A 115,343-nucleotide genomic window follows, 5' to 3' on the forward strand; every position below is an offset into this window, starting at 1 on the left:
GCCGGCATCACCGGCCCCGACGGGCCCAGCCACTACGGCATCTGGGACATGTCGGTCTTCGGCGTGGTGCCCGGCCTGCGGATCGCCGCGCCCCGCGACTCGGCCACGCTGCGTGAGGAGCTGCGCGAGGCGATCGCCGTGGACGACGGCCCGACCATCCTGCGCTTCCCGACCGGCACCGTCGCCGCCGACCTGCCGGCCGTACGCCGGGTCGGCCCGGTCGACGTGCTGGCCGAGTCGGCGCGTACCGACGTGCTGCTGGTGGCGGTCGGCTCGTTCGCCGGCCTCGGTGTCGAGGTCGCCGCCCGGGTCGCCGAGCAGGGGTACGGCGTGACTGTGGTCGACCCGCGCTGGGTGCGCCCGGTGCCGGCCGAACTGGTCGAGCTGGCGTCCGCGCACCGGCTCGTGGTCACCGTGGAGGACGGCGTACGCATCGGCGGCGTCGGCTCCGCGCTGGCGCAGGCGATGCGCGACGCGGACGTCCGCGTACCGGTGAAGGACATGGGCGTGCCGGCCGACTGGCACCCGCACGGCAGCCGCGCGCAGATCCTGGCCGACCTGCGGCTGACCGCGCAGGACGTGGCACGCGACGTCACCGGCTGGATCTCCAGCCTCGACGCCACCCCGGTCGACCCGGCCGCGAACGGAGCCCGAGCCCAGAGCTGACCCCGCTCTCCGTCGCGCCCGCCCGCCCGCGTCGATCTTGCACTTGCGGCCCTCCTGATGTCGGCTTCGCCCGATAAGGGAGGGCCGCAACCGCAAGATCGCTGGATGTCTTGTGTCGAGGGAGGGGCGGTGGAGATTCGGGAGGCCGGGCTCGGGGATCTTTCGGGGATCGTCGAGTTGCACAGCCGGGCGCGGGTCGCCTACTACGGGGCCGGTGGGTTGCCGACCGAGGAGATCCTCACTCCGGAGCTGGCTCGGGAGCAGCGGGAGGGCTGGGCGGCGGCAATCACCTCGGCGCGCAAGCAGGTGCGAGTCGCCATCGTGGACGGTGTCCTGGCCGGGGTGCTGGCCATGGGTCCGCCGCACTCGTCCGACCTGGATCCGCGGACGACCGCGCAGCTCTACCAGATCCACGTCGATCCGGGACTCTGGGGCCGAGGCGTCGGTGGCGCGCTGCACGCGATGTTCGTGCGGCACCTGGCGGACGAAGGGCTGGTGCTGGGCGTGCTGGAGGTGTGGGAGCGCAACATTCGGGCCCGCGCGTTCTACACCCGCCACGGCTGGCGCCCCGACGGCACCTCCCGCCCCGGCCCGGCCCGAACCCCCTACGTAGGCATGCAGCTGACCCACCCTTAGCCCGTCGCTTAGCCCTCACCCTCACCTCAGCCCGCCCTGAACCCGTCGATCTTGCACTTCCGACCCCGAGGTTGCCGGTTTTGCCCTGATCGGCGGGGCCCTCACTGCAAGATCGCCGAGTCCCTCCAGCCCTGGCCCCGCCCTGGCCTGCCCTGTTGACCAAGGAGTTTGGGTGCGTGGAGAGCCTCCCGGACGACACAAACTCCTTGATCACCGAGCCAGTCGGGTGATCATGAGGTTGGCGGGGATTGGTGTCCGGTTTGTCGCCGTCAAGTTCATGATCGACGGGGTGGGCGGCGGGGCGGGAGAGCGCGGGTTACGGGGTGGGGAGGGAGCGGTACCAGGTCTTCTCGGTGCCGGCCAGGCTGAACGTCTGCCGCTGGTCGGTGTGCTCGACGACCACCAGGCCGGGACGGTCCACCAGGCGGGTGGTGCCGGGCGGGGCGGAGAACGACACCTCGCCCGTACGCCAGCTCAGCACCGCCAGCGGCCGGCCGGGCATCGGCAGGTGGTACGCCTGGAGCGTGGTGGACCGGTCGGCGGGGGAGACCACCGGCGTGCCGCCGTCCGCGGGCCGGTAGACCACCGCGGTCATCGTCCCGCTGGGACTGTCCCAGCTCAACTGTTCCAACTCGCCCGGCTCCCCGTCGCCGAGCGCCACCGAACCGAGCGAACGGGTGGCGATCTTCGCCATCGGCCAGGACTCCGGCGCGGAACGGGGCGCGTCCCGGTCGCCGATGCGGCGCGGCACGCTGCCGAACGGGCCCCGCTCACCGGCCAGCACGCAGGTGTCCAGCCCGGTCAGCGCGCGCTTCCCGGCGCCCGTGTCGTCGCGTACCAGGGGGTAGCGGGGCGCTTCGGTGGCCGTACCCAGGTCGAGGACGCGGTCGGCGGCCTTGCCGCGCGGCAGTGACGTCGTGGGCCGCAGCGCCGCGGTCAGCTCGACGGCCCGGCACGCCGGCACGGCGACCGGCTCGGTGACGCCGTCGGTGCTGGTGACGGCCTTGCCGTCGGGGCCGAGCAGGCGTGCGACGCGGGCCGAGGTGAGGTAGCGGCGGCCGTCCGGGTCGCGCACCGGCAGCACGTCGGAGTAGACCAGGTAGCCGGGATCGGTGTACTCGGTGGCGTGTGCCACCCGCCAGCGCTGCCCGTCCCGGTCGAGTTGCAGCAGCCAGGAGGCGGCGTCACCGGGGACATCGGCGGCGACCAGCGCCAGCGCGGAGCCGGCCACCTGACCGGAGAAGAGGATGCCGGAGGTGGGCACGTGTACCCGGTCGTCCACCGGGGAGCGCCACTCGCGTACCGCTGTGGTGATCGCGGCGGTCGCCGCCGCGTCGCCGGCCAGGCTGCCGCGCGGCGGCCACACCGCGAGGTTGCCGTCCAGGCTGTCGTAGCCGACCCGCAGGTCCGCCGGCTTCCGGTCCGCGATCGGTCCGCAACCCGCGGTGACCAGCAGCAGAGCTGCCAGCGCGGTGCCCGTCGTAGCGCTTCGGCGGGCTGAAAGCACCCTGATCCCCTCGCCGGTCGTCGGTCGGAAGCCCACATGGTACGAGACGGCCCGCCACCCGGCCGCGCCCGGCTCACCCTTTCGGTCGAGTGACCACTGCGGAACGTGACGGGCGATTCGGGTATCAATATCCGGCTCCGGTAGACTCCGCCGATTGTGACGCCTGCCGAGACCCGCGGCGCCTCGACGCCGGACGCCGCCGCCCCGACGGGCCACCGCTCCGTCACCCTTGATCCACCACCGGTCACCGTCGCCGAGCCGGAGCCGGCGACCACGACACCTCCGCAACCGCCGGCCGAGCCCGAGGCGCCGGCCACGCCGGGCGCGCGGCGCGTGCGCCGGTGGCGGTGGACCCGCCGCCGGATCGACCTCATCGTGTACGGCGGATTCCTGCTCGCCGCGATCTGGGTGACCAGCGGCATCTGGGCCGACCCGGCCGGGCGGGTGGCCGCGCTTTACAGCAGTGACCCGGCGCAGGTGCAGTTCTTCCTGGCGCACTCGGTACGGGTGGTGCTGCACGGCGAGTTCCCGTTCTTCACCGAGCAGTTCAACTACCCCGACGGGGTCAACCTGATGGCGAACACCGCCATCCTGGCGCTGGGCATCCCGATGGTGCCGGTGACCCTCCTGTTCGGACCGGCGGTCTCGTTCGTCACGCTGGTCACGCTCGGCCTGGCCGGCACCGCTGCCGCCTGGTACCGGGTGCTGTCCCGGCACGTGATCCGGCACCGCCCGGCCGCCGCCGTGGCGGCCTGGTTCTGCGGGTTCTCGCCGGCCATGCTGTCGCACGCCAACTGGCATCCGAACATCATCAGCCAGTTCCTGCTGCCGTTCATCGTGTGGCGGGTGCTGGTGCTGACCCGCTCGACCCGGCCGGTGCGCGACGGCGTGCTGCTGGCGCTGCTGGTCACCGCGCAGGCGTTCATCAACGAGGAGATCCTGCTCTTCACCGCGCTCGCGCTGGGCGTGTTCCTGATCGCCGTGGTGGTGCAGCAGCGCGAGCGGTGGACGACCGCGTGGCGTCCGCTCGGCGCCGGGCTGGCGGTCTGCGCGGCGCTGGCCGGCGCGCTGCTGGCGTACCCGCTGTATGTGCAGTTCGCCGGCCCGATGGCGTACCACGGGCTCAGCGACGCGGTACGCGACTACGGCAACGACATCGCCGCGTACTTCGCCCCCGGCTCGCCCACGTTCGGCGGCAACGAGCGCGCCAACGTCAACCTCGCCCCGAACTACTCGGAGGAGAACGCGTTCTTCGGCTGGAGCCTGTCGCTGATTGCCGTGGGCGTCGTGATCTGGCTGCGGCGTGACGTGATCGTCCGGGCGCTGGCCGCGACCGGGCTGTTCTTCGCCGTGCTCTCCCTCGGCGAGCGGATCTCCTGGTGGGACCGGGAACTCGTCACCGGGCCGTGGGAGTTCCTGGTGCGGCTGCCGCTGCTGGACGCCGTGGTGCCCACCCGCTTCGGCCTGATCACCAGCGTGACGGTGGCGATCCTGCTCGCGTACGCGGTGCGCCGCGCCTGGGCGCTGCGGGGCGTGGACCGGCGGACGGCCCGCAAGCTCACCGCCGCCGGCCTGATCCTCGCGCTGCTGCCGATCGCGCCGATGCCGTTGCGGGTCACCACCCGGGAGCCGGTGCCGGAGTTCATCACCGCCGACCGGTGGCGGCAGTACGTCGGCCCGGACCAGACGCTCGTGTCCGTGCCGGTGCCGGCGATGGGCAACACCGACCCGATGCGCTGGGCGGCCAGCACCAACCTCGACTTCAAGATTCCCGGCGGCTACTTCCTCGCCCCGCGCAACGGCGTCACCGGAGACCCGGGACGCTTCGGCGGGCGGCCCAGCGGCATCGGCGAGATGCTGCGGGAGGTGTCGTCCACCGGCCGGACGCCGAAGCTCGACGACCGGCAGCGCCGCCGCTACCTGGACGAGCTGCGGCACTGGAACGCGGCGGTGGTGGTGCTGCCGCTGGCCGAGCAGAACGCCGAGCCGCTGCGCCGCACGGTGGAGCAACTGGTCGGGCCCGGACGGCAGGAGCTGGACGTGTGGCTGTGGGACGTGCGGAAACTGACCAGCCGGCCCGCCTGACCGCACCCGAGCAGCCCGCTACCGCGCCCGCGCCCCGCCGCCGGCCGGTCGACGCGCTGGTGGTGGCCGGCTACCTCGCGCTCGCGGTGCTGCTCACCAGCGACCAGTGGCGCCGCCCGGAACGGCTGTTCCACCAGGCCGGCGACCAGATCCTGTTCGAGTGGATGCTGGCCCGGGCCGCCCGCGCGGTCACCGGCGGCGAGAACCCGCTGCACAGCGCCGCGCTGAACGCCCCGGACGGGGTGAACCTGATGGCGAACACGTCGGTGCTCGGGCTGGGCGTCCCGCTCACCCCGGTCACCGTCGCGTTCGGCTCCCAGGCGGCGTTCCTCGTCGCCGTGACGATCAGCCTCGCCGGCACCGCCACCGCCTGGTACGCGCTGCTCGCCCGGCGGCTGGTCCGCTCCCGGGCCGCCGCCGCGGTGGGCGGCCTGGTCTGCGGCTTCGCGCCGGGCATGGTGGCGCAGGCCGGCGCGCACCTGCACATGGCCGCCCAGTTCCTGGTGCCGGTGATCCTCGCGCTGGTGTTCCGCCCGGCCACCGACCGGGTACGCCGCGACGGCGTGCTGCTCGGGCTGGCCGTCGCGTACCAGGTGTTCCTCGGCGAGGAGGTGCTCGTCTTCCTGGCGCTGTCCGCCGGGGTGTTCGCCGGGGCGTACGCGCTCGCCGACCGGGCCGCCGCGCGTCGCCTGGTGCCGGTGGTGGCCCGCCGGCTGGGCGTCGGCGCGCTGGTGGCGGGCGTGCTGCTGGCGTACCCGCTGTGGTTCCAGTTCGCCGGGCCGGGCCACTACCGGGGGATGCCGTTCCACACCGGGGGCTACCGGCTGGACCTGGTCTCGTTCGTCGCCTCCGCCCGGCAGAGCGTCGCCGGGGACGCCCACCGGGCCGGGCTGCTGTCGCCGAACCCGACCGAGCAGAACTCGTTCTTCGGCCCGTTCCTGCCGCTGCTGGCGCTGCTCGTCGTGGTACGGCTGTGGCGGCGGCCGCTGGTACGCGCGCTCGCCGCGTGCGGCCTGCTGTTCGCGGCGCTGTCGCTCGGCGCCTCGGTGGTGGTGAACCGCGACGACACCGGACTGCCCGGCCCGTACCGCCTGCTCGCCGGGGCGCCGCTGCTGGACCTGGTGGTGCCGGCGCGCTTCGCGCTGGTGTGCGTACCGGTGCTCGGGGTGCTGCTGGCGCTCGCAGTCGACCGGGTCCGGCACGGCGCCGTGCGCGCCTGGGCGCCGTGGGCCGGCGCGGTCGCCGCCGCGCTGCTGCCGCTGGCGCCGACCCCGATCCGCACGGTGCCGGTCGCGCCGGTCCCGGCCGTCGTGTCCGGCGGCGGCTGGCAGGCGTACGTGCCGCAGGGCCGCACGCTGGTGCCGGTGCCGCCGGTGACCGGGGCGGCGGTCAGCCCGGCCATGTTCTGGTCGGCGCGCACCGCGCTGGCGTTCGACGCGCCGGGCGGCTACTTCATCGGCCCGCGCTCGGCGGACGACCCGGCCGCCCGCTGGGGCGCGCCGGACCGGCCCACGTCGCTGCTGCTGCGCCGGGCCGCCGAGACCGGCCAGGTGCCGCCGGTCGGCGACGCGGAACGCCGGCAGGCGGTCGCCGACCTGCGGCACTGGCGGGCCGCGGCACTGGTGCAGGCCGACTCGACGCCGGCCGACCCGGTACGCGCCACGCTGGACGCCCTTCTCGGCCCCGGCCGGGACGTGCCCGGCGGGCACCTGTGGGACGTCCGCGGGCTCGTCGGCTGAGCGGCACGCCGGCTCAGACCCGGTCGCGCACGTCCCAGAGCCACACGTCGTCCACCCGCTGCGGCGGGCCGAGCAGCTCGGCCATCAGGTCGCGCAGCACCGCCTCGCGCGGACCGGACCCGAGCACCACCACCGACGCCCGCCAGAAGCGCAGGTCGTCCACGGCCTGGCGGCGGTTCTCCTCGGTGATCTCCGGCACCACGTTGGCGTCCATCGTGGAGTAGATGAGCGTGCTGGTGGGGCGGTTCGGCGCGCCGAAGACACCCTCACCGCGCTCGTTGGGGCCGATGAAATAGCCGCCCGGGATCGGGAACTCGTGTCCGGTCAGCGCGCTCCAGCGCAGCGTGTGCAGCCCGTGCACGTTGCTCGGGATCGGCACCGGCACCAGCGTGCGGCCCTCCGGCACGTACGGCCGCCAGCCACCGGCGGTGATGAAGCGCGGCGGCGGGTCGATGTGCTCCGCCGGCAGCGGACGCGGGATCAGCGGCACCAGGGCGGCCACGATCGCGGCGTACCCGGCCAGCCGCAGCACCCGGCGGCGCGTGTCGCGCGCGGCCGTCCCGTCGCCGTCGCCGTCCGTGCTGTCGTCGGCGGCGGCGCGGGGGGCGGGCACCGGCGGACGGCCGGCACCGGCCAGCGCGTCCCACGCCAGGGCGAGCAGCACACCCACGGCGGCCACCACGACCAGGCTCAACCGGGTCGGCATCATCATCTCGACCAGCGGCAGGTCGTCCGGAATGTACGCCCACGGCCCGTCGACGTCGGTCTCCACACCGTTGAACCGCACCACCGGGCCGATCGAGGCGACAGTGAAGACGACCACCAGCACAGCCAGGATCCGGGCCGGCACCGACCGGCGGACCAGCAGCACCAGCGCGCCCAGCGCCACCAGCACCAGCGGCCAGCCGAACCAGGTGTTCTGCTCGGTCAGCCCGATGGTCTTCTCCACCGCCTCGTCACCGGCGATCGTGTCCCGGGCGAACGTGACGAAGGCCACCAGGTCCTCACCCCAGTTGTGGAAGACGCCGCCCTGCAATCCGCGGTAGGACTGCGGCCCGTTGAACTGGAACCAGATCGGGTACGCGGTCAGCAGCAGCGCCAGCCCGCCGCCGAGTCCGAGCGCGGCCAGGAACGACCCGGCCCGCGCGCGGGCCGCCCGGGGCCGCTGCACCGCGTACGCCACCACGACGACCAGGCAGGCCAGCGCGGTGAGCAGCAGCATCTCCTCGTTGATGAAGACCTGGTACGCCACCAGCAGCCCGAGCGCCAGCCCGTTGCGCCGCCACCGCCCCGGCTCGCCCAGCCGCAGCACCCGCGCCACGATCAGCGGCAGGAGGAAGTTCGACACGAAGTTGGGCTGGCCGTTCGCGTGATGGACGATGCCCGGCGCGAAGCCGAGGAACGCGCCACCGGCGAACGCGGCGGCCCGGGACCGGACCAGGTGCCGCGACAGCACCCAGTACGACGTGGCGGCGGTCGCCGACAGCGCCGCGCCCAGGTAGAGCGCGTACATCACCTGCGGGCCGAGCAGCAGCGTCAGTGGCGCAAGCGGCAGGGTCACCCCGAGCAGCGAGGTGTTCGCCATCATGTTCACCCCGTCCGGCGCGTTCTGCCGGGTGGTGAACAGCGGGTTCTCCAGGTGCTGCACCGAGTAGGCGCCGTGCGCGAACAGCCACTCGAACCAGCTGTGGTCGGTCGGCAGGTGCGAGGAGACCCGGTGCTCCACGTCGCCCCAGTAGTTGAGGCAGACGAGAACACCGAGCAGCACATAGGCTCCGATGGCCAGCAGATCGGCGCGGGCCGGCCGGCGACGGGCACGGCGTGGCGGATCGGCCACGACGGCGTCCGTCTCGACGGACGAGGGGTTCAACGAGGGGTCCACCACGGGCACGGCCACGACGCGCCATCGTACAGGCGAATTGTGGCGATGCCGGTCACGGCCGGACGGCGGCCGGGCGCGCGGGAGAGGATGGTCGTGACCGTCATCGATCTGGGGGAGTTGCGTCACGACGCTCCGCCCCCGGCGGCCCCCCGCCCGCCGCGCAGCGTCGGGCGGCCGGCCCGCACCCTGGCGCTCCTGCTGCTGGCGCTGCTCACGCTCGCCGCCGCCGCGCCGCCGCGAGGACCGGCGGAGTGGACGCTGCCCGGCGGCCTGGGCTCGGCCGTGTTCGTCTCCGGCGACGTGGTGTACGTGGTGCGGCCGAACCGCGGTGACGGGCGGGAGATCGTCACCTACCGCGAAGGGCGGGAACTGTGGCGCAGTCCGCTGCCCGGCATCGGCACCGCCGTGTCGGTGTGGGAGCAGGACGGCCGGGTGATGGTGGCCGGCCCGGCCGGCGGCGACGAGGACTGGGAGACGGTGACGTACGACGCGGCCACCGGCGTGGACGTCTGGCGCCGGCGCGGCGTCGCGTTCGCGGTCGGCCGGGTGCTGCTGTCGCAGTCCGCCGCGTCCGACCCCCGCCCGTCGATCACCCGGGTCGACCCCGCCGACGGAAGGACGATGTGGACGCTGCCCTCGACGGGCATGCTGGGGTTCGATTACGGCTCCGGGACGGAACGCATGCTGTTGTGGCCGGCCACCGGGCAGGTGGTGGTCGTGGACGCGCGCACCGGCGCGCGGGTCGCGGCCCGGGACCTGCACCCGGTGCGACCGCCCGGCCCGCGCCACGTGATGACCGTGGCCGGGCTGCTGCTGGAGATCGGCGGCGGGCTCATCGAGGCGTACGACCTGGACACGCTGCGACCGCGCTGGACCGTCGAACAGAAGCTCGTCGACTACGTCGACAGGTGCGGCGCCCTGCTCTGCGCCGTCCGGCCGGGCGCCGGGATGACAGCGCTCGACCCGGCGACCGGCGCCGTGCGCTGGAGCGTGGACCGGTGGGCGCGCGTCGTGGCGGCGCGCGACGACCGGCTGCTCGTCGGCGACACCGCGATCGGCGCCGGCGGCCTGGCGGTGCTCGGCCAGGCCGACGGGCGTCTGATCGCCGAGCTGGGCGGCTGGACCCTGGCCCCGCAGCACGGGTCCGGCGGCCCGCTGCTGGCCACCCGGCTGCTGGGCGGCGGCCGGCAGCTCCTGGCCGAGATGGACCTGTCCGGCGGTCCGCCCCCGATCAGGGGAGTGATCACCGGAACCGACTGCACGACCGGCGTGACGCTGCTGGTCTGCCGCAGGCCCGCAGGTGACTACGTGGTGCGGCGGCTGCCGTGAGCCCGGTGATCGAACTGGGCGAGATGCGGCACGGCGAGTCCGCCGACGAGCCGGAACCCGCGCCGCCCCGCCGGCCGCCCGGCCCGGCGGTCCGGGTGGCGCTGCTCGGCGTACTGGTGCTGCTCGTCGTGCACGCTGCCGCCGGTCCGCCGCGCCGGCCCGTGCCGATCCGGATTCCCGCCCCGCAGGGCGCGGCGTTCGTGGTCCGGCCGGACCGGGTGGTGGTGGCCGACGGCCCCGGCGCGACCGGCCGGGGCGGGCGGGTGGTCGCCGCGTACCGGCTGCCCGGCGGGGAACCGGCGTGGCGGTTCGCGCTGACCGACGGCGACCACGTGCTCGGCCTCACCACAGTGGCCGGGGGACTGCTGGTGACGAGCAGCCCGGCCGGGGACGGTGACTCGGTGTCCGCGATGCTCGACCCGGCGACCGGCACGCTGCGCTGGCGGCATCCCGGATACCCGGTCCCGACCGCCTCCGGCGGGCTGCTGCTGGAGAACCCCCGCCCGCCCGGCGCGGGCACCGTACGGGCCGTGGACCCGGCCTCCGGCGCGGTGCGGTGGACGCTGCCCGTACCGGGCCAGGAGGTGGGGTACCGCCGCGACGACCACGGGGTGACACAGCTCGTCCTGGTCACCCCGCAGGGCCGGGTGACCGTGTACGACGCGGACGCGGGCACCGTCGCGCACACCGGCCGGGTGGCGCCCGCGGCCGGCCGCGCCGACTACCGGTACGCCCAGGTGGTGGCCGATCTGCTGCTGGTCGAGGACGCCCGGGGCTCAGTCACCGGGTACGGGCTGGACCGGCTCGAGGAACGGTGGAGCCTGCCGGTCGGCTCCCGCGCCGGACTCTGGTTCGCCGACTGCGCCGGGATGGTGTGCCTGCGCAACCAGGTGGGCGGCGCGCAGGCCCTCGATCCGGCCACCGGCCGCCCGGCCTGGACCGACGAGCGGTGGCTCGGGATGGGGCCGGTCGGCGACCGGCTGATCGCCGCCGAGCGCGGGGTCGGGGAGGAGCTGGAACTGTCGGCGCTGGACCCGCCGACCGGCCGGGTGCTGGCCCGGCTGGGCCGCTGGCGCGTCTCGGGCAACGACCTCCCGTCCGGGCCGCTGCTCGGGCTGCGCACGCTCACCGAGGACCGGACGCTCGTCGGCGCGCTGGACGTGGCGGTCGGGCAGGTGCGGATCCGGGGGATCCTGCCCGGCGCCTGGTCGGAGTGCGCGGACACGGGTACGCAGCTGGTGTGCCTGCGCCCGACCGGCGGCATGGCGATCTGGCCGGCCGGACGCTGATCACCAGTTGGCCTGCGCCGGTGGCGGCGGCAGGGGCGTCGACTCGGGCCGCAGTACGTACACGACGCCGCCGCTGCCCACCTGCCAGGCGCGCTCGAACGGCGCGCGCGGCACGGTGCGGCGGACCCGCTCGTCGTCCGGCGCGTACGGGTCGTTCAGCACCGGATCGCCGTCGGCGGTGAAGCCGGCCAGCACGATGAGGTGCCCCCGGGTGTCGTAGTCCAGCCCCGGCACCTGCCCGGCGGTGAACGCCGCCGAGACGATCAGCGGGATGCCGGCGGCCACGAACAGTTCCGCTTCGGCCAGCGAACGCAGCCGGGTGACGAACGCGTCCACCCCGTGCGTCGCCGCGTACGCGGTGTTGAACGGCCAGTTCCCCGCTCCGGCGTACGCGTGGTCGAAGCAGTGCCGGGCGGCGTGCACCACCCGCGGGCGGGGGCCGGGCGGCGTCACCCAGGCGTACCGGTCCGGGGTGGGGCCCGCGCCCCAGAAGTCGAGCACCATGGACACGCAGGTGGGGCTGCACCAGGAGTCTCCACCGCCGCCCCAGCGGGTCTCCCCGGTGGCGTGCAGCCGCTGCGCGTAGCGCGGCACGTCCAGCACCCGCCCTCGCGCGCCGCCCGCGCCGGCATCGGTTCTTGCGACGGCTCGTTGTCCGACGCCGGGCGGGTCGGTGGAGGCGACCACGCCGATCGTGCGCAGCGCCGGGCCGTCCGCCGCGTCGAGGCGGCGCAGCAGCGTCACCCGCACCTGCCAGCCGGTCACCGTCGCGCCGGTCACCCGCAGCGTGTCGGCGGCCACCCGCGCCCGGTCGTCCGCCTGCCCGGGTACGGACGCCCGGTGCACCGCGCTGTCGTCGGCGGCCCAGTGGCCCAGCTCGTACCAGCCGGTGGAGGCCGCGTCGCCGGCCCAGCCGCGCAGCTCCACGCGCAGCCAGCAGCCGGCCGGCGTGTGCGCGGTCCAGGAGGGCACCAGCTCGACGGCGGCGAAGCCGAGTGGCGTCACCGGGGAGGTCCAGCTCCCGGCGGCGTACTCGGCGGTGGTCCCGGAGTGCGGATCGGTGTGGGTCAGGCGGCCGGGCGCGCCGTCGAGCACCAGCCCGTCCGGCCCCGCGGTGAGCCCGTCGGCGAGGCCCACGTCCCGGTCCGCCGGGAAACGGAACCGGCGGTACGCGATGTCGCGGCCGGTCATCGGGGTGCCGCCCGGCGTGGATCGGGTGTCTCGACCGCGTGCTTGTCGATCATTGCCGCTGAGCATCGCGTACCCGAAGGTTTTGTGCAACGGCGGTGAGGGTGTCGGCGGACGTACGCCAGGACCCACCATGTAGACCGACCTCGGAAGATTGGGGGAGCAGATGGTGGTTCGGCAGCGCCCGCGGCGTCGCGTCCTGCCGCCACGGCGCGGGGGATCGCGTCAGCCGCGCGAGCGGGCAAAGCTCACCGACTGGGTGCAGGCGCTGTCCGGCCTGCTAGCGGTCGCGGTCGCGATCCCGGCGCTGATAGTCGCTGGTGTCACCTACAGGGACCAACAGGAAATCAACCGCACGCAGCTGGAAATGGCGCAGCTGGAACGCGACCGGTACGAGAAGAGATACGCCTCCCGGGTCGCCTTCTGGTGGTTGACCTACCCCCGGGACGGGCAATCGGGCCGGCTGAAGGTTCAGAACCGATCGCCTGTCCCCATCTCCGGGATCACCCTCGTTGGTGTCCCGGCAGGCGGCCCGTCGACGCCACCGCAGCAGGCCTATCTCCTCACGACGGACGCACCGCCTTGCGTGGTGCTCACGCTCAGCCTGCCGACCCTGCCCGGAGACGAAGAGTTCTGGCCCTGGCTTCACAAAAGCTTCGGACTGCACTTCACCGACCCGACGAGATCGTGGTTCCTGTGGCCGACCGGACTGCAACGCAGCAGCCGTGAGCTCAGTCTCCCCAGGGTCCGATTCATAGGTACCGCTACTGAGGTGCCTGACACGCGGGAGTCTGCGGGCGACTGTGGCGAGGGCGGGTAGTCGGACCGCTTGAGTGTCGGGCGCGGACAGCCCGTTGCCGGCGTTCGTGTCCATCAGCGCGGTAGCCACCGCGCTCTGACCCGGGCAAGCCATACCCCGACCTGCGCCTATCAGCCGGCCCGCCGGCACTCGTGCTCCGACGCTGCGACGCACGTAGCGCGTCGTTGCGCTGGCCCGCCTGATCGGTTTGGGTTTCCGGTCACCGAAGGTGACTGTGACGCGGGCTCGCCGGGTCTACCCTACGTCGACTTTGCTCTGCAGCCACCGACGCATCCGTGACTGTGGGCAACATATGCGTATCTGGCTGCAGGGCAAAGTCGGCGGAGGGGTCTCGGCTGCCCCAATGGCCGATTCGGCGTTTCCAAAGGTCAGGGAGTTTTAGCTCGGCAGCTGCCTCGGTTGTGGAAGCGAGCGCCAGTAACAGTGCGTGACACGGCGTCATGTCGGTGCTGACCTGACGGACCGTAACGAAGCTCGCCGACGGGAGGGGAGGACTCGGTGGACAGCGCGGGCGGATCAGCCGGACTGCGCCGCTGGGGCGGCTCCTCCGGCGACACGCTTGGCCGGCGGCACTAGGTTGTCAGAGGTCACGAGGCGGGAGGCCGGGATGCGGGTACTGGTGGTCGAGGACGAGCGCAACCTCGCCGACGCGATCGCGCGCGGGCTGCGCAAGCGCGGGATGGCGGTGGACGTCGCCTACGACGGCGACGCCGGCCACGAGGCGGCGTTCGTCACCCGGTACGACGTGGTGATCCTGGACCGCGACCTGCCGGGTGTGCACGGCGACCAGATCTGCGCCGATCTGGCCGCCTCCGGCGCGCTGACCCGGGTGCTGATGCTCACCGCGAGCGGCACCGTCGCCGACCGGGTGGAGGGGCTGCAGCTCGGCGCCGACGACTACCTGGCCAAGCCGTTCGCGTTCGACGAGCTGGTGGCGCGGGTGCAGGCGCTCGGGCGCCGGGCCACCCCGGCCGCGCCGCCGGTGCTGGAGGTGGCCGACCTGGTGCTGGACCCGGCCCGGCGGGTGGTCATCCGTGGTGGCGTGCCGCTCGACCTCACCAACAAGGAGTTCGGCGTGCTCGCCGAGCTGCTCAAGGCGCGCGGCGCGGTGGTGTCCAGCGAAGAGCTGCTGGAACGGGTCTGGGACGCCAACACCGACCCGTTCACCACGATCGTCCGGGTCACCGTGATGACGCTGCGCAAGAAGCTGGGCGACCCGCCGCTCATCGACACGGTGGTCGGGGCGGGCTACCGGATCGGCCGCACGCAGTGAGCGTGGGCACCCGGCGGGTGCGGCCGACGTTGCGGCTGCGGCTGACCCTGCTCAACGGCGTCCTGCTGGTCGGTGCCGGGGCGATCCTGGTGCTGCTGGCCTGGCTGCTGGTCCGCGACGCGCTGCGCCCCACCGACGAGCTGCTGCCCGGCACCACAGTGGTGCTCACCGACGGCCGCACCCTCGACGCCGGGCAGTGGCAGCAGCAACTGGTCGACGCGGCGTCGCAGGAACTGCTGGTCAAGGGACTGCTCGCGCTCGTGGCGATCAGCGTCGTCGGGGTGGCCGGGGCGTACCTGGTGGCCGGCCGGGCGCTGCGCCCGCTGCACCAGGTGACAGCCACCGCGCGCCGGCTCGGCGAGGCCACGCTCGACGAGCGGATCGGCTGGTCCGGCGCCGACGACGAGGTGGCCGAGCTGGCCGAGACGTTCGACGCGATGCTGGACCGGATCAGCGGCGCGTTCGAGGCACAGAAACGGTTCGTCGCGAACGCCTCGCACGAGCTGCGGACGCCGCTCGCGGTGATGCGTACCGAAATCGACGTGACGCTCAGCGACGACGACGCCGACCTCGCCGAGTACCGCCGCATGGCCGGGGTGGTGCGGGACGCCTCGGAGCGGGCCAACGGCCTGGTCGACGCGCTGCTGGTGCTGGCCCGCAGCGAGGCCCAGACCGGCCGGCGGCTGGCCCGGCGCGCGGAGTCGGACCTCGCCGTCGGCACCGCCAACGCGCTGTCCGCGGTGTCCCGGGAGGTCGAGCGGATCGGCCTGAAGGTGCACACGTCGCTGCGTCCGGCGCCGGTGGTCGGTGACCCGGGGCTGCTCGACCGGCTGGCCGGCAACCTGGTGGAGAACGCGGTCCGCTACAACCACCTGCACGGGCGGATCTGGGTGCGCACCGGCACCGACGGGCAGCGGTCCTGGCTGGTGGTGGGGAACACCGGCTTCGAGGTCGCCCCCGCCGACGTACCCGGGCTGTTCGAGCCGTTCCGGCGCGGCGGCCAGGAACGCACCGGTGCTCGCGGCTCCGGGCTCGGTCTGTCGATCGTGCGGGCCGTCTGCGACGCGCACGGCGGCACGGTGAAGGCGGTCGCCCAGCCCGGTGGTGGCCTGGAGGTGACCGTCACGCTTCCGTCGGCCGACCCGCCCGCGGCCACCTGACCGCCCATCCCGATCCGTCCAGCCGGTGAGGCGGCCTCACCTTTTCGTGCGGACAGCCTCGGCTGTCCTGGCCGGACCCGGCGGTGGTCGGCCCCCGGCGGCACGGTGGTCGGGCAGAATGCTCGGCTCACGCTGGACGTGGAGCGGTGATCAACGGAGAGTAAGCGCAGCGACGCCTCACCCTGCTCACCCACCGGAGCTGCCCGTGACCCACCTCTCGGCCCCGCGCCGCCGCCGTCTTCTCGCGGTCCTCACCGCCGGCGCCCTCACCGTCGTCGGCCTCTCTCCGGCCACGCCCGCGGCCGCCGCCGCGCCCGGCCACGACAAAGTGGTCCACACCGTCCCCTCCACGGCCTCGCCCGACGTCCAGGACGGCTCGGTCGACGCGATCCACGACGCCGGTACGAAGATCATCGCGGGCGGCTCCTTCACCCGTGTGCAGAACCGCAACTCCGACGTCGACATCCCCCGCGACTACCTGCTCGCGTTCGACAAGGCCACCGGCGCGGTGGACACCGCGTTCGCGCCCACGCTCGACAACGAGGTGACAGCGGTCACGGGCGGGCCCACGGCGAACACGGTCTTCGTCGCCGGCAAGTTCAACACCGTCAACGGCGTGACCCGGCGCAAGGTGGCCCTGCTCGACGTCAACACCGGGGCGGTCGTCACCAGCTTCGCGCCGCCCGCGTTCAACGGGCTCATCAAGGACATCGCGCTGGTCGGCAACCGGCTGCTGGTCGGCGGCATCTTCACCACGGCCGGCAACCCCAACCCGCGCGGCGGACTCGCGTCGCTCAACGCCACCACCGGCGCCGTGGACAGCTACCTCACCACCACGCTGACCGAGAACCACAACTGGGACGGGGTCAGCGGCGCCAAGGCCGGCGTCGGCGCGGAGAAGCTCGCCGTCTCCCCGGACGGCACGCAGCTCGTCGTCATCGGCAACTTCAAGAAGGCCGACGGGGTGCTGCACGACCAGATCGTCAAGATCGACCTGGGTGCCACCGCCGCCACCGTCGCGGACTGGAACACGGCCCGCTACACGCCGCGCTGCAAGTGGCAGTCCTTCGACTCGTACGTCCGTGACGTCGCGTTCTCCCCGGACAACAGCTACTTCGTGGTGGTCACCACCGGCGCGCCGTACAGCGGAACGCTCTGCGACACCGCGGCCCGCTGGGAGGCCGGCGCGACCGGCTCCGCTCTCCAGCCGACCTGGGTCGACTACAGCGGCGGCGACACGTTCCTGTCCGTCGGCATCAGCGAAGAGGCGGTCTACGTCGGCGGCCACCTCCGCTGGCTCAACAACACCACCGGCACCGACAACGCCCGGGCCGGCGCGGTCGGCCGGGCCAGCATCGCCGCGCTCGACCCGGCCAACGGCCTGCCGCTGTCCTGGAACCCCGGCCGCCACCCGCGCGGCATCGGCGCCTCCGAGATGCTCGTCACGCCGACCGGGCTCTGGGTCGGCGGCGACACGCTGTGGATCGGCAACTTCCAGTACCGCCGGGAGCGGATCGCGTTCTTCCCGCTGGCCGGCGGGACGGCGGTGCACCCCACCACCACGGCCACCCTGCCCGGCAACGTCTACCAGGCGGGCCTGCCGCAGCCGACGAACGTGCTGTACCGGGTGAACGCCGGCGGCTCGTCCGTCGCCGCCACCGACGGCGGGCCGGACTGGGCGGCTGACACCAGCTCCAGCCCCAGCCCGTACCACAACACCGGCAGCAGCGTCTCCAGCTACACCACCGCCGCGAGCCTGGACTCGACGGTGCCGGCCGGCACCCCGGTCGAGCTCTACAACCACGAGCGGTACGACCCGTCCGGCGGTGCGGAGATGACCTGGCAGTTCCCGGTGCCCAACGGCACCGAGGTGCACGTGCGGCTCTACATGGCCAACCGGTACGCGGGCACCGCCAACGCCGGCACGCGGATCTTCGACGTGGCGCTGGAGGGTGCTGTCGTCCTCGACGACCTCGACCTGTCCGCCACCGCCGGGCACAACGTGGGCACCATGCGGGAGTTCACGGTGGTCAGCGACGGCTCGATCGACGTGGAGTTCCGCCACGTGCGGGAGAACCCGCTGGTGAACGCCGTCGAGATCGTCAAGACCGGGCCCCCGCCCGCCCCGGCCAGCTCGCCGGTGCAGGTGCGCTCGTACGACGGGCAGAGCACGGTCGGCGCGCCGGACCCGGTGACCGACCCGGACGGCACCGTCTGGGCGGGCGCGCGCAACGCGTTCTGGGTCGGCGGGACGGTGTTCTACGGCGCCGACGGCGCGCTGTGGCGGCGTACGTTCAACGGCACCACGTTCGGCACGCCGGAACTGGTGGACCCGTACCACGACCCGTACTGGGACAACGTGATCACCAACTCCGGGCCGACCGGGCAGACGTACGTCGGCGCGACCACCGGCTTCTACGCCGAGATCCCGAACGTGACCGGCATGTTCTTCTCCGGCGGGCGGCTCTACTACACGCTCAACGGGCAGAACGGACTGTTCTGGCGCTGGTTCACCCCGGACAGCGGCGTCGTCGGCGCCGACCGGTTCACGGTGTCCGGGGCGAGCGGGTTCGCCGACGCGGGCGCGGTCTTCGTCTCCGGCGGCACGCTGTACAAGGTCAACCGCAACACCGGTGACCTGGCCGCCACCGACTGGGTGAACGGCGTGCCGGCCGCGACGTTCACCGTGCGCAGCGGCCCGGCGGTCGACGGCGTCGACTGGCGCGCGAAGGCGGTGTTCGTCGGCCCGTAAGGAAGGGCACCTTCTTAACGCCTCCGGTAGAGGAAGGGCCCCTTGTTAACACGCAGCTGTTAACAAGGGGCCCTTCCTTGCGGCGGGGCGGGGTTGCCGGCGCCGGAGGGCGGTGGAATGATCAACCGGTCAGCCCGATGAGGTGGAAGGGGGTGTGGTCGATGTCTTTCGTGAACCGTCCCGCGCCCCGCGTTCCCCGCTGACGTTCCCACTCCGCCGGGGCGCGTACCCCACAGGAGGAAGCACCGATGAGTGCACAGTTCCATTGCGTGACAGTCGAATCCGACGACCCGTACACCCTCGCCGGATGGTGGGCCCGGGTGCTCGACCGCCGGCTCGCCGACGACGACCACCCGGACGACCCGGAGGCGGTCCTCGCCGCGCCCGCCGGCGACGGCCCCGACCTGTTGTTCGTCCGGGTGGGCGAGCGGCACGGCAAGGGCGCGTTCCACATCGACCTGCACGCGGCCGAGGGCACCCGCGACGAGGAGGTGGCGCGGCTGCGTGACCTCGGCGCCACGCTGGTGGCCGACCGGCGCCGGCCGGACGGCAGCGGCTGGGTGGTGCTGGCCGACCCCGAGGGCAACGAGTTCTGCGTCTGCCGGAGCCCTGCCGAACGGGCCGAGTCCGCCTGATCCGGAAACGACACCGGGCCCCCGCCGTCGCGGCGGGGGCCCGGTGCGTAGCGGTGTCAGCCCTGCTTCTCGATCTCGCCGCGCATCGTGACGAACTCCTTCTGGAGCTCGGCCGCGGACTTGAAGTAGACGACCACCATGCCGAGGCTGCCCCGGTCGGCCCAGATGCAGACGGCCACCTGCTCACCCGAGGCCTTGCCGTCGGAGCACTTGGCGTCGCCGCCAAGCGGGCCCGGGTCGACCGTCTTGAAGTCCTTGGTGGCCAGGTCCGGCGTGACCGCCGTGGCGGCGTCGTCCAGTTCCTTCTTCGGGTCGGCCATGACGCCGGACACGGCGACGATCATGACCAGGTCTTTCTTCTCCGGGTTGCCGTAGAAGGCGCCGGCCGTGCTCGTCGCGTCCGGCACGTCCTTGCTGAGCGAGGCCTTCATCTGCGTCGCGGCGTTCTGCAGCTGAGGGTCGGTGACCTTCGGCCGGCCACCGAGCGTCTGCGGCTCGACCACCCGGGTCTTGGTGGCGGTGACCACCTCGCCGACGGTGTCCTTGGTGACGAGCCAGGTGACGATGCCGCCACCGACGCAGAGCACCAGGACCACCGCGAGGACGATCAGCAGGATCTTGCCGACGCCGGACTTCTTCGGCGGGACCGGCGCGCCGAACTGGTTGCCGTACTGGGGCTGCTGCGGGATCTGCGGGTAGTCAGCGCCGTACTGGGGCTGCTGCGGAGCCTGCGGGTAGCCACCGCCGTACTGCGGCTGCTGGGGCGGCTGGAAGCCGCCGGGCTGGTGCTGGGGCGGCGGGTAGTGGCCGGGGTAGGGATTGGACGGCGGCTGGGACATGTAGGCAGCTCCTGTGAGAAAACTGAAGGCGTGATCGTAGCCAGGAGCACCGACATGCCGCTGTCCGTGGAAGGCCGGTGGGACGAAACCGCATCCGACCCGTGACCTGCCCGCGAAACGCCGATCGCGGTGGCCGGGCGTCCGTCTCGGACAGCCCGACCACCGCGATCGATGCGGTATCGGTCAGCGCAGGCTGGCCACGCCGCGCGGCAGGAACCGCTTGCCGGTCACCCGCTCGGAGGTGCCGGTCCGGTCCAGGTACGGCGTCACGCCGCCCAGGTGGAACGGCCAGCCGGCGCCGAGGATCATGCACAGGTCGATGTCCTGCGCCTCGGCGACGACGCCCTCGTCGAGCATGAGCCGGATCTCCTGCGCCAGCGCGTCCAGCGCGTTCTGCCGCACCTGCTCGGCGGTGAGCGGCTCGTCGCCGACCACCAGCAGCTTCGCCACCTCGTCGTTGATCTGGTCGTCGACCACGATCGGCTGGCCCGAGTCGGCGATCCGCTTGAGGTTTTCGCTGACGCCGAACCGGTCCGGGAACGCCTCGTGCAGGGTGCCGCCGACGTGGTACGCCACGGCCGGCCCGACGAGCTGCAGCAGCGCCAGCGGACGCATCGGCAGGCCCAGCGGGTCCAGCGCGCTGTTCGCCACGTCCAGCGGGGTGCCGGCGTCGACGGCCGCGAACACGGTGCCGAGGAAGCGGGTCAGCAGCCGGTTCACCACGAACGCCGGGGCGTCCTTGACCAGCACCGACGACTTCTTGAGCTGCTTGCCGACAGCGAACGCGGTGGCCAGCGTGGCGTCGTCGGTCCGCTCGCCGCGGACGATCTCCAGCAGCGGCAGCACCGCGACCGGGTTGAAGAAGTGGAAGCCGACCACCCGCTCCGGGTGCTCCAGGTCGGCGGCCATCTCGGTGATGGACAGCGAGCTGGTGTTGGTGGCGAGCACCGCCTCCGGCTTGACGATCTTCTCCAGCTCGGCCCAGACCTGCTTCTTGACGCCCAGGTCCTCGAACACGGCCTCGATGACGAAGTCGGCGTCGGCGAAGACGGACTTGTCGACCGAGCCGCTGACCAGGCCGTACAGCTTGGCCGCGGTGCCCTTGTCCATCCGGCCCTTGCTAACGGCCTTCTCGATCTGGGTGTGCACATAGCCGACACCCTTGTCCACCCGCGACTGGTCCAGGTCGGTCATCACGACCGGCACCTGCAGCCGCCGGGCGAACAGCAGCGCGAGCTGGCTGGCCATCAGGCCGGCGCCGACGATGCCGACCTTGGTGACCGGGCGGGCCAGGCCCTTGTCCGGCGCGCCGGCCGGGCGCTTGGCCCGCCGCTGCACCAGGTCGAAGGCGTACAGGCCGCTGCGCAGCTCCTCGGAGAAGACCAGGTCCGCGAGGGCGTCGTCCTCCGCCGCGGTGCCGGTGGCGAAGTCGGCGTCCTTCGCCGTCTCCAGCAGGTCCAGCGCCTTGTACGCGGACGGGACCGCGCCGTGCAGCCGCTGGTCGAGGGTCTGCCGGGCGAAGTAGAGCACGCCCGCCCACATGTCCTTGTCGACCTCGGGGCGGGTCACGGCGACCTCGCCCCGGACCACGCCGGCGGCCCACTCCAGCGACCGCTCCAGGAAGTCGGCCGGCTCCAGCAGCACGTCCGCGATGCCCATCTCGGCCGCCTGCTTCGGCTTGAGCATCTTGTTCTGCATCAGCGGGTTCTGGATGATCACCTGGGTGGCGGCCGGGATGCCGATCAGGTTCGGCAGCAGCTGCGTACCGCCCCAGCCGGGGATCAGGCCGAGCGAGACCTCGGGCAGCGCCAGCGCCGCCGCGCCCGCCGACAGCGTCCGGTAGTGGCAGTGCAGCGCCAGCTCCAGGCCGCCGCCCATCGCCGCGCCGTTGACGAACGCGAAGGTGGGGACGGCGCTGTCCTTGAGCCGGGCGAAGACGCGGTGGCCGAGCCGGCCGATCTCCAGCGCCTGCTCGCGGTTCTCCAGGGCGGGCAGGCTGGTGATGTCCGCGCCCACGCAGAAGATGTACGGCTTGCCGGTGACCGCGATGAACGCCGGCTCCGCCGCCAGCGCGGCGGTGATCGCCTCGTCCAGGCTGGTCAGACCGGCCGGGCCGAAGGTGTTCGGCTTGGTGTGGTCGAAGCCGTTGTCCAGCGTGATGAGGGCGGCGGGCCGGTCCAGCCCGGGTACGGCCACCTGGCGCAGCAGCGCCTTGGTGACGACCTCGTTCGGTGCGGCGAGGCTCACTTGTCTCCACCCTCCCAGTGCGGGTTCTCCCAGATCACGGTGCCGCCCATGCCGATGCCGATGCACATGGCGGTGAGGCCGTAGCGGACCTCGGGGTGCTCGGCGAACTGGCGGGCGAGCTGGGTCATCAGCCGGACGCCGGAGGACGCGAGCGGGTGACCGATGGCGATCGCGCCGCCCCACGGGTTGACCCGCGGGTCGTCGTCGGCGATGCCGAAGTGGTCGAGGAAGGCGAGCACCTGCACCGCGAACGCCTCGTTCAGCTCGAACAGGCCGATGTCGTCGATGCTGAGGCCGGCGATGCGCAGCGCCTTCTCGGTCGACGGGATCGGGCCGACGCCCATCACCTCGGGCTCGACGCCGACGAAGCCGAACGACACCAGGCGCATGCCGACCGGCAGGCCGAGCTCACGAGCGGTCTCCTCGGCCACCAGCAGCGCGGCGGTGGCGCCGTCGTTCAGGCCGGCCGCGTTGCCTGCGGTGACCTTGCCGTGCGGCCGGAACGGCGTCTTCAGCCCGGCCAGCTTCTCCATCGAGGTGTCGCGGGGCGCCTCGTCCACGGTGGCCAGGCCCCAGCCCGCCTCCGGGTCGCGCACCGCCACCGGCACCAGGTCGCCCTGGAGCTTGCCGTTGGCGTACGCCTTGGCGGTCTTCTGCTGCGACGCCAGCGCGAACGCGTCGGTGCGCTCCTTGGTGATGTGCGGGACCCGGTCGTGCAGGTTCTCCGCGGTGGAGCCCATCACCAGGGCGGACGGGTCGACGAGCTTCTCCGCGACGATGCGCGGGTTGGGGTCGACGCCCTCACCCATCGGGTGGCGGCCCATGTGCTCGACGCCGCCGGCGATCGCGACGTCGTACGCGCCCATGGCGATGCCGCTGGCCACGGTGGTGACGGCGGTCATCGCGCCGGCGCACATCCGGTCGATGGCGAAGCCCGGCACGGTCTTGGGCAGGCCGGCCAGCAGTGCGGCGGTACGGCCGATGGTCAGGCCCTGGTCACCGATCTGGGTGGTGGCGGCGATCGCCACCTCCTCCACCTTCTCCGGCGGCAGTTGCGGGTTGCGGCGCATCAGCTCGCGGATGCAGCGGATCACCAGATCGTCGGCGCGGGTGTTGGCGTACATCCCACCCGCCTTGCCGAACGGGGTACGGACGCCGTCGACGAAGACGACATCCCGGACTTCACGGGGCACTTGGAGCCTCCCTCGGCACGGGCATTTCCCCGGATGCTACTCGCCAGTAACCAAACGCGGCACCACCCCCCGCGTGGCCCACCTCACACCTGCCGCCGACGTTACTGCTGGGGGGTGCGCAGCGCCTCGGTAAGAGCGGGCAGCAGCAGCCCGATCTGCCACTCCCGGGCGCCGAAGGCGCGCAGCGCCTCCGCGACGGTGTCGTCGGTGATCTCCTCCGGCGGCTGCCACGCCAGCCGGCGGATCGAGTCCGGCGCGATCAGGTTCTCCGCCGGCAGCCGGTGCGCCCCGGCGGTGCCGACCACCACCTCCCGGGCCCGGGCCAGCCGCCCGGCCGCCACCGGGTCACGCTCGGCCCAGCGGTGCGGCGGAGGCGGCCCTTCCACCGTCGGGCTCACCGGCAGCGCGTCGTCCGGCAACTGACGCGCGTCGTCGAGCGCCGCCAGCCAGGTACGTGCCAGCCGGCGCACCGAGCGCCCACCGAAACCGGGGAGCGTGAGCAGCGTCTTCTCGTCCTTCGGGTCCAGCTCGGCGGCGGCCACGATAGCCGAGTCGGGCAGCACCCGGCCCGGCGCGGCATCCCGGCGGGCGGCGATCTGGTCCCGCGCGTACCAGAGGGACCGCACCCGGGCCTGGGCGCGCGCGCCGCGTACCCGGTGGATGCCGGACGTGCGCCGCCACGGCTCGGCGCGCACGCGCGGCGGACGGGCGCCGTTGCGCACCAGCGCGTCGAACTCCTCCGCCGCCCAGCCGGACTTGCCCTGCCGCCCCAGCTCCTCGTCCAGCGCGTCGCGCAGGTCCACCAGCAGCTCGACGTCCAGCGCCGCGTACGTCAGCCAGGACTCCGGCAGCGGCCGGCTGGACCAGTCCGCGGCGGAGTGGTGCTTCTCCAGGCTGAACCCGAGCAGCTGTTCGGTCAGCGCGGCCAGGCCGACCCGCTCGAATCCCGCCAGCCGGGCGGCCAGTTCGGTGTCGAACAGCCGGCGCGGGCGCAGGCCCAGCTCGGCCAGGCAGGCGAGGTCCTGGCTGGCCGCGTGCAGCACCCACTCGGTCTCGGCGATCGCCTCGTCGAGGGCGGACAGGTCGGGCAGCGGCAGCGGGTCGATGAGCGCGGTGCCGGCGCCGACGCGGCGCAACTGCACCAGGTAGGCGCGCTGGCTGTAGCGGTAGCCGGAGGCGCGTTCGGCGTCCAGGGCCACCGGGCCGGTGCCGCCCGCGAAACGGGCCACGACCTCGTTCAACTCGGCCGGTGTGGCCACCGGGGCGGGCGTGCCGTCGCGCGGCGCGGTCAGGGGGACGGCCGCGCCCGGCTCGGTCTCGGTCCCCGCGTCCGCCGGCTCCGGCAGGGCCGACGTCGGATCGGCGGAGACCTCTCCCGTACGGCTTTCGGCGGCCCGACGGCGCAGGGGTGGTTCGTCGGTCACCTGACAACCCTAGTAGGCCGGACGATCCGGTGTGCGCAGCCGGTCCGGCGCGTGTCGGCGCGGTGTCCGTCAGGTGTCCGGAACGAACCGGGTTGCGGGGCCGTGAGAGGGTCGGACAGCGGGGGAGACAAAGCCCGTTTCCGCCGGTACGGTCCATCGAGCCGCGAGCGGCGCACAGGGCCGGGCGACAGCGGTCGGGGGCGTCGGCGAAGCCGACGGGGAGGACGGTCGAGCATGACAGGCGGGTACGGAACCGGCGACGGCGTGCCGGGGCAGGGCGGTGACCCGACGGCCGATCGGCCGGGCCCCCTGCCGCCACGCTTCGACCCGCCCGGCGGTCCGGCTCCACTGTCCGGGTCGACCGTGCCCGGGTCGGCAGCGGGCGGTGGCGGTCCGGCGTGGAGCGGCACCCCCGGCCACGCGGCGCCGGGCACGGGCTACCCGGCCACGTCGCCGGGCGCGAGCTACCCGGGATCGTCCGGGGGGAGCTACCCGGCGTCGCCGGGCGCGAGCTACCCCGGGTCCTCGGGCACCAGCTATCCCGCCTCGTCGGGCACAAGTTACCCGGCCCCGTCCTCGGGCGCGGGTCATCCGGCGCGGGCGACCGCGCCGCCGTCCGCCGGTTACCCGGGCCGCGCCGACGCGGCCGGGGCGTCGCCGTCGGCCGCCTACTCCGCGTCGTCGGGTGTCACGACCCCGCCCGCGCCGTCCCAGCCGTCGTTCGGCGCCGCGCCGTCCCAGCCGGGCCCGTCGTCGTTCGGCGCCGCGCCGTCCCAGCCGGGCCCGTCGTCGTTCGGCGGCGCGCCGGCCCAGCCGGGGCAGTCCTCCTACGGCTCGGCACCGGCCCAGTCCGCCCCGGCCTACCCGGGCCAGGCGCCCGGTTCACAGTCGTTCCCGGGCCAGGCCTCGTCGCCGTACGCGGACCGGCACTCCGGCGCCCCGTCCGGCTCCGGCTCGTCCTACCCGGGCCGGCCGGTCTCCGCGCCCGCCTATCCGGGCCAGCCGGTGTCCGCGCCGTCCTATCCCGGCCAGCCGGCGGCGTACCCGGGTCAGCAGGTCTCCGGCTTCGGCGCGCCGCTCGGCCCGCCGGAGCGCGCCCCCCGGCGCAGCCGGCTCGCGGTGGTGGCGCTGGCCCTGGCCGCCGTGCTTGCGGTGGTCAGCGGCGTGCAGGCGTACCAGATCTACCGGCTCGACGACCGGCTCGCCGCCGCCGACAAGCGGATGGCCGAGGGACAGGGCGCGGACGCCAGCCGGCTCGACGGCCTGGAGCAGCGCGCCGGCAGCCTGGAGAAGCAGGCCGGAGCCGCCTTCAACCCGGAGGCGGTGGCCAGCGCGGTGCTGCCGAGCGTGTTCCGGGTGCGGGCCGGGCAGTTCACCGGTACGGCGTTCGCCGTCGGCAAGGCCCCGTCCGGCGGCGGCACCACGCTGCTGACGAACTTCCACGTGGTCGAGTCGGTCTTCACCGCCGGTGAGCGCAAGGTGTTCCTGGAGCGCAAGGACCAGCGGTTCGAGGCGACGATCATCGCCACCGACAAGGACAAGGACCTGGCGCAGTTGCGCACCACCGCCAAGTTCGCCGGTCTGGTCGCGGCCAGTGATCCGGTGCGGTCCGGCCAGCAGATCATCGTGGTCGGCGCGCCGCTCGGGTTGCAGGACAGCGTCACCACGGGCGTGGTCAGCGCGTTCCGCGAAGACGAGCGCGGCGGTGGCCCGGTCATCCAGTTCGACGCGCCGATCAACCCCGGTAACTCCGGCGGCCCGGTGATCAACGGCGCCAAGGAGGTCGTCGGCATCGCCACGGCCAAGGCCCGCAACGCCGAGGGCATCGGGTTGGCGGTGCCGATCAAGACCGCCTGCGACCGGTTCCGCCTCTGCTGACCGGTCGCCCACGCCGGTGTGGGGCGACCGCAGCGCATCGACCCCGGCCCATCGGGCCACCCCGCGGGGGACCAGCTCATCTGGAGGAACGACATGTCCTACCCACCGGCCGGGGGCGACAACCCGCCCCCGGCGCCGGGGGGCACGGTCTACGGCAACGTGTACGGCAGCCGGCCCGCGCCCCAGCAGTACGACCCGAACCAGCCCGCCCCGACCCTGCACCAGCCCACCGCGCCCGACGGCGCACCCGGGTACGGCGGATACCAGCCCGCCGCGCCGGGTCAGCCGGGCTACGCGCCGGGCGCCGCTCCGGTGCCCCCGCCGATGTCGGCGCCGCCGGTCTCCGTACCGCCGGTCTCCGGCCCCGGCTACCCGCAGCCGCTGTCGGCCCCGCCGCTGTCCGCCCCACCGGTGTCCGGCCCCGGCTACGGCCCGCCGCCGATGTCCGGGCCGCCCGGCCCCTACGGACCGGCCGGCGGCGCGCCCGCCGGCGGCGGCCGGAGGTGGGCCCCGCTGGTCCTCGGCCTCGTCGCCGCGTTGCTGTTCGTCTTCGGTGGCGTGATGACCTTCCTGTACGTCTCCACGGACGGCGAGCTGGACAAGTCCCGGCAGCTGGTCAGCCAGCGCGACGGCACCATCTCGGCGAACCAGCAGGAGATCGAGAAGCTCAAGGGTGAGCTGAAGACGGTGCAGGAACGGCTGTCGGACACCCAGCAGGACCTGACCGGCACCAAGAACGACCGGGACGAGCAGGCCCGGCAGAAGAAGGTCATCGCGAGCTGCCTGGACAAGCTGACCACCGCCATCGCCGCCGCGTCGCGTGGCGACCGGGCTGCCTTCGAGGCGGCGAACAAGGGTCTGGACAAGGTCTGCGACGAGGCCGAGAACTATCTCTGACCTGTACTCGCCGAAGGCCGCCCCGGTTCGCCGGGGCGGCCTTCGCGTATCCGGCCGGGTGTGGTCAGGCGGCGCCAGCGGAGCGCCGGGGCAGCGCGGTGACGCCGGGCGGCGGCAGGCCGGCCGTGGAGGCCAGCAGCGTGCACCAGCCGAGCAGGTGCGGACCCAGATCGGCGCGCAGCGGCGTCCAGGAGGCGCGGATCTCGATGTCGCCGGCGGCGGGCGGCCCGGCCAGCTCGCCGAACCGGGTGGAGAGCGTCTGGGTGACGGTGCCGCCGATCGCCCGGTGCCCGGCGCCCTGGGCGTCCAGCGCGTCGGTCAGCCAGGTCCAGCCGACGCCCGGCAGCAGCGGGTCGCTGGCCAGGTCGACCTCGAGTTCGGCGGTGACGTACGTGACCAGCCGCAACGTGCCCTGCCACGCCTCGTGCCCGGCCGGGTCGTGCAGCAGGATCAGCCGGCCGGTGGCCACCTCGTCGTCGTCGCGCATCACGGCGGCGGAGAGCGCGAACGCGAACGGGGCCAGCCGCTGGGGCGCGCCGACCTCCTCCAGGATGATCTCCGGGCGGGGTGTCACCGACCGCAGCCCCGCGACCGCGCGAGCGAACGTTTCCGGGAGCGCGATCGGGGGGGCCATGCGGGCAGCCTATGCGCGCCCACCGTACGGCGCGCGACGGCGCGCCGGGTGATCGACGGTTAAGAAGGGGCCCTTCCTCTACCGGAGGCGTTAAGCGGGGGCCCTTCCTTCTACGTCACAAATGCGGACGGTGAGCGCGGGCGCCTGCCGGGGGCGTGGCACGATTGCCGCGATGACCACCGACACCACGGGCACTGCCGCCCGAGACGGAGAACCCCGCCGCGGCGGGCCGGCCGACTCGCCCTTCGTGCGCGCCTGCCGGCGCGAGCCGGGCCCGCACACGCCGGTCTGGTTCATGCGCCAGGCCGGCCGGTCGCTGCCGGAGTACCGCGAGATCCGGGCGAACGTGCCGATGCTGGAGTCCTGCCGCCGGCCGGACCTGGTCACCGAGATCACGCTCCAGCCGGTGCGCCGGCACGGCGTGGACGCGGCGATCCTGTTCAGCGACATCGTGGTGCCGGTCGCCGCGGCCGGCATCGACCTGGACATCGTGCCCGGCACCGGCCCGGTGGTGGCCGAGCCGATCCGTACCGCCGCCGACGTCGAGCGGATCTCCCCGATCGGCCGCGACGAGGTGTCGTACGTGGACGAGGCGGTCCGCCAGCTCGTCGTCGAGCTGGGTGACACCCCGCTGATCGGCTTCGCCGGCGCCCCGTTCACGCTCGCCAGCTACCTGGTCGAGGGCGGGCCGTCGCGTACCCACGCCAAGACCAAGGCGCTGATGTACGGCGACCCGGACCTGTGGCACGCGCTGTGCGCCCGGCTGGCCGAGGTGACGCTGGCGTTCCTCCAGGTGCAGATCGACGCCGGGGTCTCCGCGGTGCAGCTGTTCGACTCGTGGGCCGGCGCGCTCTCCGAGGCCGACTACCGCCGCTTCGTGCTGCCGCACTCGACGTACGTGCTGGGCGGGCTCGCTGACTCCGGCGTGCCGCGGATCCACTTCGGGGTGGGCACCGGCGAGCTGCTCGGCGCGATGGGTGAGGCCGGCGCCGACGTGGTGGGCGTGGACTGGCGTACGCCGCTGGACGTCGCCACCGGCCGGATCGGGCCGGACAAGGCGGTGCAGGGCAACCTCGACCCGACCGTGCTGCTCGCGCCCTGGCCGGTGGTGGAGACCGAGGTGCGGCGCATCGTCGAGCAGGGCCGGGCCGCTCCCGGCCACGTGTTCAACCTCGGCCACGGCGTCCTGCCGGAGACCGACCCCGAGGTGCTGACCCGGGTGGTCGCGCTGGTGCACGAGCTGACCACGCGACCGGAGCGCTAGGAGGCGACAGTGGTGCGACCGTGGCGGGTGGCGATCGTCGGTGGCGGGATCACCGGGCTGGCCGCCGCCGTCCGGTTGCGCGACAGCGCTCCCGAGGGCACCGAGGTCACCGTGTACGAGCAGTCCGGCCGCCTCGGCGGCAAGCTGTTCACCGGTGAGCTCGCAGGCGGGCTGGTCGAGTTCGGCGCGGAGTCGTTCCTGATGCGCGACCCGGCCGGTGGCGAGTCGGCGGCGGTGACGCTGGCCCGGCGCCTCGGCCTGGCCGAGGCGATCGTGCACCCGACCGTCGGGCAGGCCGCCCTGCTCGTCGACGGCACGTTGCGCCCGGTGCCGGGCGGGACGCTCGTCGGCGTACCCGGGGATCTGGAGAAGGTGGCGGCGGTCGCGCCGCCGGCCGCGGACGCCGACCGCGACGCGGGCCACCCGTTGCTGGCCGACGGTGAGGACACCTCGGTCGGTGAGCTGGTCCGCAAGCGTCTCGGAGACGCGGTGGTGGAGCGGCTGGTCGATCCGATGCTCGGCGGCGTGTACGCCGGGCGGGCCGACGACCTGTCGCTGGTCACCACGATGCCGGCGCTGGCCCGCGCGGCACGCGCCGAGCACACGCTCGTCGGCGCGGTACGCGCCGCGCAGGCCGCCGCGCCGCGCGCGCCCGGCGCCCCGGTCTTCGGCACCCTCGCCGGTGGACTGAGCACGCTGGTCGAGGCGGCGGCGACGGCGAGCGGCGCGACGATCCGGCGGGGCGCGGCGGTACGCGAGCTGCGCCGCACCCCGTCCGGATGGCGGCTCACCGTCGGGCCGACCCGCGACGCCGAGCACGTCGAGGCCGACGCGGTGCTGCTCGCGGTGCCGGCCCGCCCGGCAGCCCGGCTGCTCGCCGCCGCCGCGCCCGAGGCGGCCGACACGGTGGGCGCGCTCGACTACGCCAGCGTCGCCCTGATCACCCTGGCCCTGCCCGGTCCGGCCCTGCCGGAGCTGTCCGGCTTCCTGGTGCCGGCCGGTGAGGGGCTGACGATCAAGGCGTCCACGTTCTTCACCACCAAGTGGGGGCACCTGCGGCGGCCGGACGGGCTGGCGCTGGTGCGCGCCTCGGTCGGCCGGTACGGCGACGAGACGTCGCTGCAGCTCACCGACGACGACCTGGCCGACGCGGTGCACCGGGAGCTGTCGGCGGTGCTCGGCGCGCCGCTGCCGACGCCGGTGGCCCGGCACGTGCAGCGGTGGGGCGGCGCGCTGCCCCAGTACACGCCCGGGCACACCGCCCGGGTGACGGCGGTCCGGGCGGCGCTGCGCGCCGCGTACCCGACGCTTGCCGTGGCCGGGGCCGGCTACGACGGCGTCGGCATCCCGGTGTGCGTCCGCTCCGGCGAGACGGCGGCCGAAGAGATCATCACGGCACTGGAAGGATCGGCAGCATGACCGAGCAGACCAACGCGGCGCGGCTGCGGGAGCTCAACGAGACCATCCGTTACACGATGTGGTCGGTGTACCGGGCCACCAGCCCGCTGCCGTCGCTGCGGGAGAACGTCGTCGACGAGGTCGAGTCGCTCTTCACCGAGCTGGCCGGCAAGGACGTCACGGTCCGGGGCACGTACGACGTGGCCGGGCTGCGCGCCGACGCCGACCTGATGATCTGGTGGCACTCGTCGTCCAGCGACGCGCTGCAGGACGCGTACCTGCGGTTCCGCCGCACCACGCTGGGCCGGGCGCTCACCCCGGTCTGGTCGCAGATGGCGCTGCACCGCCCGGCCGAGTTCAACAAGAGCCACATCCCGGCGTTCCTCGCCGACGAGCAGCCGCGCCCCTACCTGTGCGTCTACCCGTTCGTGCGCTCGTACGAGTGGTACCTGCTGCCCGACGCGGAGCGGCGCGAGCTGCTGGCCGAGCACGGCAAGATGGCCCGCGGCTACCCGGACGTACGGGCCAACACGGTCGCGTCGTTCGCGCTCGGCGACTACGAGTGGATGCTCGCGTTCGAGGCCGACGAGCTGCACCGGATCGTGGACCTGATGCGTGACCTGCGCGCCTCCGGCGCCCGGCGGCACGTGCGGGAGGAGATCCCGTTCTACACCGGCCGCCGCCGCTCGGTGGCCGACATCGTCAACTGCCTGGTGTGAAAGGAAGGGCACCTTCTTAACGCCTGCGGTAGAGGAAGGGGCCCCGCTTAACACCCAGCGGGTGTCGAGCAGGGCCCCGACCGGGAAGACCGGCGTCAGGCGGTCGTCGTACAGGACACGATGCTGGGCACCGGGTTCGTCGCACCGGCCGATCCGGTGAAGCCGAACGAGGTGCTCGCACCCGGCGCGAGTGAGCCGTTGTAGGCGGCGTTTCGTGCCGTCACCAGTGTTCCGCTCGTGGTGACAGTGGCGTTCCACGCCGAGCTGACCTGCTGGCCGTTCTGGTAGTTCCAGCTCACCGACCAGCCGCGGATCGGCGAGCCGCTGTTGTTCGTCACCTTCACGTCGGCCTGGAAGCCGCCGCCCCACGAACCGGTGATCGCGTACGTCGCGGTGCAGCCGCCGGCCGGGTTCGGCGTGGTCGGCGGCGGGCTGGTCGGCGGCGTGCTCGTCGGCGGCGGGCTGGTGGGCGGGGTGCTCGTCGGCGGGGTGCTGGTGGGCGGCGGGGTGGTCGGGCCGGACCCGCCGAAGTCCACGTCACTGCACAGGTAGTAGGACTGGTCCAGGTGGCTGGCCTGCCAGATGGTGTAGACGATGTGCCGGCCGGTGCGGCCCGGCGCGTTCGCCGGGATCTGGATGGACACGCCGTCGACCTCACGCGTCCACTGGCTGGCCGGGGTGTTGCCGATCTGGCCGACCAGTTCCAGGTCGCTCCAGCGCAGCGGCGAGGTGAGCGCGTTGAAACCCTGCTTGGTCACGTACACCCGGATGTAGTCGGCGCCGTGGCTGGCCTGGTCGAAGAACTTGACCCGGAAGTTGTTGGTGACCGGCACGGTCTTCCACGCGCCGACGGTGTCGAGCGCGTTGTACCGGCCGTTCTGGGTGCGGCCGCCGCTGCACAGCTGACCGTCCGGGATGGCGCCCTGGTGGTTGCCGGCCACGCCCTCGCGGAACAGGCCGTTCCAGTTCCACATGGCGTTCGGGTCGGCCTGCCACGCCTGCCAGCACATCGGGTCCTGGGTGGCCATGGCCGGGTTCTGGAAGTCACCGCCCCAGCGCTGCCAGCAGCTGTAGGCGCGCGAGGCCGGGTCGACCACCGACCCGTGCGCCGAGGCCGGGCCGGAGAACGCGGTGGTGAGCAGCGCCGCGACGACCGCGCAGACGCCGAGGATCGCCGCCGCGAGCGGTAACGGGCGGCGGTACGGAGTGGACATGGAAAGCCTCCGGGATGGGTGTCGGTGCACGACGCCCGGACTGTCGGGAGTTGCCCTCTCCCGCGTGGCGGCTCCGCCCGCACGTTGCCACAAAAAGTGACAAACGTCAATGAGTTGGGTCGCGGCGCATCGGGGTGTGCGGGATGCCGTCCTCGACGTAACCGGGACCGCTGACCGTGAAACCGAATCCCGCGTAGAAGCCCACGAGGTGCGTCTGCGCGTCGAGCACGCATGGCCGGTCACCCACCACCGCGAGGGCCTCGGCCATCAGCGCGCCGGCCAGGCCCGCGCCGCGGGCCGCCGACGCCACCACCACCCGCCCGATCCGCGCCACGCCGCCGGGGTCGGCCAGGATCCGCAGGTACGCGACCACGGCGCCGTCGCTGGTCAGCCACAGGTGGCGGGTGCCGGGCTCGACGTCCCGGCCGTCCAGTTCCGGGTACGGGCAGGACTGCTCGACCACGAACACGTCGATGCGTAGCCGGAGCAGGTCGTGGAAGGTGCGGGCATCCAGGTCGGCGAAACCGGCCAGGTGGGACTCGACGGGCATCGGCCCAGGTTAGGCGGCGCCCCGAGGTCCGGCCGGGCCGGGTGCGGGACGGCCGGGGCGCGCGCGTCAGGCGGGGCGGGCGCCGACCGCGTCGCGTACCTCGGCGCCCTGCTCGCCCTCGACGGCGCGGGCGCAGTGGGCGCAGCAGAAGAATCGGCCGGAGACCTCGACGCCGTGGCCGACGATCTTGATCTGGCAGTGCTCGCAGATCGGCGCCATCTTGTGCACCGCGCACTCGAAGCAGTCGAACGTGTGCCGCGACCCGTCGACCGTGCGCACCTCGAACGCCATCCAGTAGTCGTTACCGCAAACCTCGCAGGTTGCCATGCGAAACCCCCCGAAAACGGACCTGTCATCCGAGAGTCGCGCAGACGACACCATCGAGCAACCGGAACCGGCGAACCTGATCCGGCCCTACGGCGAGTCGCTCCCGGCGTGTCGAGCGTTGACTCCGGTGACCGCCGAAAATCCCCGGAGGATCCGTGATCAAGCGCAACAAGCTCTTCGGCAACCAGACCCGGGTGACGTTCTCGCTGCCCCGGGACACCCCGCCCGGCACGGTGAGCGTGGTCGGCTGCTTCAACGGCTGGGAGCCCGGCCGGCACGAGCTGGTGCCGCGCCGCGACGGCACCCGTACCGTGACGGTCCGGTTGAAGCCGGGGGAGTACCGCTTCCGTTACCTCGCCACCGGCGGCGTGTGGCTGGACGACGAGGCCGCCGACCGGGTGGACGAGGCCGGCGGCCTGCTGCGGCTGTGACGCCGCCGTCAGCCGGCGCTGGGCTCCAGCCGCACCGAGATCGAGTTGACGCAGTGCCGGGTGTCCTTCGGGGTGAAACCCTCACCCTCGAAGACGTGCCCGAGGTGGCTGTCGCAGCGCGCGCAGCGGATCTCGATGCGGCGCATCCCGAGCGTGTTGTCCGGGATCTCCTTGACCGCGCCCGGGATGGCGTCGTCGAAGCTCGGCCACCCGCAGTGCGAGTCGAACTTGTCCTCGCTGCGGAACAGTTCCAGCCCGCAGGCCCGGCAGTGGTAGACGCCGGGGGTCTTGGTGTCGACGTACTCACCGGTCCAGGGCGCCTCGGTGCCGGCCTCGCGGAGCACCCGGAACTCCTCGGGGCTCAGCCGCACGCGCCATTCGTCCTCGGTACGGGGCAGTTCGTTGTCGGAAAGACTCACCCCTTCACGGTACGTCGGCTGTCGGTGGCATCGCATATGGTCGCGTGATGGCGGGCAAGGGCACGGTCGAAGAGATCGAGGTAGCCGGGCACACGGTGCGGCTGAGCAGCCCCGACCGGGTGATCTTCCCCCAGCGGGGCTTCACCAAGGCCGACGTCTTCCGCTACTACCTGGCCGTCGGCGACGGGATCATGCGCGCCCTGCGCGACCGGCCGACCACGCTCCAGCGCTTCCCCGACGGCATCGAGGGGGAGATGTTCTTCCAGAAGCGGGTGCCGCAGCGGGGCGTACCCCCGTGGGTCCGCACCGCGCGCATCGCCTTCCCCAGCGGCCGCCCGGCCGACGAGCTGTGCCCCGCCGACCTGGCGCACGTGGCCTGGGCGGCGCAGATGGGCACCGTCGTGTTCCACCCGTGGCCGGTGCGCGCCGCCGACACCGACCGCCCCGACGAGCTGCGCGTCGACCTCGACCCGCAGCCCGGCACCGACTTCGCCGACGCGGTGACCGCCGCCGGTGAGCTGCGCGGCCTGCTGGACGAGCTGGGCGTGCCCGGCTGGCCGAAGACCTCCGGTGGCCGGGGCGTGCACGTCTACCTGCGCATCCAGCCGCGCTGGACGTTCGTGGAAGTCCGCCGCGCCACCATCGCGCTGGCCCGCGAGCTGGAACGACGCCGCCCCGAGCTGGTCACCACCGCCTGGTGGAAGGAGGAACGGGGCGAACGGGTCTTCGTCGACTTCAACCAGATGGCGCGGGACCGCACCATCGCCTGCGCGTACTCGCTGCGCGCCAACGCGCGCGCCACCGTCTCCACCCCCGTCGACTGGGACGAACTGCCAGAGGTAGACCCGGACGACTTCCACCTGGGCACGGTGCCGGGCCGGTTCGCCGAGCGCGGCGACCCGCACGCCGGCATCGACGACGCCCCGTGGGACATCACGCCGCTGCTGGAGTGGGCCGAGCGGGACGCGGCGGACGGGCTGGGCGACATGCCGTACCCGCCGGAATACCCGAAGATGCCCGGCGAGCCGAAGCGGGTCCAGCCGTCGAAGGACCGCGACCGCCCCCGCCCCTGACGCCCGGGTGACCACGGCTCAGGCGGGCGCGGTGAGCATGCTCCGGACCGACGCGACGATGTGCCGGGGGCGGCGGTAGAGATCGGTGGCGGTGTAGACCCGCATCCGCCAGCCGTGCTCGGCCAGCCAGTTGAGCCGGGATCGATCGTGGTGCAGCCGGCCGGGGTCTAGGTGGGACCGGCCGTCGTACTCCAAGCCGATGCGCCGGTCGCGATAGCCTAGGTCGAGGCGGTAGATCAGGTTTCCGTCCTCGTCGGGAACCCACAGTTGGGGCTCCGGCGGAGGCAGCCCGCCGTCGATCAGCAACAGGCGCAGCTGGCTCTCCTGCCGGCACTCCGAGCGCGGGTCGGCGAGCGCGACGAGTTGGGTCGCCTGTCGTACTCCCCGCAGGCCGGCGTGCCACGCCACTTCGGTGAGCAGGTCCTCGCGGCGGCAGGCGCCGGCACGGAGGCAGAGATCCAGCACCGGCAGCGCGTCCGCCCGCCGGATCACGCGGGCCAGATCCACGGCGCAGCGGGCAGCCGGCGCGCAGGGGATGCCGGCGATCTCCACCGCGTCCGGCACCGGCAGCACCGTCTGATGCGTCGCCACGCCCCGGATTCGCCGCGCGCTCACACCGGGCGGCACGATCACGTGCACCCGGTCGTCGGTCACCGCCCCGAACCGGTGCAGTCGCGCGCCGGTGTGGAACCCCGCGACGGTTCCCGGCGGCAACCGCCGGAACAGGGCGCGCAACCGATTCGTCTCGTCGTCCGCGTACCCGTAGACACCCCGGGACAACCGCCCCAGCCGCCCCGCCTCCACCTGGTGCCGTACCGCCGCACGGCTCACCCCACCCGCCAGCAACTCCCCATACCGCCACACCCCCGCACTCTCCCGCCCGCTGCCCATGGAAAGCCGCCCCTGTGGACAGCCGCCGTCGATCTTGGAGTTGTGGTCGTGCACAAAAGCCGCATCGGCGTCATTCGAGGCACCACAACTCCAAGATCGACGGGGAGAGTGCGCGGTGAGGCGGGGGGACCGATAACGATCATGTAACGGGCGCGAACCTTTTCCGGGGTGTCACTGCTCTCTCTCGGCATCGGCCCGCCGGGGCCAGGAGAGGACGTCGGATGAAGCTGGTGTGGAGGCGGGCGGTAGAGGCCCGTGGGCTGCTGCTCGCCGCCGCTGTCGCGGCACTCGTCGCGGTCGCTTTGGTCACCGGGCTCTCCGACTACAACCGCCGGGCGGTGGACGCGGGCGCCCGGGCGGTGCTCGACGCCGCCCCGGCGGAAGAGCGCAGCCTGCTGATCAGCGGCTCCGGCGGCGCCGACGCCGCCGCGTATGCGGAGCGGGGCCGGGCGGTACGGGCACAGTTCGCGAACGGGCTGGGCGGGGCGCCGGTCACGGTGGCCGGGGTCCGCTCCGGCACCGGACGGGAGCTGACCGGTGACGTGGGCGCCGCCCGCACCGACGACGACCCGATGTTCGCCAACCTGGCCACGCTCGACGACCTGCCGGCGCACGCCGAGCTGACCGCCGGGGCGTGGCCGGTGCCCGGCAGCAACCCGCTGCAGGTGACGTTGCCGGAGACGGTGGCCGCGCAACTGGGCCTGGAGGTCGGCGAGCGGGTGCCGCTGTACGACCGGGGCGCGGAGCGGGCCAGCACGGTGGTGGTGGCCGGCACGTGGCGGCCCCGGGACGCGGCCGAGGCGTACTGGCGGCTCGCCCCGGGGGTGGGGGAGAGCCAGGGCGACGCGGAGGTCACCTCGTACGGGCCGTTCGCGCTCGACCCGGCCGACTTCGCCCGTACCTTCCCCGGCTCGACCTCGGCGGCCTGGCTGGTGGACCCCGACCTGGTGGCCGTCGAGCCGGCCCGGTTGCCGGCCGTGACCACAGCGCTGAACGAGATCACCGAGCGGCTGCCCGAGGCCACCGGACTGGGCTCCTCCACGCAGCAGGTGAGCCACCTGGACCGGCTGGTGGACCGGCTGGGCCGGGCCGACCTGGTGGGCCGCTCCGCGCTGCTCACCCCGCTGCTGCTGATCGTGGTGCTCGGCGGGTACGCGCTGGTGCTGGTGGCCGCGCTGCTCAACGAGGACCGGCGGGCGCAGACCGCGCTGCTGCGGGCCCGGGGCGCCGCGCGTCGGCAGATCGCCGGATTCGCCGTACGCGAGGCCACGCTCGTGGTGGCGCCGGCGCTGCTGCTGGCCCCGGCGTTGACCGGGCAGGCGGTCCGGTATCTCGGCGCGGACCTGCGGCTGGCCGACGGCGACCTGGCCCGGGTCTGGGTGGTCGCGGTGGGCGCGGCGGTCGGCTGCCTGCTCGCCATGGTGCTGCCGGCGTTGCGCCGGGCCGGCACCTACGTCGCCGACATGGCGGCCCGGTCCCGCCCCTCCCGCAGCGCCGCCGTGCAGCGCGCCAGCGTGGACGTGGTGCTGGTGGCGCTCGCCGTGCTCGCCTGGACCCAGCTGCGGCAGTACTCCTCGCCGCTGGCCGGCGCGAACGGCAGCCTCGGCATCGACCCGCTGCTGGCCGCCGCGCCCACGATCGGCGTGCTGGCCGGCGCGGTGATCGCGCTGCGGCTGCTGCCGCCGACCACCCGGATCGCGGAACGCTTCGTCGACCGCCGGCCGTGGAACGCCACCATGTTCGGCATGTGGCAGGCGGGGCGTCGCCCGCACGCCGGCCCGGTGCTGCTGCTCGCGCTCGCCGTCGGCGGCAGCACGCTCGCGTGGTCGCTCGTCGCCTCCTGGGAACGCTCGCAGCGCGACCAGGCCCAGCACACCGTCGGCACGGACCTGCGGCTGACCGAACGTGACGGCACCGCCCCCGCGGACCGGGCCGCCCAGTTGGCCGCCACGCCCGGCCTGGACCGGGTGCTGCCCGCCTGGCGTGACGACGTACGCCTGGGCCGCGAGGCCCGGCCGGCGACGGTGGTGGCCCTGGACGCCGCCGCCGCGAAGGGGATGATCCGGCTCGACGACGCCGACGGCGGCGCGTCCACCGGTGCCCTGCTGGACCGGCTCGCGCGCGGCCGGGGCGCGCCGGTCGGCGGTGTCCTGCCGGCCGGGGCGAAGACGTTCTCCGGCATTGTCCGCACCCCGGTGGAGAGCATGTACGACCGGCCGCGCGTCGCCGTGACCGCGCTGTTCGCCACCGACGCCGGGGCCACGTGGCGGGTCCGGCTGGCCGAGGCCGGCGGCGAGGGACGGCCGGTGCGCTTCTCCGTGCCGCTGCCCGACACCGGCGGCGCCCCGCTGCGGCTGGCCGGTTTCGAGGCCGACGGCGGTGACGCCACCGGCAACTCGTACCGGCTGCTGCTCAGCGACCTGCGGCTCACCGACGGCGGCGGCGCGGCGCTGCCGTTGCCGGTGGAGGGGGCGTGGCGGGTGATCGACCCGGGCAGCGGGCCGCGCCGGGACGCCCGGGCCACCCCCACCGAGGTGGACGCGACGCAGGGCTTCGACGTGCCCGCGGGGCTGTTGCAGTTTGCCCGGGTGCCGTCGTCCCGGTTCGCCGTGGTGCCCATGGCCGAGGACCCGCCGGTGCCGGTGCTGATCACACCGGGGGTCGCCGCCGCGCTGAGCGTGCAGACCGGTGACACCGTCAAGCTGTCGGTCTCCGAGGTGACGATCGAGGCCACGGTGGTCGGCCAGGTCGCCGCGATCCCCGGCACCGCTGGCGACGGCGTGCTGCTGGACCTGCCCACCGCCGGTACCCAGTTGCTGGAACGCAGCGGAGGCATACGGCCGGTGGCCGAGTGGTGGCTGCGTACCACGCCGGGTGGGCACGCCGCCGCGACCGAGGCCCTCGCCGCTGTCGGCGGCACGGTGCTGCTGGACCGGCAGCGCGTGGCGGAGGAGGCCGCGGGGGACCCGTACTGGCAGGGCGCCCGCACCGGGCTGCTCGCCGCCGCGCTCGGGTCGGTGCTGCTGGCGCTGGTCGGCCTGGCGGTCGACGTGTGGGCCACCACCCGGCGGCGGCTCACCGAACTGGCCGTGTTCAACACGCTCGGCGCGAACACCCGGCTGCTGGCCCGCGCCTACCTCGCCGAGCAGGGTTTCCTGGCCGCGATCGGAGTCGGCGTCGGGCTGCTGGTCGGCGCCCTCGTCGCGGCCACCATGGTGCCGCTGGTGATCCTCACCCCGGCCGCCGGCCGGCCGGTGCCCGAGGCGGTCTTCACAGTGCCCTGGGTGCCGATCGGGGCGACCGCCGCCGGGCTGCTGCTCGCCGCGCTCGCCTTCGCCGCCGTCATCACCACCGGCATCCGCCAGCGGGTCGCCGCCGCGCAGCTCCGGATCGGAGGAGAACGATGAGCCTTCCTGGTGCCGCGCGCCGGGTCCGCGCATACGGGGGGCAGTTCCTGCTGCTCGCCGTCCTGACCCTGGTGACCGCGCTGTTGATCACGGGCGTGCCCCGGGTCGCCGACCGGCTGACCGGGCAGGGGCTCACCGAGTACGTGGCCGGTCAGCCGGTGGCCCGCCGGGACCTCACGTACAGCACCGCGCCGGACGTCGTGCCCGCCTCGGAGCAGCCCGTCGCCGCCAGCCGGGGGACCCTGCTCGCGGCGATCGAGGAGAAGATGCCCGCCGAGGTGCGCGACACGATCGGCGAGCGCTGGTTCGCGGCGCAGACCGTCCCGGGGCGACTGCGCGGTCCGACGCTCAGCGACGACAAGGGGCTGATCGACCTGCACCTGCGCGCCGGCACCGGCATCCGGGAGGCGGCCACCCTGGTCGACGGGCGGTGGCCGGAACGCGGCGTCACCCCGGCCGGCGCGATCGAGGTGACGCTCGCCGAGACGATCGCCACCACGCTGGGCGTCGCGGCCGGCGACCGGTTCCGTCTCTCGCTGCTGGACGCCGACAACAACGTGCTCAACTCCCGCCCGGTCGACCTGGTCGGCGTGTGGCGGCCGAACGACCCGGCCGGCGGTGTCTGGGACACGCTGCCGTCGATGCTGAAGCTCAGCCCGCCGGAAGGCGACGGCCAACCGTTCGTGGGCGTCGCGTACACCGCCGACGCGGGTCTGAACTCGATCACCGCCGGGGAATGGCCGGTGGCCTTCGGCTGGCGGTACCGGATCGCACCGGACCGGCTCGAACCGGGCCGCCTCGACGCGCTGATCGCCGGCGTCGACGGGCTGGACCGGGCCCTGCCCACCGAGGTCAAGGTGACCCTCAGCCAGGGCGTGGACATCCCGCTGCGGCGCTTCGCCGACTCGCTCGCCGCCGCGCGTACCCTGCTCGCGGTCATCGCCGCCGGGCTGCTCGCCACGCTGGCCGGGCTGACGCTGCTGGCCGCCCGGCTGGCCGCGAACCGACGCCGCGCCGAGTTCCACCTGATCCGGGCCCGCGGTGGCTCGACGGGTGACGTGCTGCGCCGCGGTCTGGCCGAGTCGCTGCTGGTGCTGCCGGCCGCGGCCGGGATCGGCTGGCTGCTCGGCGGGTTGCTGCCCGGCGCCGGGTCGCCGTGGCTCTGGGTGCTGATCGCCGGGCTGCTGGCCACGCTGCTGCCGCCACTCGCCGCGCTTGCGGTCGGCCGACGCGCCGGTGGCCGCTCCGACCTCGGCGGCCGGTCGCCCGCCGTCCGGCTCACCGTCGAGGTGGCGGTGCTCGGGCTGGCCGTGCTCGGCGCGTTCCTGCTGCGCCGCCGCGGGCTCACCGCCGGTTCGGTGGATCCGCTGCTGGTGTCCGTGCCGGTGCTGCTGGCGATCGCGGCGGCGCTGGTGGCGCTGCGCGCGTACCCCTGGCCGTTGCGGCTGGTCAGCCGCGTCGCGGCCCGGGCGCGCGGCAGCGTCGCGTTCCTCGGCGCCGCCCGCGCTGGCCGGGCCGCGAGTACCGGGCCGCTGGTCGTGGTGGTGCTGGCCGTCGCCACCGCCGCGTTCTGCGGCGTGGTGGCGACCGGCATCGAGAGCGGCCGGGACACCGCCGCCGCCCAGGCCGTGCCGGGTGACCTGCTGGTACGCGGGGAGCGCTTCGCGCCGGACACCGCCGGGAAACTGGCTGAGCTGCCCGGGGTACGCGCTGTCGCGCCGCTGCTCACGGTGCCGGCCGAGCGCCCGTACGCCGACCGCGCCGGCCGCCCCGCGCCGGTCACCGAGCTGCGCGTGGTGCTCGTGGACGGCGAGCGGTTCGCCGAGGTGGCCAGTGCGGCAGGCGTACCGGTGAGCGTGCCCGACCCGGTGCGGGCCCGCGCCGACGGGAGCACGCCGCTGCCGGCGCTGGTGTCCCCGGCGGTCGCCGACGAGCTGGCCGACGCCGGGCTCGCCGACGCCCAGGGGGACCGGCCCGCCTGGCTGGACGTGCAGGGCAACCGGCTGCCGGTGCGCACCGCCGCCACCGTCGACGAGTTCGCGCTCGTCGGCGACGGCGTGGCGCGGTTCGTGGTGCTGCCGTGGCCGGCGTTGCCGGCGGACGCGCCGCACCAGCTCGCGCCCACCGGGTTCGTGCTGGCCGGCGCGGGCGTGGACGCCGCCGAGGTGGACCGGGTCGCGCGTGAGGGGCAGAACCGCTACCTGCGCATCGGCGGGGTCGAGGCCGGGGACAAGGCCCGCGCGCCGGAGGTCACCACCCGCTCGGCCGTCCGCGCCGACCTGGGCGGCACCGGCGTGAACGGCCTGCTGGTGTTCGGTTTCGCGCTCGGCGCCGGGGGCGGCGCCGTGCTGGGGCTGCTCGGGCTCGCGCTCGCGGTGCTCGCCGGGGCCCGCTCGCGCGGGCAGGTGCTGTCCCGGCTGCGCACCATGGGCCTGTCCCGCCGGCAGTGGCGCGGCATGCTGATGGTCGAGCTGACCCCGCTGGTGCTGGTGTCGGTGCTCACCGGGGCGGTGGTCGGCGCGTTGCTGCCGCTGCTGCTCACGCCGGTGCTCGGGCTGCCCGCCTTCACCGGCGGCGTGGACGTACGCCCGCAGTTCGAACCCGGCCTGGTCGCCGGGGTGTCGGTCCTGGCCATGCTGGCCCTCGGCTTCGCGATCACCGTGGAGGCCGTGAACAACCGCCGGATGCGCCTCGGCGAGGTGCTGCGGCTCGGAGAGGAGAGCTGAGATGACCGCGACCGCCGAGACGTCCGTACCGGACCTGGCGTCCCTGCAGCAACGCGCGGCCGAACGGGCCGCGCAACGGGCCGGAGGGCGGGACCGGCTGCGCGGGCACATCGTCTGCGACGGCCTGGTACGCATCTTCAAGACCGAGGGCGTCGAGGTCGTCGCCCTGCAGGGCCTCGACCTGGTCATCGACCGGGGTGAGCTGGTCGCGATCGTCGGGGCCTCCGGCTCCGGCAAGTCGACCCTGCTGAACATCCTGTCCGGCCTGGACACCCCGACCGCCGGCATCGCCCGGGTCGCCGACTACGACCTGCTGTCGCTGTCGAACAAGCGGCGGCTGGCGTACCGGCGGGAGGTGGTCGGCTTCATCTGGCAGCAGACCGGCCGCAACCTGCTGCCGTACCTGACCGCGCTGGAGAACGTGGAGCTGCCGATGAAGCTGGCCGGGCGGGCCGGCGGGCGGCGCAAGCGGCGGGAACGGGCCCGCGAGCTGCTGGACATGGTCGGCGTCGGCTACTGCGCGGACCGCCGTCCGGGCCAGATGAGCGGCGGCGAGCAGCAGCGCTGCGCGGTCGCCGTGGCGGTCGCGAACGACCCGGAGATCCTCTTCGCCGACGAACCCACGGGTGAGCTGGACGAGGCCACCGGCGCGGAGGTGTTCGCCGCGCTGCGCACCATCAACGCCGAGCTGGGGGTCACCATCGTGGTGGTCACCCACGACCACGCCGTGGCCGGCCAGGTCCGCCGTACCGTCGCGATCCGCGACGGCCGGACCGCCTCCGAGGTACGCCGGACCGCGCGCGTCACCGCCGACGGCGGCACCGAGATGGTCAGCGAGGAGTACGCGGTGCTGGACCGCACCGGCCGGATGCAGCTGCCGGCGCAGTTCGTGGAGGCGCTGTCGCTGCGTGACCGGGTCCGCCTCAATCTGGAACCCGATCACGTCGAGGTGCGCCCCGGTGACCGGACGCACGCCGAGGAGAGTGAGTGATGACCGACCAGACAGTGGTGCTGCCGGCGGTGCCGGGGACGGCAGTCGAGGACGTGGTCCGGGTCGAGGGGGTGAGCCGCACCTTCGGCAAGGGGGAGCACGCCGTGCACGCCGTACGGGACGTCTCGTTCACCGCGCGGCGCGGCGAGCTGGTGGCGGTGCGGGGTCGCTCCGGCGCCGGCAAGACCACGCTGCTGAACCTGGTCGGCGGCCTGGACCGCCCGGACGCCGGCCTGATCCGGGTGGCCGGGCACGAGGTCACCGCCGCGGGCGAGCGGGAGCTGCTGGCGTTGCGGCGGGGCACGATCGGGTTCGTGTTCCAGACGTTCGGCCTGGTGCCGATCCTGTCCGCGGCGGAGAACGTCGGGGTGCCGTTGCGGCTGGCCAAGGTGCCGGCGGCCGAGCGGGAGCAGCGGGTGGCGGTGCTGCTGGAGCTGGTCGGGCTGGGCGGGCACGCGGCGCAGCGCCCGTATGAGCTGTCCGGCGGGCAGCAGCAGCGGGTGGCGGTGGCCCGGGCGCTGGCGAACGAGCCGGACCTGCTGATCGCCGACGAGCCGACCGGCCAGCTCGACTCGGAGACCGGTCGTTCGATCATGGACCTGCTCCGGGCGGTGGTGCACGCGCGGGGGATGACCGCGCTCGTGGCCACGCACGATCCGGCGCTGATCGAGATGGCCGACCGGACGCTGACGCTGCGCGACGGCCGGCTGGCGCCGGAGGACTGACCCGGGTGACCGGGCCGCGCGCCTTCGGGTGGCGGCCCGGCGCCCGATCGCGGCTCGGCGCCGGGTCGCGGCGGCCCGGCGCCGGGTCGCGGCCCGGTCAGAGCGCCAGCTTCATGCCCTCGTGGCTGGCCACGAAGCCCAGGTCGCGATAGAACCGGTGCGCGTCGGCGCGCTGCTTGTCGGTGGTGAGCTGCACCAGCGCGCAGCCGCGCTCCCGGGCCCGGTCGATCGCCCAGCGCATCATCGTCCCGCCCAGCCCACGGCCGCGCCGGTCGGAGCGGACCCGCACCGACTCGATCAGGCACCGCTCGGCGCCGTGCCGGCCCAGCCCGGGGATGTACGTGAGCTGGAAGCAGCCGACCAGCTCCCCGCCGTCGTCGGCGACGATCAGCTCGTTGCGCGCATCGGCGTCGAGGTCGGCGAACGCCCGCTCGTACGCCGCGTCCACCTCGGGCAGGTCACGGGTACGCCCCAGCACGTCGTCGGCGAGCAGCGCGAGCACGGCCGGCAGGTCGGCGCGGACCGCCTCCCGGAAGATCACCTCGGTCATCCGGCCAGCCTGGCACAGTGCCGTGCGCCGGCGTGGCCCGGGCGGCGTCCCGCGTGGGCCCGGGCGGCGTCCCGACGCGGAGGCCGGTTGCGCCGTCCGGGGTCAGCCGCCGTCCAGCCAGCTGCGCAGCGCCCACCACCAGTGCACGGTCTCCGGCACCGTGCACCGCGCGCCCTCCTCGACCGGCGGCCCGCCGGTCAGCTCCCGCAGCCGCCGCAGCCGGTAGCGCACCGTGTTCGGGTGTACGTGCAGCGCGGCGGCCGTCTGGTCCAGCCGCTGGCCGTGGTGCAGCCAGGCGAGCGCGGTGCCGGCGAGGTCCCGGTGGAAGTCGTCGGCCGGGTCGAGCGCGCCGAGCAGCGTGCCGCGCAGCAGCTCGGCCAGGACCGGCTGGGCGGCCAGCGCGGTCTCTCCGGCCAGGTCGGTGACCTGACGCAGGCCGCGCAGCCGCCGGTGCGCCGCCGTGGCCAGCGCCGCCAGGCAGAGCGCGTACATGGCCGGGGCCCGCGCCAGCGGCTGTGCGGGCGTCACCAGCGTCAGCAGGTCGGCCGGTACGGCGTCGGGCGGTCGCGGGAGCAGCCCGGCGAGCCGGTCGTCGACGGTGCCGAGCAGCCCGCCGTGCCGGATGAGCTGCCGGTGCAGCGCGTGCGCGCGTACCGGGTCGGGTGGCGCGGCGACCAGGCAGTGGTAGCGCCCGTCCGGCCGCAGCCCGAACCGGGTCAGCTCGGCCGGGGGCAGGCCCGCCGGGCCGTCGCGCAGCAGCCGCCGCAGCAGGTGCGCCCGGGCCGCCGCGCCGGTGCGGAGCAGATCCCGTTCGGCGGCCCGATGCCCGTCGACCACTGCCCGCTCCACCGCCGCGGCGTACCGGCCGATGGTGAGCAGCCCCTCCAGCAGCACCTCGTCCGGGATGCCGGCGGCCCGGCCGTGCCGCACCACCAGCTCCACCGCGCGGTCCCGCCCGGCCTGCACCCCGCGCAGCAGCCCGGCCACCGTGACGCCCTGCGCGGCCCGGTCCGCGCCCAGCCGCCGGGCCTCGGCGAAGTCCCGTCCGGCCGGGTCCTCGTGGCGTTCCAGCGCGCCGAGACCGCTGGTCAGCAGCAGGACCACCTGGCGGCGTACCTCGTCGGCGGGCAGCCGGGCCACCTCGGGGGAGTTCACGCGGGCCGCCCGCGCCACCTCGTCGACGGCGGCCGGGTCGGCGGACAGGTCGCGCAGCAGCGTGCCGAACGTGGGGACGTTCCCGGTCCGGGTCACGCCGCCTCCCGTTGTCGTCGCGGCACAACCAGGTCGCGCGGGCGTTGGCGTCCGGTCCCTAGCCCCGGCGGCCGGCCGGTTGCTCTCCTGGTTGTTACCGCAAGGTAACACCGTTCGCGCCACTGAGAAACGTCGATGTCGTACCGGCTGCCAGGAGGCGTCCATGACACCCGTGCCACAGCACCCGTCCCGTACCCGCCGCCGCCGTGCCGGCCTGGCCGTGCTGGCCGCGCTCACCCTCGTCGCCCCGGCCCCGCTGCTGACGGCGCCCGCGCCGGCCGCCGCCGCGGTCCCGCTCCAGGAGGTGATGTTCGTCGGCAACAACTGGGACGGCACCGCCGACGTCATCCGGTCCCGTGGTGACTACGCCAAGCTCGGCCGGATCAACGTCATCCCGGACCGCGCCGCGCGGCTGCGCGAGATCTACCTCAACCCGATCAAACTGGCGTACTTCCTCGGCATCCGGCAGGGCCCGGGGGAGGGCCACGACCAGTTCGTCGACGACATGTACACCACCCCCGACGGCAGCGCGGTGGTGGTGTCCCGGCCCAGCTTCGCCGACGTCGTCTCGATCGACCTCGCCACCGGCGCGCTGCGCTGGCGGTTCCCGGTCTCCGGCTACCGCTCCGACCACATGGCCGTGTCACCCGACGGCACGCGCGTCGCGGTCTCCGCCTCCACCTCCAACACCGTGCACGTGCTGGACATCCGCACCGGAACGCAGCTCGGCTCGTTCGGCGCCGGCGACAAGCCGCACGAGAACATCTACACCGACGGCGGCACCCGGCTGTGGAACATGTCCATCGGCGAGGTCAACACCGACCTGGACGCGCCCTGGCTCGACTGGACCAAGGGCGACCGCCGGATCACCGTCGCCGACACCAGCACGTACCAGGTGGTCAAGGTCATCGACATGCGGGACCGCCTCGACGCCGCCGGCCGCCGCGACCTCTCCGACGCGGTCCGCCCGGCCGTGTTCACCCCCGACGGCAGCCGGCTCTACTTCCAGGTGTCCTTCTTCAACGGCGTGGTCGAGTACGACGTGGCAACCGACCGGATCACCCGCATCGCCACGCTGCCGAAGAACCCGGCCACCAGCGAGGACCGCACCACCTGGGTCAACGACTCCCGGCACCACGGCCTGTCGATGAGCCCCGACGGCGCCCGGATCTGCGTCGCCGGCACCATGGACGACTACGCCACGGTGCTGGACCGGGCCACGCTGCGCGAGGGGCCGCTGGTGCCCGCGAACAAGCCGTACTGGGCCACGGTCAGCGGGGACGGCCGGGACTGCGTGATCTCCGAATCCGGCGCGGACCAGGTCACCGCGATCAACTTCGCGACCGGGCAGAAGGTCGCGAGCGTCCCGGTCGGCGACCACCCCCAGCGCGTCCGCATCGGGCACGTGCCGCAGGACTGGACGCCCCCGGCCGCCGGCTGACCGCCGACGTTCGACCGGCCGGCGTCCGGCTCCCGGCCGCCGGCCGGGCCGTCACCGGGCGGGGCAGCGCAGCCCCTCCCGGGGGACGGTGAGCGAGATCAGGTACGCGTCGACCGCCGACGTCACGCACGGCGTCTGCGGGTACGCGGTGTGCCCCTCGCCCTCCCAGGTGAGCACCCGACCCACGCCCAGCATCGCGGCCAGCGCGGGCGTCTGCTCGTACGGCGTGGCCGGGTCACCCGTGGTGCCGACCACCAGGATCGGCGGCGCGCCGTTCGCCCGGCCGGTCGGATACGGGTCCCGCTCGCCGGGCCACTCCACGCAGCCGAGCATCCCCACCGCGAGGGCGGGACCGAACAGCGGGTACTTCTGCCGCCACTGCGACTGCAGCTGGCGGACCTGCTCCCGGGTCGGCTTCTCGGTCTCGTCCGCGCAGTTGACCGCCAGGTTCGCGTCGAACAGGTTGGAGTAGTGCCCGTCCGGCTCCCGGCCCGCGTACGAGTCGGCCAGCTTGAACACGCCGGCCGGGTCACCGCCCTGCAACTCGTCGATCGCCCGGGCCAGCTCCTGCCAGCCCTGCTCGGTGTAGAGCGAGGAGATCACCGCGTAGAAGACCCAGCCGGAGGTCGCCTCCCGGCCGTCCTGCCCGCGTACCGGGGAGGTCTTCGCCTTGGCGATCGCGTCGGTGACCGCACCGCGGGCGTCCGGCGCGATCGGGCAGCGGCCGGCGTTCGCCGCGCACCAGCGGGAGAAGTTGTCGAACGCCCGCTCGAAGCCCTTCGCCTGGCTCTCCGACCCGGCGATCAGCTTCTGCTGCGGGTCGACCGCGCCGTCGAGCACCAGGGCGCGCACACGCTGCGGATAGAGCTGGGCGTAGGTGGCGCCGAGCAGCGTGCCGTAGGAGTAGCCGAGGTACGTCAGCTTGTCGTCGCCGACCGCCGCCCGGACCGCGTCCATGTCGCGGGCCGCCTGCTCGGTGCCGTAGAGCGGAAGCTGGTCGCCGTACTTCGCGCCGCACCGCTCGCCGATGCGCCGGTTGAGGCCGACGAAGCCGTCGAACGACGACTGGCTCTCCGGGTCGGGGTCGTAGCCGAAGCTGGCGTCCAGGTCGGCGTCGGAGATGCACTTGACCGGGCTGGACCGGGCCACCCCGCGCGGGTCGAAGCCGACGATGTCGAACCGGTCGGTGACCGACGTCGGCAGCCCGCCGAACGCCGGACCGAAGGACAGGTAGACGGCGGTGTCCACGCCCGAGGCCCCCGGCCCGCCGGGGTTGACCACCAGCGACCCGATCCGGTCGCGCTGCTTTGTCGAACGGGCCCGGATCAGCGCGATCTCGAACGTCTCTCCCGCGCCTGGCCCGGCGGTCGCGCCGGTGGTTGCCCCGGTGCCCCAGTTACGCGGCACGGCGATGCGGGCGCAGTCGTAGCGCATGTCCGCCGCACCCCGGCCCACCAGCTCGTTCGGCACCTCCGGGCAGGCCCGCCACTCCGGGGCGGTGCCCGGCGGGGCGGCCTCGCCCTCGCTCTCGGCGCGCGGCGCGAACGCCGGCAGCGTGCAGCCGGCGGTGAGCACCACCGCCGCGACGAACGCGGCGAGGGCGGGCCGGAACCGGCGGGTCCGGTCGGGGAAGCCTGTCACGTGGGCGCCTTCCATGATCGTGTCGACCGCCAGGCTACGCCCGGCCGGCCGCGTCACCGACCGTCGCCGCCGGATCGCCGCGCAGCACCTCGTCGACGTCGTAGCGGATCGGGCGGTCGAGCTGGCCGTAGTCGCAGGAGCGCGGATCACGGTCGGGGCGCCAGCGCACGAACCGGGCGGTGTGCCGCAGCCGGTCGCCCTCCATCGCGTCGTACGCCACCTCGACCACCAGCTCGGGACGCAGCGGCTCCCACTCCAGGTTCTTGCCGCCGGTCCACCGGCTCACCCCGCCCGGGATGCGCTGGCCCCGCTCGTGGTCGCCGTGCACCCACGGGTGCTCGCCGCCGACCTCGCGGTAGGGCTCCAGCTCGTCCAGCAGCTCCTTGCGGCGGGCCATGGTGAACGAGGAACTGACGCCGATGTGGTGCAGCACGCCCTGGTCGTCGTAGAGCCCCAGCAGCAGCGAGCCCACCACCGGGCCGGACTTGTGCCAGCGGAAGCCCGCCACCACCGCGTCCATGGTGCGCGCGTGCTTGACCTTGAACATGAGCCGCTTGCCCGGCTCGTACGGCAGGTCGGCCGGCTTGACGATCAGCCCGTCCAGGCCGGCGCCCTCGAACACCTCGAACCAGCGGCGGGCCGTCTCCGGGTCGGTGGTCACCTGGGTCACGTGCACCGGCGGCCGCACCCCGGACAACGCCTGCTCCAGCCGCTCGCGGCGCTGCGGATAGGGCTGCCCGGTGAGCAGCTCGTCGTCGATGGCCAGCAGGTCGAACGCGACGAAGTCGGCCGGGGTGGTCTCGGCCAGCAGCTTCACCCGGGAGGCGGCCGGATGGATCCGCTGGGCCAGCAGCTCGAAGTCGAGCCGGGGGTGCCCGCCCGGCCCGTCCCGGCGGATCACGATCAGCTCGCCGTCGACGGCGCACCGGGGCGGGAGCTGCCGGCGCGCCTGCTCGACCACCTCCGGGAAGTAGCGCGTCATCGACTTGCCGCCCCGGCTGGCCAGCTCGACCTCGTCACCGTCGCGGAACACGATGCAGCGGAAGCCGTCCCACTTCGGCTCGTAGGTCAGGCCGGGATCGGTGGGCAGCTCGGACACGCTCTTGGCCAGCATCGGCTCGACCGGAGGGTTGATCGGCAGGTCCACGGCGACCAGTCAACCAGACCCCACCGACAGTGGTGAGGCAGATCACCGGGGGTGGTCGGGCGGCGTGTCCCGTGCCGGTCGCCTTCGTCACCGCTGCCCGGATGGTGAAACCGCAGGTCAGAGCTACCTTCGCGGCGTGCCGGAGTGGAGCTGCGGATGCTGCGGGCGCTGGCGGGTCAGCGTCGAGCTGATCCGTGGCCGCTACCGCTACCGGCTGGCGCACCGCTATCCGGCCGAGCACGGCGGCGGCGCGAACGTCCTCGGCGAGGTCGGCTCGATCACCGAGCTGGAACGCCTGCTGAAGCGCTACGCCCCGGTCACCCTGGCCGACCTGCGCGAAGCGGCCTGACCCTCCGCCCGGCGACCCGCTGCCCGCCGGCCGGCGCCGAGCGACGGAATGCCGGCTGCCCCTCCGCCCCGGCATCTCCGCCCCGGCAAGCCGCCGATCTTGGAGTTGTGGTGCCTCGTAAAGTTCGTCAATCGGGCATCCTGGGCACCCTAAGTCCAAGATCGACGAAGCGGGGGCGGGGCGAGGGCGGAGCGGGGCGCGCGCGGGACGGCGGGCGGGTGGAGTGCGGGCGTAGCCTGAGCGGACCGTCCACGGGGGAGGAACGCCGATGCGGTTCGTCGAGTCCGTCGAGATCGCCGCCGACGTCGACCGGGTGTGGGCGGTGCAGAGCGACGTCGAGCGCTGGCCGGAGTGGACGCCCTCGGTCACCGCCGCCCGCCGGCTGGAGCCCGGTCCGCTGGCGCTCGGCTCGACCGCCCGGCTGGAGCAGCCGCGCCTGCCCCCGGCGGTGTGGCGGGTCACCGAGATCGAGCCGCCGTACTCGTTCGTCTGGGAGTCCACGAGCGCCGGCGTGCGCAGCCGGGGCGAGCACCGCCTCGTCGCGCTCGGCGACGGGCGCACCCGGGCCGAGCTGGCCCTGGTGCAGACCGGGCCGCTGGCCGGCCTGCTCGGCTTGCTCGCCGGCTCGATGATGCGCCGCTACCTGCGGCAGGAGGCGGACGGGCTCAGGCGCCGCTGCGAGCAGGGCTGACCGTCTTTTCCAGCACGGCGAGGCGGTTGCCGTTCTCGTCCGGCCGGTGCGCCACCACCCGGTAGCCGCGCCGCGCGTACAGGGCCAGGTTCGCCGCGCTGTCCGCGCCGGTGAACAGCGCGAACCGGGTCACCCGGCCCGCGCAGGCCTGCTCGACCGCGTCCAGCAGCCGTCCGCCGACGCCCCGGCCCTGCTGGTCCGGCGCGACCGAGAGGCGGCCCACGTGGGCGGTGTCGCCGTCGACGCGGGCGCGTACCGAGCCGACCAGGCGGGGGCCGCGCCGCGCGGCGAGCACCACGTCCGGGCCGGCCAGCGCCGCCCGGACCTCGTCCAGCGTCTCGGTCAGCGGGGGCAGGAACACGTCCCGGTAGCGCTGCGCCTCCACCAGGTACGCGGCGCGCTGCACGGTGAGGATCTCACCGGCGTCGGCGACGTCGGCGGGGGCGATGGTCACGTCGGTCACCGGCTCAGCTCACCACAGCGCTCAGAAGCGGCCGTACGCTGGCGGGGGTGTTCCCATCAGCGTGGAGGTGACCGGCGTGCCCGAGCTGACGTACCCGGAGGTGGGCGCGACCCGCGACGGCGGCCTGCCGGCCGGCTACCACCACCTGCGCCACCGGGTCCGGCTGCCGGACGGCGGCTTCCCGGTCGCGGCGGACGCGCTGCTGGGCTGGCGGCTGCACCGCGCCGCGGGCGTGGTGATGCGCGCGGACGCGCCGCGCGCGGCGCCCGGGGTACGTGTCACGCCGGGACTGGGCGTCGGCCCGGCGCGGCTGTGGGGCCCGACCGAGGTGGTCTGGGTGGTGGACGAGCCGGACCGGGCCGGGTTCGGCTACGGCACGCTGCCCGGGCACCCGGAGGTCGGTGAGGAGGCGTTCCTGGTCACCCGGGGCGCCGACGGCGTCTGGTTCGAGGTGACCGCGTTCAGCCGCCCCGCCCACTGGTACGTGCGGGCCGGCGGGCCGGTCGTGCTCGGCTTCCAGCGGGCGTACGCCTGGTGGCTGGGCCGGACGCTGCGGCGGCTGTGCCGGCGGCGCTGAGCGGTCAGTAGCGGGCGAACGAGCGGATCGGGGCGCGCGGGCCGTACTTCGGCGCCTGGATCCCGGCCGCCTCCAGCAGCACGCAGACCCGGCCCCGGTGCCCCCGGAACGGCGCCAGCAGCGCCAGCATCCGGGCGTCGTCGCCGCGCGGCTCACCGGCCAGCGCCCAGGCCACCGTGTTCGGCACGTGGTAGTCGCCGACGCTGACCGCGTCCGGGTCGCCGTACGCGATCCGCACCACCTCGGCGGCGGTCCACGGCCCGATCCCGGGGATCGCGGTGAGCCGCCGGGTGGCCTCGGCCGAGTCGGCGCAGCGTTCCAGCCGGTCCGCGACGGCCGCCGCGCGGCGCAGCGTGTCGGCGCGTCGCTGCTCCACGCCGAACGGGTGGAACACCCAGTACGGCGTGGCCGCCACCGCGGCCGGCTCCGGCGGCAGCAGCAGTGGTTGCAGCGGACCCGGGGCGGGTTCGCGGAAGTGCCGCACGGTGGCGGCGTACGCCCGGTACGCCTCCTTGCCGGTGACCTTCTGCTCGAAGACGGCCCGCAGCAGCCGGGGGAAGATCTGGCCGGTGGCGGGCATCCGCAGCCCGTGGTGCGTGTGGGCGAGGCGGGCCACCAGCGGGTGCGCGGCGGCGAGCGCGGCGAACCCGGTCAGGTCGTCGCGCAGTCCGGCGATCCGGTCGGCCCGCTCGACCACCCAGCCGGCGCCGGGGCCGTACCCCTCGGCGGTCAGCTCGCCGGCCTCCGGGCGCAGCGCCAGCGTGGCCGGTCCGTCCGGGGTGCGGGTGGCCCACCAGAACGTGCCGGCGGCGATCCGCGCGCACGGGTCGTACGGGCTGAACGTGAGCGCCCGCACCGACGCGGCCAGCCGGTAGCCGGCCGGGGGGCGCAGCGTGCGGCGGGCGGCGGGCGAGGTCACCCGGCCACTCTGCCACGCGTCCCGGCGGTGACGCCGGACACGCCGAGCCGGGAGGCGGGGCGATGCCGGTGCGCCCCGCCTCCCGGGTTCCCGACGATGACCGGCCGCGCCCTCCCCGGCGGCGACCGGTCACCGTGACCTGGTGCGTCAGTACGAGTAGTCCGACCCGCCGCCGGAGCTGTTCGAGCTGCCCGCCGCGGGCGGCGCGACCGGCTTGGGCGTGCCGGTGGGCAGGCAGGTCAGGTTCTTCTTGCCGTTCGGGTCGACCACGAACCAGGTGCCGCCGACGCCCTGGCCCTTCCACTGGCCCGGCTTCTTGTCGCCGATGTAGCGGTAGACCGGCCAGCCGCCGATGGTGAGCTGCCGGGTGCCGTCCTGGCGGGTGATGGTGCCGACCTTGTCGTCGGAGACGCCACGCAGCTTCGGGTTGCCGTCGGTGAGCGACGGCGGCCAGACCTCGGCGCACTTGTCCACGCAGTTGGACTGCGGCGGGTCGTCGGAGTCCTTGTCGAACCGGTACAGCACCCAGCCGTCCTGGTCGGTGACGACGCGGCCCATCCGGGGCAGCTTCTTGCCGACCAGCTCGTCGGTGATCTTCACGTTGGCCGGGGGCGCCTTGTCCGCGACCGGCTCCTCCTCGGGAGCCGCCGACGCCTCCGGTTCGGCCGCCGCGGTGGGTTCGGCCGCGGCGACGGCGACCGGCTCGGCCGCGCTCGAGTTCGCCCCGTTGTAGCCTGCGGGGGCGCAGGCCGTAAGTGCGACCATCGCGCTCGCGACGATGACGGTCGTCCGCTTGTGGTGTGCCACGTGCCCTCCTCGTTCTTGGCAGTTCGCCGAGTAGTACGGGCGCGGCACTGTCAAGGTTGAAGTCGAAACGGTGGCACATTTCACAGTGGACTGATTGAACCGACAGCCGTTCTGGCGCGTGCGTCAGCACGAGGGGGTCTGCCGGCCCGGACACGACAAGACGGCGCCGGGCGGTCCAGCCGCTCGGCGCCGTCGTCGTACCGGATCAGATGTCGTCCACCGTCACCAGCGGACTCGCCACCCCGTTCGCGTCCACCGACTGCACCTGAAGCTTGTCGATGTCGCGTACCGGGGCGGAGGTGGACGCGGTCAGCTCCAGCGGAAGCTGGTTCTGGTTCGTGCCGTACCCGCCGGCCGGCACCGACCAGGTGGAGATGACCTCGCTCGTGGCGTTCTTGCGCACCACCACCAGCCGGCAGACACGCGGCCCGGGCAGGCGGCTCAGCTGCACCGAGATCTGCGTGCCGTACTCCTTGCGCGCCAGCCACATCGTGGTCTGCACGCCGGTGCCCGCGTCGGTGGCGTTGTGCTGGTCGCCCTCGATCGGCTTCTCCCCGCCGACGCCCGGGTCGTTCGGGTTGCCCGGCTCGCCGCTCGGCACCGCGGTCGGCGCGGTCTGCGTCGGCCCGGCCTGCGGCGTCGGCCCCGGCTCGTCGCCGAGCATCCCGGCGGCGACCCCGCTCAGGCCGCCGAACACCACCACTGCCGCCGCTGTCGCCAGCAACTGCCGCACCCGGGTACGACGGCGGTCCCGCCGCACCGCCACCAGCGTCCGGTCCAGCAGCGCCGGATCGGTGTGCGTCTGCTCCAGCGCGGCCATCGCCTCGCCGTCGATGCCGGAGAGCAGCCCCACCACCGGGACCATCGTCTCCAGTTCCGCCGCGCAGGCCCAGCAGGTGGCCAGGTGCTCCTCGAACCGCTCCGCGTCCTCCGCGTCCAGCACGCCGAGCGCGTACGCGGCGACGTCCATGTGATCGGCCCGGCTCATTCGGTCACCCCCCTCTCCTGCAGAGCCGTGCGCAGCGCGCGCAGCGCGTAGTAGACCCGCGACTTGGCGGTGCCGAGCGGAAGCCCCAGCTCCTCGGCCGCCTCCGGCACGGTGCGCCCCCGGAAGTACGTCGCCACCAGGATCTCCCGGTGCGACTGGCTCAGCGTACGCAGCGCGTCCGCCACCGTCATCGTGCGCAGGACCCGGTCGGTGCTGTCCGCCTCGGCGAACGCGGTCAGATCCCGGTCGTACGTCTCCGGCGGGCGGGCCTGCTCGCTGCGGTGCTCGTCGATGGCGATCCGCCGGGCCACCGTGACCAGCCAGGGACGCAACGAGCCCTGGCCCTGCACGCCGAGCCGGTGCGCGTTGCGCCAGGCCCGCAGCAGCGTCTCCTGCACGATGTCCTCGGCCCGCTGCCGGTCCCCGCCGGTCAGCCGCATCACGAACATCAGCAGCGGGCCGGCGTGCTCGGCGTACAGCAGGCGGATCAGCTGGTCGGAGTGGCTGGCCTCGGCGGAGGTCGCCTGGTGGCGTCCGGGAGCGGGTCGCGGCGGCACCGGGTCATTCTGGCGATCGGCGGGCCGGGCGTCGACCCCCCGGCGGGAACGCGAGGCGCGCGAGTGTGGTTGTGCCCGGGCGAACATCCACTCGGGCCGCGCCACTTCGCCGTGCCAGCCGGCCGCCACCGCATGCATGCAGACCTCCGCTGTCCAATGACATCAGCCGGCCCCCCACGGGCATGGCCGCCCGGTGATACGCAGCCACCAGTCGATCGGATCAACGTTTGACGGAAAAAATTCCGGGCGGCGGGGGAGCGGAGTCGACGGCGCCCGCGTCGTGGACCACCGCCGCGCCGCCGGTGAAGCGGTCCAGCTCCGCGCCGGCCAGCACCCGGCCGGGGAACCAGTCGCCGGCCGCCCGCCGGGCCAGCTCCGGCACCGGCGGCTCCACCCGGGACGCCACCAGCACCAGGTTGCCGTACCGGCGGCCGCGCAGCACCGCCGCGTCGCCGACCAGGCAGGCCCGGGGCAGCACGGTACGCACTGTGGCGACCTGCGCCTTCGCGTGCCGCAGCGGCGGGCCGTCGGCCACGTTCGCCAGATAGCTGCCGCCGGGCGCCAGCACCCGGGCCACCTCGGCGGCGTACTCCACCGAGGTCAGGTGCGCGGGGGTACGGGCACCCGCGAACACGTCAGCCACGATCACGTCGTACGCGCCGTCCCGGCTCGACGTCAGCGTCGCCCGCGCGTCGGCCACCCGTACCCGCAGTCGCGGATCGGCAGGCCACGGCATCTCGCGGCGGACCAGCTCCACCAGCGCGCCGTCCACCTCGGACACCCGCTGCGTCGAACCCGGGCGGGTGGCCTGCACGTACCGGGGCAGGGTGAGCGCGCCGCCGCCCAGGTGCAGCACCCGCAGCGGCGCCCCGGCCGGCGCCACCAGGTCCAGCGCGGCGGCCAGCCGCCGGACGTACTCGAACTCCAGGTGAGCCGGGTCGGTCAGGTCGACATGCGACTGCGGTGCGCCGTCCAGCAGCAACGTCCACGAGCCCGGACGGTCCCGGTCCGGCACCAGTTCGGCCCGCCCGGTGTCGACGTCGGCCACCACCCGGTCGGCGTCGCGTCGCCGGCCCATCAGCGCCGCATTCCGCGCGCCGCCGCGGTGAGCACGCGGTGCAGCAGCCGCGCGTCGCCGAGCATCCCGCGCAACCGGCGTTCCAGCCCGGCGATCGGCACCAGGTTCTGCGGGGCACGCGGATCCTTGTACGGGGTGGAGGCGAACCGGGGCAACGTCACCAGCGACAGGTCGGCCAGCGCGATCGCCTCCGGCACGGTCAGGTCGGCCGAGCACTCCACCCGCACGATCCCGGCCCACGGCGCCCCGGCGCGCACCGGCAGGCGCAGATACCAGGACCAGCCGCCCCACGCCGTGCCCAGCCGGAACACCGGGCACCGCTCACCCGGCGCCAGCCCGGTCACCACAGCGGTCAGCCGCCCGTCCAGGTATTGGCTGTGCTGCGTCTTGATGTACCCGAGCGTGCGCGGCAGGTTCCGCCGGCTGCGCAGCGGGCCGTCCACCACCAGCAGGTCGCCGTCGGTGCGTACCGCGTCGGAGACGGCCACCTCCAGCGCGGTCAGCGGCGCCTGCACCGCCGCGGGCAGCTTGCTCAGCTCACCGGTGCCGCTTACCCGGTGCACCGGGTAACGCACAGTCCCGGCGACCACGTCCTGCGCCGACGGGCTCGCCGTGAACAGGCCCCGGCCCACCCGGGCGCCAGCCATCTCGGCGGCGCCCCGGTCCAGGTCGCAGCGGACCACACCGGCCGCGTACGAGGCGGCGATGCCGGGGAACGAGCCGCCGTCCTCCTCGGCCGTCCAGACACTGGCGTCGATCCGGCGTACCCCGTCGACGAGCAGCACCACGTCCGGCGACCGCACGCCCGCGCGGGGGCCGATCGCCCGCCAGTCGGTGGCCGGCAGCTCGACGTCGGCGTCCACCTGGGCGCTGCTCGGCGCGGCCGGACCGGACCCGCCCGCAGCCTCGAACGACGCGCCGTACGCCGGATCCCAGGCGTCGACGAAGAACGCCGGCGACTGTGACGTCACAGGCCGGTCCGTTCCACGCGGGCCGTCCGCGCGTCCTTGCGCACCTCGAACCGGACCGGGATCCGCTCGGCCAGCGCCGGCACGTGGGTGACCACGCCGACCATCCGGTCGCCCCGGGCAGCCAGGTTCTCCAGCGTCGCCGCGACCGTGTCCAGCGTCGCCGCGTCGAGCGTGCCGAAACCCTCGTCCAGGACGATCGACTCCAGGCTCGCGGCGGTGGTGGACATCCCGGCGAGCTGCTCGGACAGCGCCAGCGCCAGCGCCAGCGACGCCTGGAACGTCTCCCCGCCGGACAGCGTGCGCACCCCGCGCCGCAACCCGGCGTCGTGGTGGTCGACCACGAAGAACTCGCCCTTGTCGTGCACCAGGTCGTACTGCCCGCCGGACAGCTCCCGCAGGATCCGCGACGCGCCGTCGACCAGCAGGTCCAGTGCCTCGGTGAGCAGCCAGCGTTCGAAGTTGTTCGCCCGCAGGTGCGAGGCGAGCGCCCGCGCCACCCGCGCCTCGTGCTCGTGCCCGGCCCGCTGCTCCCGCAGCCCGGCGGCCTGCTCGCGGCGCTCGTCCAGGCGGCGCAACTCCGCCTCGGCCCGCTCCACCGCCACCGCCACGTCGCGCGGCGCGTCCTGCGGGGCGTCCAGCCCGGCCGCGGTGAACAACGCGGCGATCCCGTCGGCGACCTCGGCCGCGGCCCGCTGCGCCGCCTCCACCGACTCGGCCAGCCCGTCGCGGTCCGCGCGCCGCGCCCGCGCCTGCTCGCCCGCCCAGTCGGCCAGCGCCGTCCACGCCGCCGCCACGTCGTCCCGGTCGGCGGCCGGCGGCCCGAACCGGGCCAGCCCGTCGCGTACCGCGTCGAAGTCACGCCAGGCCCGGCGCAGCCGATCCTGCGCGGCGTCCAGCGCGCCCCGCGCCCGCCGGGCCGCCTCCCGCCCGGCCCGCACCGCGCCCGCCGCCTCCTCCAGCGCGGCGCGCAGCCGCGCGTGCTCGGCCAGCGCCTCCCGCAGCCGCTCCGGCGTGGGCGCGTCAGTGAGCTGCTCGTCCAGCTCGGCCAGGCGCGCGCCGAGCTGGTCGTGCTGGGTCCGGGCGCGCAGCAGCACCCGGTCCAGCTCGCGGGCCGCGGCGTCGCGTTCCTGCACCACCCGCTTCGCCGCCTCGCTCGCCGCCCGCGCCGCCTTGCCCGCCTCGATCGCCCGGCTCACCGCCGAACCCTTCGGCACCGCCGGCACCGTGGTGACCGTCTGCTCGCACACCGGGCAGGGCGCGCCGTCGACCAGGTGCGCCCGCAGCGCCGCCGCCTGGTCGGCGGCCTTCGCCTCCTCGTGCTCGCGGAACGCCGACTCCAGCTCCGTCTCGGCCCGCTGCGCGTCCGCCCGCGCCGCCGCCAGCGCCGCCACCGCCGCGTCGTGCTCGCCGCGCGCCGCGTCCACCGCCGCGCGCACAGTCGCCGCCTCCGCGGTCAGCCGGTCCCGGTCCGCGTACGCCTTCAGGTGCAACCGCAACGCGCTCTCGTCACCGGCGGCGGTCAGCTCCCCGCGCAGCTTCTCCTCGCGCTCCTCGGCCAGGCCGACCGCGCCCGCCGCCTCGTCGGCGGCCACCCGGGCCGCCGCCACCGCCCGCGCCAGCTCGGCCGTGCCGTCCGGCGGCCGCACCCCGGCCAGCACACCCAGCTCCGCGTCGAGAGCGGCCAGCGCCGCCGCCCGCTCACCCGCCGTCGCCCGGGCCCGCTCCCATTCGGGTACGGCGGCAGCGACCGCTGCGGCCAGCTCCCGCATCGCGTCCACCCGCTCCCGGGCGGCGGCCAGACTCTCGTCGTCGACGTCGGTGAGCCCGCCGAGCAGCTTGTCGACGGTCTCCAGCTTCGCCTCGGCCTGCCCGGCCCGCTCGACCGCCTTCTTCTGCACGTTCTCGTAGACGCCCAGCCCGAGCAGGTTCACCAGGATCTGCTGCCGGGTGGCCGGCTTGGCGTGCAGGAAGTCGGCGAACTGCCCCTGCGGCAGCACCACGCAGGAGGTGAACTGCTCGTACGGCAGCCCGACCGCGTCCAGCACCGCCTGTTCCATCTCGGCCGGGGTGCCCGCCACCACCTCGCCCAGATCCTCCGGGCTGAGCCCGGTGTCGAGCTTGGTGACGTCGAAGCCCGGCGGCATGAGCTGCAGCCCGGCGTTGGCCGTCTTCACGGTGCCCCGGCCGTCCCGGCGCACCACCCGGGTCGCCACGTAGCGGTCCCCGGCGGACTCGAAGACCAGCCGGACCCGCGCCTCGGTGGCCGACGGCGCCAGCGCGTTCGCCAGCCCCCGGGCGCCGCCCCAGCGCGGCACCGTGCCGTAGAGCGCGAAGCAGATCGCGTCGAGCACCGTCGACTTGCCCGAACCGGTCGGCCCGACCAGCGCGAAGAAGTCCGCGTCGGTGAAGTCGACAGTGGTCTCGTCGCGGAACACCGTGAACCCGGCCATGTCCAGCCGCATCGGCCGCATCAGTGCTCCACCTCCTCGAGCAGCTCGTCGAAGAGTTCCCGGACACCCTCGTCGGCGTGCCCGCGGCTGTCCAGGTAGTCGCCGAACAACTCGCCCGGCGACCGCCCGGCCCGCTGGGCGGTCCGGGTCCCGCTGCCCGGCGCGGGCACCAGCTCCGGGTCGATCCGGATCTCCAACGCCCGGGGCAGCAGCTCCTGCACCTCCTCGCGCAGCCCGGCCCGGGGCTGCTCCCGGACGTAGACGCGCAGCCAGCCCTCCGGCGCCTCGATCTCGGCGAGCTGCGCGAGCGTGCCGCGTACCGTGCGCAGCGGCACCGCGCCCGGCACCGGCACCTCCCGGATGCGGGCGGCCGTGGTGGCGGTGACCTCCACGATCGTCACCGAGCTGACGTTCTCCTGCTCGCCGAAGTCGACGGCGAGGGGGCTGCCGCTGTAGCGGATCGGGCACGGGCCGATGACCCGCTGCGAGCGGTGCAGGTGACCCAGCGCCACGTAGTGCGCGTTGCCGGGGAAGACGGTGGCCGGGACCGCGTATCCGAGCACCGTGTGCGCGTCCCGCTCGCCGCCGCCGGTGCTCGCCCCGACCACTGTCAGGTGCGCGGTCACCAGGTGCACGCGGTCCGGCTCGGTGAACCCCTCGGCGAGCCGGTCCAGCACCCGGCCGAGGTGATCGGCGTACGTCTGGTTCGCCTCGGCCGGGGTGAGCGTGTACATCTCCACCGCGCGCACCGCGTACCGCTGGGACAGGAACGGCAGCGCGGCCAGCCGCCAGCGTTCCCCACCGGCGGTGACCCCGTCGACGACGTGCTCGTCCGGGTTCTCCCGGACGCTGCCGCGCAGCGTGATCCCGGCCGCCTCGGCCCACGGGCGCAGCGCGTCCAGCGCCGCGCCGTTGTCGTGGTTGCCGCCGATCGCCACCACGTCCGCGCCGGTACGCCGCAGCGCGGTGAGCGCCCGGGTCACCAGCCGCGTCGCCTCCGGGGTGGGCGCGGCGGTGTCGTACAGGTCACCGGCGACGATGACCAGGTCCGGCCGCTCACGCTGGGCGATCTCGATGACCTGGGCGAGGACCTGCTTGTGCTCCTCGGCCCGGGACTGCCCCTTGAGGACCTTGCCGACGTGCCAGTCGGAGGTGTGCAGGATCTTCATCTGGGTGCCGCCTAGAACGGGATGTCGTCGTCGGAGGAGCCGGAGCCGACCACCGCGAACGGATCGGCGGCCTGCGTGATCGACCGTAGCGTCTCCGAGGGCGCGCGGCCCGCCTCCGAGACCCGGGTGGCCCACGCCGGGAACGGGAACTCCAGGCAGAGCGGCACCGGGATGTCCGGCTGGTTGACGAACATCGTGCCCGGCTTGGCCAGCAGCGCCCGCTGCCGTTGGGCGGGCGGCAGGAAGCCGTACTCCGGGCGGGACGCCTCGGCCGGGTCGAGCCGGCCCACCACCCGGATCGCCGAGTTGGTGACGATCCGCCGTTCCACCTCGCTGGCGGTCTGCTGCGCGCCGACCAGGATCACGCCCAGCGAGCGGCCCCGCTCGGCGATGTCGAGCAGCACCTCCTTGATCGGCGACGAGCCCTCCCGCGGCGCGTACTTGTTCAGCTCGTCCAGCACGACGAACAGCAGCGGCTTGGCGGTGCCCGCCTTCTCCTTGCGCTCGAACTCGCTCTTGAGCGTCACACCGACCACGAACCGCTGCGCGCGGTCGGGCAGGTTGTGCAGGTCGACCACAGTCACCTGCGCGCTCTCCGCCGTGTTGATCGAGTGCGGGCGACGGGTCGCCAGGTCACCACGGATCAACCGGCCCAGGTCCTTCTTGCTGCCGATCAGCCGTCGCGCGAACGCGTTCACGGTGCCCAGCCCGACCGCGCTGCCCGCCCACTCGCCGCGCGTCTCGTCGTCGTTGAGCTGCTCGACCACGTGGTCGACCAGATCGGCGTACGAGCCGAGCCGTACCCCGTCGATACTCACTCCGCCGTCGGCCGGCTGGGCGTAACGGGCCAGGTGCGCGGCCACCGAGTGGACCACCATCGTGTACTGCTGGCGCTCGTCGTCCGCGTCGGCGAACACGTACGGCAGCAGCCGGTCGGCGCAGAACTCGGACAGCGTCCAGTAGAAGCTGTCCACCCCGGTGAGCCGGCTGCTCACATCCGGCGTGCCGGAGGAGTCGCCGACCCGCGGCGGGGCGTACACCCGCACGTCCGGGAACGCGCCGGCATCAAGGCCCAGCTTCGCGTACGCCGCCCGGGTCGGATCGTCGAGCCGGCTGTTCGGGTGGTCGAGGAAGAGCAGGTCCTCGCCCTTCACGTTGAAGATCAGCGCCTTCGCGTTGACCGCGTCGCCGCCCAGCACGCCGGAGCGGAACACCGAGTAGAGCAGGAACGTGGCGAAACTCGTCTTGGTCGCGACGCCGGAGATGCCGGAGATCGACACGTGCGCGCCCCGGGTGCCGTCGAGGAAGTCGGCGTTGAGGTAGACCGGCACCCCGTCGCGGCCCATCCCCATCGGGATCCGCCGCTCCATCCGGTCGAAGTGCAGCGCCCGCGCCCGCGCGTCCCCCTCGGCCCGGTGCACCACGGCGCCCGGCGTCGGCGGCACGTAGAACTCCGGGTCGACCCGCGTGGTCGTCACCTCGGCCGCCTCCTGCACCTGCGCCGGCAGCGTGCCGTCGGCGATGGCGAAGACGTCGGAGTCGAACTGCGCCCCCTCGTGCCGGGCACGCACCTGGGTAACCACCCCGGCGATCGTCACCGGCTCCCGGTCGGGCAGGTCGCGGCGGGTCACCACCACGTCGTCCAGCTGCAGGTAGCTGCCCGGCGCGACAGCCGTCCAGAAGGTGAGCGGGGTGGCGTCGGCGGTGCCGAGCACCCGGCCGACACCCTCGCCGGGCCCGTCGAGCTGGTCGTCGGTCATCGGCGGTCTCCGGTCGGCTGGTCGTACCGTTGGCGGTGCACGTCGTGCATCCTGCCCGAGGGATGCGACAGGTTGCCACGCGACGCGGCGGACGCCACGCCGAGCGTGCGCCGAACGGTAGCCGCCCGGATCCGCCCGGCCACGGTGCGTACGTTTCTGCCCGCTCCGGCGCTGTCTCCGGCCCCAGGCCCGGCCGACTCGGTGGAACGCCATGGGTGTCTCCGCGCGCTTTTGACACCCATGACGTTCCACTCGCCCCGCGAACCCCGGGTTGCTTGGCGCGCGAGAGCCGCCCCCAATGTCGCGACCCACGTCCCGCTCTCCGGGACGCTCGGAGATCTTGGTACGAGAGCGCCCTCATAGGGGCCGTTTGGTACCAAGATCTCGGGAGCCGGGAGCCGGGAGCCGGGAGCCGGGAGCCGGGAGCCGGGAGCCGGGAGCCGGGAGCCGGGAGCCGGGAGCCGGGAGCCGGGAGCCGGGAGCTGGTCAGGCGGCGGGGGCGGATCCGGCGGGGTCGCGGGCGTACCGCAACATGAGCACTCCGTCGGCGGCGGCCAGCACGTGGCGCAGCGGCAGGTGCCGGGGCGGGCTGGCGTCCCCGGCGGTGATCCGGCCCGGGCCGGCGCCGGCGAGCAGCGGCGCCACGGTCAGGCACAGCTCGTCGACCAGGTCGGCGGCGGTGAGCGCGCCGAACAGGTGCGGGCCGCCCTCGCAGAGCAACTGGTCCAGCCCTCGGCGGCGCAGCTCCGCCAGGCCCACGGCCAAGTCGACCCGGCCGCTGCCGTCGACCCGGCCGCTGCCGTCGACCCGGTCGGTGCTGGTGACCGGGGCGGTGCCGCAGCGGACCAGGTCGGCGACGTCGGTGAGGCCGGGCGGCGGTACGGCGTCGGCGTGGGTGAGCACGATCGGCCGGACCGGGGCGTCGGCGAACGCGGCCTGGGCCGGGTCGAGGTCGAGTGAGCCGGAGACGACCACGAGCGTCGGGAACTCGGCCAGCCCGCGTTCGCGGCGCCAGGCCCGGCGTTCCGGGCTCAGCCGGACCGCCCGGTAGCCCTCGTGGCGCAGCGTGCCGGCGGCCACCACGAGAGCGTCGCAGAGCATCCGCAGCAGCCCGAAGACCCGCTTGTCCGGCTCGCCGGAGAGCCCGGCGGAGTAGCCGTCCAGAGTGACCGCGCCGTCGGCGCTGGCGACGAAGTTGACCCGCAGGTGCGGGCGGGCCGACCGGCCGTAGAGCGCGGTGAGTTCCGGATCGGTCAGCGCGCCGGTGACGGGTGCGGGCCAGATCCGTTCGATCGGGGTTCCGACGCTCATTCGCCGGCCGGACCGGTGACCGGAGGGGTGGGTTCGGGGGTACGGTGCTGGCAGTCGCACCACTTCCGGCCAGGACAGTCGTCGTGCCGCCGTTCCCGGCAGGCTCGGCAGATCATGCAGGCAGCCTATGCCGAGGAAGGATGGGACGTCGTGTCGCGTCAGATCTTCCAGCTCATGGTGTCGCTGGCCGGGGTCCGGCCGCGGGTGTGGCGGCGGGTGCTGGTGCCCGGCGGCTACACGCTGGACCGGCTGCACCGGGTGATCCAGCACGCGATGGGCTGGCGCGACTGCCACCTGCACTCGTTCGACGTGGACGGCCGGCAGTACGGCGAACCCGACCCGGACGGCGAGCTGGCGCTGCGCGACGAGCTGGACGTCCGGCTGGACACGGTAGTGGGCAAGGGCGACCGGTTCCGCTACACCTACGACTTCGGGGACTGGTGGGAGCACGACCTGGTGGTGGAGGACTGCTGCGCCGCCGACCCGGACGAGCGTTACCCGGTCTGCCTGGACGGGGAGCGGGCCTGCCCGCCGGAGGACGTGGGCGGCCCGGCCGGCTATGCGGTCCTGCTCGCCGCGCTCGCCGACCCGGCGCACCCGGAACACGTGACGATGCGCGAGTGGGCCGGCCCGGCGTTCGATCCGGCCGCGTTCGACGTCGGCCGGGCCACCGTCCTGCTGCGCCGCTGCTGCTGATCGCGCCGCCCGCGCGCCGCTGATCGCGGGCTCCGAGGAGGGGCCGCCAGCGGCGCGGTAACGAAATGGGAACGCTCCCAACGGTCTATTGACACCCCTGTCACCTCCCGGCAACCTCATGGGAGCGCTCCCGAGAGTGGTGCGGATCTCCCTCCTGCCCCGCTCCGGCCCGCGCGAAACGCACCCCCCACCACACAGCAGATATCGCCTCACCACCGAAAGAGGGGTCTCGGATGAGCGTCCCAATCCGTCGTCGGCGGTTCGCGGCCATCGCGCTCGCGTCCGTCGTCGTGCTCGGCACCACCGCCGCCTGCGGCGACGACTCGGACAGCGGCGACAGCGGCAGCGGCGACGGCCCGATCACGCTGGTCGTCGACGTCTTCGGCGACCAGGGCTTCGGCTACGAAGAGCTGTACAAGCAGTACGAAGCGGAGCACACGAACGTCAAGATCCAGGAGCGGGGCAAGGGTCTCGGCCTCGGTGACTACAACACCCGTCTGACCCAGCAGATCACCGCGGGCTCGGGCGCCGGTGACGTGGTGGCCCTGGAAGAGGGCACCATCGTCCAGTTCTACGCCCAGGCCGACAAGTTCGTGAACCTCGCCGACCACGGCGCGAACGACCTCAAGGGCAACTTCCTGCCGTGGAAGTGGGAGCAGGGCACCACCCCCGACGGCAAGGTGCTGGGCCTCGGCACCGACGTCGGCTCGATGGCGCTGTGCTACCGCAGCGACCTGTTCAAGGCCGCCGGGCTGCCCACCGACCGCGAGCAGGTCGGCGCGCTCTGGCCGACCTGGGACGAGTTCATCGCCACCGGCCAGAAGTTCGCCGCCGCCGACAAGAAGCACAAGTTCGTCGACTCGGCGACCAACTTCTACAACGTGGTGCTGATGCAGGTCGCGGGCCAGGGCAGCGGCTACACGTACTACGACAAGAGCAACAAGATGGTCATCGACCAGAACCCGGACGTGAAGACGGCGTACGACCTCACCACCAAGATGATCGCCGCCGGGCTGTCCAACAACCTCCAGTCGTTCTCCAACGAGTGGAACGCCGGCTTCAAGAACGGCACCTTCGCCACCATCGCCTGCCCCGCCTGGATGACCGGTGTCATCAAGGGCCAGGCCGGTGACGCGGCGGCCGGCAAGTGGGACATCGCCAAGGCGCCGGGCGCCGGTGGCAACTGGGGCGGTTCCTTCCTGGGCGTGCCGAAGTCGAGCAAGCACCAGAAGGAGGCCGCGGAGCTGGCCAAGTTCCTGACCAGCGCCAAGGGTCAGATCGGCGCGTACAAGGCGGTCGGCAACCTGCCGTCGAACCCGCAGGCGCTCACCGACCCGGCCGTCGCCGACTCGACCAACGACTACTTCAGCAAGGCCCCGGTCGGCAAGATCTTCGCCGCCGGCGCGACCGAGCTGAAGCCGGTCTACCTCGGCCCGAAGAACAACGCGGTCCGCACCGCCGTGGAGAACACGCTGCGCGCCGTGGAGCAGGGCAAGTCGGCCGGCGAGCAGTGGCAGGCGGCCCTGAAGAACGGTGCGGCCGCCGGTAAGTGACCGGTTGAGCCGCCCGCGGGTGGCGTCGGCAGCCCATGCTGCCGGCGCCACCCGCGGTGCCCGCAGAGTCCGGCGTCGCCCGTGTGGCGGGTGACGCCGGCCGAGGAGAAGGACTCCCCATGAGCCTCGACCTGCACGCCGCGGCGCCGCCCGAGCCCGGCGCGCCGCGCTCCGCACGTCACACACGCCGCCGCGCCGCCTCGATGACCCGGCTGGACCTGAAGTACTCGCCCTACCTGTACGTCCTGCCGTTCTTCGTGATCTTCGCCGTGTTCGGCGTGTACCCGATCGCGTACACGGTCTGGATCGCGCTGACCGACCGGTCGCCGCTGAACCCGACGATCTCCTTCGTCGGGATGGACAACTTCGTCGAACTGATCACCGAGGACCCGCAGTTCTGGAACGCGGTGGTCAACACGTTCGGCATGTTCGCGCTCTCCACAGTGCCCCAGTTGCTGCTGGCGCTGATGCTCGCCAACGCGCTGAACCGGAAGCTGCGCGCGCAGACGTTCTTCCGGATGGCCATCGCGATGCCGATCATCACCTCGACCGCCGTGGTCGCGCTGATCTTCTCGATGCTCTACGCCAAGGACTTCGGCCTGGTCAACTGGCTGCTCGACAGCATCGGCCTGGACCCGATCGACTGGCGGGCGAACCGCTTCGCCTCATGGTTCGCCATCTCCACCATGGTCGACTGGCGGTGGGTCGGCTACAACGCGCTGATCTACCTCGCCGCCATGCAGTCGATCAGCAAGGACATGTACGAGGCCGCGGCGCTGGACGGCGCCTCCCGGCGGCGGCAGTTCTGGTCGATCACGGTCCCGCAGCTGCGCCCCACGATCATCTTCACGCTGATCATCTCCACCATCGGCGGCCTTCAGCTGTTCACCGAGCCCCTGCTGTTCACCAGCGGCTCGGGCGGTCTCTCCGGTGGTTCGGAGGGGCAGTTCCAGACCATCACGATGTACCTGCTCGACGTGATGAACCAGCGCTTCCGGTGGGGGTACGCCGGAGCGGTCGCGCTCGTGCTCTTCGTGCTCATCGCGTTGATGTCGGCGATCAACTACCTGCTCGCCCGCCGCATCAGCTCCGACAAGTGAGGTGACGAGATGACGACCACCGCGGTCCGCCCGCCCACCCGGCACAGCGCGCCGGTGAAGACCACCCACCGGGCCGAGCGGCTCTGGAAGGCCAGCCCGCTCACCATGATCGGCCTGATCTTCGGCGTGCTGCTCTCCCTGTTCCCGTTCTACTGGATGATCGTGATCGCCAGCCGGACGAACGACGCGGCCAACTCCTGGCCGCCGCCGTTCCTGCCCGGCGGCAAGCTCGGCGAGAACATCGAGCGGGTGCTCGCCAACAGCGACGCCAACATCCTCAAGGGCCTGATGAACTCGTTCCTGGTCGCCGGGACGATCACCGTCGCGACGGTGTTCTTCGGCTCGCTGGCCGGCTTCGCGTTCGCCAAGCTGCGCTTCCGGGGCAAGAACGCGCTGCTGCTGATCATCCTCACCTCGATGATGGTGCCGATCCAGCTCGGCGTGCTGCCGCTGTACATCCTGATGGCCAAGCTCGACTGGCTGAACACCATGCCGTCGGTGACCGTTCCGTTCCTGATCGGCGGCTTCGGCATCTTCATGATGCGCCAGTACGCCGAGCAGGCGGTACCGAACGAGTTGATCGAGGCGGCCCGGGTGGACGGCTGTTCCACCTGGCGGGTGTACTGGCACGTGGTGGCGCCCGCGCTGCGTCCGGCCGCCGCGGTGCTGGGTCTGCTGACCTTCATGGAGCAGTGGAACCAGTTCTTCTGGCCGTTCGTGGTGCTGGCGGACCCGTCCAACCCGACCGTCCAGATCTCGCTGCGCAGCCTCAACACCGCCTACTTCGCCGACAACTCGCAGATCTTCGCCGGTACGTTGATCGCGACCCTGCCCCTGTTCGTCGTGTTCGTTCTGTTCGGCCGCCAGATCATCGGCGGCATCATGGAAGGCGCCGTCAAGTCGTGAGCAATCCAGCAAGCCCGCCCGCCGTCGGTCTCCTCGACGCCGGTCCGGCCCTGACCTTCCCGCCGGACTTCCTCTGGGGCGCGGCCACCGCCGCGTACCAGATCGAGGGCGCGGCGGCGGAGGGTGGCCGTGCGCCGTCGATCTGGGACACCTTCAGCCACACCGAGGGGCGGACGGTGGCCGGGCACACCGGCGACGTGGCGTGCGACCACTACCACCGGATGCCGGACGACGTGCGGTTGATGGCCGACCTGGGGCTGCGGTCGTACCGCTTCTCGGTGAGCTGGCCGCGGGTGCAGCCGGGCGGCACGGGCGGCGTCAACCAGGAGGGCATGGACTTCTACCGCCGCCTGATCGACGAGCTGCTCGGCCACGGCATCGAGCCCTGGCTGACGCTCTACCACTGGGACCTGCCGCAGCCGCTGGAGGACGCGGGCGGCTGGCCGGCCCGGGACACCGCCGGCCGGTTCGCCGAGTACGCGCATCTGGTCGCCGACGCGCTCGGCGACCGCGTGAAGTACTTCACCACGCTGAACGAGCCGTGGTGCTCGGCGTTCCTCGGCTACGGCTCCGGCGTGCACGCGCCGGGCCGCCGCGACGGCGCGGACGCGCTGCGGGCCGGGCACCACCTGATGCTCGGTCACGGCCTGGCCGTGCAGGCGGTCCGCGCGGCCCGCCCGGACGCGCAGCTCGGGATCACCGTCAACCTGTACCCGGTCACCCCGGCGACCGACTCGGCGGCGGACGCCGACGCGGCCCGCCGGATCGACGCGCTGGCGAACCGGTTCTTCCTCGACCCGGTGCTGCGCGGGGCGTACCCGGCGGACCTGGTCGCCGACGTGCGCCAGATCACCGACATGGGGCACGTGCGCGACGGTGACCTGGCGACCATCGCCACGCCGCTGGACATGGTCGGGATCAACTACTACAGCCGGCACGTGGTCGCCGCGCCGGTCGAGGGCGCGGAGCCGGAGCCCTACTGGCGGGCGCCGTCCTGCTGGCCGGGCAGCGAGGACGTCCGGTTCGTCACCCGGGGTGTCCCGGTGACGGACATGGACTGGGAGATCGACGCCCCGGGCCTGGTGGAGACGCTGGAGCGGGTCCACCGGGAGTACACCGACCTGCCGCTCTACGTCACCGAGAACGGCTCGGCGTTCGTCGACGAGCTGGTCGACGGCCGGGTGGACGACCCGGACCGGCTGGCCTACTTCGCCGCGCACCTGCGGGCGGCGCATGCCGCGATCGAGGCCGGCGTGCCGCTCAAGGGCTACTTCGCCTGGTCGCTGATGGACAACTTCGAGTGGGCCTGGGGCTACACGAAGCGGTTCGGCATGGTCTATGTCGACTACGACAGCCAGGCCCGGATCGCGAAGTCCAGCGCCAGGTGGTACGCCGACGTGATCCGACGCAACGGACTGCCCGCACAATAAGCTGGGCCAGCCAGTAACGGGCGGCCCGGCGCCGACGCCTCAATCGGTGCCGGGCCCGCCCGACCGTCGGAGGAGCAACAGACGATGACAACGCAGCGCACCCGCTCGCTCGGGCGTCCGACCCTCGACGCGGTCGCGGCCCGCGCCGGCGTCGGGCGCGGCACTGTCTCCCGCGTGGTCAACGGCTCGCCGCAGGTCAGCCCGGAGGCCCGGGCCGCCGTCCAGCAGGCCATCGCCGAGCTGGGGTACGTGCCGAACCGCGCCGCCCGTGCGCTGGTCACCCAGCGGACCGACTCGGTGGCCCTGGTCGTCTCCGAGTCGGGGGAGCGGGTCTTCACCGAGCCGTTCTTCGCGGCCATCGTGCGGGGCGTCAGCTCCGGGCTGGTCGAGACGCCGATGCAGCTCTGGCTGGCCATGGTGCAGTCGCCGATCGAGCGGGAACGGGTCGAGCACCACCTGACCAACCAGCACGTCGACGGCGTGCTCCTGCTCTCGCTGCACGACGCCGACCCGCTGCCCACGCTGCTGGAGGAGCGTGGCCTGCCGACTGTGCTCGGCGGCCGCCCGGCGCGGATGCTGCACCCGAACGCCCAGCCGGCGTGGTTCGTCGACATGGACAACGTCGGCGGCGCGCGGCAGGCGGTGGAGCACCTGTTCCGCCAGGGCCGCCGGCGGGTCGCCACCATCGCCGGCCCGCAGGACATGGGCGCCGGTCTGGCCCGGCTCTCCGGCTACCAGGAGGCCGTCCGGGCGTCCGGCGGCCGGATCGACCCGGGCCTGATCGCGTACGGGGACTTCAGCGAGGGCAGCGGCACCGCCGCGATGCGCCGGCTGCTGGACGTCTGCCCGGAACTGGACGCCGTGTTCGTCGCCTCCGACCTGATGGCGTTCGGCGCGTTGCGCGCGCTGCGCGAGGCGGGCCGCCGGGTGCCGGAGGACGTCGCGGTGATCGGCTTCGACGACGCCCCGATCGCGCGTCAGGCCGAGCCGCCGCTGACCACCGTGTTCCAGCCGGTGGAGGAGATGGGCCGGCAGATGGCCCGGCTGCTGGTCTCCCGCATCCGCGGCGAGGAGGTTCCCTCGCCGCACGTGCTGCTGGACACCGAGCTGATCCACCGCGCCTCCGCCTGACCACGCCCGGCGGGAGCCGGTCAGGAATAGCGGCGCAGCTCCCGGCGGGCCAGCGAGGCGCGGTGCACCTCGTCGGGGCCGTCGGCCAGGCGCAGCGTGCGGGCCGCCGCCCACAGCTCGGCCAGTGGGGTGTCCTGGCTGACCCCGGCTCCGCCGTGCGCCTGGATCGCCTTGTCGATCACCCACTCGGCCATCAGCGGCGTGGCGATCTTGATGGCCTGGATCTCGGTGTGCGCGCCCTTGTTGCCGACGGTGTCCATCAGCCACGCGGTCTTGAGCACCAGCAGGCGGGCCTGCTCGATCCGGACCCGCGACTCGGCGATCCACTCGCGTACCACGCCCTGTTCGGCGAGCGGGCGGCCGAACGCGACCCGGTCGAGCACGCGCCGGCAGAGCAGCTCCAGGGCCCGCTCGGCCATGCCGATCAGGCGCATGCAGTGGTGGATCCGGCCGGGGCCGAGCCGGGCCTGGGCGATGGCGAACCCGGTGCCCTCCTCGCCGACGAGGTTTTCCGCCGGCACCCGTACGTCGGAGAAGTCGATCTCGGCGTGCCCGCCGTGCGGGGCGTCGCTGTAGCCGAAGACGCGCATGCCGCGGCGTACCGTCACGCCGGGGGTGTCCCGGGGCACCAGGATCATGCTCTGCTGGCGGTGCCGGTCGGCGTCCGGGTCGGTCTTGCCCATCACGATGAAGATCTCGCAGCGCGGGTCCATCGCCCCGGACGACCACCACTTGCGGCCGTTGATCACGTAGTGGTCGCCGTCGCGGGTGATCCGGGTGCCGATGTTCGTCGCGTCGGAGGAGGCCACCTCCGGCTCGGTCATGCAGAACGCGGACCGGATCTCCCCGGCCAGCAGCGGCATGAGCCACTGCTTGCGCTGCTCCTCGGAGCCGAACTCGGCGAGCAGCTCCATGTTGCCGGTGTCCGGCGCGGCGCAGTTGAGCGCCTCCGGGGCCAGGTGCGGGCTGTGGCCGGTCAGCTCGGCCAGGGGCGCGTACTGCAGGTTGGTCAGGCCGGCGCCGTAGCGGGCGTCGGGCAGGAACAGGTTCCACAGCCCGCGCTCGCGCGCCTGCGCCTTCAGTTCCGCCATCACCGGCGGGCGGGCCCACGGGTCGCCGGCCGCGAGCACCTGCTCGTGGTGCACCGGCTCGGCCGGGTACACGCACTCGGTGAGGAACGCCTCCAGCCGTTGCCGCAGCTCGACCGTCCGGTCGTCGTACGCGAACTCCATCTAGCTCTCCCTCACCGCGTGCAGCCCGTGTGCCACGAGCGGCGCCACCATGTCGCCGATCCGGTCGAAGCCCTCGCCCAGGGTCTGGCCGAGCGTGTGCCGGTAGTGGATGCCCTCGCAGATCACCGCGAGCTTGAAACAGCCGAGCGCCACGTGCCAGTGCAGCGGGCCGACGTCGACGTCGCTGCGCCCGGCGTACCGCTCGATCAGCTCGGCCCCGGTGGGGAACCCGGCGCGCGGCCCGATGCCGTCGGCCACCGGGTTGCCCTCGCCGTGGTCGCTGTCGCCGAGCACGTCCCAGTACGTCAGCAGCAGCCCGAGGTCGGCCAGCGGGTCGCCGAGCGTGGCCATCTCCCAGTCGAGCACCGCCCGCACCGCCGGCGGGTCGACGGTGGCGAGCAGGTTGTCCAGCCGGTAGTCGCCGTGCACGATCCGGCCCGCGTTCGCGCCCTCGGGCACGCTGGCTGCCAGCGCGTCGCGCAGCTCGTCGATGCCGGGCAGCGGCCGGCTGCGGGACCTGTCGAGCTGCCCGGCCCAGCGGCGTACCTGCCGGGCCAGGTAGCCCTCCGGACGGCCGAAGTCGGCCAGCCCGACCTCGGCCGGCTCGACCCGGTGCAGCGTGGCGAGCGTGTCCATCATCGCCATGGCGAGGGCGCGTCGCTGGGCGGCGGTGAGCGTGTCGGTCTGCTCGCGCCGCCGGTAGACCTCGCCGTCGACCTTCGCCATCAGGTAGAACGGCGCGCCGATGACGCTCTCGTCGGCGCAGAGCGCCAGCGCCTCCGGCACCGGTACGCCGGTCGGCGCGAGCGCCGAGATCACCCGGTGCTCCCGGGCCATGTCGTGCGCGGTGGCCAGCACGTGCCCCAGCGGTGGCCGGCGCAGCACCACCTCGCGGTCACCGGCGCGCAGCAGGTAGGTGAGGTTGGACTTGCCGCCGGCGATCAGCCGCGCCGACAGGGGGCCGGTCAGGTCCGGCCGGTGCGCGGCCAGGTAGGTGGCGAGCCGGTCGAGGTCGAGCCCGCGGGGTGCCGAGCCGGCCGAGAGCCGGGCAGCGGCGGCCGGATCGGTCATCCGATTAGTTGATGGCAGCTCAGCTTTGTTGTCAAGGTCGGGGTTTTCCCGGCGGGACATGCCGCTGCAACAGGGGCGAAATGGTCAACCGGCAGGCTGGGCCCCAGCCTGCCGGCCGCTCGGCCGGCCCGCCGAGCGGAGGGGATCAGACATGCTGCTGAGAGTTCGGGTGACCCTGCCGGACCGTCCGGGCACGCTCGGCCAGGTGGCCCGGACACTCGGCGTCTCCGGCGCCGACATCGTGCAGGTGGTGGTCCTGGAGCGGCTCGGCGGCCGGGCGGTGGACGACTTCACTGTGGTGTGGCCGGGCGCGGCGCGGGTGGAGCGGATGCTCGCCGGGCTGGCCGCGATCCCCGGCGTGCGGGTGGACGGCGTGTGGCGGGCGATCGGCGCGCCCACCACCACCGGGCAGGACGCGGAACTGCTCGCCCAGGTGGCCGCCAACCCGGCCGACGGGGTGGCCACGCTCGTCGACGCGGCACCCGGGCTGCTCGCCGCCGACTGGGCGGTGGCCGCCGTCGTACCCCTGGACTGGGCCTCGCGCAGCGGCGAGGCGGGCGTCGCCGCGATCGGGCACGCGAGCTGGCGGGCCCCGGCGCCGCCCCGGCTGCCGGAGGTGACCCCGCTGCGGGCGCGGGCCATGACCAGCCCGGAGGGGCACCACTACGCGGTCGCGCCGTTCGGCCGGGCCGGCCTGGTGCTGGTGGTCGCCCGCGACCACAGCGAGCCACTGGCCGCGGCGGGGTTCCACTCCACCGAGGTGGACCGGCTCGCCCAGATCGTCCGCGCCGGCGCGGTGATCCTTGGCGACCGGTTGGACCTGGTCGGCACGCCACCCGTGATCACCGTCACCTGACCGGACGGGCCGCGTCACCCCGGGGCAACGGGCCCGCAACAGGGGCACGGCATGGTCGGTGCCGAGGAAGGGAGACAACCATGGCGCTGTGGCGGATCCGAGCCACCGTGGACGACCGGCCGGGTTACCTGTCGGTGCTCACGGCGAGCCTCGCGTTGCGCGGGGTCAACATCCTCAGCGTGCAGGTGCACACCACCGAGGCCGGCGCGGTCGACGACTTCCTGGTGGACGCGCCCGAGCAGGTCACCGAGCCGGAGCTGCGGGCCGCCGTGGAGCGCGGCCGGGGCCGGGACTGCTGGGTCGCGCGCAGCGAGGCGCGCGGGCTGGCCGACGAGCCGACCCGGGTGCTCGGGCTCGCCGGACGGCTGGCCCGTGACCCGGAGGCGACCGGCGCGGCGCTGCGCACGCTGCTCGGCGCCGACACCGTGACCTGGCGCCCGACGCCGGCCACCGCGCCGGGCGGGGTGGGCGGCACGACCATGGCGCTCGCGGACCCGGCGGGCGGCGCGTACGAGCTGTCCCGCCGGGAGCCGAGCTTCACCCCGGCCGAGTACGCCCGGGCGCAGGCAGTGGTCGAGCTGGCGGCGATGCTGGCCCGTCGGGACACCGAACGGGTCACGCTGGTGCTGCCCGACGGCGGGGAGGTGTCGGTGCGCGCGGCGACGGCCGAGGACGTGCCCGGCGTACGCGAGCTGCACGCGGCCTGCTCGCCGCGCAGCCGGCAGCGGCGTTACCTGAGCGGGGCGGCCGACCCGGCGCCGGCGCGGCTGCGCCGGCTGCTGGAGCCGGTCCGGGGCGTGACCCTGCTCGCGACGGCGGGTTCCGGCGGGGCGGCGGAGCCGGTCGTGGCGATGGCGAACCTGCTCGGTGAGGGCGACGAGGCCGAGGCGGCGCTGCTGGTGCGCGACGACTGGCAGCGCCGGGGCCTGGGCTCGGCGCTGCTGCGCCGCCTGCTCGGGCACGCCGACCGGGCCGGGTACGCCGCGGTGCTGCTGCACGTGCAGGCCGAGAACACCCCGATGCTGCGGACGCTGCGCCGCCTGGACCGGCCGGTGGCGTTGGAACGCGACGGCGCGGTGCTGACCGCGACGCTTCCGCTGGTTCCCGCGCCGTCGACGGGCGAGCCGGCGTCCGGCGGTGACGCGGTGACCGGCGCACCGGCGGTGGCCGGTAGCGGCGCGCGTGCCGGCGCGGTCGTGCCGGCGCAGCGGCCGGGATGAGCTGACGGCCGTCCGGCCGGACCCCGGAGGTGAGCCGCAACGGCGCGGCACGCCCGAGGGGTCCGGCCGGAGGGCCGCAACCGGCGCGTTCGCGCGCCACCCGGACCGACCTCCGATGCGGGGGACGGTGACACGGCGGGGCCCCCGATGCGGGGGCCCCGTCCGTGTTCGCGGGATCAGGTGGCGGGGTAGCTGCTGTAGTCGGGGAAGTTGCCGTAGAGCCGGCCGTCTCCGCCCACCGTCACCGCCTGCACCAGCAGGTCGCCGCCGACGAACGCGCCCTTCCAGGAGGCGCCCCGGCCGCCGAAGGGCTCGTCCCGGTCGCCCCGGGAGCGGGGCTTGTTGATGCCCACCTTGAACGCCTGCAGGTCCACCGCCAGCTTGCCGGCCAGCTCCTCGTCGTCGCAGGCCAGCGACGCCACGAGCGCGCCGTTGGAGGCGTTCATCGCGGCCAGCAGCTCGTCGGTGGTGTCCACCACCACGATGGTGTCCACCGGGCCGAACGGCTCGGCGTGCATCAGGCGGGACCGGCCGGGCGGGGCCAGCAGCACGGCGGGCGCGACGTACGCGGACGTGTCCTGCCCGTCGAGGAACGGTGCGCCGTCGAGCTTGCCCCGGTGCAGCGGTACGGCGCCGCCGCGTACCGCCTCCTCGACCTTGCGGCGCAGCTCCTCGGCCTTGGCGGCGCTGATCAGCGGACCGAAGTCCAGCTCCGGCAGCGGGTCGCCGGCCCGCCACGTCTCGTCGACCGCGAGCGGGTGGCCGAAGCGGATCGAGCGGACCACGGGCAGGTACATGTCGAGGAACTCGTCGACGAGGTCGCGCTGGACCACGAACCGGGGGTACGCGGTGCAGCGCTGCTTGCCGTACTCGAAGCCCTTGCGCAGGTGCGCGGCGAGCGAGTCCCACTGGGAGAAGTTCCAGATGCCCCAGGCGTTGAGGCCCTCCTGCTCGATGAAGTGCCGCTTGTCGCAGTCGAGCAGCGCGGCGGCGACCTTGCCGCCGTTGGAGCGCCCGCCGACGAACGCCACCGCGCCGATCTCCGGCGCGCGGACGAGCACCTCGGACAGTTCCTCGCCGCTGCCGGACAGCAGGGTGGCGGGCAGTCCGGCGCGGCGCATCAGCGCGTGGGCGACGGTGAGGCAGACCGCGCCGCCCTGGGACGGCGTCTTGGCGATCACCGCGTTGCCGGCCAGCAACTGCACCAGCTCGGCGTGCACCAGCACGCTCATCGGGTAGTTCCAGGAGGCGATGTTGCTGACCGGGCCGGGCAGCGGCTCCCGGCCGTCGGCGAGCATCCGCTCGATCTCGTCCACGTACCAGCGCACGCCGTCCAGCGCCCGGTCCACGTCGGCGCAGGCCAGCCGCCACGGCTTGCCGATCTCCCAGACCAGCAGCAGGGCGAGCAGGTCGCGGTGCCCGGTGAGCGCGTCCAGCGCGTCGGTGACGCGGGCGACGCGCTCGGCCAGCGGGGTCTGCGCCCACTCCCGGTGCGCCGCCGCGGCGTGGGCGACCGCGCCGCGCGCGGCCTCGGCGTCGAGCCGGGCCAGGTGGATGAGGACGGTGTTGTCGACAGGGGTACGGACCGGCGCCGGTGTGCCGAGCGCGCGCCACTGCCCCTGGACGAGATTGTGGAGCGTGGGCACGCCGTCGGAGGTGGTGTCGAAGGCCTCGGGGGTGGCGGCCACCGCCCGGGCGAGCGTGTCGGACCAGGAGGTGCCCTCGGCGAGTCGTAGAGCCATCGCGATCTCCTCAGGGTTGTCCGGGGAGCGGCGGCGTCGATGGCACCGCAGGTGAGGCGTACTGTCGCGCGGTGCCGAGCGGGCGGGCAACCGTACGCTCGTATGCCAGGACGGCGGCGGCCCGGACGGGGTCGTCCGCGGCGCGTTCGTCGTCACCGCGATGCCGCTGAGCTGGGAACGAGTCGGTTCAATATCGAGTCGCATCGATGGTGTGATCCAGCTCCCGTTTGTTACCCGTCGGTACGGCGAGCGGGCCCGCCGACGGTGGCCTTCCCAACATGTTGCCCGCGCATTACATTGTCGCTTATCCATGGGAGCGCTCCCGAGGCTCCTGCGGTCACCCCACCACCACTGCCTCGCGGCAGCCGGAGCCCCGAGCGCCGTCCCCGCTCCGGCTGCCGCGCGGCGCCAGCCACAGGAGCTCGCCATGCCCCGTCCGATACCGCCGCCCGGAGGCCGGTCGCGGCTGCGCCGGTTGCTCGCCGCCGGCGCCGCGCTGGCCGTCGGCCTGGCCACGGCCGTCGCCGCCGCGCCGCCCGCGTCGGCCGTCGAGGTACCCGCCGCGCAGGCCGCGGCCACGTTCAACTACGCCGAGGCGTTGCAGAAGTCGCTGTTCTTCTACGAGGCGCAGCAGTCCGGCCCCAAGCCCTCGTGGAACCGCGTCTCCTGGCGCGGCGACTCGGCGCTCACCGACGGCGCCGACGTCGGCGTCGACCTCACCGGCGGCTGGTACGACGCCGGTGACCACGTGAAGTTCGGCTTCCCGATGGCGTTCAGCGCCACCATGCTGGCCTGGGGCGCGGTCGAGTACCGCGACGGCTACGTCGCCTCCGGGCAGCTCACCCACCTGCTGAACAACCTGCGCTTCGTCAACGACTACTTCGTCAAGGCGCACCCCGCGCCGAACGTCCTCTACGGACAGGTCGGCAAGGGCGACGACGACCACAAGTGGTGGGGCCCGGCCGAGATGATGCCGATGGCGCGGCCCGCGTACAAGATCGACGCGAGCTGCGGCGGCGCGGACCTGGCGGGGGAGACGGCGGCCGCGATGGCCGCCTCGTCCATGGTGTTCCGCCCCACCGACGCGGCCTACGCGGACAAGCTGCTCGGCCACGCCAAGCAGCTCTACACGTTCGCCGACACGGTGCGGAAGAGCTACCACGAGTGCATCACCGACGCGACGAGCTTCTACAAGTCGTGGAGCGGTTACCAGGACGAGCTGGTCTGGGGCGCGATCTGGCTGTACCGGGCCACCGGCGACGCCACCTACCTGGCCAAGGCCGAGAGCGAGTACGACAAGCTCGGCACCGAGCCGCAGTCCACCACCCGCTCCTACAAGTGGACCATCGCCTGGGACAACAAGCAGTTCGGCGCGTACGTGCTGCTGGCCAACCTGACCGGCAAGCAGAAGTACGCCGACGACGCCAACCGGTGGCTGGACTACTGGACGGTGGGCGTCAACGGGCAGCGGGTGCCGTACTCGCCCGGCGGGATGGCGGTGCTCGACTCCTGGGGCGCGCTGCGGTACGCCTCGAACACCGCGTTCGCCGCGCTGGTCTACAGCGACAAGACCACCGACACCACGCGCAAGGCGCGCTACCACGACTTCGCGGTCCGGCAGATCAACTACGCGCTCGGCGACAACCCGCGCAACTCCAGCTACCAGATCGGCTTCGGCACGAACTCGCCGCGCAACCCGCACCACCGCACCGCGCACGGCTCCTGGTGGGACAGCCAGACCGTGCCCACCGAGACCCGGCACGTGCTCTACGGCGCGCTGGTCGGCGGCCCGTCATCGGCAAACGACGCGTACACCGACAGCCGGTCGGACTACGTGATGAACGAGGTGGCCACCGACTACAACGCCGGCTTCACCTCCGCGCTGGCCCGGCTCGCCAACGAGTACGGCGGCAGCCCGCGCGCCGGGTTCCCGTCCGCCGAGACGCCCGACATGGACGAGATGACCGTGGAGACCACAGTCATGCAGGCCGAGCCGCGCGCCACCGGACTGAAGGCGATCATCTACAACAAGTCGGCGTTCCCGGCCCGGGCGCTGACCACCGGTAAGTTCCGGTACTTCTTCCGGCCCGACGGCACCGGACCGGTCACCGTCACCCCCGGCTACACCCAGGGCTGCCCGTCGCCGTCGACGGCGAAGCAGTTCTCCGGCGACATCTGGTACGTCGAAGTCGACTGCACCGGCTACACCATCGCGCCCGCCGGGCAGTCCCAGCACCGGATGGAGGTGCAGTTCAAGATCGGCGTGCCGGAGGGCGGCACCTGGGACCCGACCAACGACCCGTCGTACCAGGCCACCGCCGGGCCCAACCGCAAGGTGCCGCTCTACTCCGGCGGCGTACGGGTCTGGGGCGAGGAGCCCGGGCCGGTCACCCCGGACACCACCGCGCCCTCGGTGCCCGGCACCCCTGTCGCGTCCGCCGTCACGTCGAGCGGGCTCACGCTGACCTGGGCCGCGTCCACCGACACCGGTGGCAGCGGGCTGGCCGGCTACGAGGTGACCCGTACCTCGGCCGGCGCCGACCCGGTCGTCACCGCCTCGACCGGCACCACCCTCACCGTGACCGGGTTGGCACCCGAGCGGACGTACCAGTTCACCGTGCGGGCGCTCGACGGCGCCGGCAACCGATCCGCGTCGTCGGCTGCGGTCAGCGTCACCACGCCGGCCGGCCCGGCGCCCGACACCACCCCGCCGACCGCGCCGGGCACCCCCACCGCCTCCGCGATCGGCCCGACCGGACTGACGCTGACCTGGGGTCCGTCCACCGACGCGGTGGGCGTCACCGGGTACCGCGTCTACCGGGGCGGGAACGTCCTGGTCGGCACCGCCACCGGCACCACGCTGGCGGTGACCGGGCTGACCGCCTCCACCACGTACACCTTCACGGTGGTGGCGGTGGACGCGGCCGGAAACGTCTCACCCGCCTCGCCCGGTGTCACGGTGACCACCACCGCGCCGCCGGCCGGCGGCACCTGCGCGGTGACCTGGACGGCGAACTCCTGGGACACCGGGTTCACCGCGAACATCACCGTCGCCAACACCGGCACCACGGCGATCAACGGCTGGACGCTGGCGTTCACGTTCGGCAACACCGGGCAGAAGGTCGGGCAGGCCTGGTCGGCGAACGTGACCCAGACGGGCGCGGCGGTGACCGCGACGAACCTGTCCTACAACGGGACGCTGGCACCCGGGGCGTCGACGAGCTTCGGCTTCAACGGCACCCACACCGGCTCGAACCCGAGGCCGGCGACCTTCACGCTCAACGGGACCGCCTGCACGGTCGCCTGACCGTCGACGTGGCGTGGCCGGTACCGCACCCCGTGTGACCGGCCACGCCGCACCCGGCCCCGCGCGGCCAAAAACGTTCCGAAACTTTTCCGAAACACCATTGTCCCCACCGATGCGTGGTGGAAGCATCGACAAAGCTAGATACCCCAACCGAAACGTCCAGTCGTCCCGCCCCGACGGCCTGGGTGTTGGCCAGTAAGGAGGCCAAGATGGCAATGAGCCCATCCGCTCATCGCGGCGGGAGTCGGCGACGGCGATCACCAGCCGTCCGAGCGCTGCTCGCCGGCGCGGTCAGCGCCGTGACGGTGGCCGCCGTCGCGGTGATGATGCCGGCGGCGAACGCCGCCGCGAGCACGCTGGGCGCGGCCGCCGCGCAGTCGGGCCGCTACTTCGGCACCGCCATCGCGGCGGGCCGGCTCGGCGACTCGACGTACAGCACGATCGCGGCGCGTGAGTTCAACATGATCACCGCCGAGAACGAGATGAAGCCGGACGCGACGCAGCCCCAGCGCGGCCAGTTCAACTTCAACTCGGGCGACCAGATCTACAACTGGGCCACCCAGCGGGGCCTGAAGGTCCGGGGGCACACCCTCGCGTGGCACGCGCAGCAGCCGGGCTGGATGCAGAGCCTGAACGGCAGCAACCTGCGTCAGGCGATGATCGACCACATCAACGGCGTGATGGCCCACTACCGGGGCAAGCTGGCCGCGTGGGACGTGGTGAACGAGGCGTTCAACGAGGACGGCAGCCGCCGCAGCTCCAACCTCCAGGGCACCGGCAACGACTGGATCGAGGTCGCGTTCCGCACCGCTCGCGCGGCCGACCCGTCGACGAAGCTGTGCTACAACGACTACAACATCGAGAACTGGTCGTACGGCAAGACGCAGGGCGTCTACAACATGATCCGGGACTTCAAGTCCCGGGGTGTGCCGATCGACTGCGTGGGTCTGCAGACCCACTTCACCGGTGGCAGCTCGCTGCCGGGCAACTTCCAGACCACGCTGCAGAACTTCGCCGCGCTGGGTGTGGACGTGGCGCTGACCGAGGTCGACGTCACGAACTCCTCGACCAGCCAGTACGCCGGTCTGACGCAGGCGTGCATCAACGTGCCGCGCTGCATCGGCATCACGGTGTGGGGTGTGCGTGACAGCGACTCGTGGCGCTCGAACGAGAGCCCGCTGCTGTTCGACGGCGGAGGCAACAAGAAGGCCGCGTACAACTCGGTCCTCAACGCGCTCAACGCGGCCGCCCCGACCTCCGGGCCGACCACGACCCCGACCACGACCCCGACCACGGCACCGCCGCCGAGCGGCGGCGCCGGCCGGATCGTCGGCGTGCAGTCGGGCCGGTGCATCGACGTGCCGAACGCCACCCAGACGAACGGCACCCGGGTCCAGCTCTACGACTGCAACGGTCAGTCGAACCAGCAGTGGACGTACACCTCCAGCAAGCAGCTGATGGTCTACGGCACCAAGTGCCTCGACGCGAACGGCGCGGCCACCGCCAACGGCACCGGAATCATCATCTGGGACTGCAACGGCCAGTCCAACCAGCAGTGGAACATCAACTCCAACGGCACCATCAGCGGCGTGCAGTCCGGTCGCTGCCTGGACGTCTGGGGCACCGGCAACGGCCAGCAGATCCAGCTGTACGACTGCCACGGACAGACCAACCAGCAGTGGCGGACCGACTTCGGTGGCGGCACCTCGCCGTCCCCGACCACGCCGCCGCCAACCACGACGCCCCCGCCGGGCGGCTGCTCGCTCCCGTCGACCTACCGGTGGTCGTCGACCGGCGCGCTGGCCAACCCGCAGAACGGCTGGGTCTCGCTCAAGGACTTCACGAACGTCGTCCACAACGGCAAGCACCTGGTCTACGGGTCGTACGTCAACAGCAGCGGCCAGTACAGCTCGATGAACTTCAGCCCGTTCACCAACTGGTCCGACATGGCCTCGGCCGGCCAGAACGGGATGAGCCAGGGCACCGTGGCGCCCACCCTGCTGTACTTCGCCCCGAAGAACATCTGGGTGCTGGCGTACCAGTGGGGACCGACCTCGTTCAGCTACAAGACGTCGAGCGACCCGACGAACGCCAACGGCTGGTCCTCGGCGCAGACGCTGTCCACCGCCACCCTGCCGGACGCCCCGTACGGCGTCATCGACCAGACCCTGATCGGTGACGACCAGAACATGTACCTGTTCTTCGCCGGGGACAACGGCAAGATCTACCGGTCGAGCATGCCGCTCGGGAACTTCCCGGGCAGCTTCGGCTCGAACTACACGACGATCATGACCGACTCGACGAACAACCTGTTCGAGGGCGTCGAGGTCTACAAGGTGGCCGGCCAAAACCAGTACCTGATGATCGTCGAGGCGATCGGCAGCCAGGGACGCTACTTCCGGTCGTTCACGTCCAACAGCCTGAGCGGCTCGTGGACCCCGCAGGCCGCCACCGAGAGCAACCCGTTCGCCGGCAAGGCCAACAGCGGCGCGACGTGGACCAACGACATCAGCCACGGTGACCTGGTCCGCAACAACCCCGACCAGACCAAGACCATCGACCCCTGCAACCTGCAGTTCCTGTACCAGGGCAAGAACCCCAGTGCGGGCGGCGACTACAACCTGCTGCCGTGGCGGCCGGGTGTGCTGACCCTCCAGCGCTGACACCGTCACACAGTTACCGGAGAGCGTGCCCGGCACCCGCGTGGTGCCGGGCACGCCCGTCCGTCAGCTCAGCCGGCCAGGTCCTCGGCCAGCAGATCCATCAGCAGCGCGTCGTGCCAGCGCCCGTCCGCCCCGCGCTCGTAGCGGCGCATGATGCCCACCGGACGGAACCCCACCTTCGCGTACGCGCGGATCGCCGCCGTGTTCGCCGCCGCCGGGTCGATCGTGAACCGGTGGTGGCCGTACTCGTCGATCAGGTGCCGGACCAGCGTGCGGATCGCGTCGCCGCCCAGCCCGGAGCCGCGGACCGCCGGGTCGAGGAAGACATCCAGGCTGGCGTGGCGATAGTCCGGGTCGGTCTCGGCGTACCACTGGATCGCCCCGACCAGCCGGCCGTCGTGCTCGACCGCGTAGATCGTCACCGCGTCATCGGCCAGGTCGGCCCGGACCGACTCGGCCAGATCGTCCCCGCCGCGCCACCAGCGGCGCACCTCAGGGGTGGCCCGGATCGCGGCCAGCGCGGGCACGTCGGCGTCGGTCACCGGCCGCAGCGTCACCGCCCGCCCCCGCAGCACCCCTCAGCCCCGCCGCTCGCCGTGCTCGACGCAGACCGCCGACCAGCCGGCCGGTACGACCTGCACCTTCATCCGCCGCCGGCAGGACGCGCACCAGCGCGGCGGCTCCCACGCCCGGGCCGCCTCGCACGCCGGATGCGGCCCGGCCGCCACCGACTCGCCGCACCTGTCGCACCACAGCGCCACGGGCGCGGCCGGGGCGGGGGAAAGATCGGTCACCGCTGCCTCACAGGGTCGCCGAGAGCGCCTTCACCGGCATCTTCAGGTCTTCCAGCAGCTTCAGGTCGGCGTTGGCCGGGCGACCCAGCGTGGTCAGGTAGTTGCCGACGATCACCGCGTTGATGCCGCCCAGCAGACCGTCGCGGGTGCCCAGGTCACCGAGGGTCAGCTCGCGGCCGCCCGCGTACCGCAGGATGGTGCGCGGCATGGCCAGCCGGAACGCGGCGATGGCGCGCAGCGCGTCCTTGCCCTCCACCACCGGACGGTCACCGAGCGGCGTGCCCGGCCGCGGGTTGAGGAAGTTCAGCGGCACCTCGTGCGGGTCCAGCTCGGCGAGCTGCGCGGCGAACTCGGCCCGCTGCTCGACCGTCTCGCCGAGGCCGAGGATGCCGCCGCAGCAGACCTCCATGCCGGACTCGCGGACCATCCGCAGCGTCTCCCAGCGCTCCTCCCACGAGTGCGTGGTGACCACGTTCGGGAAGTAGGAGCGGCAGGTCTCCAGGTTGTGGTTGTAGCGGTGCACGCCCATCTCGACCAGCTCGTCGACCTGCTCCTGGGTGAGCATGCCGAGCGACGCGGCGACCTGGATGTCGACAGCGGCGCGGATGGCCGCGACGCCCTCACGCATCTGCTTCATCAGCCGGGCGTCCGGACCGCGCACGGCGGCCACGATGCAGAACTCGGTCGCCCCGGTCGCGGCGGTCTGCTTCGCGGCCTCGACCAGCGCCGGGATGTCCAGCCAGACCGACCGGACCGGCGAGGTGAACAGGCCGGACTGCGAGCAGAAGTGGCAGTCCTCCGGGCAGCCGCCGGTCTTCAGCGAGACGATGCCCTCGACCTCGACCTCCGGACCGCACCAGCGCATCCGGACCTCGTGCGCGAGCTGGAGGGCGGCGGGCAGGTGTTCGTCGGGAAGGTTCAGCACCGCGAGGACACCGGCCTCGTCGAGGCCGACACCGTTGCCCAGCACCCGCTCCCGGGCCTGGTCGAGGATCTCTGGCATGGCTCGTAACCTAACAGGCCACCGAGGGGCCGGGAAACCGCCGCCAGCAGCCCCGGCGAGCCGGGACCGCGCCACGCCGGAGCCCTCGGGACGGGTGGTAACTTCGCCCCGCGGAAGCGCCCGGCGGGGCGGTGGTCGGCGGGAGGGGACGGCACGGTGGCGGACTGGCTGGCGGCCCTGGACCGCCGCGCCGAGCTGCGGGCCCGGGCGGGACTGACCCGCACGCTGCGTCCCCGGGCCGCCGACGACGCGGTGGTCGACCTGGCCGGCAACGACTACCTCGGCCTGGCCACCCACCCGCAGGTCACCGCCGCCGCCGCGGAGGCCCTGTCCGCGTACGGGCTGGGCGCCACCGGGTCACGCCTGGTGCGCGGCTCCACCGACGCCCACCACGCGCTGGAGGACGACCTGGCCGACTGGCTCGGCGTCGACCGGGCGCTGGTGTTCTCCTCCGGCTACCTGGCCAACCTCGCCGCCGTCCGGGGACTGACGCAGCCGCGTACGCTGCTCGTCTCCGACGCCCACAACCACGCCTCGCTGATCGACGGCTGCCGGATCTCCGGCGCCGAGACGCTGGTGACGCCGCACGCGGACGTCGCAGCGGTGGCCGCGGCGCTGGCCGCCGCGCCGGGCCGCCCGGCCGTGGTGGTGACCGAGTCGGTCTTCTCCGTCGACGGCGACCTGGCCCCGCTCGCGGAGCTGCACGAGGTGGCCCGCCGCCACGGCGCGCTGCTGCTCGTCGACGACGCGCACGCGCTCGGCGTCACCGGCCCGGCCGGGGCCGGCGGGGTGGCCGCCGCCGGGCTGGCCGGCGCGCCCGACGTGGTGGTCACCGCGACGCTGTCCAAGGCGCTCGGCGGGGCCGGCGGCGTGGTCGCCGGGCCGGCCGAGTTCGTCCGCCACCTGGTGGAGACCGGCCGCACGTTCATCTTCGACACCGCGCCGCCGCCCGCCGTGGTGGCCGGGGTACGCGCCGCGGTGCGCCTGGCCCGCGACGGCGACGCGCTGCGCGCCGAGCTGGCCGACCGGGTCGCGACGGCGGTGCGCCGCCTCGGCGCTGCCGGGCTGTCCGTGTCCGCCCCGGACGGCGCCGTGATCTCGGTGACCGCGCCCGGACCGGAGGCGGCGACCGCCTGGGCCGCCGCCTGCCGGGAGCGCGGTGTGGCGGTCGGCTGCTTCCGTCCGCCGTCCACACCGGACAGCCGCTCCCGGCTGCGCCTCACCGTCAGCGCCGGGGTGGACCGGGCCGACTTCGACCGGGCCCTGGACGTGATCGTGGAGTGTGCGCCATGAGCCTCGGCGACGCCTGGACCGGGCCGGTGCTGGTGACCGGCACCGACACCGAGATCGGCAAGACGGTGGTGACCGCCGCCGTCGCCGCCGCCGCGCAGGCCGCCGGGCTGCGGGTAGCGGTGGTCAAGCCCGGCCAGACCGGTACGGCCACCGGCGAGCCCGGCGACGTCGACTCGGTGACCCGGCTGGCCGCCCCGCTCACCGGCCGGACGCTCGCCAGCTATCCCGACCCGCTCGCGCCGCTGGCCGCGGCCCGGGTGGCGGACCTGCCGCCGCTGGAGCTGTACAACGCCGTCGACGCGATCCGCGAGGAGGCGGACAAGCACGACCTGGTGCTGATCGAGGGCGCGGGCGGGCTGCTCGTACCGATGGGGTTGCGCCCGTCCGGCGAGCCGTGGACGGTGGCCGACCTCGCGGTGTCGCTCGGCGCGCCCGCGGTGGTGGTGGCGCGGGCCGGGCTCGGCACGCTCAACCACACCGCGCTGACGCTGGAGGCGCTGGAGCGGCGGGCCGTCCCGGCCGGTGTGGTGATCGGCGCCTGGCCGACCGAACCGGAACTGGTGCACTGGCTCAACCTGTCCGAGCTGCTGCCGAACCTGCTCGGCGCGGTACCGGCCGGCGCGGGCGGGATGGACCCCGGTGTGTTCCGCCGGTCCGCTCCCGGGTGGCTCACCCCCGCCCTGTACGGCGTGCTCGACGACTGGCGCGCCTGGGCCGAGGAGACCTGACTTTCGTCGGTGCCCGGCCCGGCCGGGCGTGGGTAGCGTGACCGCCGTGGAACCCCGCGAACGACAGTGCCGGGCCGGTGACCTGCTGCTCTGGGCAGTGCTGGCGGCGCCGGTGGCGTACGGCCGGCTCACCCCGCCGCAGATCGGCGAGCTTCCGCCGCTGGCCGCCGCGCTGGCGCTGCTCGGCACGGCGGTGTGGATCGGGCGCCGGTGGCCGCTGGTCGCGGTGCTCGCAGTGGTGGCGGGCTCGCTCGTCGACGGCAACGTCGTGTTCGCCATCCCGGTCTTCGGCTACCTCGCCGGGCGGCGCAGCGACCGGGCCGCGCCGGCCGCCGCCGTCTTCGCCGCCATCGCGGTCACCGGCTCGGTGCTCAACCTGGGGCTGCTCGGCACCGAGCCGTCCACCTGGTTCCTGCTCGCCTCGGTGCTGCTGTTCGCCGGGGTGTTCCCCTGGCTGCTGGGCCGGCTGCGGCGGCAGCACCGCGCGCTCGCCGACGCCGGACTGCGGCACGCGCAGGCGCAGCGCCGGGCCGAGATCGAGCGGGTACGCCTGCGCGAGCGGGCCCGCATCGCGCAGGACATGCACGACTCGCTCGGCCACGACCTGAGCCTCATCGCGCTGCGGGCGGGTGCGCTGGAACTGGCGCCGGACCTGTCCGCGGCGCACCGGGCGGCGGCCGGTGAGCTGCGGGCCAGCGTCGCCGCCGCCACCGAACGCCTGCACGACGTGATCGGCGTGCTGCGCGAGGAGCGCACGCTGCGGCCGCCGGGGGAGACGGTCGCCGACGTGGTCGACGGCGCGCGCGACGCCGGGATGACAGTCGACCTGCGCGCCGACGAGGCGGACCTGCCGCCGCTGCCCGCGCACGCGGTGCACCGGGTGGTCCGGGAGGCGCTCACCAACGCCGCCCGCTACGCCCCCGGCGCTCCGGTCACCGTCGTTGTGGCACGCGACGACGACGCGGTGACTGTCGCGGTGGTGAACGCGCCACCGCCGGCCGGTCCGCTGCCCGGGCCGCCGTCGCACGGCTCCGGGTTGCTGGCGCTGCGCGAGCGGGTACGCCTCGCCGGCGGCGCCCTGGACGCCGGCCCGTGCGACGGCGGCTGGGCGGTCACCGCACACATCCCGCTCGCTGATGCGGCCCGTCCCGGCACGCCGCCGCCCGGCCGCGCGGGCGCCGGTTCACCGGTCGCCGACCCGATCCGAGCCTCCGGGACGCCGGCCCTCGCCGACGCCGGTCCGCCGGTCACCGGCCCGGCTGACGGTTCCGGGGCGACCGCCCCGCGATCCGGCGACGACGACCTCGCGGAGATCGACCCGCTCGACGCCGGACGCGTCGGCGTACCCGGCCGGGACGGACACGGGGACGCGGCCCGGCGGCTGCGGGAGGCCCGGCGGCGGGCGCGACGCAGCCTGCTCGTGGCGATCGGCGCGCCCGCCGGGCTGGCGCTGGTGCTGGCGCTCGTCTACTACCCGCTCGCCACTGCGGGCGCGGTGCTGGACCGGTCCGGCTACGAACGGCTGCGGCTGGGTGAGCCGCGCGACGCGCTCGGTCTGCCCCGCCGGCAGGCCGATCCGCCCGCGACCGGCGCCGCGCCGGGCTGCGAGTTCTACACCGACGGCAACTTCCCGTTCGCCCAGGCGACCTGGCGGCTCTGCTTCGCCGACGGGCGGCTGGTCAGCAAGGAGCAGATCGCACCATGAGCGACGACCACGACCGCCCGCTGCGGGTGGTGCTCGCCGACGACGAGGCGCTGGTCCGGGCTGGGGTACGGGCGATCCTGGCCGCCGACCCTGGCATCGAGGTGGTCGGCGAGGCGGGCGACGGCCTCGCCGCGGTCGAGCTGGTCCGCGCGCACCGCCCCCGGGTGGCGCTGCTGGACATCCGGATGCCCCGCGGCGACGGGCTCAGCGCCGCCGCGCAGATCCGCCGGCTGGTGCCGGAGACGGCGGCGGTCATGCTCACCACGTTCGGCGACGACGACCTGATCGCCCGCGCGCTCGGCCACGGCGCCGCCGGGTTCCTGCTCAAGTCCGGTGACCCGCGCGAACTGTTGGCCGGGGTGCGGGCGGTGGCCGAGGGCGGGGCGTACCTGTCGCCACGGGTGGCCCGCCGGGTGATCGAGCTGAGCGGGGGACGGCTGGCCCGCGGCCCGTACGCGCGGGACCGGCTGGCCGGGCTCACCGACCGGGAACGCGACGTGCTGGCGCTGGTCGGCGCGGGACTGTCCAACGCCGAGATCGCCCGCCGGCTGCACCTCGTCGAGGGCACCGTGAAGAGCTACCTGACCAGCATCTTCACCCGGCTGGACGTGCGCAACCGGGTGCAGGCGGCGATCCTCGCGTACGAGGCAGGGCTGGTCCCGCCCACCGGCTGACCAGCCCCGCCCCGTTCAGGCGTCGCGCCGTGCCAGCGCCCACCGGCCCAGCGCCAGCGCGGCGGCGGCCCAGCCGGCGAGTAGCAGCAGCCCGACCACCGCCGGGTACGGCTCGGTGTCCCCGGCCAGGAAGTGGTTGCCCGCCACCCCGGGGAACGCGTCGGCGATCCGGGTGAGCACCGTGATGTCCGGCTCCTGCAACGACAGCGGCACGATCATCAGCAGCGCGAGCAGGACGGTCAGGGCCAGCACCGCGCCGCGCAGCGCCGCCGCCAGGCCGAGTGCCAGCACGCCGATCAGCGCCAGGTACGCCGCGGCGGCCACCACGTCGGCCACCGTCGCGCCCAGCGGGGCGCGGCCCCACTCGCCCAGCACCGGCCGGGCCGTCACCGCGCCAACGGTGCCGAGCAGCAGCCCGACGCCGAACGTCACCGCGCCCACCACCACTGCCTTGGCCGCCAGCACCCGCCCCCGCGACGGGGTGCACCGCAGCGTGGTGCGGATCGTGCCGGTGGTGAACTCGCTGGTGATCGCGAACAGGCCGAGCGCCAGCACCACGTACTGGGTCAGCTCCAGCGACCCGGCCACGATCTCGCCGACGTCCACCACGCCCGGGTTGTTGGCCGGGTCGTCGTCGGTGTTGGCGTTCTGCGCGTAGATGGCGAGCTGGGCGCTGGTGGCTGCCATGGTCAGCACCGCCGCGAGCAGCGTCCACCAGGTGGAGCGGACCGACCAGAGCTTCGTCCACTCGGCGGCCACCGCCCCGGCGAGCGGATTCCCGGTGGGCGCGGGCCGGGCGGACTGACGGGCCGGGTCGAGCGTGGACTGTGCGGTCATCGGGTGCCACCTCCGGTCGAGCCGGCGGCGTACTCCACGCTGTCGGCGGTCAGTTCCAGGAACGCCTCCTCCAGGGAGGGGGCGACAGGGGTCAGCTCGTGCAGGCGTACCCCCATCTCGTGCGCCAGGTCGCCGACCCGGCCGGCGGTGCTGCCCGCGACGGACATCCCGCCCTCGTCGGCGGTGACTGTGGCGCCCTCGGCGGCCAGCCGGTCGCCGAGCGCGGCGAGCGCGGCCGGCTCGGGGCCGCGTACCCGGACCGACGCGGCGGGCCGGGCGGCGATCAGCTCGGCCAGCGGCGCATCCGCGACCAGCCGGCCGCGCCCCAGCACCACCACCCGGTCGGCGGTCTGCTGCATCTCGCTCATCAGGTGACTGGACACGAGGACGGTGCGTCCCTCGTCGGCGAGACGGCGGGTGAACCCGCGGATCCACCGCACCCCGTCCGGGTCGAGCCCGTTCACCGGTTCGTCGAGCAGCAGCACCGGCGGGTCGCCGAGCAGCGCGCCCGCGATGCCGAGCCGCTGACCCATGCCCAGCGACAGCGCCCGGCCCGGCTTGCCGGCGGCGCGGGCGTCCAGGCCGACCAGGTCGAGCACCTGCGTCACCCGCCGAGCCGGTACGCCGTTGCTGCGCGCCATCGCCCGCAGGTGCGCCACACCGGAGCGGGCCGGGTGCACACCGGTGGCGTCGAGCAGCGCGCCCACCTCGTACAGCGGGTGCCGCAGCGTGCGGTAGTCCCGCCCGTTGACAAGCGCCTGCCCGGCGGTGGGCCGGTCCAGGCCGAGCACCATCCGCATGGTGGTGGACTTGCCCGCGCCGTTCGGGCCGAGGAACCCGGTGACCTGGCCGGGGCGGATCTCGACGGTCAGGTCGTCGACGGCTGTCACGTCGCCGAACCGTTTCGTCAACGCACGAAGTGTGATCATGCGATGACGCTATTCAGCCGGGATGTCCCCGCACCGCCGTCGAACGGCAGCCCCCCACCCTCACTTTCGTAAGGAAGGGCCCCCTGTTAACACCCGCAGGGCTCAGGCGCGGCGGACCACGAACGCGTCGGGCATCCGGAACGTGAGGTTGTCCGGGCACCAGGGTGGACGGACCACAGTCACGTCGTCCAGCAGCGCGGTGGCCTCCGCGACCACCACCGCCGCCTCCATCCGGGCCAGCTGCGCGCCGACGCAGCGGTGGGGCCCGGCGCCGAACGCCAGGTGCCGCCGCGAGCCGGGCTGCCCGGGACGGAACTCACCCGGCGCGCCGACCACCGACGGGTCGCGCCCGGCGCGGGCCAGCCAGGCCACCACGCTGGTGCCCGCCGCCACCGGCAGCTCGCCGAGCGTGGTGTCGACCGCCGCCACCCGCCGCCACGTGACGATCGGCGGCTCCAGCCGCAGCCCCTCCTCGACCACGTCGTCCACGGCGACCGTGCCCGCGCGCAGGCCGGCCCGTACCGCCGGTTCGCCGGAGAGCCGGTGCAGCAGCAGAGTGAGGAACTGCGAGGTGGTCTCCTGGCCGGCGACCAGCAGGAAGAACAGCGCCCCGACGACCACGTCGGGGGAGTGCCCCGCCGCGCGCAGCCGCGCGGCGAGCCCGCCCCCGGTCGCGGCGAACTCCCGCAGCACGGTGTGGAACCGGCCCACCTCGGCGGCCAGCGCGAGCTGCCGGGCGGAGTCCAGCGGCGCCCAGAACAGCTCCAGCGCCGCCCGGGCGAAGTCCTTCACCGCGCCGACCGGCGCGTCCGGCAGCTCGACCAGGCGGGCCAGCACCAGCAGCGGCAGGTCGGCGGCGAGACCCGCGTACAGGTCGACCGGGCGGCCCGCGTCCAGCGCCGCCGCCAGCCCCGCCACCCGCTCCCGGACCAGCCCGGTCAGCCACCGGCGCTGGGCGTCCACCCGGTGCGGGTGCAGCGCGTCGGCGACGATGCCGCGGATCTCCGGGTGGCTGGCGCCGCCGTTGTTCGCCAGCGTCGGCGGCAGCCGGAACCGGTGCCCGGCGAGCACCCGCAGCGCGGCCACCGGGATCGGCGTGACCGCGTCGAGCGCGTTGTCCGGCCGGAACGTCACCGGATCGGTGAGCACCTGGCGGACGAGCGCGTGCCGGGTCACCACCAGGTGTGGCACGCCGACGTGGTCGACAACGGTGGCCATGTCCGGCCACTGCCCGTCGACGGACTCCCCCCAGCCCCGGAACAGCACGCGGTAACGCTAGCGGCGGGCGCCCGGCGGGTTCGGGTCCAGCTCCCACACGGTGGTGTGCTTCACCCGTACGCTCTCCAGCGCCTCGGACACCGGCACGTCGTACGCGGCCAGCTCGTGGAAGCGCTCGCGGGGCAGGAACGCCCGGCCCGGGTCGCCCACCAGCACCCGGGCGCCGGCGCGGGCGGCCCGGAGCAGGAAGCGCAGCATCCGGCGGGCCATCGCCTCGCTGTAGAAGACGTCCCCGGCCAGCACCACCTCGGCGTCGCCCGCGTCGGTGTCGAGGATGTCGCCGAGTTCGGCGTCGACGCGTACCCCGTTGGCCTCGGCATTGAGCGCGACGGCCGCGACGGCCCGCTCGTCCACCTCGACCGCCCGGACGGCGGCCGCGCCGGCGCGGGCGGCGGCGATGGCGACCAGGCCGGAGCCGGAGGCCAGGTCGAGCACCCGGCGGCCGGCGACCACCTCGGGGTGGTCGGTGACGTAGCGGGCCAGGCCCTGCCCGCCGGCCCAGGCGAACGCCCAGAACGGCGGCGGCTGGGCGCTGCGGAACTCGCCCTCGGTCAGCTCCCACAGGCCGATCGGCTCGTCGGCCTGGTGCAGGCGCACCTCGGGTACGAACGCCACGGGGGCGAGGCGGGCGTGCAGCCGGACGAACGCGGCGGACAGCTCGGACACCGGAGAATTGTGTCCCACCCGCGGGGCGGGCCCGATCCCGGGCGTGTCGCGGCGGGGCCGTGACCGGTTCACCACGTTCGGTGAAATGGCCCCCGTGTTGTGGCGTTGGATGCGAACACGCCCGTCTACCGGCGTGCCCGGCGCGCTCCTAGCGTTGCCTGTGGACACGACCGAGGGTGAGGAGGCGTGGTGAGCGGGTGGCGGCACGCGCTACGGATCGGACTGGTGCTGACCTTCGTGGCCGGGACCGGGTACGGGGGAGCCCTGCCCGCGCGGGCGGCGGCGGCCTTCTCCACCGAGTTGAGCGGTCTGCCGGACGAGTTCACCGCCGGGAACCGGGTGGAGACGCTGTCCGCCGTGGTGTCCCGCTCCGACGGGGGCGGCTGTGTCAAGGTGCGCTGGTCGATGTTGGTGCGGGTGCAGGGCCTGCGGCTGGACCAGCTCAAGGTGGACCGGGTGGAGGACAGCGGGTCGTTCCCGCTGGAGATCCGCACCGAGGGAGACACCGCCCGGCTCACCGACCGGCAACTCGACCCGGGTGTGCTCTGCCCGGGCCGGACCGTGACCGCCCGCTACCGGGTGGCGTTCGCCGAGGACGTCGCGCGCGGCCGGGTGAGTTTCGCCGCCGAGGCGTACGACCCGCAGTTGCGGCTGCTGGCCCGGCGGACCGCCTCGCGTGAGGTGGTGGGGGAGGAGGCTTCGCCGACGCCGGCGCCCACCAGCGCGGAGCCCTCGGAGACGCCGAGCGAGGAGCCACCCACCGACGACCCGGTGACCGACGAGCCGACCGACGCGGCAGTGGTGGAGCCGCCGCCGCCCGGTGGTGTGGCCGGACGCCCGGTCGCGGACAGCGGCGGCTTCGGCCTCGTGCAGGCGGCGTTCCTGCTCGGCGGGCTGCTGCTGTTCCTCGGCGCCGGGTTGCTGCTGCGGATGCGCCGCCTGCTGCGCCCGGCCGCCGTCACCGAACCGGAAACCCTGCCACCGCCCTTCGAGCGCCCCCGCCCGACCTGGCCCTGACCGGCGGACCCGCCCGCGCGGGCCGGGGGCGGGGCCCGGTCAGTCGAGCTGACTGGGTTCGAGGCCCAGTTCGCGGGCGGCGACGAGGCGGATCCACTCGGCGATCTGGCGGCGCGTGATCACCCGCTCGTGCACCGCGAGCTGGACCGCGAGGCCGTCCATCACCGCGCTGATCCGCCAGGCCGCGCCGGCCGGGTCGGGGCAGTCGAACGTGCCCTCGGCGACCCCGTCCGTGATCAGCGCGGCCAGGTCCTGCCGCCACCGCAGGTCCAGCCGCCGGGAGAGCTTCTCCAGTTCCGGGGTACGCAGCGACTCCGCCCAGCCGTCGATGCGCATCGACCAGGAGGTGGCCCGGCCGGCCGGCGCGTACAGGCGCAGCATGCGGCGCAGCTTCGCCAGCGGCGGCGCGGAGGAGCGGAGCACCGCGTCGAGCTTGGCCAGGTCCTGCTCGACGGCGTACGCGAACGCCTGCGCGAGCAGTCGGTCCTTGGTGGCGAAGTGGTAGAACACGAGGGCCTGGCTCACCCCGGCGGCCTCCGCCACGTCCGCGGTGCGGGTGTTGGCGAGCCCTCGTTCCGCGATCACCTCACAGGCCGTACGCAGCAGCGCGTCCAGGCGGATCTCGGCGGCTCGTCTCGTCACGGCGTTACGGTAACCCATCCGCATGACCACGGGGAGTTACCGAAGCGGCTGGTCGGCGGGCGGGCAGTCGGATGCCGGACACTCGACGCGCCGGTCTGCTTCCGCAGGTGGGAGCGCTCGCCGGTGCTCTCGGACGGAAGCCACCCAGGCTCCTAGGAAGCCGAGGGGGAGCGGGGTCCGCCACCACCGGACGCGCCGGAAACGGAACCCGATTTGGCAACCGTTCCCGGGCTCGGCTAAAGTTCTCATCCGTCACCGGATAACACCGGGGGCGTGCGGACGTAGCGCAGCTGGTAGCGCATCACCTTGCCAAGGTGAGGGTCGCGGGTTCGAATCCCGTCGTCCGCTCGGAGATGCCGCCACGCAGTTCGGGGGCAACCTCGGTGGAGTGGCCGAGAGGCGAGGCAACGGCCTGCAAAGCCGTGTACACGGGTTCAAATCCCGTCTCCACCTCGCAGTAGACGAGGGCGATTGGCGCAGTGGGAGCGCGCTTCCTTGACACGGAAGAGGTCACTGGTTCAAACCCAGTATCGCCCACCAGCGGAAAGGCCGTGTCGATCATTCGACACGGCCTTTCTCGTCGCCATCGATCAGTCCAGTGCCGCGCCGCTGGCCATTGCCGCACCCGCGTGCCCCACCCAGACTGGCCCGGTGGACGATCAACAGACCCGAGCCCAGCGGTTCCGCGCCCTGCACCGGCCCGGTGACCCACTGATCCTGGCCAACGCCTGGGACGCGGTCAGCGCCCGGCTCGTCGCCGCGGCCGGCGCCCACGCGATCGCGACCACCAGCGCCGGCGTCGCCTGGAGTCGCGGCGCCCCCGACGGCGACCTGCTCGCCCGCGACACCGCCGTCGACGTCATCCGCCGCGTCGCCGACGCGGTCCGCCTTCCAGTCACCGCCGACATCGAATCCGGGTACGGCGACAACCCCGACCAGGTCGCCGAGACCGTCGCCGCCGTGCTCGCCGCCGGAGCCGTCGGCGTCAACGTCGAGGACGCCCGGCACGACGGCGGCGGTCCGCTGCGCCCGATCCACGAGCAGGTCGCCCGGCTCGCCGCGGTCCGGGCCGCCGCCGACCGCGCCGGCATCCCGCTGTACGTCAACGCCCGCGTCGACACGTACCTGCGGGGCGCCGGGGGCGTACCGGAGACGGTCGAGCGCGCCGAGGCGTACCTGGCCGCCGGCGCGGACGGGATCTTCGTACCCGGAACCGTGGAGCCGGAGACGGTGGCCGCGCTGACGGCGGCGATCCCGGCCCCGCTGAACGTGCTGGCCGGGCCGGGCGCGCCGCCGGTGGCCGAGCTGGCGCGGCTCGGGGTGGCCCGGGTGAGCCTCGGCCCGGCGCTGGCCGAGACGGCGTATGCGGTGGTCCGGCGCGCGGCGGCGGAGGTGTTCGGCGCCGGGACGTACGAGGCGCTCGCCGGCGGGCTCGACTTCGGCGAGCTGAACGAACTGATGCGCGACTGACCGGCCACGGGATCGACCTCGGGCGGGGGACCGGGTTGAATGTGCTGGTGGCCGTTGTCCCGCGTCCGAGCCGGCGGACGGCGACCGGCTGTCCCCGGTGCCCGTCCCGACGGGATCACCACGGATGACGGCGGTCGTCCGCCCGGTGCCCGCGCTGCGGAGCCTGCCCGTCCTCACCGCCGCCACGGCGACCCTCGGCGTCGCGGCGCTCGCCGTCCTGGGCGCGGCCGGGCACGGCGGTTTCGCGAGCGACCCGGTCGGCGCCGTGGCCCTCGCGACGGCAGCCGTGGTCACCGCGCTCGCCGCGCTCCGGCTCAGCCGGTCGGGTCACCGTGCCGCCGGCCGGCTGGCGGCGGGGCTCGCCGCGTCGCTGCTGGCGTATCTGGCGCTCGCCGTCGTCGCGGTGGCCGCCGTCGCGGCCGGGCACCCGTGGGCCGGGCCGGCCGTCGCGGCGTGGAACTCGGCGTGGATCCCGCCGCTGGCACTCCTTCAGCTGACCGCCTCGGCCGCCGTCCGCGTCGGCGACGCCGTCCCGTGGACGCACCGGCTCGTGGGCCTCACTCTGGGCGTGGCCACGCTCGTCAACGCGCTGCTGACCACGGCGACCCAGCCGTTCGCGGGGGTTCCGACGATCGCCGCGGAGTCCTGGCGTACCGCGCTCGCGCCGGTCGGCGCCGCCGTCACCCTGCTGGCAGCGGTGGCGCTGTTCCTGCTCCCGGTGACGCTCTGGCGGGCCGCTCTCGGATCGCACCACGCCGTCCGGGCGCGACTCGGCGTGGCCGCGGCGGCCACCACCGCCGCGCCGCTGACAGTCGTCTTCTGCCTGCTGCTCGCCGTCGCCCGCACGCCCGGCGACGTCGAGCCGTCGCTGGGCTCGGTCGCCTTCCTGGTGGCGCTGGCCGGGGCCGCGGTGTTCGCCGCCGCGTGCGCGGTCACCGCCGCCCGCGGCGCCACCGAGCCGCGCCGGGTCGGCGCCGTGGTGCGCGGCGCCGGCCTGGCCGCCGCGGCCCTGCTGGTGGTCGGCGTCGGCACGCTCGTGGCCGCTCCCGGGACGTCCCTCGGCCCGACCTCGGTCGCCCTGGTCGTGTCGGCGCTGACCGTCGCCGTCGTCGGCGGGGCGTGGGCCGGCACCGGCCGGCTGGCGGCGCTGCTCACCGCCGCGCCGACAGCGCCGGTGACGCCGCGAGGCGGCGCAGAGGGTACGGACGGAGGCGGCGCGGCGGGGACGACGAACGTCATCGAGCCGGCGGCCCCGGCCAGGGCGGTTGTGGATGCCGCGGGCCCGGTGTCGGTCGGCGGGCTGACGGCGCGTGAACGGGAGGTGCTCGCCGCGCTCGCCGACGGCGCCAGCAACGCGGGGATCGCCGCGCAGCTGGTGGTCTCCGAGCGGACCGTCGACGCCCATCTGCGCGCGATCTTCGTCAAGCTCGACCTGACGCCCGGCGGCGCCACGAACCGTCGGGTGCGGGCCGCGCGGATCTGGCTGGAGCACGCCCGACAGTCGCATTGAGCAGGGATTTTCCGAAGATAGGTGCTGAGGCCGATGCCCGCGCGGGCGGTACCTCGGCACGGTGGGGCGACACCTGAATCGACGGAGGCTCTCACCGTGCCCGTACCGAAGTTGCGCCGTGCCGCGCTCGTCGCCCTTTTCGTCCTGCTCCTGGCGTCCCTGGCCGGACGGACCGTCTTCATGCTGTGGGAGCCGCCGTTCGACGGCGCGATCCACTACGACGACGTCCGCGAGCTGGGGTCCGCGTACTGGCCGATGAACCTCTACCTGGGCGGGCCCGCGTACGCGGTGTCCTGGATCGCCGCGGCGGTGTTCATCGTCGGGCTGGCCCGGGGCCGCGCGGGCGTGCTGAACCTGGTGGGTGCCTTCCTGGCCGGCCTCGGCGGCGTGGTGTTCGCGCTGGCGATCACCGCGGAGGTGCTGCCGTTCGCCTACGCCGCCGACCCGGCGGTCGTGCCGGAGGCGCAGGGACGGGCGCTGTTCGACGTGTTCAACGACCAACTGGACGGGCTGCTCCCGGCCGTCCTCGGCAGCCAGGTGGCGATCGTCCTCGGCATGGTCCTGGCGCTCGTCGGCATCCTGATCGGCCGGACCATGCCGCGTCCGCTGGTCGTCGCCGCGCTCGTCTACGTGGTGGCGTTCGTGCTGGTGCCGCAGGACGCCGCTCGCGCGGTGGTCGTCGCGAGCTACCTGGCGCAGGTGGCGCTGGTGGCCGCGATCGGCTGGTACGGGCTGCGCGCCGCCACCGATGACGCCGACGCCCCCGACGGCGAGCGGGCATAGCAGACCGGACCGGCCGGATGTTCGATCCGGCCGGTCCGGTGCCGGGACCGATCAGCTCCGTCGGCCCCGCTCACGATCACATGGGCGGTGCGACGTCCCGGCGCTCCTCGACCCGGCGGTACTCCACCGGCTCGTCGACGGTCGTGGCGACCACCTGACGGCGCCGGCCCCAGACCAGCGTGGTCATGATCAGGCCGAGGACGCCGGCCGCCATGAGGATCCAGCCGACGACGTCGAGGTCGACCCCGCCGACGCTGGCGTTGAGCGCGAACGTGAGGATCGCGCCGACCGCGATCAGGAAAATGCTCGTACCGATACCCACGACAGCCTCCTTCGGGGGGATGGTTGTGCTGTCACCCGCCTCAGTACCCCGGCGGTGAGCGGCGCAACCACACGGCCACCCGGCACGGCGGGGGTCTGCCGCACGGCGATCTTGGCATCGGGTAGAGTTCACCCCGTCGCCGGCGCGAACCGGCGGCACGCGGACGTAGCGCAGCTGGTAGCGCATCACCTTGCCAAGGTGAGGGTCGCGGGTTCGAATCCCGTCGTCCGCTCGCGATTGCCCGGGCGATTGGCGCAGTGGGAGCGCGCTTCCTTGACACGGAAGAGGTCACTGGTTCAAACCCAGTATCGCCCACCGGGAGTCACCACGCCGCCGGTCGACAGGCGGTCGTCTCCCACCGGACCGCCGGCACCGGCTACATCGGTCTCCCAGGTCCACCGTGCGGATTATTCTGCCGCCGCCACCGTGCGTGTCACTGTGAGGCCCGATGCGCAGGGAGGCGGTCACATGGCAACGATCGAGCGGGGACGGTGGCGGCGGACGGCCGCACGATTAGGGGTGGCGACTGTCGTCGCGGCGGCCGGGGTGACGGTATCGGCCGCGCCCGCGCAGGCCACCGCGACGCGGACGGTGGCGTTCTACAGCATGGACGAGCCGGCGTCGTCGTCGACGGTGCTGACCGACTACAGCGGCAACGGCCGCCACGGCACGATCGGCGGTGAGGTGGTCACCGGCGCGCTCTACGCCGGGGCGACCGGCCACCGCTTCGCCACGCACCTGCCCACCGACAAGGAGTACGTCCCGGGCCACGTCGACCTGGTGCCGCACACCACCGACTTCAACCCGGACGCCGGGGACTTCTCGGTGACCATCCGTTACCGGACCACGTACTCCTTCGGCAACATCCTCCAGAAGGGACAGGGCAACACGGCCGGCGGCTACTGGAAGTTCGAGGCCCCGAACGGCAAGCCGAAGTGCCTGTTCCGGGGCGCGGACGGCGCCTCCCGTACCGGCTACACCGACGTGCCGATCTCCGACGGCCAGTGGCACACGATCACCTGCAACCGCACCTCCGCATACGTGGAGATGTACGTCGACGGCGTGCGGACCAGCCGCCTCAACGGGCCGACCGGCACCATCGCGAACACCTGGCCGCTGTCCGTCGGCGGCAAGAGCCAGTGCGACGGTACGAAGGTCACCTGCGACTACTTCGCCGGCGACATCGACTACGTGAAGATCCTGAAGGGATCGGGCGGCCCCGCGAACCAGGCGCCGGTGGCCGCGTTGACGCCCACCTGCTCCGGGCTGGTGTGCACGTTCACCGGCGCGGGTTCCACCGACGCCGACGGCGCGATCCAGGACCACAGCTGGAACTTCGGCGACGGCGACACCACCGGCACCGCCTCCGTACCGACCACGTCCCACACGTACGCGGCGGCCGGCACCTACCCGGTCACGCTCACCGTCACCGACGACCGGGGCGCCACCGGCACCGCGACCGTCGAGGTGACTGTCGCGCCCGTACCGGAGCGGATCTCGTTCGTCGGCCAGGCCACCGCGAACGCCAACTGGACCAGCCACACCGTGACCGTCCCGGCGGGCGTGCAGGCCGGTGACATGCTGCTGCTCCTGCTCAGCCAGAACACGCACACCGGCACCGGCGAGCCGGCCGGCGTGACCGGCTGGAGCCGGCTCGACCGCCTCGACGGCGGCTTCGCCACCACCACCGCCTGGTGGAAGACCGCGAGCGCCGGTGACGCGGGCACTGCGGTCCGGGTGACACTGGACGGTCAGGCGAAGGGCAACCTGGTGCTGGCCGCGTACCGGGGGGTGGCGCCCGGCGCGCCGGTCTTCACCCGGGCCACCGATCCGGCGAGCACCGCCACCCGCATCACCCCGTACGCGCCGGTGACCGCGGCGCAGAGCTGGGCCGTGTCGTACTGGCTGCACGGCGACAGCACCTCCACCGCGCTCACCCCGCCGGCCGGCGTGGCGGTGCGCAGCAACACCTCGCAGACCGGGGGCGGACGGGTGACCGGCCTGCTCGCCGACTCGGCGAGCAGCGTGCCGACCGGCAGCTACGGCGGGCTCACCGCCACCGGCGCCGCGGCCAGCACGACCACCACCACGTGGACGTTCGTCCTGCCCCCGGCCTGACCCATCGGGTACGCGAAAAGGCCGGCACCCCGTTGGTTCGGGGTGCCGGCCTTCAGCGTGGTCTTACTTGTTCCAGTGCTGGGCGACGAGGTCGGCGGCCTGCTGCTCCCACTGGGCGTAGTGGTCCGGGTAGGCGGAGACCTGGACGGTCTGGGCGGCCTTGGTCAGCGGCATGTCCTTCCAGCCGTCGACCTGCTTCAGACCCTTCAGGAACGCGGTGGTGGAGTACTCGGGGTCGGTGATCTGCTCGACCGTGCCCCAACCGGAGGAGGGGCGCTGCTGGAACAGGCCCTGCGAGTCGTGGTCGTTACGGTCACCGAGGTGGCCGAGGTTCTCCAGCTTCGACTCCTGCAACGCGGTGGCGATCGACACGACCGCGGCACGCTCGTCCATGCCGGCCTTCTTCGTCGCGGCAATGATGGCCTTGACGTTGGCGGTCTGCTCGTCATTGAGGTCGATGCGGGACTGGGCGCCCTGCACGCCGTGCGGGATCAGCTTGTCGGACTGCACCGTGGCGGTGACCGGCTTTGCCGCGTGGGTGGTGTCGGCGGCGTGGGCGGCGACCGGGCCGGCGAACACGCCACCGGTGAAAGCCAGACCAGCAATACCCAGGATGCTCTTACGCAGAATCGTGTTCATGATGGGGGCTCCATTCGGGGGTCGACACCCCCCCCCGGGGGGACCGGGGGGGGGTGTGGGCACCGTCAGGCGCTCAAGAAAGTCTCAAGGGGGATCTCGGCTGCTCGCGGGGCTGGGGGCCTCTACGCGGCGCCGGAAGCATGTCCAACGACCGTCGACCCGGCATCATTCCCGGGCACCTCACACCACCCGGGCGCGGGTTCACGTCGTCGGAACCAGGCTCAACGACCCGCAGGCCGTGTTCCCTCAGCCGACCGCTCGGGGGCGGTCCTGCTTGGTCGTTCACCCGGTTACAACGCCCCGCACCCGCCCACGATTCCGCCACCAGAGTGCCGCCCACCACCCCCGAACCCGACACCCCGCCCACCACCGACCAGACACACCCACCCCACCCGGCACCTCGCTCTGCACAGGTGATCAAGGAGTTTGCGGCCCTTTCCGGCACCCACGAGCACACAAACTCCTTGATCACCGCGATCTTGGAGTTGTGGCGCCTCGCGAACGATGTCAAGCCGGGCATCCTGGGCACCACAACTCCAAGATCGAACAAGCCCTCGCCAGGCACCCCGCCAGCGGTTGATCATGAGGTTGGCGGCGACAAACCGGACACCAAGTGCCGTCAACTTCATGATCGACGCCCTTGGGGCGGCTCGCGCGGGGCGGGGCGGGGCCGGATCGGACCGAAGGGCGGCGTAGTGCCGCGTCGATCTTGCAGGTGCAGCCCTTCGGGTGTCCCCGTTTGCGCGTTATGCGGGGTACCGAAGTGCAAGATCGCGGAGGACTGGGGCGAGGGCTGTTTGAGAGGGCTCGGAAACCGCCGTGGTCTTGGGCGGGTGCGCCGATCTTGGAGTTGTGGTGCCTTGCGAAGGGTGTCAACCGGGCATACTGGGCACCATTACTCCAAGATCGGCGGACAAAGACATGCGCCGCCGCCCCGTCCGGGCCGAGCTGCCCTCGGACCGGGTTCTGCCGCTGGCAGATCCGCTCACCGTGAACAAGGGGCGCCATGGCCGGCGGGCGGCGGCAGGCTAAGACGCATGCGACTGCTGATGCTGGGTGGTACGGGCTTTGTCGGTGGTGCCGTGGTGGCCGAGGCGGTACGCCGCGACTGGCAGGTGACAGTGTTCAACCGGGGCGTACACGGGCAGGCACCGCCCGGCGTACACCGGTTGCGGGGTGACCGGACGGCGCCGGACGGGCTGGCCGCGCTGGCCGGCGGCGAGTGGGATCTGGTGGTGGACACCTGGGACGGCGCGCCCCGGGCGGTCCGGGACGCGGCGTCGGCGCTCGTCGGCGCGGTGCCGCACTACGTCTACGTGTCCAGCGGCTCGGTGTACGCGCCACCCGTCGAACTCGGCACCGGCGAGGAGGCGCCGACGGTGGCGGCGGACCCGGACGCCGACGACGGCGACTACCCGGAGAACAAGGCGGGCGGGGAACTCGCCGCCACGCGGGTGTTCGGTGACCGGGCGCTGCTCGTGCGCGCCGGGCTGATCCTCGGGCCGGGGGAGGACATCGGGCGGCTGCCGTGGTGGCTGAACCGGATCGCCCGGGGCGGGGACGTGCTGGCGCCCGGGCCGCGTGACCTGCCGATCCAGTACGTGGACGTCCGCGACCTGGCGACCTGGCTGCTGGACCGGGGTGCCGAGGGCGTCGGCGGGGCGTACAACGTGATCGGTCGCACCGGGCACGCGACGATGGGTGAGCTGCTCGACGCGGCGGTGGCGGCGACCGGGTCGGGCGCGACGCTGCGGTGGACGCCGCCGGAGCCGATCCTGGCGGCCGGGGTGGTGCCGTGGAACGACCTGCCGGTCTGGGTGCCGCGGGGGCACGAGTACCGGTGGTTGCAGGAGCGGAACGTCGAGCGGGCGTACGCGGCGGGGCTGGTGTGCCGGCCGGTGACCGAGACGGTCGCCGACACCTGGCGGTGGCTGCGCGAGGTGGGGCAGGTGCCGGCCCGGGCGGGGCGGCCCACACGCGCGCCGGTCGGCCTGGCGCCGGAGCGGGAGGCCACCCTGCTGGCCTCGCTCCCGGCCTGAACCGGCAGAGAAGGGGCCGTGCGGCCGGCCTGACCCGCGGAGGGGTTCGGGTCAGGCCGGCACGACCGGCAGGTCGAGCACTTCCTCGACCGGGCGACGCGGGGTGGCGCGGCCCGGCTGGCCGTACCCGATCCGCATCACCATCTGCGGGGTGCCGAACCGGCCCAGCGACATCCGCAGCGCCTCCCGGGCGGCCGGCACCTCGATCGGCTGGGACAGCATCGACGCGCTGAGCCCGGCGTCGGTGGCGGTGAGCAGCACCCGCTGCAACGCCTGCCCGGCGAGGATCTGGTCGGCGGAGGTGTTGCCGGCCGAGCCGAGCACCGCGACGAGCGGCTCCGGCTCGAAGTCGCGGCCGGGGGCGCGGTTGCGGCCGCCGAAGCCGCGCTGGGGAAGCAGGTCCTGCGGCTCGCTCTGCGGTCCGCCGGCGCCGGAGGGCACGCCGTCCGGGGCCGGCTCGGAGCGGATCCACTCGGCCCGCTCGGCCACGTACGCGGGGTCGCGTTCCAGCACCCGGTGGGCGCTGCGGGCGACCTCGGCGACCGCGTTCACCGCGCTGGTGCCGATCACCAGCTCCAGCCAGCACTGCTCGGCCCGGGCCGCCTCGCCGAGCCGCCAGCGGGCCTCGGCCGGCACCGGGTCCGGCCAGAACGGCGCGCGGTTGCTGAACCGGCGGTTGATCGCCCCGTACAGGCTCTGCTCGGTCGGGGTGGGGCGGCGCGGCACGTCCGGCACGAGCCGGGCCACGACGTCCGGGTCGGAGGGGTACGGGCGCAGCCGCACCGTGGCCGGGGTGCCCGCCACGGCGAGCGCGAGCCGCAGGTTGAACAGCGCCGCGCCGGCCGCCATGCGCGCGCCCCAGCCGGTCGGGTCGGTGGCGGGCAGGCCGCGCAGCGGGTCGACGGACACCTCGATGCCGCCGTCGACCACCCGGAACCGCCACGGCTGGGTGTTGTGCAGCGACGGCGCCCGGACCGCGTCGGCGACCGCGGCCCGCAGGTCCGCGGTGGTGTATTCGGTCGTCATGGTGGTGCTCCCTCTCGTGCGGCGCCGGCTCCCCCGTCCGGTACACCACTACGGTGCGTCAGCGGGCGGCGCGGTGAGCAGGGCCGGAGGTCCCCACCTGGGCCCGGCCGTCGGTCCCGGCCGGCGCGTGCAGGACGGGACTTTCGACCCGTGCTACTGACGCGGGAAAGCGGGTAGAAAGGACTGATGATCCGGGTGTTCCTGCTCGACGACCACGAGGTCGTCCGTCGTGGCCTTGCCGACCTGCTGCAGAGCAGCGGCGACATCGAGGTGGTCGGCGAGTCCGGCCTGGCCCAGGAGGCGGCGCGCCGCATCCCCGCGCTGCGCCCCGACGTGGCGATCCTCGACGCCCGGCTGCCCGACGGCAACGGCATCGACGTGTGCCGGGACGTCCGCGCCGTGGACTCCTCGATCAAGGGGTTGATCCTCACCTCGTACGAGGACGACGAGGCGCTGTTCGCGGCGATCATGGCGGGCGCCGCCGGGTACGTGCTCAAGCAGATCCGCGGCACCGACCTGGTGGACGCGGTCCGCCGGGTGGCGGCCGGGCAGTCCCTGCTCGACCCGGCGATCACCACCCGCGTGCTGGAGCGCATCCGCAGTGGCGTGGAGCAGCCCCGGGAGCTGAAGTCGCTCACCGAGCAGGAGCGGCGGATCCTGGAGTACGTGGCGGAGGGGCTCACCAACCGGGAGATCGCCGGGAAGATGTTCCTGGCCGAGAAGACGGTGAAGAACTACGTCTCCAGCGTGCTGGCGAAGCTCGGTCTGGAGCGGCGCACCCAGGCGGCGGTGCTGGCGACCCGGTTGCTCGGCAAGAACACCTGACGCCGCCTCAGCCGAGCGGGACGCTCCAGCGCACCTCGGTGCCGCGCGGCTCGGCCCGGCGCAGCGAGAACTCGCCGCCCAGCCGCTCGGCCCGCTCCCGCAGGTTGACCAGCCCGCTGCGGGCCGCCTCCGGGTCGCAGCCGATCCCGTCGTCGGTGACGGTGATCTCGACCCGGCCGGAGTCGACGCGTACGCGCACCGACACCCGGTCGGCCTGCGCGTGGCGTACCGCGTTGGACAGCGCCTCGCGCAGCACGGCGGTGAGTTCGCCGCGCAGCTCGTCCGGGACGGCGCTGTCGATCGGGCCGACCAGCTCCAGGTCGGGCCGGTAGCCGAGCGACTCGGCGGCCACTTCGATGGCCTCGCGGATCTCGGTGCGCAGCGCCGCGCTCATCGGGGTGCGCAGCTCGAAGATGGTGCGGCGGATGTCGCGGATGGTGGCGTCCAGGTCGTCGACCGCCTGGTTGATCCGCTTGGCGGCCTCGGGGCGGGCGTTCATCGCGCCGCTCTGCAGTTGCAGGCCGGTGGCGAACAGCCGCTGGATCACCACGTCGTGCAGGTCGCGGGCGATGCGTTCGCGGTCCTCCAGGACCACCAGCAGTTCCCGCTCCTCCTGCCCGCGGGCCCGTTCCATGGCCAGCGCGGCCTGCCCGGCGAAGCTGGCCAGCAGCGCGAGGTCGTCGTCGGCGGCGGGGCCGTGGTCGGGCCGGTAGCCGATCACCAGGACGCCGTGCAGCGTGTCGGCGGCGGCGAGGGGGGAGACCACTGCCGGGCCGGCGACCACGGGCCGGGGCCAGGGCGCCGCGGCGGCCAGGTTCTCCACCTGGTCGTGCCGGCCCGACGTGGCGGACGCGGCGAAACTGGTCTCGGCGGCCGGCAGCACCGCGCCGACCAGTTCCCGGGTGACCGGGTCGGCGCCGTCGACCACCTCGACGGTGAACTGCGCCTCGTCCTCGTCGTAGAGCAGCACCAGGGCCAGCTCGGCCTCGGCGACCTCGCGGGCGCGGCGGGCCACCAGGGTCAGCGCGTCGGTGCGGCGTACCTCGCCGAGCAGCACCGAGGTGATCTCGGCGGCGGCGGCGAGCCAGCGTTCGCGCCGGTGCGCCAGCGCGTAGAGGCGGGCGTTCTCGATCGCCACGCCGGCCGCGGCGGCCAGCGCCACCACGATCTCCTCGTCGTCCTCGGTGAACTCGGCGGCGCCCTGCTTCTCGGCCAGGTAGAGGTTGCCCCAGACGTGGTCGCGGATGCGCACCGGCACGCCGAGGAAGCTGTGCATCGGCGGGTGGTGCGGCGGGAAGCCGTACGAGTTGGGGTGCTTGGTGATGTCCGGCATGCGTACCGGCTTCGGCTCGTCGATGAGCAGGCCCAGCACGCCGCGGCCGTGCGGCAGCTCGCCGATCTTCGCGTGCAGCTCGGGGCTGATGCCGTGGACGATGAAGTCGTGCAGCATCCGGTCGGGGCCGATCACGCCCAGCGCGCCGTAGCGGGCGCCGGCCAGCTCGCACGCCGACTGCACGATCCGCTGCAGCGTGCTGCGCAGGTCGAGGTCGGAACCGATGCCGACGACGGCGTCCAGCAGCGCCCGGAGCCGCTCGCGGCTGGTCACCACCTCGCCGACGCGGTCGAGCATCTCCTGGAGCAGTTCGTCCAGGCGGACGCGGGACAGCGGGGTCAGCCCGAGCGACGGCGCGACGTGCTCGTGCTGGGGCTGGGGTGCGGCGGCCACCGGGCGATGGTATCGCCCGGCGGCCGCCCTGATCGAGACCGGTCAGGTGAGCCGGTCGCGGACCGCCGAGGTGTCGACGGTCTGCGCGACGTCCAGCCGGGGGGTGTGCGGCGGGCCGGCGTGGTTCGGGTCGGCCACACCCAGCCGCATGCTGATGTACGGGAACCCCAGGCCGGCGAGCATCTGCCGTAGCACCTCACGGGTGCCCTCGACCTCCACCACGCCGGACAGCGGCACCAGCGACACCCCGTGCCGGGTGGCGGTGAGCCAGGCGGCGGAAAGCGCCTCACCGGCGCGCAGCCAGCTCATCAGCTCGTCGTCGGCGCCCCAGAGGATCCCGTACACGGCGGTCTTGTCGTGGCCGGGGCCGATCGGCAGCGATCCGGCGCGGCCGAAGTCGCGGGCCGGAACGGTCGTCTGGGGGGCCTGCTCGGGCAGCACCTCCGGCGGCAGCCCGGTGCCGGTGCCGGCCCGGCTGGTCCAGTACGCCAGTTCCTCGCGCAGTTCCGGGCTGTCCGCCTCGACGGCGGCGGCCTGCTGGGCGGCGCTGGCGAGCTGGATCTTCTGGGTGTCGTCGAGCAGTTGCAGGTTCACGCCTTCGCGGGTGGCGGCCCGGTCGATGTCATCGAGCGCGGCGGTCGGGATCGGCTCGTCGCTGACCGGACGCCGGTCGGTGTGCCGGACCTGCATGCACTGCACGACGCGCATGGCGTCGGGGTCAGCTCCGGTGTGCTTCAGACTGGTGATCCGGGCCAGCAGGTCGGGTTCGGCCGGGTCGGGCAGCCGCTCCACCACCGGGGTCCAGCCCTCGGCGGCCAGCGCCACCCGGGCGTGGTGCAGCGCGGCGCCGCAGCTCACCACCAGCAGGTGACCCTCCGGGTCCATGGCGCTGAGGTGCCGTTCGCGTACCACCCGCAGCTCCAGCGCGTCGGGCAGGACCGTCCAGTGCCACGGCTGCGTGTTGTGCACCGAGGGAGCGTGGCCGGCCATTCCGGCGGCCTCCGCGAGCGCGGTGGTCAACGGGCGATCGCCGGCCGGCGTCTCGTGGCTCATCGTCACGACCTTTCCTGTTTTCCCCATCGTGCCCCACGCCCGGGTGGGGACGCCGTTCCATCCCCCGGATTACCCGTGTCGGCCCGCCCGCCCCACGTCCGGCTGAGACGATCCACACGTGGGAAGCGAACCACGCGAGTGCGTACCCGAGCAGCCGGCCCGTGCCCGGCGGTGGGCGTGGGCCGAGTGGGCGCCGCTGGTGCTGCTCACCGCGGCCGTGCTGGCCGGGGCGGCGCTGTGGTTCGCGGGCGCGCACGACGCCGCCCGGCTGGTCTGGGCGGCGGTCACGGTGGTCGCGCTCGTCCCGGCCGCCTGGACCACGCTGCGCCAGCTCTGGCTGCGGCAGTTCGGCGTGGACGTCATCGCGGTGCTGGCGCTGCTCGGCGCGCTGCTGGTGCGGGAGTTCCTGGCCGGCGCCGTGATCGCGGTGATGGTCGCGACCGGGCGGGCGCTGGAGGAGTACGCCCAGCGCCGCGCCACCCGTGACCTGCGGGCGCTGCTGGAACGCGCGCCCCGGCAGGCGCGGCGGCGGACCCCGGACGGCGGGATCGAGGTGGTGCCGCTGGACCGCGTCGAGGTGGGGGACCGCCTCGTGGTCGGGCCGGGCGACGTGGTGCCTGTCGACGGCGTGGTCGAGGAGGCGGCCACGCTCGACGAGTCGGTGGTCACCGGCGAGTCGCAGCTGGTCACCCGCGCGGCGGGCGACGAGGTCGCCAGCGGCGTGGTCAACGCGGGCGCCGGGTTCGGGCTGCGGGCCCGCCGCAACGCGGCGGAGAGCACCTACGCCGGCATCGTCCGCCTGGCCGGCGAGGCCACCGCCCGCAAGGCGCCGATGGTACGGCTCGCCGACCGGTACGCCGCCGCGTTCGTGCCGTTCACGCTGGTGCTGGCGGGGCTGGCATGGCTGCTGTCCGGCGAGTTCACCAGGGCGGTGGCGGTGCTCGTGGTGGCCACCCCGTGCCCGCTGCTGCTGGCGACCCCGATCGCCGTGGTGTCCGGCCTGTCCCGGGTGGCCCGGCGCGGCGTGCTGGTGCGTGACGGTGGCTCGCTGGAGCAGCTCGGCCGCGCTCGTACGCTGCTGCTGGACAAGACCGGGACGCTCACCGCCGGGCGGCCCCGCGCGGCCGAGGTGGTGGTGGCGCCGGGCGGCGACCGGGACGAGGTGCTGCGGCTGGCCGCCTCGGTCGAGCAGCTCTCCCCGCACGTGCTGGCCGCCGCGCTGGTCCGGCAGGCCCGCGAGCGCGGGCTGGCGCTGGCCGAGCCGACCGATGTCACCGAGGAGCCGGGGCACGGCGTGAGCGGGCGCGTCGACGGGCGGATGGTGCACGTCGGGCAGTTCGCGGGCGAGCCGCCGGAGTGGGCGGGCCGGCTCGGTGAGCGCGCCGAACGGGCCGGGCGTTCCGCGGTCTGGGTCAGCGACGACCACGGGCCGCTGGGCGCGATCCTGCTGGAGGACCCGGTGCGCCCGGACGCCCGGCGGACCGTGCGGCGGCTGCGCGAGGCGGGCCTGGCCCGGCTGGTGATGGTGACCGGCGACCGTCCGGGCACGGCCCGCCAGGTGGCGCAGATCGTGGGCGTGGACGACGTGATCGCGCGCTGCTCGCCGCAGGAGAAGGCCGAGCGGGTACGCGAGGAGTCGGCGCACGCGGTGACAGTGATGGTCGGCGACGGCGTGAACGACGCGCCCGCGCTGGCCGAGGCGCACGTCGGGGTGGCGATGGGCGCGACCGGGGCGACCGCCTCGGCCGACGTGGCCGACGCGGTGCTCACCGTGGACCGCCTGGACCGGCTCGCGGACGCGGTCGAGATCGCCCGGTACGCCCGCCGCATCGCGGTGCAGAGCGCCACCGTCGGGATGGGCCTGGCGGTGCTGGCGATGCTGGTGGCGGCCGCGGGCCGGCTGCCCCCGGTGGCCGGCGCGTTCCTGCAGGAGGGCATCGACGTCCTGGTGATCCTCAATGCGCTGCGCGCGCTCGGCGGTGGCCTGCGGCGGCGGGACCTGCCCCCGCACACGGCGGAGCTGATCGACAGGTACGCGGGCGAGCACGGTGGCATCCGGGACGTGCTGGCCCGGCTGCGGGACACCGCCGACATGGTGGCGACCCGACCGGACGACCCGGCGTGCCTGCCGGCGCTGCGCGAGGTGCACCGGCGTCTGGTCGACGAGGTGCTGCCGCACGAGGCGGCCGAGGACCGGCAGCTGTACCCGGCGCTGGCCGGGCCGCTCGGCAGCGACGAGGCGACCTCCACGATGAGCCGGGCGCACGTGGAGATCGTGCGGCTGGTGGAGCGGATCGGCGGGCATCTCACGGCGCAGCCGGACGGGCGGCTGCGCCGTGACGAGGTGCCCGATCTGCTCGCCGCGCTCTACGGCCTGGACGCGGTGCTGCGCCTGCACCTGGCGCAGGAGGAGGAGGATTACTTCTCGCTCAACCCGGAGGAGGGCTCCACCGCGTCCGGCCGCTGACCACCGTCCTCGGCAGGTGCTCCACGAGCCAAGCGCGCCCGTCTGGTCAGCGCTCGCGTACCACGGCGACCGGGCAGTGCGAGTGCTGGATGAGCTGCTGGCTGACCGAGCCGAGCAGCATGCCGCGCAACCCGCCGCGGCCCCGGCTGCCGACCACCACGAGCTGCGCCGACCGGCTCGCCTCCACCAGCAGCGCCGACGGGCTGCCGGGAACGGCCTCGACCTCCATCGGCACGTCGGGGAAGCTCTCCCGCCAGGTGGCCAGCTCCGCCTCGGCAGCGGCCCGCTCGGCGGCGGCGGTCTCCTCCGGGTCGAAGCCCGGCGGCACCCACCTGTCGCCGGGCCGCTCCCAGGCCCGCAGCACCCGCAGCGGCACGTCCCGCTGGGCGGCCCGCTCGACCGCGAAGCCGAGCGCCCGCAGCGCCGTCTCCGAGCCGTCCGAGCCGACCACCACCGGCCCGGACGTGGCGGCCTGACCGTCGCGGACCACCACCACCGGGCAGTGGGCGTGCGCTGTCACCGAGACCGCGGTGGAGCCGGCGAGCAGCCCGCCGAAGCCGCCGTGGCCGCGGCTGCCGAGCACCAGCATCCCGGCCTCGGCGGACCGTTCCTGCAGCACCAGCGCGGGCGGGCCGTCGAACACCTCGCCGTGCACGGTGAGGCCGGGCCGGTCGGCGGCGGCGTCCGCCGCCGCCTTGCGGACCAGTTCCTCGACCTGCCGGCGGGCGGCCTCGTCCGGCCACACCCCCGGGGCCACCCCGGGACCGATCCAGCCGGTCACCGTCAACCACTCGAAGACGTACGCCAGCCGCACCGGCCAGCCCGAGCGGCCCGCCTCGTCCAGCGCCCAGTTCAGGGCGACAGCCGCGTCAGGGGAGCCGTCGTAGCCGACGAGGATCTCCTCGTTCATTCGCCACTCCTTACCGCCGGATCGTTCTCGCGGACCCAGCGCCACTCGGCGACGCGGGGGTCGTCCTCGCCGTAGCGCCGGGTGTAGTCGCGGCAGGACTGGCGGGCGTCCACCATGTCCTGACGCAGGTGCGCGGCCCGCGACCGCAGCCCCGGTACCCGGTCGATCACGTCGATGACCAGGTGGAAGCGGTCCAGGTCGTTGAGCATCACCATGTCGAACGGCGTCGTGGTGGTGCCCTCCTCCTTGTAGCCGCGTACGTGCAGGTTCTCGTGGTTGGTCCGGCGGTAGGTGAGCCGGTGGATCAGCCACGGGTAGCCGTGGTAGGCGAAGATCACCGGCTTGTCGCGGGTGAAGATGGTGTCGAACTCGTTGTCCGGCAGGCCGTGCGGGTGCTCCGACGGCGGTTGCAGGCGCATCAGGTCGACCACGTTGACCACCCGCACCTTCAGGTCCGGCAGGTGCCGGCGCAGCAGGTCGACAGCGGCGAGCGTCTCCAGCGTCGGCACGTCGCCGGCGCAGGCGAGCACCACGTCCGGCTCGACGCCGTCGTCGGTGCTGGCCCAGTCCCAGATGCCCAGGCCGCGGCGGCAGTGCTGGATCGCCTCGTCCATGGTCAGCCAGTTCGGCGCGGGCTGCTTGCCGGCCACCACCACGTTGATGTACTGCCGGCTGCGCAGACAGTGGTCCATGGTGGACAGCAGCGTGTTGCCGTCCGGCGGCAGGTAGACGCGGACCACCTCGGCCTTCTTGTTCATCACGTGGTCGATGAAGCCCGGGTCCTGGTGCGAGAAGCCGTTGTGGTCCTGCCGCCACACGTGGCTGGACAGCAGGTAGTTCAGCGAGGCCACCGGCTCCCGCCACGGGATGTCCCGGGTCACCTTCAGCCACTTGGCGTGCTGGTTGACCATCGAGTCGACGATGTGGATGAACGCCTCGTAGCTGGTGAAGATGCCGTGCCGGCCGGTCAGCAGGTAGCCCTCCAGCCAGCCCTGGCACAGGTGCTCGGAGAGCACCTCCATCACCCGGCCGTCGGGGGAGAGATGGTCGTCACCGGGCACCTCCGCGCCGATGAACGCGCGGCCGGTCACCTCGAAGGCCGCGCCGAGCCGGTTCGAGGCGATCTCGTCCGGGCCGAACAGGCGGAACGTCTCCGGGTTACGCGCGATCACGTCGCGGACCCAGGGGCCGAGCACACCGGTCGCGCCGGCCATCGGCTCGCCCGGCGTCGGCACGTCGACCGCGTAGTCGCGGAAGTCGGGCAGCTCCAGGTCGCGCAGCAGCCGACCGCCGTTGGCCACCGGGTTCGCGCTCATCCGGCGGTCACCGGTCGGCGGCAGGTCGGCCACCTCGGCGACCGGGCCGCCGGTGGCGTCGAACAGCTCCTCCGGACGGTAGCTGCGCAGCCAGCGCTCCAGCTCGGCCAGGTGCTCCGGGTTGTCCCGGACGCCGGAGATCGGCACCTGGTGGGCGCGGAACGTGCCCTCGACCTGCTTGCCGTCGACCCGGGACGGCCCGGTCCAGCCCTTCGGCGTACGCAGGACGATCATCGGCCAGCGTGGGCGTTCCACGCGCTCACCGGAGCGGGCGCGGCGCTGGATCTCGCCGATCTCGTCGACCGCCCGGTCCAGCGTGGCGGCGAGCGACTGGTGCACTGTCGCCGGGTCGTCGCCCTCCACCACGTACGGCTGGTAGCCGAAACCGCGCATCATGTCGCGCAGATCCGCACGGGGGATCCGGTCCAGCACGGTCGGGTTGGCGATCTTGTAGCCGTTGAGGTGCAGGATCGGCAGCACCGCGCCGTCGCGGGCCGGGTTGAGGAACACGTTCGACAGCCAGCTCCCGGCCAGCGGGCCGGTCTCCGCCTCGCCGTCGCCGATCACGCAGGCCACCAGCAGGTCCGGGTTGTCGAACGCGGCGCCGTACGCGTGGCTCAGCGCGTACCCCAGCTCGCCGCCCTCGTGGATCGAACCCGGCACCTCCGGCGCCACGTGGCTCGGGATCCCGCCCGGGAAGGAGAACTGGCGGAACAGCCGCTGCATGCCGGTCTCGTCGCGGGGGATGTGGTGGTACAGCTCGCTGTAGGTGCCCTCCAGCCAGGTGTTCGCGACCAGCGCCGGGCCGCCGTGGCCGGGACCGGTGACGAAGATGGCGGACAGGTCCCGGTCGACGATGACCCGGTTGAGGTGCGTGTAGAGCAGGTTGAGCCCGGGGCTGGTGCCCCAGTGGCCCAGCAGGCGCGGCTTGACGTGCTCGGGTCTGAGCGGTTCGCGCAGCAGCGGATTGTCGAGCAGGTAGATCTGGCCGACGGTTAGGTAGTTCGCCGCCCGCCAGTAGGCGTCCAGCCGGCGCAACTCGTCCTCGGTCAGGGGGCTGTGCAGGTTCACCGCGGTGTCCATGCTGCCTTAGCCTCTCGTGGCTCGGGATCTGCTGCCACTCGGGGACCACGTCTTCTTCCCCGGCGGGTTCAGCTTCGCCCCGGTCCGGGGCCGCCGGTCAGGGCCGTAGGTCCCGCCTCGGGTGGGCGTCACGATCCGTCCCCGGCGCCCGTGTCGAGTCCCCGTACGACGATCAGCGGGGCCGGCGAATGGTAGAGCAGGGACTGGCTGACCGCGCCCAGAGTCGACCGTACCGGCCCGTCGCCGCGGGCGGCGACGACTGCGAGCTGCGCCGCGCGGGACCGGTCGAGCAGGACGGATGTCGGCTCACCGTGGACGGTGAGGCAGTCGGTGGTGACCCGGGGGTGCCGGACGGCGTGCCGGTTCACCGCCTCCTCCAGCAGCCCGTCGTCGCCGTCGCCGCACCCGGGCTCGATCACCCGGACGGCGAGCAGGCGGGCGCCGCGGCTCTCCGCGCAGTCGAAGGCGTATCCGAGTGCGGCGCGGGAGCTGGCCGACCCGTCGAAGCCGACGACCAACGGTCCGGGCGGGGCCGGCTCGGCGCGGCCGACAAGCACCGGGCAGCCCGCCCGGGCGGCCACCTCCACGGCCGGCGTGTCGGTGGGTACCGAGTGCGGGCGGGTCGACATGCCGCCGTCACCGAGCGCGATCAGGAACGCGGTGTCGGCGGCCCGCAACAACGCCTCGACGGGTGAGCCCTCGACGATCTCGCCGCTGACCGGCACCTCCGGCGCGCACTCGGAGGCTGCCTGCCCGGCGGCCTCCAGCAGGTTCTCCGCGTCCGTGCGGCTGCCGCCCGCCGGGGCGGGCCCGGGCGTCGCGGCCCAGTTGAACGCGTGCAGCAGATGCAGCGGCCGGTGGTGGGCGGCGGCCTCGGCGGCGGCGGTGCGGACCACCGCCAGATCCTCCGCCGACCGGCCCACGCCGACGACCACCGAACCGTGGCTGGGTGCGGCCACCCCGGCTCACCTCCCGACCCCGCTTTTTACTCACCGTAGTCGCGGGACCGGGTGCGCCGGACCGGGTCGGCGGAAACCGGCGGTCAGCGCGGGGCGGGCAGGGCGGGGTGGACGCGCAGCACGACGACTGTGGCGTTGTCCTCGCCGCCCTCGTCGAGGCTGGCGGCGAGCAGGGCCTCGGCGGTGCGCGCCGGGTCGCGCCGGGCGGCGAGCAGGTCGCGCAGCCGGTGGTAGCCGAGCTGGTCGCTGACCCCGTCGGTGCACAGCAGCCAGGTGTCGCCCCGGCGCAGCGGCAC

96 protein-coding genes and 5 tRNA genes (2 of these 101 cut by a window edge) are annotated in these 115,343 nt (G+C 73.9%); 53 read left to right on the forward strand and 48 right to left on the reverse strand.

Features of this window, described 5'->3' with window-relative positions; genetic code table 11:
* Nucleotides 1-666 carry the 3' portion of a 1-deoxy-D-xylulose-5-phosphate synthase gene (dxs, locus tag A4R25_RS15595; RefSeq protein ID WP_064447144.1) on the forward strand. It extends 1,278 nt beyond the left edge of the window, so 666 of the gene's 1,944 nt are visible here — the last part of the coding sequence; its start codon lies off the left edge, out of view; the stop codon is at nt 664-666.
* 129 nt (nt 667-795) lie between these two features.
* Entirely contained in the window at nt 796-1,302 is a 507-nt protein-coding gene (locus tag A4R25_RS15600; protein ID WP_231915531.1) for a GNAT family N-acetyltransferase, read from the forward strand.
* Nucleotides 1,303-1,618: 316 nt separating this feature from the next.
* Here A4R25_RS15600 and A4R25_RS15605 read toward each other — a convergent pair whose 3' ends face one another.
* Nucleotides 1,619-2,809 carry a hypothetical protein gene (locus A4R25_RS15605; protein WP_064447146.1) on the reverse strand — a complete coding sequence of 397 codons (1,191 nt, stop codon included), beginning with the start codon at nt 2,807-2,809 and terminating at the stop codon, nt 1,619-1,621.
* A 156-nt stretch (nt 2,810-2,965) separates the two neighbouring features.
* Here A4R25_RS15605 and A4R25_RS15610 point away from each other — a divergent pair, with 156 nt between their 5' ends.
* Complete coding sequence (locus tag A4R25_RS15610; protein WP_064447147.1) at nt 2,966-4,894, forward strand: hypothetical protein; 1,929 nt, start codon at nt 2,966-2,968, stop codon at nt 4,892-4,894.
* The gene (locus A4R25_RS15615) at nt 4,852-6,633 is read left to right on the forward strand and encodes a hypothetical protein (protein WP_064447148.1); all 1,782 of its coding nucleotides are present in this window, start codon (nt 4,852-4,854) and stop codon (nt 6,631-6,633) included. The genes A4R25_RS15610 and A4R25_RS15615 overlap by 43 nt, the downstream gene beginning before the upstream one ends.
* A gap of 13 nt (nt 6,634-6,646) precedes the next feature.
* On the opposite strand, the gene A4R25_RS15620 is transcribed toward A4R25_RS15615, so the two are convergent.
* On the reverse strand, nt 6,647-8,515 hold the full coding sequence (locus A4R25_RS15620) for a hypothetical protein (protein WP_197494915.1): 1,869 nt from the start codon (nt 8,513-8,515) through the stop codon (nt 6,647-6,649).
* Between the two features lie 93 nt (nt 8,516-8,608).
* On the opposite strand from A4R25_RS15620, the gene A4R25_RS15625 reads away from it, so the two are divergent.
* Together A4R25_RS15625 and A4R25_RS15630 are read left to right on the forward strand one after the other, a co-directional pair.
* Nucleotides 8,609-9,844, forward strand: coding sequence for a PQQ-binding-like beta-propeller repeat protein (locus A4R25_RS15625; RefSeq protein WP_064447266.1), 1,236 nt, complete (start codon nt 8,609-8,611; stop codon nt 9,842-9,844).
* The gene (locus tag A4R25_RS15630; protein WP_064447150.1) at nt 9,841-11,133 is read left to right on the forward strand and encodes a PQQ-binding-like beta-propeller repeat protein; all 1,293 of its coding nucleotides are present in this window, start codon (nt 9,841-9,843) and stop codon (nt 11,131-11,133) included. The genes A4R25_RS15625 and A4R25_RS15630 overlap by 4 nt, the downstream gene beginning before the upstream one ends.
* Here A4R25_RS15630 and A4R25_RS15635 read toward each other — a convergent pair whose 3' ends face one another.
* Entirely contained in the window at nt 11,134-12,324 is a 1,191-nt protein-coding gene (locus tag A4R25_RS15635) for a peptidase C39 family protein (protein ID WP_064447151.1), read from the reverse strand.
* Nucleotides 12,325-12,487: 163 nt separating this feature from the next.
* Here A4R25_RS15635 and A4R25_RS15640 point away from each other — a divergent pair, with 163 nt between their 5' ends.
* From A4R25_RS15640 to A4R25_RS15660, 5 genes are all read left to right on the forward strand, one after another.
* Nucleotides 12,488-13,141: a hypothetical protein gene (locus A4R25_RS15640; RefSeq protein ID WP_146074855.1), complete on the forward strand. Its 654-nt coding sequence runs from the start codon at nt 12,488-12,490 to the stop codon at nt 13,139-13,141.
* Between the two features lie 607 nt (nt 13,142-13,748).
* Entirely contained in the window at nt 13,749-14,414 is a 666-nt protein-coding gene (locus tag A4R25_RS15645) for a response regulator transcription factor (RefSeq protein ID WP_064447153.1), read from the forward strand.
* Between the two features lie 2 nt (nt 14,415-14,416).
* Nucleotides 14,417-15,574: a cell wall metabolism sensor histidine kinase WalK gene (locus A4R25_RS15650; protein ID WP_197494909.1), complete on the forward strand. Its 1,158-nt coding sequence runs from the start codon at nt 14,417-14,419 to the stop codon at nt 15,572-15,574.
* A 205-nt stretch (nt 15,575-15,779) separates the two neighbouring features.
* Nucleotides 15,780-18,326, forward strand: coding sequence for a malectin domain-containing carbohydrate-binding protein (locus A4R25_RS15655; protein ID WP_064447154.1), 2,547 nt, complete (start codon nt 15,780-15,782; stop codon nt 18,324-18,326).
* A 248-nt stretch (nt 18,327-18,574) separates the two neighbouring features.
* Entirely contained in the window at nt 18,575-18,961 is a 387-nt protein-coding gene (locus tag A4R25_RS15660) for a VOC family protein (protein ID WP_043325653.1), read from the forward strand.
* Between the two features lie 56 nt (nt 18,962-19,017).
* Here the strand turns inward: A4R25_RS15660 and A4R25_RS15665 are convergent, their stop codons facing one another.
* From A4R25_RS15665 to A4R25_RS15680, 4 genes are all read right to left on the reverse strand, one after another.
* Nucleotides 19,018-19,800 (reverse strand): hypothetical protein, encoded by a 783-nt coding sequence (locus A4R25_RS15665; protein WP_064447155.1) that lies wholly within the window; start codon nt 19,798-19,800, stop codon nt 19,018-19,020.
* 183 nt (nt 19,801-19,983) lie between these two features.
* Entirely contained in the window at nt 19,984-22,047 is a 2,064-nt protein-coding gene (locus A4R25_RS15670; protein ID WP_064447156.1) for a 3-hydroxyacyl-CoA dehydrogenase NAD-binding domain-containing protein, read from the reverse strand.
* Nucleotides 22,044-23,240 (reverse strand): thiolase family protein, encoded by a 1,197-nt coding sequence (locus A4R25_RS15675; protein WP_064447157.1) that lies wholly within the window; start codon nt 23,238-23,240, stop codon nt 22,044-22,046. Before A4R25_RS15675 ends, A4R25_RS15670 begins: the two co-directional genes overlap by 4 nt.
* A 101-nt stretch (nt 23,241-23,341) precedes the next feature.
* Nucleotides 23,342-24,664 carry a ribonuclease D gene (locus A4R25_RS15680; RefSeq protein WP_064447158.1) on the reverse strand — a complete coding sequence of 441 codons (1,323 nt, stop codon included), beginning with the start codon at nt 24,662-24,664 and terminating at the stop codon, nt 23,342-23,344.
* A gap of 234 nt (nt 24,665-24,898) precedes the next feature.
* On the opposite strand from A4R25_RS15680, the gene A4R25_RS32235 reads away from it, so the two are divergent.
* Nucleotides 24,899-26,542, forward strand: coding sequence for a trypsin-like peptidase domain-containing protein (locus A4R25_RS32235; RefSeq protein ID WP_064447159.1), 1,644 nt, complete (start codon nt 24,899-24,901; stop codon nt 26,540-26,542).
* A 93-nt stretch (nt 26,543-26,635) separates the two neighbouring features.
* Nucleotides 26,636-27,439 (forward strand): hypothetical protein, encoded by an 804-nt coding sequence (locus A4R25_RS15690; RefSeq protein ID WP_064447160.1) that lies wholly within the window; start codon nt 26,636-26,638, stop codon nt 27,437-27,439.
* A 64-nt stretch (nt 27,440-27,503) separates the two neighbouring features.
* On the opposite strand, the gene A4R25_RS15695 is transcribed toward A4R25_RS15690, so the two are convergent.
* The gene (locus tag A4R25_RS15695) at nt 27,504-28,073 is read right to left on the reverse strand and encodes a DUF3000 domain-containing protein (protein WP_043325643.1); all 570 of its coding nucleotides are present in this window, start codon (nt 28,071-28,073) and stop codon (nt 27,504-27,506) included.
* A gap of 172 nt (nt 28,074-28,245) precedes the next feature.
* Between A4R25_RS15695 and hemE the strand changes: the two genes are divergently transcribed.
* The 3 genes from hemE to hemQ are packed head-to-tail and all read left to right on the forward strand — an operon-like array spanning nt 28,246 to nt 31,454.
* Entirely contained in the window at nt 28,246-29,337 is a 1,092-nt protein-coding gene (gene hemE, locus A4R25_RS15700; RefSeq protein WP_197494910.1) for a uroporphyrinogen decarboxylase, read from the forward strand.
* 9 nt (nt 29,338-29,346) lie between these two features.
* Nucleotides 29,347-30,756, forward strand: a complete 1,410-nt coding sequence (gene hemG, locus A4R25_RS15705; protein WP_064447162.1) for a protoporphyrinogen oxidase — start codon at nt 29,347-29,349, stop codon at nt 30,754-30,756.
* The gene (gene hemQ / locus A4R25_RS15710) at nt 30,753-31,454 is read left to right on the forward strand and encodes a hydrogen peroxide-dependent heme synthase (RefSeq protein WP_043325639.1); all 702 of its coding nucleotides are present in this window, start codon (nt 30,753-30,755) and stop codon (nt 31,452-31,454) included. The genes hemG and hemQ overlap by 4 nt, the downstream gene beginning before the upstream one ends.
* A 95-nt stretch (nt 31,455-31,549) precedes the next feature.
* Here hemQ and A4R25_RS15715 read toward each other — a convergent pair whose 3' ends face one another.
* The 3 genes from A4R25_RS15715 to A4R25_RS15725 form a co-directional block, all read right to left on the reverse strand.
* Nucleotides 31,550-32,668 (reverse strand): lytic polysaccharide monooxygenase, encoded by a 1,119-nt coding sequence (locus A4R25_RS15715; RefSeq protein WP_064447163.1) that lies wholly within the window; start codon nt 32,666-32,668, stop codon nt 31,550-31,552.
* Between the two features lie 106 nt (nt 32,669-32,774).
* Nucleotides 32,775-33,218 carry a GNAT family N-acetyltransferase gene (locus A4R25_RS15720; protein ID WP_064447164.1) on the reverse strand — a complete coding sequence of 148 codons (444 nt, stop codon included), beginning with the start codon at nt 33,216-33,218 and terminating at the stop codon, nt 32,775-32,777.
* Between the two features lie 66 nt (nt 33,219-33,284).
* Nucleotides 33,285-33,545: a hypothetical protein gene (locus tag A4R25_RS15725; RefSeq protein ID WP_030503017.1), complete on the reverse strand. Its 261-nt coding sequence runs from the start codon at nt 33,543-33,545 to the stop codon at nt 33,285-33,287.
* 155 nt (nt 33,546-33,700) lie between these two features.
* Here A4R25_RS15725 and A4R25_RS15730 point away from each other — a divergent pair, with 155 nt between their 5' ends.
* Nucleotides 33,701-33,976: an isoamylase early set domain-containing protein gene (locus tag A4R25_RS15730; RefSeq protein WP_043325634.1), complete on the forward strand. Its 276-nt coding sequence runs from the start codon at nt 33,701-33,703 to the stop codon at nt 33,974-33,976.
* A gap of 8 nt (nt 33,977-33,984) precedes the next feature.
* Here A4R25_RS15730 and msrB read toward each other — a convergent pair whose 3' ends face one another.
* Nucleotides 33,985-34,395: a peptide-methionine (R)-S-oxide reductase MsrB gene (msrB, locus tag A4R25_RS15735; protein ID WP_030503019.1), complete on the reverse strand. Its 411-nt coding sequence runs from the start codon at nt 34,393-34,395 to the stop codon at nt 33,985-33,987.
* 47 nt (nt 34,396-34,442) lie between these two features.
* Between msrB and ligD the strand changes: the two genes are divergently transcribed.
* Complete coding sequence (gene ligD / locus A4R25_RS15740; RefSeq protein ID WP_064447165.1) at nt 34,443-35,468, forward strand: non-homologous end-joining DNA ligase; 1,026 nt, start codon at nt 34,443-34,445, stop codon at nt 35,466-35,468.
* Between the two features lie 18 nt (nt 35,469-35,486).
* On the opposite strand, the gene A4R25_RS15745 is transcribed toward ligD, so the two are convergent.
* The gene (locus tag A4R25_RS15745) at nt 35,487-36,332 is read right to left on the reverse strand and encodes a hypothetical protein (RefSeq protein WP_082931033.1); all 846 of its coding nucleotides are present in this window, start codon (nt 36,330-36,332) and stop codon (nt 35,487-35,489) included.
* Between the two features lie 248 nt (nt 36,333-36,580).
* Between A4R25_RS15745 and A4R25_RS15750 the strand changes: the two genes are divergently transcribed.
* From A4R25_RS15750 to A4R25_RS15765, 4 genes are read left to right on the forward strand one after another with little or no spacing between them, the layout of a single operon-like run.
* Nucleotides 36,581-39,766, forward strand: coding sequence for an FtsX-like permease family protein (locus A4R25_RS15750; protein WP_064447167.1), 3,186 nt, complete (start codon nt 36,581-36,583; stop codon nt 39,764-39,766).
* Nucleotides 39,763-42,492, forward strand: a complete 2,730-nt coding sequence (locus A4R25_RS15755) for an FtsX-like permease family protein (RefSeq protein ID WP_064447168.1) — start codon at nt 39,763-39,765, stop codon at nt 42,490-42,492. Before A4R25_RS15750 ends, A4R25_RS15755 begins: the two co-directional genes overlap by 4 nt.
* Before the next feature lies 1 nt (nt 42,493).
* A complete protein-coding gene (locus A4R25_RS15760) occupies nt 42,494-43,483 on the forward strand; it encodes an ABC transporter ATP-binding protein (RefSeq protein ID WP_064447169.1) in 990 nt (329 codons plus the stop codon).
* Nucleotides 43,483-44,208 carry an ABC transporter ATP-binding protein gene (locus A4R25_RS15765; RefSeq protein WP_030503025.1) on the forward strand — a complete coding sequence of 242 codons (726 nt, stop codon included), beginning with the start codon at nt 43,483-43,485 and terminating at the stop codon, nt 44,206-44,208. Before A4R25_RS15760 ends, A4R25_RS15765 begins: the two co-directional genes overlap by 1 nt.
* A gap of 97 nt (nt 44,209-44,305) precedes the next feature.
* On the opposite strand, the gene A4R25_RS15770 is transcribed toward A4R25_RS15765, so the two are convergent.
* Nucleotides 44,306-44,758 (reverse strand): GNAT family N-acetyltransferase, encoded by a 453-nt coding sequence (locus A4R25_RS15770; RefSeq protein WP_030503026.1) that lies wholly within the window; start codon nt 44,756-44,758, stop codon nt 44,306-44,308.
* Between the two features lie 102 nt (nt 44,759-44,860).
* A complete protein-coding gene (locus A4R25_RS15775; protein ID WP_064447170.1) occupies nt 44,861-46,009 on the reverse strand; it encodes a helix-turn-helix domain-containing protein in 1,149 nt (382 codons plus the stop codon).
* A gap of 163 nt (nt 46,010-46,172) precedes the next feature.
* Here A4R25_RS15775 and A4R25_RS15780 point away from each other — a divergent pair, with 163 nt between their 5' ends.
* Nucleotides 46,173-47,450, forward strand: a complete 1,278-nt coding sequence (locus tag A4R25_RS15780; RefSeq protein WP_064447171.1) for a YncE family protein — start codon at nt 46,173-46,175, stop codon at nt 47,448-47,450.
* Nucleotides 47,451-47,501: 51 nt separating this feature from the next.
* Here the strand turns inward: A4R25_RS15780 and A4R25_RS15785 are convergent, their stop codons facing one another.
* Complete coding sequence (locus A4R25_RS15785; RefSeq protein ID WP_157539071.1) at nt 47,502-49,091, reverse strand: alpha/beta hydrolase; 1,590 nt, start codon at nt 49,089-49,091, stop codon at nt 47,502-47,504.
* Nucleotides 49,092-49,125: 34 nt separating this feature from the next.
* Nucleotides 49,126-50,238 carry an ATP-dependent DNA ligase gene (locus A4R25_RS15790; RefSeq protein WP_064447172.1) on the reverse strand — a complete coding sequence of 371 codons (1,113 nt, stop codon included), beginning with the start codon at nt 50,236-50,238 and terminating at the stop codon, nt 49,126-49,128.
* A 136-nt stretch (nt 50,239-50,374) separates the two neighbouring features.
* On the opposite strand from A4R25_RS15790, the gene A4R25_RS15795 reads away from it, so the two are divergent.
* The gene (locus A4R25_RS15795) at nt 50,375-50,587 is read left to right on the forward strand and encodes a hypothetical protein (protein WP_043325629.1); all 213 of its coding nucleotides are present in this window, start codon (nt 50,375-50,377) and stop codon (nt 50,585-50,587) included.
* 268 nt (nt 50,588-50,855) lie between these two features.
* Nucleotides 50,856-51,278 (forward strand): SRPBCC family protein, encoded by a 423-nt coding sequence (locus tag A4R25_RS15800; RefSeq protein ID WP_064447173.1) that lies wholly within the window; start codon nt 50,856-50,858, stop codon nt 51,276-51,278.
* Here the strand turns inward: A4R25_RS15800 and A4R25_RS15805 are convergent.
* On the reverse strand, nt 51,253-51,741 hold the full coding sequence (locus A4R25_RS15805) for a GNAT family N-acetyltransferase (protein ID WP_043325626.1): 489 nt from the start codon (nt 51,739-51,741) through the stop codon (nt 51,253-51,255). The genes A4R25_RS15800 and A4R25_RS15805 overlap by 26 nt on opposite strands.
* 55 nt (nt 51,742-51,796) lie before the next feature.
* Between A4R25_RS15805 and A4R25_RS15810 the strand changes: the two genes are divergently transcribed.
* The gene (locus A4R25_RS15810) at nt 51,797-52,318 is read left to right on the forward strand and encodes a DUF1990 family protein (protein ID WP_064447269.1); all 522 of its coding nucleotides are present in this window, start codon (nt 51,797-51,799) and stop codon (nt 52,316-52,318) included.
* Between the two features lie 4 nt (nt 52,319-52,322).
* Here the strand turns inward: A4R25_RS15810 and A4R25_RS15815 are convergent, their stop codons facing one another.
* The 10 genes from A4R25_RS15815 to A4R25_RS15860 all read right to left on the reverse strand — a co-directional run bounded on the left by A4R25_RS15815 (nt 52,323) and on the right by A4R25_RS15860 (nt 64,328).
* Nucleotides 52,323-53,237: a DNA-3-methyladenine glycosylase gene (locus A4R25_RS15815; RefSeq protein ID WP_064447174.1), complete on the reverse strand. Its 915-nt coding sequence runs from the start codon at nt 53,235-53,237 to the stop codon at nt 52,323-52,325.
* Nucleotides 53,238-53,384: 147 nt separating this feature from the next.
* On the reverse strand, nt 53,385-54,044 hold the full coding sequence (locus tag A4R25_RS15820; RefSeq protein WP_064447175.1) for a hypothetical protein: 660 nt from the start codon (nt 54,042-54,044) through the stop codon (nt 53,385-53,387).
* Nucleotides 54,045-54,249: 205 nt separating this feature from the next.
* The gene (locus A4R25_RS15825) at nt 54,250-55,032 is read right to left on the reverse strand and encodes an anti-sigma factor (protein ID WP_064447176.1); all 783 of its coding nucleotides are present in this window, start codon (nt 55,030-55,032) and stop codon (nt 54,250-54,252) included.
* A complete protein-coding gene (locus tag A4R25_RS15830) occupies nt 55,029-55,727 on the reverse strand; it encodes a sigma-70 family RNA polymerase sigma factor (RefSeq protein WP_030503038.1) in 699 nt (232 codons plus the stop codon). The genes A4R25_RS15825 and A4R25_RS15830 overlap by 4 nt, the downstream gene beginning before the upstream one ends.
* An 82-nt stretch (nt 55,728-55,809) precedes the next feature.
* Entirely contained in the window at nt 55,810-56,667 is an 858-nt protein-coding gene (locus A4R25_RS15835) for a spermidine synthase (protein WP_064447177.1), read from the reverse strand.
* Entirely contained in the window at nt 56,667-57,638 is a 972-nt protein-coding gene (locus tag A4R25_RS15840; RefSeq protein ID WP_064447178.1) for a hypothetical protein, read from the reverse strand. Before A4R25_RS15840 ends, A4R25_RS15835 begins: the two co-directional genes overlap by 1 nt.
* Nucleotides 57,635-60,109 (reverse strand): AAA family ATPase, encoded by a 2,475-nt coding sequence (locus A4R25_RS15845; protein ID WP_064447179.1) that lies wholly within the window; start codon nt 60,107-60,109, stop codon nt 57,635-57,637. Before A4R25_RS15845 ends, A4R25_RS15840 begins: the two co-directional genes overlap by 4 nt.
* Nucleotides 60,109-61,257 carry an exonuclease SbcCD subunit D gene (locus A4R25_RS15850; RefSeq protein ID WP_043325615.1) on the reverse strand — a complete coding sequence of 383 codons (1,149 nt, stop codon included), beginning with the start codon at nt 61,255-61,257 and terminating at the stop codon, nt 60,109-60,111. Before A4R25_RS15850 ends, A4R25_RS15845 begins: the two co-directional genes overlap by 1 nt.
* Nucleotides 61,258-61,268: 11 nt before the next feature.
* A complete protein-coding gene (locus A4R25_RS15855; protein WP_043325613.1) occupies nt 61,269-63,017 on the reverse strand; it encodes an ATP-binding protein in 1,749 nt (582 codons plus the stop codon).
* 486 nt (nt 63,018-63,503) lie between these two features.
* Complete coding sequence (locus A4R25_RS15860; protein ID WP_064447180.1) at nt 63,504-64,328, reverse strand: pyrimidine reductase family protein; 825 nt, start codon at nt 64,326-64,328, stop codon at nt 63,504-63,506.
* A gap of 150 nt (nt 64,329-64,478) precedes the next feature.
* Between A4R25_RS15860 and A4R25_RS15865 the strand changes: the two genes are divergently transcribed.
* From A4R25_RS15865 to A4R25_RS15890, 6 genes are all read left to right on the forward strand, one after another.
* Nucleotides 64,479-65,024: a plasmid pRiA4b ORF-3 family protein gene (locus tag A4R25_RS15865; RefSeq protein WP_064447181.1), complete on the forward strand. Its 546-nt coding sequence runs from the start codon at nt 64,479-64,481 to the stop codon at nt 65,022-65,024.
* Between the two features lie 233 nt (nt 65,025-65,257).
* The gene (locus A4R25_RS15870) at nt 65,258-66,577 is read left to right on the forward strand and encodes an ABC transporter substrate-binding protein (protein ID WP_043325608.1); all 1,320 of its coding nucleotides are present in this window, start codon (nt 65,258-65,260) and stop codon (nt 66,575-66,577) included.
* A gap of 119 nt (nt 66,578-66,696) precedes the next feature.
* Complete coding sequence (locus tag A4R25_RS15875; RefSeq protein WP_043325606.1) at nt 66,697-67,677, forward strand: carbohydrate ABC transporter permease; 981 nt, start codon at nt 66,697-66,699, stop codon at nt 67,675-67,677.
* A 105-nt stretch (nt 67,678-67,782) separates the two neighbouring features.
* Nucleotides 67,783-68,583, forward strand: coding sequence for a carbohydrate ABC transporter permease (locus A4R25_RS15880; RefSeq protein ID WP_197494916.1), 801 nt, complete (start codon nt 67,783-67,785; stop codon nt 68,581-68,583).
* On the forward strand, nt 68,580-70,013 hold the full coding sequence (locus tag A4R25_RS15885) for a GH1 family beta-glucosidase (protein WP_064447182.1): 1,434 nt from the start codon (nt 68,580-68,582) through the stop codon (nt 70,011-70,013). Before A4R25_RS15880 ends, A4R25_RS15885 begins: the two co-directional genes overlap by 4 nt.
* 84 nt (nt 70,014-70,097) lie before the next feature.
* Nucleotides 70,098-71,144, forward strand: coding sequence for a LacI family DNA-binding transcriptional regulator (locus A4R25_RS15890; RefSeq protein WP_043325601.1), 1,047 nt, complete (start codon nt 70,098-70,100; stop codon nt 71,142-71,144).
* Between the two features lie 20 nt (nt 71,145-71,164).
* Here A4R25_RS15890 and A4R25_RS15895 read toward each other — a convergent pair whose 3' ends face one another.
* Nucleotides 71,165-72,376, reverse strand: coding sequence for an acyl-CoA dehydrogenase family protein (locus A4R25_RS15895; protein ID WP_043325599.1), 1,212 nt, complete (start codon nt 72,374-72,376; stop codon nt 71,165-71,167).
* Complete coding sequence (locus A4R25_RS15900) at nt 72,377-73,447, reverse strand: phosphotransferase family protein (RefSeq protein ID WP_064447183.1); 1,071 nt, start codon at nt 73,445-73,447, stop codon at nt 72,377-72,379.
* A gap of 151 nt (nt 73,448-73,598) precedes the next feature.
* Here A4R25_RS15900 and A4R25_RS15905 point away from each other — a divergent pair, with 151 nt between their 5' ends.
* Nucleotides 73,599-74,303 (forward strand): amino acid-binding protein, encoded by a 705-nt coding sequence (locus A4R25_RS15905; protein WP_043325595.1) that lies wholly within the window; start codon nt 73,599-73,601, stop codon nt 74,301-74,303.
* Between the two features lie 80 nt (nt 74,304-74,383).
* A complete protein-coding gene (locus A4R25_RS15910) occupies nt 74,384-75,523 on the forward strand; it encodes a GNAT family N-acetyltransferase (protein WP_231915534.1) in 1,140 nt (379 codons plus the stop codon).
* Nucleotides 75,524-75,699: 176 nt separating this feature from the next.
* Here the strand turns inward: A4R25_RS15910 and A4R25_RS15915 are convergent, their stop codons facing one another.
* Nucleotides 75,700-77,265, reverse strand: a complete 1,566-nt coding sequence (locus A4R25_RS15915; RefSeq protein ID WP_043325594.1) for an aldehyde dehydrogenase family protein — start codon at nt 77,263-77,265, stop codon at nt 75,700-75,702.
* A gap of 427 nt (nt 77,266-77,692) precedes the next feature.
* Here A4R25_RS15915 and A4R25_RS15920 point away from each other — a divergent pair, with 427 nt between their 5' ends.
* On the forward strand, nt 77,693-80,572 hold the full coding sequence (locus A4R25_RS15920) for a glycoside hydrolase family 9 protein (protein ID WP_064447184.1): 2,880 nt from the start codon (nt 77,693-77,695) through the stop codon (nt 80,570-80,572).
* A gap of 209 nt (nt 80,573-80,781) precedes the next feature.
* A complete protein-coding gene (locus tag A4R25_RS15925) occupies nt 80,782-83,235 on the forward strand; it encodes a non-reducing end alpha-L-arabinofuranosidase family hydrolase (protein ID WP_064447185.1) in 2,454 nt (817 codons plus the stop codon).
* A gap of 68 nt (nt 83,236-83,303) precedes the next feature.
* On the opposite strand, the gene A4R25_RS15930 is transcribed toward A4R25_RS15925, so the two are convergent.
* From A4R25_RS15930 to bioB, 3 genes are read right to left on the reverse strand one after another with little or no spacing between them, the layout of a single operon-like run.
* Entirely contained in the window at nt 83,304-83,810 is a 507-nt protein-coding gene (locus tag A4R25_RS15930; RefSeq protein WP_043325589.1) for a GNAT family N-acetyltransferase, read from the reverse strand.
* A gap of 3 nt (nt 83,811-83,813) precedes the next feature.
* Nucleotides 83,814-84,029 carry a hypothetical protein gene (locus A4R25_RS15935; RefSeq protein WP_064447186.1) on the reverse strand — a complete coding sequence of 72 codons (216 nt, stop codon included), beginning with the start codon at nt 84,027-84,029 and terminating at the stop codon, nt 83,814-83,816.
* Between the two features lie 7 nt (nt 84,030-84,036).
* Nucleotides 84,037-85,032, reverse strand: coding sequence for a biotin synthase BioB (gene bioB, locus A4R25_RS15940; protein WP_064447187.1), 996 nt, complete (start codon nt 85,030-85,032; stop codon nt 84,037-84,039).
* Nucleotides 85,033-85,188: 156 nt separating this feature from the next.
* Between bioB and A4R25_RS15945 the strand changes: the two genes are divergently transcribed.
* Genes A4R25_RS15945 through A4R25_RS15960 form a run of 4 tightly spaced genes read left to right on the forward strand, consistent with a single transcriptional unit; the run spans nt 85,189 to nt 89,432 of the window.
* Nucleotides 85,189-86,325 (forward strand): 8-amino-7-oxononanoate synthase, encoded by a 1,137-nt coding sequence (locus A4R25_RS15945; RefSeq protein ID WP_064447188.1) that lies wholly within the window; start codon nt 85,189-85,191, stop codon nt 86,323-86,325.
* Nucleotides 86,322-87,053: a dethiobiotin synthase gene (bioD, locus tag A4R25_RS15950; RefSeq protein ID WP_064447189.1), complete on the forward strand. Its 732-nt coding sequence runs from the start codon at nt 86,322-86,324 to the stop codon at nt 87,051-87,053. Before A4R25_RS15945 ends, bioD begins: the two co-directional genes overlap by 4 nt.
* A gap of 46 nt (nt 87,054-87,099) precedes the next feature.
* On the forward strand, nt 87,100-88,758 hold the full coding sequence (locus tag A4R25_RS15955; protein ID WP_231915535.1) for a sensor histidine kinase: 1,659 nt from the start codon (nt 87,100-87,102) through the stop codon (nt 88,756-88,758).
* The gene (locus A4R25_RS15960; protein ID WP_064447190.1) at nt 88,755-89,432 is read left to right on the forward strand and encodes a response regulator transcription factor; all 678 of its coding nucleotides are present in this window, start codon (nt 88,755-88,757) and stop codon (nt 89,430-89,432) included. Before A4R25_RS15955 ends, A4R25_RS15960 begins: the two co-directional genes overlap by 4 nt.
* A gap of 15 nt (nt 89,433-89,447) precedes the next feature.
* Here the strand turns inward: A4R25_RS15960 and A4R25_RS15965 are convergent, their stop codons facing one another.
* From A4R25_RS15965 to A4R25_RS15980, 4 genes are all read right to left on the reverse strand, one after another.
* The gene (locus tag A4R25_RS15965) at nt 89,448-90,269 is read right to left on the reverse strand and encodes a hypothetical protein (protein WP_064447191.1); all 822 of its coding nucleotides are present in this window, start codon (nt 90,267-90,269) and stop codon (nt 89,448-89,450) included.
* A complete protein-coding gene (locus A4R25_RS15970; RefSeq protein ID WP_064447192.1) occupies nt 90,266-91,198 on the reverse strand; it encodes an ABC transporter ATP-binding protein in 933 nt (310 codons plus the stop codon). Before A4R25_RS15970 ends, A4R25_RS15965 begins: the two co-directional genes overlap by 4 nt.
* Nucleotides 91,199-91,300: 102 nt before the next feature.
* The gene (locus A4R25_RS15975; RefSeq protein ID WP_231915544.1) at nt 91,301-92,416 is read right to left on the reverse strand and encodes a cytochrome P450; all 1,116 of its coding nucleotides are present in this window, start codon (nt 92,414-92,416) and stop codon (nt 91,301-91,303) included.
* Between the two features lie 57 nt (nt 92,417-92,473).
* Nucleotides 92,474-93,142: a methyltransferase gene (locus A4R25_RS15980; protein WP_064447194.1), complete on the reverse strand. Its 669-nt coding sequence runs from the start codon at nt 93,140-93,142 to the stop codon at nt 92,474-92,476.
* Nucleotides 93,143-93,331: 189 nt separating this feature from the next.
* Between A4R25_RS15980 and A4R25_RS15985 the strand changes: the two genes are divergently transcribed.
* Nucleotides 93,332-94,159 (forward strand): hypothetical protein, encoded by an 828-nt coding sequence (locus A4R25_RS15985; RefSeq protein WP_064447271.1) that lies wholly within the window; start codon nt 93,332-93,334, stop codon nt 94,157-94,159.
* A gap of 39 nt (nt 94,160-94,198) precedes the next feature.
* On the opposite strand, the gene A4R25_RS15990 is transcribed toward A4R25_RS15985, so the two are convergent.
* On the reverse strand, nt 94,199-94,801 hold the full coding sequence (locus tag A4R25_RS15990; RefSeq protein ID WP_043330511.1) for a TetR/AcrR family transcriptional regulator: 603 nt from the start codon (nt 94,799-94,801) through the stop codon (nt 94,199-94,201).
* A 275-nt stretch (nt 94,802-95,076) separates the two neighbouring features.
* Here A4R25_RS15990 and A4R25_RS15995 point away from each other — a divergent pair.
* The 6 genes from A4R25_RS15995 to A4R25_RS16020 all read left to right on the forward strand — a co-directional run bounded on the left by A4R25_RS15995 (nt 95,077) and on the right by A4R25_RS16020 (nt 98,564).
* Nucleotides 95,077-95,149 (forward strand) — tRNA-Gly (locus A4R25_RS15995).
* 34 nt (nt 95,150-95,183) lie between these two features.
* A tRNA-Cys gene (locus tag A4R25_RS16000) sits at nt 95,184-95,254 on the forward strand.
* 12 nt (nt 95,255-95,266) lie between these two features.
* Nucleotides 95,267-95,341: transfer RNA gene (locus A4R25_RS16005), tRNA-Val, on the forward strand.
* Between the two features lie 111 nt (nt 95,342-95,452).
* Entirely contained in the window at nt 95,453-96,271 is an 819-nt protein-coding gene (locus A4R25_RS16010) for an isocitrate lyase/phosphoenolpyruvate mutase family protein (protein WP_064447195.1), read from the forward strand.
* Nucleotides 96,272-96,395: 124 nt separating this feature from the next.
* Entirely contained in the window at nt 96,396-97,781 is a 1,386-nt protein-coding gene (locus A4R25_RS31485) for a helix-turn-helix transcriptional regulator (protein ID WP_064447196.1), read from the forward strand.
* A 96-nt stretch (nt 97,782-97,877) separates the two neighbouring features.
* Nucleotides 97,878-98,564: a hypothetical protein gene (locus A4R25_RS16020; protein ID WP_064447197.1), complete on the forward strand. Its 687-nt coding sequence runs from the start codon at nt 97,878-97,880 to the stop codon at nt 98,562-98,564.
* A gap of 76 nt (nt 98,565-98,640) precedes the next feature.
* On the opposite strand, the gene A4R25_RS16025 is transcribed toward A4R25_RS16020, so the two are convergent.
* Nucleotides 98,641-98,886: a DUF6458 family protein gene (locus A4R25_RS16025; protein ID WP_064447198.1), complete on the reverse strand. Its 246-nt coding sequence runs from the start codon at nt 98,884-98,886 to the stop codon at nt 98,641-98,643.
* A gap of 159 nt (nt 98,887-99,045) precedes the next feature.
* On the opposite strand from A4R25_RS16025, the gene A4R25_RS16030 reads away from it, so the two are divergent.
* From A4R25_RS16030 to A4R25_RS16040, 3 genes are all read left to right on the forward strand, one after another.
* Nucleotides 99,046-99,118 (forward strand) — tRNA-Gly (locus tag A4R25_RS16030).
* A gap of 11 nt (nt 99,119-99,129) precedes the next feature.
* Nucleotides 99,130-99,201, forward strand: a tRNA-Val gene (locus A4R25_RS16035).
* 153 nt (nt 99,202-99,354) lie between these two features.
* Nucleotides 99,355-101,004: a PKD domain-containing protein gene (locus A4R25_RS16040; RefSeq protein ID WP_064447199.1), complete on the forward strand. Its 1,650-nt coding sequence runs from the start codon at nt 99,355-99,357 to the stop codon at nt 101,002-101,004.
* A 63-nt stretch (nt 101,005-101,067) separates the two neighbouring features.
* Here the strand turns inward: A4R25_RS16040 and A4R25_RS16045 are convergent, their stop codons facing one another.
* The gene (locus A4R25_RS16045; RefSeq protein WP_064447200.1) at nt 101,068-101,643 is read right to left on the reverse strand and encodes a hypothetical protein; all 576 of its coding nucleotides are present in this window, start codon (nt 101,641-101,643) and stop codon (nt 101,068-101,070) included.
* 1,037 nt (nt 101,644-102,680) lie between these two features.
* On the opposite strand from A4R25_RS16045, the gene A4R25_RS16050 reads away from it, so the two are divergent.
* Nucleotides 102,681-103,682: an NAD-dependent epimerase/dehydratase family protein gene (locus A4R25_RS16050; RefSeq protein WP_064447201.1), complete on the forward strand. Its 1,002-nt coding sequence runs from the start codon at nt 102,681-102,683 to the stop codon at nt 103,680-103,682.
* A gap of 51 nt (nt 103,683-103,733) precedes the next feature.
* On the opposite strand, the gene A4R25_RS16055 is transcribed toward A4R25_RS16050, so the two are convergent.
* Nucleotides 103,734-104,708, reverse strand: a complete 975-nt coding sequence (locus A4R25_RS16055) for a hypothetical protein (RefSeq protein WP_064447202.1) — start codon at nt 104,706-104,708, stop codon at nt 103,734-103,736.
* A gap of 186 nt (nt 104,709-104,894) precedes the next feature.
* On the opposite strand from A4R25_RS16055, the gene A4R25_RS16060 reads away from it, so the two are divergent.
* Nucleotides 104,895-105,533: a response regulator transcription factor gene (locus tag A4R25_RS16060; protein WP_013284884.1), complete on the forward strand. Its 639-nt coding sequence runs from the start codon at nt 104,895-104,897 to the stop codon at nt 105,531-105,533.
* A gap of 7 nt (nt 105,534-105,540) precedes the next feature.
* Here A4R25_RS16060 and A4R25_RS16065 read toward each other — a convergent pair whose 3' ends face one another.
* Nucleotides 105,541-107,208: a GAF domain-containing sensor histidine kinase gene (locus A4R25_RS16065; RefSeq protein WP_176722880.1), complete on the reverse strand. Its 1,668-nt coding sequence runs from the start codon at nt 107,206-107,208 to the stop codon at nt 105,541-105,543.
* A gap of 93 nt (nt 107,209-107,301) precedes the next feature.
* The gene (locus A4R25_RS16070; protein WP_231915536.1) at nt 107,302-108,339 is read right to left on the reverse strand and encodes a nitroreductase; all 1,038 of its coding nucleotides are present in this window, start codon (nt 108,337-108,339) and stop codon (nt 107,302-107,304) included.
* Nucleotides 108,340-108,430: 91 nt separating this feature from the next.
* Between A4R25_RS16070 and A4R25_RS16075 the strand changes: the two genes are divergently transcribed.
* Nucleotides 108,431-110,779, forward strand: coding sequence for a heavy metal translocating P-type ATPase (locus A4R25_RS16075; RefSeq protein ID WP_064447204.1), 2,349 nt, complete (start codon nt 108,431-108,433; stop codon nt 110,777-110,779).
* Nucleotides 110,780-110,825: 46 nt separating this feature from the next.
* Here the strand turns inward: A4R25_RS16075 and A4R25_RS16080 are convergent, their stop codons facing one another.
* From A4R25_RS16080 to A4R25_RS16095, 4 genes are all read right to left on the reverse strand, one after another.
* Complete coding sequence (locus A4R25_RS16080; protein ID WP_064447205.1) at nt 110,826-111,689, reverse strand: universal stress protein; 864 nt, start codon at nt 111,687-111,689, stop codon at nt 110,826-110,828.
* Complete coding sequence (locus A4R25_RS16085) at nt 111,686-114,088, reverse strand: phosphoketolase (protein WP_064447206.1); 2,403 nt, start codon at nt 114,086-114,088, stop codon at nt 111,686-111,688. Before A4R25_RS16085 ends, A4R25_RS16080 begins: the two co-directional genes overlap by 4 nt.
* Before the next feature lie 128 nt (nt 114,089-114,216).
* Nucleotides 114,217-115,047 carry a universal stress protein gene (locus A4R25_RS16090; RefSeq protein ID WP_064447207.1) on the reverse strand — a complete coding sequence of 277 codons (831 nt, stop codon included), beginning with the start codon at nt 115,045-115,047 and terminating at the stop codon, nt 114,217-114,219.
* A gap of 83 nt (nt 115,048-115,130) precedes the next feature.
* Nucleotides 115,131-115,343: the end of a PP2C family serine/threonine-protein phosphatase gene (locus A4R25_RS16095; RefSeq protein WP_043325565.1), read on the reverse strand. It continues 588 nt past the right edge of the window; 213 of the gene's 801 nt are visible here — the last part of the coding sequence; the start codon falls outside the window, past its right edge; it ends in the stop codon at nt 115,131-115,133.

Source organism: Micromonospora sp. NBRC 110037 (assembly GCF_001652995.1).
In the GTDB taxonomy this organism is placed as follows: domain Bacteria; phylum Actinomycetota; class Actinomycetes; order Mycobacteriales; family Micromonosporaceae; genus Micromonospora; species Micromonospora chalcea.

Excerpts from the sequence above, each read along its gene's own strand:
- A4R25_RS15635 (WP_064447151.1), bottom strand. The coding sequence starts at position 12,324 with ATGACCGGCCGCGACATCGCGTACCGCCGGTTCCGTTTCCCGGCGGAC.
- A4R25_RS15640 (WP_146074855.1), top strand. The coding sequence starts at position 12,488 with ATGGTGGTTCGGCAGCGCCCGCGGCGTCGCGTCCTGCCGCCACGGCGC.
- A4R25_RS15645 (WP_064447153.1), top strand. The coding sequence starts at position 13,749 with ATGCGGGTACTGGTGGTCGAGGACGAGCGCAACCTCGCCGACGCGATC.
- A4R25_RS15660 (WP_043325653.1), top strand. The coding sequence starts at position 18,575 with ATGAGTGCACAGTTCCATTGCGTGACAGTCGAATCCGACGACCCGTAC.
- A4R25_RS15665 (WP_064447155.1), bottom strand. The coding sequence starts at position 19,800 with ATGTCCCAGCCGCCGTCCAATCCCTACCCCGGCCACTACCCGCCGCCC.
- A4R25_RS32235 (WP_064447159.1), top strand. The coding sequence starts at position 24,899 with ATGACAGGCGGGTACGGAACCGGCGACGGCGTGCCGGGGCAGGGCGGT.
- A4R25_RS15690 (WP_064447160.1), top strand. The coding sequence starts at position 26,636 with ATGTCCTACCCACCGGCCGGGGGCGACAACCCGCCCCCGGCGCCGGGG.
- A4R25_RS15695 (WP_043325643.1), bottom strand. The coding sequence starts at position 28,073 with ATGGCCCCCCCGATCGCGCTCCCGGAAACGTTCGCTCGCGCGGTCGCG.
- hemE (WP_197494910.1), top strand. The coding sequence starts at position 28,246 with ATGACCACCGACACCACGGGCACTGCCGCCCGAGACGGAGAACCCCGC.
- hemQ (WP_043325639.1), top strand. The coding sequence starts at position 30,753 with ATGACCGAGCAGACCAACGCGGCGCGGCTGCGGGAGCTCAACGAGACC.
- A4R25_RS15715 (WP_064447163.1), bottom strand. The coding sequence starts at position 32,668 with ATGTCCACTCCGTACCGCCGCCCGTTACCGCTCGCGGCGGCGATCCTC.
- A4R25_RS15720 (WP_064447164.1), bottom strand. The coding sequence starts at position 33,218 with ATGCCCGTCGAGTCCCACCTGGCCGGTTTCGCCGACCTGGATGCCCGC.
- A4R25_RS15725 (WP_030503017.1), bottom strand. The coding sequence starts at position 33,545 with ATGGCAACCTGCGAGGTTTGCGGTAACGACTACTGGATGGCGTTCGAG.
- ligD (WP_064447165.1), top strand. The coding sequence starts at position 34,443 with ATGGCGGGCAAGGGCACGGTCGAAGAGATCGAGGTAGCCGGGCACACG.
- A4R25_RS15750 (WP_064447167.1), top strand. The coding sequence starts at position 36,581 with ATGAAGCTGGTGTGGAGGCGGGCGGTAGAGGCCCGTGGGCTGCTGCTC.
- A4R25_RS15755 (WP_064447168.1), top strand. The coding sequence starts at position 39,763 with ATGAGCCTTCCTGGTGCCGCGCGCCGGGTCCGCGCATACGGGGGGCAG.
- A4R25_RS15760 (WP_064447169.1), top strand. The coding sequence starts at position 42,494 with ATGACCGCGACCGCCGAGACGTCCGTACCGGACCTGGCGTCCCTGCAG.
- A4R25_RS15765 (WP_030503025.1), top strand. The coding sequence starts at position 43,483 with ATGACCGACCAGACAGTGGTGCTGCCGGCGGTGCCGGGGACGGCAGTC.
- A4R25_RS15770 (WP_030503026.1), bottom strand. The coding sequence starts at position 44,758 with ATGACCGAGGTGATCTTCCGGGAGGCGGTCCGCGCCGACCTGCCGGCC.
- A4R25_RS15780 (WP_064447171.1), top strand. The coding sequence starts at position 46,173 with ATGACACCCGTGCCACAGCACCCGTCCCGTACCCGCCGCCGCCGTGCC.
- A4R25_RS15800 (WP_064447173.1), top strand. The coding sequence starts at position 50,856 with ATGCGGTTCGTCGAGTCCGTCGAGATCGCCGCCGACGTCGACCGGGTG.
- A4R25_RS15825 (WP_064447176.1), bottom strand. The coding sequence starts at position 55,032 with ATGAGCCGGGCCGATCACATGGACGTCGCCGCGTACGCGCTCGGCGTG.
- A4R25_RS15830 (WP_030503038.1), bottom strand. The coding sequence starts at position 55,727 with ATGCATGCGGTGGCGGCCGGCTGGCACGGCGAAGTGGCGCGGCCCGAG.
- A4R25_RS15835 (WP_064447177.1), bottom strand. The coding sequence starts at position 56,667 with ATGGGCCGGCGACGCGACGCCGACCGGGTGGTGGCCGACGTCGACACC.
- A4R25_RS15845 (WP_064447179.1), bottom strand. The coding sequence starts at position 60,109 with ATGCGGCCGATGCGGCTGGACATGGCCGGGTTCACGGTGTTCCGCGAC.
- A4R25_RS15850 (WP_043325615.1), bottom strand. The coding sequence starts at position 61,257 with ATGAAGATCCTGCACACCTCCGACTGGCACGTCGGCAAGGTCCTCAAG.
- A4R25_RS15855 (WP_043325613.1), bottom strand. The coding sequence starts at position 63,017 with ATGACCGACGACCAGCTCGACGGGCCCGGCGAGGGTGTCGGCCGGGTG.
- A4R25_RS15860 (WP_064447180.1), bottom strand. The coding sequence starts at position 64,328 with ATGAGCGTCGGAACCCCGATCGAACGGATCTGGCCCGCACCCGTCACC.
- A4R25_RS15870 (WP_043325608.1), top strand. The coding sequence starts at position 65,258 with ATGAGCGTCCCAATCCGTCGTCGGCGGTTCGCGGCCATCGCGCTCGCG.
- A4R25_RS15875 (WP_043325606.1), top strand. The coding sequence starts at position 66,697 with ATGAGCCTCGACCTGCACGCCGCGGCGCCGCCCGAGCCCGGCGCGCCG.
- A4R25_RS15880 (WP_197494916.1), top strand. The coding sequence starts at position 67,783 with ATGATCGGCCTGATCTTCGGCGTGCTGCTCTCCCTGTTCCCGTTCTAC.
- A4R25_RS15890 (WP_043325601.1), top strand. The coding sequence starts at position 70,098 with ATGACAACGCAGCGCACCCGCTCGCTCGGGCGTCCGACCCTCGACGCG.
- A4R25_RS15895 (WP_043325599.1), bottom strand. The coding sequence starts at position 72,376 with ATGGAGTTCGCGTACGACGACCGGACGGTCGAGCTGCGGCAACGGCTG.
- A4R25_RS15900 (WP_064447183.1), bottom strand. The coding sequence starts at position 73,447 with ATGACCGATCCGGCCGCCGCTGCCCGGCTCTCGGCCGGCTCGGCACCC.
- A4R25_RS15905 (WP_043325595.1), top strand. The coding sequence starts at position 73,599 with ATGCTGCTGAGAGTTCGGGTGACCCTGCCGGACCGTCCGGGCACGCTC.
- A4R25_RS15910 (WP_231915534.1), top strand. The coding sequence starts at position 74,384 with ATGGCGCTGTGGCGGATCCGAGCCACCGTGGACGACCGGCCGGGTTAC.
- A4R25_RS15915 (WP_043325594.1), bottom strand. The coding sequence starts at position 77,265 with ATGGCTCTACGACTCGCCGAGGGCACCTCCTGGTCCGACACGCTCGCC.
- A4R25_RS15920 (WP_064447184.1), top strand. The coding sequence starts at position 77,693 with ATGCCCCGTCCGATACCGCCGCCCGGAGGCCGGTCGCGGCTGCGCCGG.
- A4R25_RS15925 (WP_064447185.1), top strand. The coding sequence starts at position 80,782 with ATGGCAATGAGCCCATCCGCTCATCGCGGCGGGAGTCGGCGACGGCGA.
- bioB (WP_064447187.1), bottom strand. The coding sequence starts at position 85,032 with ATGCCAGAGATCCTCGACCAGGCCCGGGAGCGGGTGCTGGGCAACGGT.
- bioD (WP_064447189.1), top strand. The coding sequence starts at position 86,322 with ATGAGCCTCGGCGACGCCTGGACCGGGCCGGTGCTGGTGACCGGCACC.
- A4R25_RS15960 (WP_064447190.1), top strand. The coding sequence starts at position 88,755 with ATGAGCGACGACCACGACCGCCCGCTGCGGGTGGTGCTCGCCGACGAC.
- A4R25_RS15965 (WP_064447191.1), bottom strand. The coding sequence starts at position 90,269 with ATGACCGCACAGTCCACGCTCGACCCGGCCCGTCAGTCCGCCCGGCCC.
- A4R25_RS15970 (WP_064447192.1), bottom strand. The coding sequence starts at position 91,198 with ATGATCACACTTCGTGCGTTGACGAAACGGTTCGGCGACGTGACAGCC.
- A4R25_RS15975 (WP_231915544.1), bottom strand. The coding sequence starts at position 92,416 with ATGGCCACCGTTGTCGACCACGTCGGCGTGCCACACCTGGTGGTGACC.
- A4R25_RS31485 (WP_064447196.1), top strand. The coding sequence starts at position 96,396 with ATGACGGCGGTCGTCCGCCCGGTGCCCGCGCTGCGGAGCCTGCCCGTC.
- A4R25_RS16040 (WP_064447199.1), top strand. The coding sequence starts at position 99,355 with ATGGCAACGATCGAGCGGGGACGGTGGCGGCGGACGGCCGCACGATTA.
- A4R25_RS16045 (WP_064447200.1), bottom strand. The coding sequence starts at position 101,643 with ATGAACACGATTCTGCGTAAGAGCATCCTGGGTATTGCTGGTCTGGCT.
- A4R25_RS16050 (WP_064447201.1), top strand. The coding sequence starts at position 102,681 with ATGCGACTGCTGATGCTGGGTGGTACGGGCTTTGTCGGTGGTGCCGTG.
- A4R25_RS16055 (WP_064447202.1), bottom strand. The coding sequence starts at position 104,708 with ATGACGACCGAATACACCACCGCGGACCTGCGGGCCGCGGTCGCCGAC.
- A4R25_RS16060 (WP_013284884.1), top strand. The coding sequence starts at position 104,895 with ATGATCCGGGTGTTCCTGCTCGACGACCACGAGGTCGTCCGTCGTGGC.
- A4R25_RS16070 (WP_231915536.1), bottom strand. The coding sequence starts at position 108,339 with ATGGGGAAAACAGGAAAGGTCGTGACGATGAGCCACGAGACGCCGGCC.
- A4R25_RS16080 (WP_064447205.1), bottom strand. The coding sequence starts at position 111,689 with ATGAACGAGGAGATCCTCGTCGGCTACGACGGCTCCCCTGACGCGGCT.
- A4R25_RS16085 (WP_064447206.1), bottom strand. The coding sequence starts at position 114,088 with ATGGACACCGCGGTGAACCTGCACAGCCCCCTGACCGAGGACGAGTTG.